Origin of the sequence: Sphingobacterium thermophilum (genome assembly GCF_039541675.1) — a bacterium.
In the GTDB taxonomy this organism is placed as follows: domain Bacteria; phylum Bacteroidota; class Bacteroidia; order Sphingobacteriales; family Sphingobacteriaceae; genus Sphingobacterium; species Sphingobacterium thermophilum.
In genome coordinates this window covers 173,015-288,357 of record NZ_BAABGR010000015.1, presented here as the reverse complement: position 1 = coordinate 288,357, position 115,343 = coordinate 173,015, and the positions used below count along the sequence as shown (strand labels likewise).

General features: G+C 41.2%; 83 protein-coding genes, 4 tRNA genes and 1 riboswitch (2 of these 88 running past the window's edge). Of the genes, 24 read left to right on the top strand and 63 right to left on the bottom strand.

The genetic code is table 11. From position 1 onward, the window contains the following. From ABD873_RS07185 to ABD873_RS07120, 14 genes are all read right to left on the bottom strand, one after another. A protein-coding gene (locus tag ABD873_RS07185) for an alpha amylase family protein (protein ID WP_345066596.1) crosses the window boundary here: on the bottom strand, positions 1-1,047 show its 5' portion. It extends 273 nt beyond the left edge of the window; only the first 1,047 of its 1,320 coding nucleotides appear in the window; it begins with the start codon at positions 1,045-1,047; its stop codon lies beyond the left edge, outside the window. 1 nt (position 1,048) lies between these two features. After that, complete coding sequence (locus tag ABD873_RS07180) at positions 1,049-2,449, bottom strand: family 10 glycosylhydrolase (protein ID WP_345066593.1); 1,401 nt, start codon at positions 2,447-2,449, stop codon at positions 1,049-1,051. Between the two features lie 62 nt (positions 2,450-2,511). Continuing rightward, on the bottom strand, positions 2,512-4,197 hold the full coding sequence (locus ABD873_RS07175; RefSeq protein ID WP_345066590.1) for a DUF5018 domain-containing protein: 1,686 nt from the start codon (positions 4,195-4,197) through the stop codon (positions 2,512-2,514). A 12-nt stretch (positions 4,198-4,209) separates the two neighbouring features. After that, positions 4,210-5,904 carry a RagB/SusD family nutrient uptake outer membrane protein gene (locus ABD873_RS07170; protein WP_345066587.1) on the bottom strand — a complete coding sequence of 565 codons (1,695 nt, stop codon included), beginning with the start codon at positions 5,902-5,904 and terminating at the stop codon, positions 4,210-4,212. Between the two features lie 10 nt (positions 5,905-5,914). Next, positions 5,915-9,124: a SusC/RagA family TonB-linked outer membrane protein gene (locus ABD873_RS07165; protein WP_345066584.1), complete on the bottom strand. Its 3,210-nt coding sequence runs from the start codon at positions 9,122-9,124 to the stop codon at positions 5,915-5,917. 243 nt (positions 9,125-9,367) lie between these two features. Continuing rightward, positions 9,368-10,537: a n-acyl-d-glucosamine 2-epimerase gene (locus tag ABD873_RS07160; RefSeq protein ID WP_345066581.1), complete on the bottom strand. Its 1,170-nt coding sequence runs from the start codon at positions 10,535-10,537 to the stop codon at positions 9,368-9,370. Positions 10,538-10,546: 9 nt separating this feature from the next. Next, complete coding sequence (locus ABD873_RS07155) at positions 10,547-11,479, bottom strand: DUF4434 domain-containing protein (protein ID WP_345066578.1); 933 nt, start codon at positions 11,477-11,479, stop codon at positions 10,547-10,549. Beyond that, entirely contained in the window at positions 11,480-12,151 is a 672-nt protein-coding gene (locus ABD873_RS07150) for a GDSL-type esterase/lipase family protein (RefSeq protein ID WP_345066576.1), read from the bottom strand. A 3-nt stretch (positions 12,152-12,154) separates the two neighbouring features. Then, positions 12,155-12,835 (bottom strand): GDSL-type esterase/lipase family protein, encoded by a 681-nt coding sequence (locus tag ABD873_RS07145; RefSeq protein WP_345066573.1) that lies wholly within the window; start codon positions 12,833-12,835, stop codon positions 12,155-12,157. A gap of 17 nt (positions 12,836-12,852) precedes the next feature. After that, on the bottom strand, positions 12,853-14,253 hold the full coding sequence (locus ABD873_RS07140; RefSeq protein ID WP_039053169.1) for a DUF5009 domain-containing protein: 1,401 nt from the start codon (positions 14,251-14,253) through the stop codon (positions 12,853-12,855). Between the two features lie 10 nt (positions 14,254-14,263). Further along, positions 14,264-15,127, bottom strand: a complete 864-nt coding sequence (locus tag ABD873_RS07135; RefSeq protein ID WP_039053170.1) for a hypothetical protein — start codon at positions 15,125-15,127, stop codon at positions 14,264-14,266. Positions 15,128-15,138: 11 nt separating this feature from the next. Continuing rightward, positions 15,139-16,341 (bottom strand): copper amine oxidase, encoded by a 1,203-nt coding sequence (locus ABD873_RS07130; protein ID WP_345066569.1) that lies wholly within the window; start codon positions 16,339-16,341, stop codon positions 15,139-15,141. 28 nt (positions 16,342-16,369) lie between these two features. After that, positions 16,370-18,238, bottom strand: coding sequence for an FAD-dependent oxidoreductase (locus tag ABD873_RS07125; protein WP_039053171.1), 1,869 nt, complete (start codon positions 18,236-18,238; stop codon positions 16,370-16,372). Positions 18,239-18,435: 197 nt separating this feature from the next. Then, positions 18,436-19,707 (bottom strand): MFS transporter, encoded by a 1,272-nt coding sequence (locus ABD873_RS07120; RefSeq protein ID WP_039053172.1) that lies wholly within the window; start codon positions 19,705-19,707, stop codon positions 18,436-18,438. Between the two features lie 205 nt (positions 19,708-19,912). Between ABD873_RS07120 and ABD873_RS07115 the strand changes: the two genes are divergently transcribed. Beyond that, complete coding sequence (locus tag ABD873_RS07115) at positions 19,913-21,142, top strand: ROK family protein (protein ID WP_345066565.1); 1,230 nt, start codon at positions 19,913-19,915, stop codon at positions 21,140-21,142. Here the strand turns inward: ABD873_RS07115 and ABD873_RS07110 are convergent, their stop codons facing one another. After that, positions 21,143-22,396: a hypothetical protein gene (locus ABD873_RS07110; RefSeq protein ID WP_345066562.1), complete on the bottom strand. Its 1,254-nt coding sequence runs from the start codon at positions 22,394-22,396 to the stop codon at positions 21,143-21,145. A gap of 98 nt (positions 22,397-22,494) precedes the next feature. On the opposite strand from ABD873_RS07110, the gene ABD873_RS07105 reads away from it, so the two are divergent. Both ABD873_RS07105 and ABD873_RS07100 read left to right on the top strand, forming a co-directional pair. Beyond that, positions 22,495-24,177, top strand: coding sequence for a glutamine--tRNA ligase/YqeY domain fusion protein (locus tag ABD873_RS07105; RefSeq protein WP_345066559.1), 1,683 nt, complete (start codon positions 22,495-22,497; stop codon positions 24,175-24,177). Positions 24,178-24,377: 200 nt separating this feature from the next. Next, entirely contained in the window at positions 24,378-25,049 is a 672-nt protein-coding gene (locus ABD873_RS07100) for an OmpW/AlkL family protein (protein ID WP_345066556.1), read from the top strand. Between the two features lie 54 nt (positions 25,050-25,103). Here ABD873_RS07100 and metF read toward each other — a convergent pair whose 3' ends face one another. The 3 genes from metF to ABD873_RS07085 all read right to left on the bottom strand — a co-directional run bounded on the left by metF (position 25,104) and on the right by ABD873_RS07085 (position 27,478). Continuing rightward, positions 25,104-26,057, bottom strand: coding sequence for a methylenetetrahydrofolate reductase [NAD(P)H] (gene metF / locus ABD873_RS07095; RefSeq protein ID WP_345066553.1), 954 nt, complete (start codon positions 26,055-26,057; stop codon positions 25,104-25,106). 53 nt (positions 26,058-26,110) lie between these two features. Further along, positions 26,111-26,209, bottom strand: a riboswitch (SAM riboswitch). Between the two features lie 133 nt (positions 26,210-26,342). Next, positions 26,343-26,867, bottom strand: coding sequence for a ribosome maturation factor RimM (gene rimM / locus ABD873_RS07090; protein ID WP_345066550.1), 525 nt, complete (start codon positions 26,865-26,867; stop codon positions 26,343-26,345). Positions 26,868-26,950: 83 nt separating this feature from the next. Further along, entirely contained in the window at positions 26,951-27,478 is a 528-nt protein-coding gene (locus ABD873_RS07085) for a 30S ribosomal protein S16 (RefSeq protein WP_345066547.1), read from the bottom strand. 239 nt (positions 27,479-27,717) lie between these two features. Here ABD873_RS07085 and ABD873_RS07080 point away from each other — a divergent pair, with 239 nt between their 5' ends. Together ABD873_RS07080 and ABD873_RS07075 are read left to right on the top strand one after the other, a co-directional pair. Beyond that, positions 27,718-31,071, top strand: coding sequence for a UvrD-helicase domain-containing protein (locus tag ABD873_RS07080; protein WP_345066544.1), 3,354 nt, complete (start codon positions 27,718-27,720; stop codon positions 31,069-31,071). Positions 31,072-31,084: 13 nt separating this feature from the next. After that, positions 31,085-33,970, top strand: coding sequence for a PD-(D/E)XK nuclease family protein (locus tag ABD873_RS07075; protein ID WP_345066541.1), 2,886 nt, complete (start codon positions 31,085-31,087; stop codon positions 33,968-33,970). Positions 33,971-34,014: 44 nt separating this feature from the next. Here the strand turns inward: ABD873_RS07075 and ABD873_RS07070 are convergent, their stop codons facing one another. From ABD873_RS07070 to ABD873_RS07040, 7 genes are all read right to left on the bottom strand, one after another. Then, on the bottom strand, positions 34,015-34,881 hold the full coding sequence (locus ABD873_RS07070) for a cupin-like domain-containing protein (RefSeq protein WP_345066538.1): 867 nt from the start codon (positions 34,879-34,881) through the stop codon (positions 34,015-34,017). A 152-nt stretch (positions 34,882-35,033) separates the two neighbouring features. After that, positions 35,034-36,038, bottom strand: a complete 1,005-nt coding sequence (locus tag ABD873_RS07065) for a gliding motility protein GldN (protein WP_345066536.1) — start codon at positions 36,036-36,038, stop codon at positions 35,034-35,036. A gap of 15 nt (positions 36,039-36,053) precedes the next feature. Next, positions 36,054-37,577: a type IX secretion system motor protein PorM/GldM gene (gene porM, locus ABD873_RS07060; RefSeq protein ID WP_039054025.1), complete on the bottom strand. Its 1,524-nt coding sequence runs from the start codon at positions 37,575-37,577 to the stop codon at positions 36,054-36,056. Between the two features lie 48 nt (positions 37,578-37,625). Then, entirely contained in the window at positions 37,626-38,264 is a 639-nt protein-coding gene (porL, locus tag ABD873_RS07055; protein WP_039054026.1) for a type IX secretion system motor protein PorL/GldL, read from the bottom strand. Between the two features lie 42 nt (positions 38,265-38,306). After that, on the bottom strand, positions 38,307-39,608 hold the full coding sequence (gene porK / locus ABD873_RS07050) for a T9SS ring complex lipoprotein PorK/GldK (RefSeq protein ID WP_039054027.1): 1,302 nt from the start codon (positions 39,606-39,608) through the stop codon (positions 38,307-38,309). A gap of 195 nt (positions 39,609-39,803) precedes the next feature. After that, entirely contained in the window at positions 39,804-40,571 is a 768-nt protein-coding gene (locus ABD873_RS07045) for a uroporphyrinogen-III synthase (RefSeq protein WP_039054028.1), read from the bottom strand. Between the two features lie 10 nt (positions 40,572-40,581). After that, positions 40,582-41,562 (bottom strand): DUF4271 domain-containing protein, encoded by a 981-nt coding sequence (locus ABD873_RS07040; RefSeq protein WP_345066525.1) that lies wholly within the window; start codon positions 41,560-41,562, stop codon positions 40,582-40,584. Between the two features lie 47 nt (positions 41,563-41,609). Here ABD873_RS07040 and ABD873_RS07035 point away from each other — a divergent pair, with 47 nt between their 5' ends. Continuing rightward, entirely contained in the window at positions 41,610-42,176 is a 567-nt protein-coding gene (locus ABD873_RS07035) for a DNA-3-methyladenine glycosylase I (RefSeq protein WP_345066522.1), read from the top strand. Here the strand turns inward: ABD873_RS07035 and hpt are convergent. Continuing rightward, entirely contained in the window at positions 42,166-42,717 is a 552-nt protein-coding gene (gene hpt, locus ABD873_RS07030; protein ID WP_345066519.1) for a hypoxanthine phosphoribosyltransferase, read from the bottom strand. The two genes, ABD873_RS07035 and hpt, sit on opposite strands and share 11 nt — an antisense overlap. A gap of 2 nt (positions 42,718-42,719) precedes the next feature. Further along, a complete protein-coding gene (locus tag ABD873_RS07025) occupies positions 42,720-44,762 on the bottom strand; it encodes a transglycosylase domain-containing protein (protein WP_345066516.1) in 2,043 nt (680 codons plus the stop codon). A gap of 165 nt (positions 44,763-44,927) precedes the next feature. Between ABD873_RS07025 and ABD873_RS07020 the strand changes: the two genes are divergently transcribed. Next, positions 44,928-45,989: an Mrp/NBP35 family ATP-binding protein gene (locus ABD873_RS07020; protein ID WP_345066514.1), complete on the top strand. Its 1,062-nt coding sequence runs from the start codon at positions 44,928-44,930 to the stop codon at positions 45,987-45,989. Positions 45,990-46,052: 63 nt separating this feature from the next. Here ABD873_RS07020 and ABD873_RS07015 read toward each other — a convergent pair whose 3' ends face one another. From ABD873_RS07015 to ABD873_RS06975, 9 genes are all read right to left on the bottom strand, one after another. Further along, positions 46,053-47,537, bottom strand: coding sequence for a RagB/SusD family nutrient uptake outer membrane protein (locus tag ABD873_RS07015; protein ID WP_345066511.1), 1,485 nt, complete (start codon positions 47,535-47,537; stop codon positions 46,053-46,055). 26 nt (positions 47,538-47,563) lie between these two features. After that, positions 47,564-50,440 carry a SusC/RagA family TonB-linked outer membrane protein gene (locus ABD873_RS07010; protein WP_345066508.1) on the bottom strand — a complete coding sequence of 959 codons (2,877 nt, stop codon included), beginning with the start codon at positions 50,438-50,440 and terminating at the stop codon, positions 47,564-47,566. A 438-nt stretch (positions 50,441-50,878) separates the two neighbouring features. Beyond that, positions 50,879-51,892: a DUF1735 domain-containing protein gene (locus ABD873_RS07005; RefSeq protein WP_345066505.1), complete on the bottom strand. Its 1,014-nt coding sequence runs from the start codon at positions 51,890-51,892 to the stop codon at positions 50,879-50,881. A gap of 12 nt (positions 51,893-51,904) precedes the next feature. After that, on the bottom strand, positions 51,905-53,338 hold the full coding sequence (locus ABD873_RS07000; RefSeq protein WP_345066502.1) for a SusD/RagB family nutrient-binding outer membrane lipoprotein: 1,434 nt from the start codon (positions 53,336-53,338) through the stop codon (positions 51,905-51,907). Between the two features lie 12 nt (positions 53,339-53,350). Beyond that, complete coding sequence (locus ABD873_RS06995; RefSeq protein WP_345066499.1) at positions 53,351-56,596, bottom strand: SusC/RagA family TonB-linked outer membrane protein; 3,246 nt, start codon at positions 56,594-56,596, stop codon at positions 53,351-53,353. Positions 56,597-57,158: 562 nt separating this feature from the next. After that, positions 57,159-58,709, bottom strand: coding sequence for a RagB/SusD family nutrient uptake outer membrane protein (locus ABD873_RS06990; RefSeq protein WP_345066496.1), 1,551 nt, complete (start codon positions 58,707-58,709; stop codon positions 57,159-57,161). 11 nt (positions 58,710-58,720) lie between these two features. Continuing rightward, complete coding sequence (locus ABD873_RS06985; RefSeq protein ID WP_345066493.1) at positions 58,721-61,909, bottom strand: SusC/RagA family TonB-linked outer membrane protein; 3,189 nt, start codon at positions 61,907-61,909, stop codon at positions 58,721-58,723. A 380-nt stretch (positions 61,910-62,289) separates the two neighbouring features. Continuing rightward, positions 62,290-63,684 (bottom strand): RagB/SusD family nutrient uptake outer membrane protein, encoded by a 1,395-nt coding sequence (locus ABD873_RS06980; RefSeq protein ID WP_345066490.1) that lies wholly within the window; start codon positions 63,682-63,684, stop codon positions 62,290-62,292. Between the two features lie 13 nt (positions 63,685-63,697). Beyond that, a complete protein-coding gene (locus ABD873_RS06975; protein WP_345066487.1) occupies positions 63,698-66,853 on the bottom strand; it encodes a SusC/RagA family TonB-linked outer membrane protein in 3,156 nt (1,051 codons plus the stop codon). A 353-nt stretch (positions 66,854-67,206) separates the two neighbouring features. Between ABD873_RS06975 and trmD the strand changes: the two genes are divergently transcribed. From trmD to dusB, 5 genes are all read left to right on the top strand, one after another. Beyond that, positions 67,207-67,884, top strand: a complete 678-nt coding sequence (gene trmD / locus ABD873_RS06970; protein WP_345066484.1) for a tRNA (guanosine(37)-N1)-methyltransferase TrmD — start codon at positions 67,207-67,209, stop codon at positions 67,882-67,884. A gap of 240 nt (positions 67,885-68,124) precedes the next feature. Further along, the gene (locus ABD873_RS06965) at positions 68,125-69,528 is read left to right on the top strand and encodes an anthranilate synthase component I family protein (RefSeq protein WP_345066481.1); all 1,404 of its coding nucleotides are present in this window, start codon (positions 68,125-68,127) and stop codon (positions 69,526-69,528) included. Between the two features lie 24 nt (positions 69,529-69,552). Then, positions 69,553-70,122 carry an anthranilate synthase component II gene (locus ABD873_RS06960; RefSeq protein ID WP_345066477.1) on the top strand — a complete coding sequence of 190 codons (570 nt, stop codon included), beginning with the start codon at positions 69,553-69,555 and terminating at the stop codon, positions 70,120-70,122. An 11-nt stretch (positions 70,123-70,133) separates the two neighbouring features. Continuing rightward, entirely contained in the window at positions 70,134-70,919 is a 786-nt protein-coding gene (trpC, locus tag ABD873_RS06955) for an indole-3-glycerol phosphate synthase TrpC (protein ID WP_345066474.1), read from the top strand. A gap of 63 nt (positions 70,920-70,982) precedes the next feature. Next, a complete protein-coding gene (dusB, locus tag ABD873_RS06950; RefSeq protein ID WP_039054033.1) occupies positions 70,983-71,978 on the top strand; it encodes a tRNA dihydrouridine synthase DusB in 996 nt (331 codons plus the stop codon). Positions 71,979-72,004: 26 nt separating this feature from the next. Here the strand turns inward: dusB and ABD873_RS06945 are convergent, their stop codons facing one another. From ABD873_RS06945 to ABD873_RS06935, 3 genes are read right to left on the bottom strand one after another with little or no spacing between them, the layout of a single operon-like run. Beyond that, positions 72,005-73,510 (bottom strand): oligosaccharide flippase family protein, encoded by a 1,506-nt coding sequence (locus tag ABD873_RS06945; RefSeq protein ID WP_345066469.1) that lies wholly within the window; start codon positions 73,508-73,510, stop codon positions 72,005-72,007. A 12-nt stretch (positions 73,511-73,522) separates the two neighbouring features. Next, positions 73,523-73,804 carry an acylphosphatase gene (locus tag ABD873_RS06940; protein WP_345066466.1) on the bottom strand — a complete coding sequence of 94 codons (282 nt, stop codon included), beginning with the start codon at positions 73,802-73,804 and terminating at the stop codon, positions 73,523-73,525. An 18-nt stretch (positions 73,805-73,822) separates the two neighbouring features. Then, entirely contained in the window at positions 73,823-74,989 is a 1,167-nt protein-coding gene (locus ABD873_RS06935) for an amidohydrolase family protein (protein ID WP_345066463.1), read from the bottom strand. 304 nt (positions 74,990-75,293) lie between these two features. Here ABD873_RS06935 and ABD873_RS06930 point away from each other — a divergent pair, with 304 nt between their 5' ends. The 3 genes from ABD873_RS06930 to ABD873_RS06920 all read left to right on the top strand — a co-directional run bounded on the left by ABD873_RS06930 (position 75,294) and on the right by ABD873_RS06920 (position 78,607). Beyond that, on the top strand, positions 75,294-77,744 hold the full coding sequence (locus ABD873_RS06930) for a TonB-dependent receptor (protein WP_345066460.1): 2,451 nt from the start codon (positions 75,294-75,296) through the stop codon (positions 77,742-77,744). 74 nt (positions 77,745-77,818) lie between these two features. Beyond that, a complete protein-coding gene (gene dtd, locus ABD873_RS06925) occupies positions 77,819-78,277 on the top strand; it encodes a D-aminoacyl-tRNA deacylase (protein ID WP_345066457.1) in 459 nt (152 codons plus the stop codon). 3 nt (positions 78,278-78,280) lie between these two features. Further along, positions 78,281-78,607: a nucleotide pyrophosphohydrolase gene (locus tag ABD873_RS06920; protein ID WP_345066454.1), complete on the top strand. Its 327-nt coding sequence runs from the start codon at positions 78,281-78,283 to the stop codon at positions 78,605-78,607. Between the two features lie 26 nt (positions 78,608-78,633). Here the strand turns inward: ABD873_RS06920 and ABD873_RS06915 are convergent, their stop codons facing one another. After that, the gene (locus ABD873_RS06915) at positions 78,634-79,545 is read right to left on the bottom strand and encodes a S1 family peptidase (RefSeq protein WP_345066451.1); all 912 of its coding nucleotides are present in this window, start codon (positions 79,543-79,545) and stop codon (positions 78,634-78,636) included. 159 nt (positions 79,546-79,704) lie between these two features. Between ABD873_RS06915 and ggt the strand changes: the two genes are divergently transcribed. From ggt to ABD873_RS06895, 4 genes are all read left to right on the top strand, one after another. Next, positions 79,705-81,399: a gamma-glutamyltransferase gene (gene ggt, locus ABD873_RS06910; RefSeq protein ID WP_345066448.1), complete on the top strand. Its 1,695-nt coding sequence runs from the start codon at positions 79,705-79,707 to the stop codon at positions 81,397-81,399. A 125-nt stretch (positions 81,400-81,524) separates the two neighbouring features. Next, the gene (locus ABD873_RS06905) at positions 81,525-81,716 is read left to right on the top strand and encodes a hypothetical protein (protein ID WP_345066445.1); all 192 of its coding nucleotides are present in this window, start codon (positions 81,525-81,527) and stop codon (positions 81,714-81,716) included. A 37-nt stretch (positions 81,717-81,753) separates the two neighbouring features. Beyond that, positions 81,754-82,098, top strand: coding sequence for a hypothetical protein (locus ABD873_RS06900; protein ID WP_345066442.1), 345 nt, complete (start codon positions 81,754-81,756; stop codon positions 82,096-82,098). A gap of 110 nt (positions 82,099-82,208) precedes the next feature. Next, positions 82,209-83,372 (top strand): hypothetical protein, encoded by a 1,164-nt coding sequence (locus ABD873_RS06895; protein WP_345066439.1) that lies wholly within the window; start codon positions 82,209-82,211, stop codon positions 83,370-83,372. 80 nt (positions 83,373-83,452) lie between these two features. Here the strand turns inward: ABD873_RS06895 and ABD873_RS06890 are convergent, their stop codons facing one another. Together ABD873_RS06890 and ABD873_RS06885 are read right to left on the bottom strand one after the other, a co-directional pair. Then, positions 83,453-84,775, bottom strand: a complete 1,323-nt coding sequence (locus ABD873_RS06890; protein ID WP_345066437.1) for a DNA recombination protein RmuC — start codon at positions 84,773-84,775, stop codon at positions 83,453-83,455. Positions 84,776-84,817: 42 nt separating this feature from the next. Then, on the bottom strand, positions 84,818-86,005 hold the full coding sequence (locus tag ABD873_RS06885; protein ID WP_345066434.1) for a formimidoylglutamase: 1,188 nt from the start codon (positions 86,003-86,005) through the stop codon (positions 84,818-84,820). A 180-nt stretch (positions 86,006-86,185) separates the two neighbouring features. On the opposite strand from ABD873_RS06885, the gene ABD873_RS06880 reads away from it, so the two are divergent. The 3 genes from ABD873_RS06880 (at position 86,186) to ABD873_RS06870 (ending at position 89,425) form a co-directional block, all read left to right on the top strand. Beyond that, complete coding sequence (locus ABD873_RS06880) at positions 86,186-87,175, top strand: NAD-dependent epimerase/dehydratase family protein (protein WP_345066431.1); 990 nt, start codon at positions 86,186-86,188, stop codon at positions 87,173-87,175. A 5-nt stretch (positions 87,176-87,180) separates the two neighbouring features. Continuing rightward, positions 87,181-88,479 carry an HAD-IB family phosphatase gene (locus ABD873_RS06875; RefSeq protein ID WP_345066428.1) on the top strand — a complete coding sequence of 433 codons (1,299 nt, stop codon included), beginning with the start codon at positions 87,181-87,183 and terminating at the stop codon, positions 88,477-88,479. Between the two features lie 106 nt (positions 88,480-88,585). Continuing rightward, a complete protein-coding gene (locus ABD873_RS06870; protein ID WP_345066425.1) occupies positions 88,586-89,425 on the top strand; it encodes a DUF2911 domain-containing protein in 840 nt (279 codons plus the stop codon). Positions 89,426-89,442: 17 nt separating this feature from the next. On the opposite strand, the gene ABD873_RS06865 is transcribed toward ABD873_RS06870, so the two are convergent. From ABD873_RS06865 to cdaA, 3 genes are all read right to left on the bottom strand, one after another. Next, entirely contained in the window at positions 89,443-92,379 is a 2,937-nt protein-coding gene (locus ABD873_RS06865) for an FAD-binding and (Fe-S)-binding domain-containing protein (protein WP_345066422.1), read from the bottom strand. 1 nt (position 92,380) lies between these two features. Then, positions 92,381-93,289, bottom strand: coding sequence for a DUF1338 domain-containing protein (locus tag ABD873_RS06860; RefSeq protein WP_039053423.1), 909 nt, complete (start codon positions 93,287-93,289; stop codon positions 92,381-92,383). A 127-nt stretch (positions 93,290-93,416) separates the two neighbouring features. Next, positions 93,417-94,211, bottom strand: a complete 795-nt coding sequence (cdaA, locus tag ABD873_RS06855; protein ID WP_345066417.1) for a diadenylate cyclase CdaA — start codon at positions 94,209-94,211, stop codon at positions 93,417-93,419. Positions 94,212-94,323: 112 nt separating this feature from the next. Here cdaA and ABD873_RS06850 point away from each other — a divergent pair, with 112 nt between their 5' ends. Beyond that, positions 94,324-95,043 (top strand): pyridoxine 5'-phosphate synthase, encoded by a 720-nt coding sequence (locus tag ABD873_RS06850; protein WP_039053421.1) that lies wholly within the window; start codon positions 94,324-94,326, stop codon positions 95,041-95,043. 58 nt (positions 95,044-95,101) lie between these two features. Here ABD873_RS06850 and lepB read toward each other — a convergent pair whose 3' ends face one another. Genes lepB through ABD873_RS06825 form a run of 5 tightly spaced genes read right to left on the bottom strand, consistent with a single transcriptional unit; the run spans position 95,102 to position 99,802 of the window. Next, positions 95,102-96,547, bottom strand: coding sequence for a signal peptidase I (gene lepB, locus ABD873_RS06845; protein WP_345066414.1), 1,446 nt, complete (start codon positions 96,545-96,547; stop codon positions 95,102-95,104). 42 nt (positions 96,548-96,589) lie between these two features. Beyond that, a complete protein-coding gene (gene dapB, locus ABD873_RS06840; protein WP_345066411.1) occupies positions 96,590-97,333 on the bottom strand; it encodes a 4-hydroxy-tetrahydrodipicolinate reductase in 744 nt (247 codons plus the stop codon). Positions 97,334-97,350: 17 nt separating this feature from the next. Further along, positions 97,351-98,085 (bottom strand): DUF5683 domain-containing protein, encoded by a 735-nt coding sequence (locus tag ABD873_RS06835; RefSeq protein WP_052258872.1) that lies wholly within the window; start codon positions 98,083-98,085, stop codon positions 97,351-97,353. Continuing rightward, complete coding sequence (locus ABD873_RS06830; RefSeq protein ID WP_345066408.1) at positions 98,085-99,002, bottom strand: ParB/RepB/Spo0J family partition protein; 918 nt, start codon at positions 99,000-99,002, stop codon at positions 98,085-98,087. Before ABD873_RS06830 ends, ABD873_RS06835 begins: the two co-directional genes overlap by 1 nt. Next, entirely contained in the window at positions 99,002-99,802 is an 801-nt protein-coding gene (locus tag ABD873_RS06825) for a ParA family protein (protein ID WP_039053899.1), read from the bottom strand. Before ABD873_RS06825 ends, ABD873_RS06830 begins: the two co-directional genes overlap by 1 nt. 206 nt (positions 99,803-100,008) lie before the next feature. On the opposite strand from ABD873_RS06825, the gene ABD873_RS06820 reads away from it, so the two are divergent. Then, positions 100,009-100,530 carry an NADPH-dependent FMN reductase gene (locus ABD873_RS06820; protein WP_039053898.1) on the top strand — a complete coding sequence of 174 codons (522 nt, stop codon included), beginning with the start codon at positions 100,009-100,011 and terminating at the stop codon, positions 100,528-100,530. A 34-nt stretch (positions 100,531-100,564) separates the two neighbouring features. Here ABD873_RS06820 and ABD873_RS06815 read toward each other — a convergent pair whose 3' ends face one another. The 13 genes from ABD873_RS06815 to ABD873_RS06755 form a co-directional block, all read right to left on the bottom strand. Continuing rightward, complete coding sequence (locus ABD873_RS06815) at positions 100,565-102,331, bottom strand: RagB/SusD family nutrient uptake outer membrane protein (RefSeq protein ID WP_345066403.1); 1,767 nt, start codon at positions 102,329-102,331, stop codon at positions 100,565-100,567. A gap of 12 nt (positions 102,332-102,343) precedes the next feature. Further along, positions 102,344-105,613, bottom strand: a complete 3,270-nt coding sequence (locus ABD873_RS06810; RefSeq protein WP_345066400.1) for a SusC/RagA family TonB-linked outer membrane protein — start codon at positions 105,611-105,613, stop codon at positions 102,344-102,346. A gap of 320 nt (positions 105,614-105,933) precedes the next feature. After that, positions 105,934-106,008 (bottom strand) — tRNA-Val (locus ABD873_RS06805). 10 nt (positions 106,009-106,018) lie between these two features. Continuing rightward, a tRNA-Val gene (locus tag ABD873_RS06800) sits at positions 106,019-106,096 on the bottom strand. A gap of 10 nt (positions 106,097-106,106) precedes the next feature. Further along, positions 106,107-106,184, bottom strand: a tRNA-Val gene (locus tag ABD873_RS06795). A gap of 10 nt (positions 106,185-106,194) precedes the next feature. Beyond that, a tRNA-Val gene (locus ABD873_RS06790) sits at positions 106,195-106,272 on the bottom strand. A gap of 143 nt (positions 106,273-106,415) precedes the next feature. After that, positions 106,416-108,404, bottom strand: a complete 1,989-nt coding sequence (locus ABD873_RS06785; protein WP_052258535.1) for a putative porin — start codon at positions 108,402-108,404, stop codon at positions 106,416-106,418. A 47-nt stretch (positions 108,405-108,451) separates the two neighbouring features. After that, the gene (locus ABD873_RS06780; RefSeq protein ID WP_345066394.1) at positions 108,452-109,267 is read right to left on the bottom strand and encodes a purine-nucleoside phosphorylase; all 816 of its coding nucleotides are present in this window, start codon (positions 109,265-109,267) and stop codon (positions 108,452-108,454) included. 65 nt (positions 109,268-109,332) lie between these two features. Next, positions 109,333-110,829: a sodium:solute symporter gene (locus ABD873_RS06775; protein ID WP_345066391.1), complete on the bottom strand. Its 1,497-nt coding sequence runs from the start codon at positions 110,827-110,829 to the stop codon at positions 109,333-109,335. Between the two features lie 18 nt (positions 110,830-110,847). Continuing rightward, positions 110,848-111,660, bottom strand: coding sequence for an N-acetylmuramic acid 6-phosphate etherase (gene murQ, locus ABD873_RS06770; protein ID WP_345066388.1), 813 nt, complete (start codon positions 111,658-111,660; stop codon positions 110,848-110,850). A gap of 80 nt (positions 111,661-111,740) precedes the next feature. Further along, complete coding sequence (locus ABD873_RS06765) at positions 111,741-112,373, bottom strand: polysaccharide deacetylase family protein (protein ID WP_345066385.1); 633 nt, start codon at positions 112,371-112,373, stop codon at positions 111,741-111,743. A 26-nt stretch (positions 112,374-112,399) separates the two neighbouring features. Beyond that, positions 112,400-114,172, bottom strand: coding sequence for a glycoside hydrolase family 9 protein (locus ABD873_RS06760; protein WP_345066382.1), 1,773 nt, complete (start codon positions 114,170-114,172; stop codon positions 112,400-112,402). A 127-nt stretch (positions 114,173-114,299) separates the two neighbouring features. Beyond that, a protein-coding gene (locus ABD873_RS06755) for a RagB/SusD family nutrient uptake outer membrane protein (protein ID WP_345066379.1) crosses the window boundary here: on the bottom strand, positions 114,300-115,343 show its 3' portion. 810 nt of this gene lie beyond the right edge of the window; the window shows 1,044 of its 1,854 coding nt (coding positions 811-1,854); the start codon falls outside the window, past its right edge; the stop codon is at positions 114,300-114,302.

The following is a 115,343-nucleotide window of genomic DNA, read 5'->3' as shown; positions in this document are numbered from 1 at the left end:
ATCGTCCTGTTTGGCAATTTCGGCTTTCTCTACCTCAAAATAATAGTTACCGGTAGTGAAGAGGTCCAAAGCTTCTGCATAGCCATAATTTTTATATTCAGGGGTTGCCCAATCAAATTCCTGACTTGGATCGTAATCTTTGCTAGCAAAGTTTACTCCTACATCGAAATACAAAGGATACCAAGAACCGGTATAATCGCCGAAAATCAGATCTGGATTTATCGCCTTCAACGCCTCCCTTGCTGTATAGATAAAGTCATGGATGATACTTGCCCTCCACTCTAGCCAGGTCTTATACCATTTCCCTTCAATACGCTTATTTCCCTCGAAGTAGAAAATATCTTCAGGAAATCTTTCTAAACGTTGACCTATGTACTTTTCAAAAGCCTCTTTGCTTGCTGCTGAAAAGTCAGCGTTTAGGTTATCAAAGCGTACCCTGTCCAAGATAAGACCATCCAACTTAGGATAAAGACTCACCAGCTCCTTCAGGATAGACAGTTCATAGTCTCTTACTTCCTGTAAGGCAGGATTTAGCATGGCAGAATACTTGCTTTTCTGTTCAGTGATGGGTTTAAATCCTTCCGGTAAATAGGAAAGTGTCTGCCACTGCGCTTTTGTAGTATCTTCATAAACCACACCTCTGTCGAAGAAGTTGTGTCCTGCCACAAATACGTTAGTAGAAGCATGCACTTTCAATCCCAGACGATGTCCTTCTTCGATAAAGTAGGATAGCATATCCCATAAAAGATCCTTCTTTACACCGGACTGCCCCCACGATATCATTACAGGAGCAATCTTACTTGGATACAGTACCTCTCCCGTAATAGGTTTTACATCTACCACAACATCGGTGATACCGGCCTCTTTGGACTTTTCTAGATAAAAAGTGATAGAATCTTTAGAACAAAAACGATCGAAGTTGGCTGTCGCGTCAAACCAAAGAATATTTCTATGAACGAAATATTTGCTCTTATCGTGCTGCGAAGTAGCCTGCTGGCAGCCTGTAAACAGCAATGCCAGCAGAAATATAGCGTTTAAAAATTTCATTTTACTGATTTTTAACTCCCTCTTTTATTGCATCAAAAAGCTCCTGTTTCAGATAGTTATATTGTGGAGCATACATGTGCACTACGTCAAAAAGCATGATACCGCCCGACGTGCGGGAAAGAATATATTTTATGGCTCTGGAAATCTCGGATTTGCTTGCATAGTTTACGTTGCCCACATCCAAACTTCCATAAATAGGTTTTTTATTTTTGGTGATGTATTCAATACCATTAAGAGACCCTTCAATGCTCCACCAATGGTACTTCATACTTGCTGTCGCCGGATTTTCGGACAACATAATCTGCGTAAAATAATTGCCTGTCATTAACAAGTCCAGTTCTTCTAGGTATCCCGTCTCACCATATCCGGGGTATGCCCAATCGAAACGCACATTAAAATCCTGAAATGGATCGTATTCCTTGCTTGCCCAGTTCACCCCTACTTGATAGTAAGTGGTATACCAAGCACCTACATAGACACCAAAACTTACATTGGACTTCACTGATTTTACCGCAGCCCTAGCTTTCTTGATAAAATCTTGGATAACACTTGCTCTAAACACAAGCCATTGCTTGTAATATTTTCCTGTCGTGGCAGGAAGAAGTTGTCCTGATGACTCTCTCCAAGAGGAGACAATATCTGTAGGGAAATTCATCGAGCTTGCTTGAGTATCATTGTATTTTGTTCTTAAGAACTCGATAAATTTAGTTTTTGAGAAGTCGGAAAAGTCTGCATTGATATCGGTATAGCGGCAGTAATCCAGAATAATACCATCCATATCGAACTTACCGACCATCTCTTTAAGAAGGTTTAATACACGTTCCTGTACTTCCGGATGTGCCGGATTCACGAAGACGCTCTTGCCAGTAGTGGAAATGCGTCCCAATGTTCCTTGCGTATCTTTTACGACAATAGACTCATATTTTTCCTTAAATTCCGGATTATCCCATACATATCCTACACCTCCTGTGTTTCCTTCCACGAAAGTAACTATGGAAAGGTAGGTTTTCATTTTTCTTTTTTTAGCCTCACTGATGAGGAATTCTACATAGTCAGCAGGCTTGGTCTTTCCATCGTAGGAGGTCCATTCTTTTGTATATGCACTGTTATACATGGTATAGCCTGAGGAAGGCTTTACATCTATTACCAAGCCTGTCACGCCACAGTCTTCCAGCCTATCCAGAATATTGACGATTTCGGTTTTGCTGCTGAACTTTCCGTACGTTCCGAAGACGTTAGATCTAGCATCCACCCAAACTACGACATTTCTTCCTGGCGTTATAGGGTTTGTAGGTGGTTCCGGTTCTTCCGGCACATTCAGACTAGGTGGGGTATGATTATCTTTCGAACAAGCAAATAAACTCAATAAGGCAACCGCTAAAACAAAAAATTTCTTCTTCATAGCTTAAAAATTTAAAAGAGTAGCGCTTGCGCGCTACTCCAAACTATTTGACCTAATTTAACCTAAATATCGATACAATCGAACTGTACCCCGACAACATATCCGTTGGTAAACATAAAATATAGATAAAGGAAGTATCCGTTTTCAGATACAGCCATCACCACATCTCCCGTTCCATTCGTATTGGTTGCGGCACTCGCGGCATTAGGCCCATAAGCGCCTTTAGAAGCTGCCCAAATCAAGTTTGTAGGAGCTGTCGCCGAGGAAGGATCGCCAACAAGAGGCATCTCTGCATCCAACAAAAACACTTGGTCAGCAGATCCCCAGTTGAAACCATTCACATGATTATAGGCTACGTACTTACCATTATTGAACTCTATATAGTCTACCGAATTGACGATAAAGTTTGTGTTCAATGTTGTATTGGCTGAAGTAACAGAATGGTTTTGACCGCTCACTTTACCAAGGTTGTTGGTAGACGGATTATATCCCACCACATAATAATCACTAGAAAGTGACGGGGTCATATACTTCACATCAGCGTTATTCCAGTTCCATGCATAACCGTTGATATCAATGATATCCGGTGTTTGGGACACAAGCTGTCCGTTGGACACCTGCCATCTTGCAAATGAGTTTTGTGTAGCGTTACCTACAAGAGGTGCTGTGATGATAGCGTTCTGGTTAATATCGCCCACCACTGAGAACTTACGTCCGAATCCTCTACCTCCGGTATTCCACGAAATAAAAGGTTGAGGTGTTGCATTTACGGAAGTAACTTTATAAATCATAAAGGTATTGCCATCGTTCGTGGTCAGGTTGCATACCAATATGTTGCCAGCATTGTCTGAGGTAGCATAGAAGTTACGAAGACTGCCGATAAAGCCCGTCATGTCCACTTCGCCCTCCTTTTGACCGGTAACACCATTCAAATAGATGCTATTACGGTTGCGTGTGTTGATCACTAAATATTTACCTGACACAGCTAGACCTGTAGTAAGATGATCATCCGGAAGACCGAGGTCATCTTTCAGCTTCTTCGCAAACATTACCTTAGCACTACCCGGACGTATACCTTTAGCAAGTTTCTTCGCTTCCACCACTTTCATAGTATAAGTCTTACGGGCATTACCTGCTGAGGTAACCACAAAAGGAACATCATTATCTAAATTCACCGCTCCACCATTAGGAATAGAGGCCGAAGCATGTCGGTTGATGGTGTAAATAACCCTAGGGTTGTTTAGCACTGTACCTGGCACCAAAGAGAAGTTGATGTTCGTACCCAAAATAATAGCAGACACTTCTTGGGTGGCTCCTAACACATCCTCATAATATAGGGTAGCGGCAAACACATCGGTATTACCTTTCTTGTTGGCTACGACTACATATTTAGATTGCGTTCCATCTCCTGCTGTAACGGTAATATGCAAAGGATTATTAAGATCCGTAAAACCCTCTAACGAAGGTTCTATTTTCGCATCTACCGGTACTGACGCCTTAAGAAGGATTTTTGAAAGGTCCACTTCATTGTCGGAATCAATAGGATAATAGTAATCTATATTGACATAGATTGTGTCATTGCTAATAGTACTTTCGAAGAGCCTCTCTCTTCCTTTTCCTTCAAGTGTTGCATAGAAATCTTTGATGATAGAATCATCGTTAGGTGCAACATAGTTAGGTTTAGCACAAGAACATACTAATTGTCCAAGCACTAAAAATGACAGTATATAATTTATTAAAGTCTTCATACGAATATCTTTTTACCAACCTTGAATTTGTGTAAGACCTAAGTTGACTAATACTTCAGACTCAGGAATCGGCAGATAATATAGTCTAGGGTTAAAACTTCTGTCCACATTATCTGCATCTACCACTTGATACGAGTAACTTCCTCCAGTACTTTCTATTTTGTGGCCTGTCACACGTCTACCGTTCAGCACAATATGTGCTTTTCTCCATCTGCGCAGATCCCAGAAACGATGCCCTTCAAAGGCTAACTCGACCATACGTTCGTGCTCTATGGCTGCCATAGCCGATGACTGGTTGTTGTAATTTACCATTCCCAGCCCTCGTTTGGCACGCAGCTCCGACAATACGCTTGCCGAACCGGCAAAATCCCCAAGGCCTGCTTTGGCCTCTGCCAAATTCAAATAAACCTCCGCATAACGTAGTTCTATCCAACTTTGCGTACTGCGGTTAACCAGAAGATTCGTATTGTTTGGATCTAACAGCTTCTTAGCATAATAACCTGTAACAGTTCTTTTTGGTTCTGCTTCCACTCCATATTGAATAAACCCTTCAATCTGATCGGAAGTAGTGGTATTTAAGGTTCTTCCTTTCCATGATGCCCCATTATATAGGATGGTAGCATAGAAACGAGGCTCACGCTTATCATATGGATTGGCAGCATGTTCCGGATTAGTCCAAGAGAATTTTGTTCCATCTTCCATCTCAAACTCATCCACAAGTTCAGCGGTAGGCACACCATACACTAAGGTCATTCCATTATTATCGCGTGGTGGAGCATATCCGTAATCATATTGATGGGTGATGGAAGGATAAACAAAATCTACACGAAATATTGCTTCCTTCGTGTTTTTATTAGTGAAGATAGAAGCATAATTGCCATCCAACTCATATTTATTAAGACTACGGACAGATTCTGCAGCATCGGCCGCAATCTGATAGAATTCACGTGCTCTTGATTCTGTAATTCCGGTCAGTGGATCAGAATTAAACTGCTTGCGATCATATTGGGCAATAGACCCTGCATAAAGAGCGACTCTCGACAACAGAGCATATGCTGCCCCCTTGTTCGCCCGTCCGGCAAGTGCGTTTACCGGCAGATTTTCGGCTGCATATTTCAGGTCTTGAATCATAAAGTCATAAACCTGTTCTTCACTAGAGCGTTGTTTATCCTTCTCATTATAGGTATTGATATCATCTTGGATGATAACAGAACCATGGATTTTGGCTAGCCAGAAATAGGTGTAGGCACGGATAAATCTTGCTTCCGCTTCGTATTTTACTTTTTCCTCGTCGCTCAACAACGACTTGGTTCTCACTCCTTCTATAAATTCGTTGACACGTCTGATGCGGGTATATCCCGTACTCCAATAGTTCAATCCCACGCTTGAAGGCGAAAATTGGCTTGAACTAGAAATTAATATATTCACCGTACCATTACCCGGTACTGTAGAGGTAAATTTCATGATATCGGCCAAGGCATCCATGGCATTATCATATCCTAGACCTGGAAACAACCCAAACTGGAAATTTTTGAACTCTGCGTACAAACCGTCTACATACAGTTCAATAGTTGATGGATCGGCCCATACAGCTTCCTCCGCATATCGGTCTTGTGGCACCACATCTATACTACAGCTTTGAATGCTTACTGTCGTTGATGCTATTAAAGCCAGCAAACTATATTTTAATTTATTTTTGATTCTCATGACTTAAGATTTAGAAGGTTACACTTACACCAAATTCATATAAACGTTGCTGAGGATAGAAACCCAACGTAACATTCGGCATTTCCGGATCTATATATTTCAAATGATCCCAGGTATACAAGTTAGAACCTGTTACGAATAGTCTAAAGCTTTGAATTTTAGCTTTATCAACAAATTTTTTAGGTAGTGTATAGCCTAACTGCATAGATTTCAGACGCAGATAATCTCCACTACGAATCCAGCCTGAGTTGGCATGGGCATTGTTTGATGACAATCCCACCTGATTGGCTGTCAATCTTGGGAATTTAGCATTTGGATTATCCGGACGCCAAGCATTTTCTACTAAGAAATATGGAGCATTACCATTTCCATAGAATGTCTTGGTCCATACGGTATTATCGTCGATGGCTTGAGTAACGCCTGCAGAACCTTCATATGTTCCTGCCAATGAAACATCCGCTATTGCAGCTCCTTGAAGGAGAGCAGAAAAGTCAAATCCTTTATACGCTAAATTTATATCCAAACCAAACATGATCTCTGGTACATTGGATTTACCGATAAAGGTTCTATCCCCGCTGCTTGTGATTAAACCATCTCCATTAAGATCTTTGAATTTGAAAAATCCTGGCGCCAGAGCACCTGTTGAAGGCGAAGGCGTGTTGAACGCTTCTTCCCAAGTTTGGATCATCCCTTCAACGACATATCCTCTTTTCGCACCAATAGAACGTCCAATTACACTTAGATGAGAAGGAGTTCCATCTGCTTCTTGATATTTGAGATATCTGTTACGAGCCCAGTTGAAGTTTCCTGTCAGACTCAAACGGAAATCTCCAAAATTATCATTGTATTTTACTTGAGCGTCAAATCCTCTGTTGTCTACCTCTCCGATATTAGCCAATGAAGGGTAATAACCTCCTACAGATGGTGGATACAATCCACTTACAGAGCCCAAAATACCGGTAGTATACTTATAAAACCAGTCGAATTCCAAAGAGAACTTCCTTAAGAAACGTGTTTCAAAACCAATATTGAATGTAGAAGTCTCTTCCCATTTGAGGTTAGGGTTAGGCACATTGGAAGTATATAATGCTGCTACAGGAACTCCATCGATTACTACCACCGGATCGGATGTAGGAACGAATGTGGCCATATACGGGAATGAGCCTTCTTGAGCTTTATCGTTACCCGATTTACCGTACGAAGCCTTAAGCTTCAAATACTGTATATTATTGACATTGCTAAAGAAATCTTCTTTGGAAATGACCCATCCCAGACCTGCTGCAGGGAACATATTCCATCTGTTATTTTTAGCAAAAGAGGAGGAAGCGTCCCATCTGTTCACTGCTTCTAGCAAGTACTTTTCCTTATAGCCATAGCTCACACGGGCCACCAAGCCTGCACGTCTTATTTGTGCGGCAGACGCACCTCCTGGAGCAATAATATCTTCAGGATCTTTGGAGCCATAGTCCAATTCATGAATAATCGTGATAGGGAAGTTACGCACGCCTACCCCAAAGGAGTTACCATACGACTTGGAGAACTCATATAGGGCCAAAGCACTTATAGAATGTGTGTCGTTAAAAACCTTATTATAGTTAAGACTTGCTTGCAAATTTTGTTTATAGCTCGCAGAATGATTTTGTGTCAAGCGCGTAACAGTGATTCCAGGTACGGTTTTTTGCAGACTGTAATCCCCTGTCACCTGAGTCATGCCTCGGGCCATAGTTTCATAAGGTTGTGCCCATGATTTGCTTTCCTGTTGCGTATAGTCATAGGCTCCTTGAACTTTCGCCACCAAACCATCAATACCAGGTACATAGAAATTCAGATGTGCTTGTCCCTGAAAAATATTTCCCAAATATTTTTGGTATCCGGATTTCTCAACAGATGCTATCGGATTCAAAAGTCCTACCTGATTGGAAATGGATGTTGGAAGTCCGTTAGGAGCATATTGAGGGATATTAGGCAACATACGTGCTGCCTGATACCAAGGATTCATATATTGAGTATTATCCGGAGCTATACCCGGTAAATTTGTTATCTGATGGCGTAGATGTAGATTCACACCGAATCCCAAGAAACTTGCAAGTCGTGAATTAATATTTGTTCTTACATTATAGCGTTTAAAATCCGTATGGTTGATTACACCATCCTGAAGCATATGACTCAATGCAGCGAAATACTGCGTATTATTATTTCCTCCGGATAATGTTGCTGAATGGTGTTGTGAATAACTATTCTCTCCAGCCAATAGTCCCATCCAGTCCGTATTGCCTAGCAGAGGATTGGTATTTGTGCCATTTCGTACGGCATCTATCATCTCTTGAGAATATACATATGCTATTGGACTTTGACCTAGATTTAACAAGGCATCATTATCCATCTCTATACCTTTATTATACCAGGCCATATAGTCCGGTCCATCCAAAAACTTTGGTAATCGTGTATTTTGACCTATGCTATAGGAGAAGTCATACGATACCTTAGTTGGTGTCGACACACCGGATTTGGTTTTTACAAGGATAATCCCGTTGGAGCCCTGAACTCCATACATGGAAGTTGCCACAGCATCTTTTAATGTAGAAATAGATTCTATCTCATTAGGATCTAAATACGCTAATGTAGAAATCGGTCTTTCCACATCATCCACAATCAACAGTGGAGATCGGTTTCCTCCATAAGTACTGATGCCTCGGATATATAAGGCTGCATTATCTGCTCCAGGTCTTCCCGACTGCTGTAAAGAGGTCAAACCAGGCAACCTTCCCGCCAAAGCATTGGTAAGGTTCATTGCCGGAGCCTTCTTTAATTCTTCTCCTGAAATCTGAGCTACAGACCCTACCATGGTACTTTTCTTCTGCGTACCGTATGCCGCCACGACCATCACCTCTTCGATAGCACGATCAGACTGCTGCAAAACAATTGTCAGCGTCCTTGCCTCGTTAAGAGTAACGGTTTGGGTTTCGTAACCTACAAAAGAAACCTCTACTTGTGTCGGAAATTTGTCCACCCTAATTGAAAAATTTCCATCCGTAGAGGATGAGACCATTTGATTAGAATTTTTTACTCTAATCGTCGCTCCTGCAATAGGACTATTTTGCTCATTGCGTACCACTCCCTGCACCATTGTCTGCGCATAGACGGAAAGGGTACTTAACAGCATCGTAATAAAGCAGAAAGCCCTAAACACATTAGATGTAGTAAAGTTTAGACATTTCATAATTTATTTAATTGGTGTTTGTTTGTTCCAAAAATAATATAAGGATTGGTGAATCTCTTTAGCCAATAACGATACAGTTATTGCTAGAAATAAAAGGTTACATATTGCAATTTAATAGGTTTATATACACTAAATTATAAAATATTAGCTTTATAACAAATATATTTTTAAAAAAAATTAATAATAAATATCAATAAAAGCCGTCACATAAACTTTGATTTATTCTGACGGCTTATTCTGCTCTTATATTCCTTGAAGTACTGTAGTCTCAAGCGACTCATATATTTTAAATAAGGCACGCGGCACATGGAAGCACCCTTTCCACTTACCTCCTTTTAAGGTGAGCAAAGGCTGTCCTTGTCTATTGAGATAGCCGAACCACTCTCCATACTGTGGGTCTGAGAATCTATTAAAGGCATAGTTATCCAATTTTTCAAACCATGCTTTACATCTCTCGTCTCCTGTATAGGCATAACCTTTAGCCATACATACTAAAGCTTCCAGATGCACCCACCATAGTTTTTGGTCCCATTCCAGCTGTTGTGGTGGTCTGTTTAAGATATCTTTAAAGTAGAAAATACCGCCAAACTCCTCATCCCATCCATACTCCAGCGCACGTAGCGCTATCTGAATACATTTATCCATCAGTTTAGCATCCTTACGTCTGGCAGCCAGATCCATCATAAACCACATAGCTTCGATGACATGCCCCGGATTTACCAATCGTCCTTCAAATGTATCTGAAAAAGTACCGTCGGCATTGACACTTTCTACGATAAGGCCACTTTCAGGTTGATAGAACACTTCCATCACCTCGTGAATGATTTCATCGATAAGCGATTCTACAGTATCTGTGCCTACGATATGCTCTAATTCCAACGACAGATTGCTCAGAATCATCGGCAGCGAAAAACCCTTGAGAGCCCGTGTATTAGGATAAGCCTTATTGTATTTACCTTTTGGATTATTGCGTCTTTGGATGATACGTTTGAAAGTGTCGTAAGCGACCTGCGCATATTCATCGTTGTTAGTAATCTTATACAACGCCGCCAAGCCCATGCTGGCAAAGCAATCCGAAAAGATGTTGTAAGGCTGCACCAATGGATTTCCTGCTCTATCCAGAGCGAAATACCAATCGCCCTTTTCGTCACGGCCATGCTGTAAAATAAAGCGGGCTCCATGTTCTGCTATCTCTTTCCAATGCTCCTTCGCCTCTACCTTATCATATAGCATAGACATCGTCCATATCTGACGTCCCTGCAACCACATGAACTTATCCGTATCGAAGACAGAGCCGTCACGATCCAGACATGTCAAATAACCTCCATATTCTTTGTCAATGGAATATTTTTCCCAAAAAGGAATCACATTCTCTAATAATTCTTTCCTATACTTAATAACAAAATCTTCCATCCCAAAAATCTATAATGTTGCTATATATTCTTTGTATCTATTGTATAAGTGTCCTGCCTGTAAGTACGCCGACTGTGGACTCATGAAATGCGAAAACTCAAAGGTAATAGCCTTGTCGTATCCGGCTTTACGAGCGGCTTCCAACTTCAAGCGTAATTTCTCGAATTTGATAGGCAAAAATTTGATAGGCATATCGCGATCAAAGGTTTCCGCATTGGTCCAGCACTGCATATTATACTTGTCTGCCAACTTTTTATTGACTGTAAAGAAATCTTCCAACTCATGATAGTCTATATGTCCATCTTGGAAGGCTACAGCATCCACAGCTGTATGGATTTCATGAAATATTTCATTCCACTCGGTTTCATGTTCTTTCAAGGAGACAGCATCCGTCTTGGTGAGCTGTGCCGAGGCCGCCATCACGGCTTTTTTGCCATCTATCCATGGGGAAATGAATGTGGGCAAGTTGCCACTCACCCCTTTACACTGTTCACCCAGAATACGAAATGCAGCCGCAGCACCTTTAGTCTTTCTACTGATTTCCATACTGAGATACCAGCCTGCAAAACTCGAATAGTGACCATATCTACTCCACACCTCGTCGATAACATAGCGGTTGGCATCAATTTCATGCTGCATATCTCCCGTATCCCAATACTTACCGCTGTCATACAAACCGAAATAAAATTTAAGACCATGCTTCTCTGCCAGTTGGAGAAACATCTCCACCAAGTCTACCGGTGGCTCATAGCATCCTAGGTTTTTCTGCAAATAAGCCGATGGATAGGTAATAAATCTCCTATAACCCGAGCGTATCATGATTACCGTATCTATACCTACGGCTTTCATATATGCAAAATCCCTATCCCACTCCTCTCTACCCCAATTCTGATGGGGAATATCGTGGCTTATCTCATCAATAAAAGTTCCCGTAATCTTCATCTATAAGAATTTTTTGTCTACCAAATATTTTGCCCATACCAAATAGGCATCAGTATTAACATGTATGCCATCTCCTGTGTATTGCTCTTTCAACGTATAACCATCTGCCAACACCTCTTTCACATCAACATAGGTAAGCTTATACCTTTTGCACAGTTTCACCAATCCTTCGTTAAGATCTCGGATCATCTGTTCTTTACCTTTCAGATAATCGTATTTCAGCAGCTTTTCATTCAATGGCAACGTACTTTGTACATATATTTTTGTCTTAGGGCTTGTTTTTTGAATAATACGGATAATTTCTTCCCAGTTTTTCAAAGTTATTTCGGTGGGTAATCCACGCCCTATGTCATTGATACCCATCATCAGAAAAATCTTTTTCGGCTTAGAAAGCATTACATCCCCAATTCGGGCTTTCATTCCAAAGGTATTGTCTCCTCCAATCCCTCTATTAGCAACCTTATATTGAGCGAAAAGCTCATGCCATGGTCCCCGCTCCGTAATGCTATTGCCGAAGAAAATCACATCTACGGCCTGTCCTTTTATATGCTGATATAATTTTTCTCTGGAGTCGTAATACCAATTATTGTATGCACTATCTACTGCTTTATTTTGGGCATAAAGTCCATTTATGGAAGCAAAAACAAACATGATAACATTCAACCACTTCATAATCTACAAGACTTTAATTTTTTTCAAATACGCGACAACTTGCGGATATGCCCACACCTCTAGGTGTATACCGTCCGGTGTGATATCTTCACGCAACTGACCTTTAAGGTCAGCCACCACCGGATAAAGGTCTATAAACTCAACTTGATTATGGGCTGCGGCAATATCTTTCAACGCATCATTCAGCTTGGCAATATCTTCATTTTTCACTGCCTTGAAGGACTCTATAAGCTTTTTCTCATTGATAGGAAGTATGCTGTTCAGATAGACTTTCGTATTCGGAGATTGTAATCTCACTGCCGTTACGATCTTTTTATAGTTGTCCACAATATAGGATATCGGGACTCTTCTTTTAAGATCATTGACTCCTATCATCAAAAAAATCTTGGACGGCTGATGCCGCAAAATCTCATCCAAACGGGCTACCACACCAAAAGATATATCTCCACTGATACCTCGATTCAGAATCGGAAGCTCCGGCGCTATATCATTCCAACGTCCGGCATCCGTAAGACTATTACCGACAAATATTATAGCACCTTTTCGTACCGGCATTTTCCAGAAAGTTTCTACTCTTTCCGTATATCCGGAAAAAACATAATTGCTGTCTACGTCTGCTGCCTCTTGAGCCATCGCATGTGACATCAAGAAGAAGGTCATTAGAGGAAAAAGATATTTTTTCATCAACGATTCATTAAACATTAAGATCTCCAAAACCATTTCTTATTAGTAGCTATGTTGGTGATGAGCAACATCAAAAACATGAACACCAGCGTACGTATCAACCCGAGATAAGGACTCTGCGCCGATAGACTATCCAAAAACGGTAATATTTGCATTAATCCTAAAAGAGGTGTTATGCAAAAGGCAGTCACGCAATAAGCCAACATCGGGTTTTGACCACACTTTACCAACGATGTCACCGCCAGATTCTTCGTGTGCTCTTTAGTAAGGTAATCGCATACCACATAAAAGGCAAAAGCAAGACCACTGGTCAAGAACCAATAGGAGAAAGAAGAAGGATCCTTTTTGATTCCTCCATCCAGCGGCTCGAAACACAGTCCTATGCTAGCCAGAGCCAATCCCCAGCCTAATAACACACGGTAAAAGCCGATTTGTCCCTCTTTTCGGTTCCGGAAAAACAACAGGTAGAGTCCCACAAAAATAAAATGTCCCAAAAGATTTAACGCTAGCTCTCTCATATAGAGCGTCACCACATGAAATACCACCCAGATAAAAGATACTGCTGCCACCCATGCTGCTGCTCTTCTTTCTTTATCCTCATACAATTTATTGGTAATATCCTTATATTGAAGAACCAAATCTCCTAATATAGATCCCGGTAAGACGATACAGAGGTATTTCAGGAAAGAGAAATTGTAAAACCAATGGAGTTTAGGGTGAAAGTTCCATATATAAGATGTCCAGCTGCCCTCTATAGAACGGGTAAGCCAAACGCCTATAAATCCCACCAGAATAGCTATTCGCAAATAGAAATTCCTTGCTGTCAACAACCAACATAACGACCCAAAGACAGCCATATTGGCCAACACAAGAATTATGATGTTGTTTTTACTTTTATCGAAAGTATTACCTTGCACTTCGCTATGGTAATATGTCAAACCGGCTATGACCAAAAAACCTATAGCCTGCAAACAGTATCGTCGAAGAGGGCTGCCTTCAAAGCGCATAAACACCAAGAAATAAGCCAGAAAGGTGACAAGCGAAGTAAGATAATTGACCCATGGCTGAGCCGTCAGATTTCCCGGCGTCAAATATGCCAGCGTGATAGCAAAGAATACTAGCAGCAGACCACGACGCAGAACACCTTGCAGGATAGTGACATAAGCTCTATCATTCAATTTACTATGCAGTGCAAAAGGAAAAGCTGCTCCCATGGCAAACAAGAAAAACGGAAACACCAAATCCACCCAAGTAATTCCCGGATTATTGGGATTGAACGTAAAGTCTGGCGGCCCCACCTGAGCATGATACATCCATCCCGGGAAAACAGCACTCCAAGGAATTACCGCTGCCAGCACCATCCCGAAGATGGCCAAGCCACGGAGCAAATCTATGCTCAAGTTTCTATATTTAATCATATATATCTTTTTAGTTAATCATCCCTCTAATTTCTATTTTCTCCCCTCCCTTTCCCATCTCCTCCTTTTCTTGTCTAATATCAAAATATGCTTGGTCTGGACATCGCATATCGGTATATCTACCCTTATGCATCGGTAATCTGACTCTAACACCCTCAAGGTCTCGGAACAAATTAGTATAAAGCCAATGTGCCCCCTTCACAATAGTCCTAGTCGGCTGCACATCTTTACCCTCATTTCTTACTTGATCTATAGCATTAACTCTCTTAAACCTCCCTATTTCATTTAATTTATATCCCTCACAATCAAACACCTCTTCATAATACTTTCCTTCCCCACTTATTACCATTCTCAATTTTTTGTCTTCTATAATCTCTACAGACATATAAACTTTTTCACCCGGATACCAGTAATATTCTTTTTGGGCTGGAGCATAATGCCATAAACTCATTTGACCTGAAGAATGAGCAGCTCTCCTAAAAAAGGGTCGAAAGGCTAAACGCTGTTGAGAAACTGAGCCATCTTCATATTTTATAACTTCCCAGGTCAATCCAATATCTGTTTCCTGACCATCCATGTCTCCTCCCATATATACCGAAGGATTATCTAAATACTGACCAATTTTTTGCGAATTCTTTCTGCTTTCGTCGAATTCCATAAAGGGTAAAATAACTTCCCCTTCTATGCCCTTCCAATAATCTCTACTACTTACGACCTTACGATAATAAGCCCCCAAAAAACAGTTTTGTTGCAAGGCGGGTCTTACTTCATCTTTCAAATAAAATTCTGCATCCTTATGGTTACTCGAAAGCTTAGAAGATGATACGCAACCGTTTAAAAGAATGCCCAAAAACACTATTAGTCTGAATTTCATATAGAAAGCAACTACAAATCTATAGGAACAAATACCAACGGCGTCGGCAAACATGAAGCTCCAGGTGGAGAGTAGATAAACTCTATCTCCTGAATTTCTTTTGTCGGATCGGGCTTGTATACTTCAATTAAAATAGCTTCTGGAGCAGCTCTTGTTACCAATACATCCGAAGGCAGCTGCCTTACCACCGACTGCCCTTGACTACCCTTCAGCTCCATAGTAAGTCCCATGCCACCACACCATTTGTTGTCGGCAGAACGGGAGTTCCACGTAATCAGAGCCAAACCTTTACCGTCCGTGCTCTTCCATCTAATCTTTGTCTTATACATGACGCCATAGTTGCCGGCATTCTGGGCAAACTCTTTCTTCGGACCTATTGTTCCCGTTATCCATGGGTCGTCATTACCGTCAGCAATGATAAGCTGCTTAACTCCGTGACGGGTATCTAGCGTATCCAACGCCTGAACAGTATAGTTGGAAACCCCAAAAAGACCACGACCGGCATTTTCATGACTATGAGGAATCAAGGTTTTTATCGTAGGAAAAACATCAGGCCCATAGTTTTCTGGTGCTGTCTGTAGGATGCTAATCTGTGCTGGTTGATCCACCACAAACTCATAAAATCCATGCACCAGTTGATCGTATTCTACCACATTTTTTTCCAGAAGCTCATCTATAGCGATAACCTCTCCCGGATTAACCTTACGCACATCATTCTCAACATTGGATTTAAAGAAATCTTCAAGGCCCTTTTTTCCTATCTGGAAGTAATTTGTAGAAGGTTTCTGCGATGAGTATTTAAGCATCCTGAAAGTCAACGGCTCCGCACCCATATTTTTGAGCACAGCTGTAATCTTTCTTTTCATCTGTTGAGGCTCTTTGACCCCATTGACATTATATACATATAATCGTACCGCTCCAGGATTAACCTCCTCTTGCAGAACTATGGCTTCTGGCACTCGTATATATTCCGGATCATCGGAGATAATAAATTGAGGACCTGGTGCCACTACCTTATCGTATCTTATCTTCGGAAAATCTACCGTCAGAAAACTATCCAGTCGCGCAATACTGCCCACTTTCGTTTCTTTTAAGGTTTTGAGGTTTGATGAAGATAATTGATATGCCTTCGTTGTCTGTGCTTTAAGATTTTGTAGTCCCGTACATAGGAGGCCTGCCATCAGCAGCCCCGACAGTAAATGTGTTCTTCTCATTCTATGATTATAGGTTTAGCTATGAAAATTAATTTCTAGTCTCTACTAAATTTCCCTTAAAATCTACGTCACGCTCAAAAACTTTCAGAATATCTTCGATCAGAACGGCAGTCCAACGACGATTTAACGTAGTCTCTGCAGTTACTTGTCCGACAAATCCATATTTTGTAAGAACCTGCGCTATTTTCTCCGTATCGACCGCAACATCAATCGACTTGAGAATATTAATTGCCCCTTGCACAGTCAAGGGCTCTCCCGAGGCCTCCCATTTATTGGCCAAAACAGGAAAGTATAAACGCAACCCTTGAACAAGTTCATACTCACTGATTTCTCTTTCCGGATAAAACCACGTTTGGTTTGCCCATTTATAGGGAACACCGTAGCCTTTTAATATACCTGTTGCACCCACTTTATGCAAAATCTCGAAATGTGGATCTGCAAGCTGCACGTCAATAAATGGCATGATAAAGACCTTATGTTTTAGGAGTACAGCCTGCACTTCCCGGATAGACACTTCAGAAGGCTTTTTTCCCTGCTTTATTGCTAAGGCAGCCAAGGCCCCTGATGCCTGACCAATGCCCAACACCACTGGCTGAAGGCGTGTCGCTCCATTCACGATGTTGGTAACACCAATACTTTTCTCCGCGACGATTAAATCTTCAAAATTCTCCGGAAGAAGGACCCCCATAGGAACATTGTAAGAAGGCACTCTAATCTTCACAAAATCTATTTCAGGCGCATTTCCGTATTTATAGTGATGATGATCTATCGTGTAGTCTCCTACCGCAATACCTGTTCTATAGTACTTTTCCGGAGTGTCGTAAGGTGTCATCACATGTTGAAGCGCAAACAAAGCTTTGGCTTTGAGTCTTCTCGACTCCCTATGATAAGGAATCATAGGAAATCCATCTTTGGTAGGATATTGATCGTAATCTATTCCTAGATTTTTGAAACCAAGTTCATGCTGGATATAGTACACGAAGCGCAAAGTCATCTGCTTAGCTTCTTCCAGCAACTTGGCCCTCTCCTCCGGAGTTTTTTCTATGATATTCAGATAAATATCGTTACCTTTCTTAGGCCAGTTAATCATAAATCTTCCATTGGGAAGACGACCATAGGTAACCATTTTGAAACAGTCGTTGTTATCCTTGTTAAAAGTGGCAGGGTCGGAAATATCACAACATCCTGCAAATTCTTCTTTATTATATCCTTTAGGCTTTTTTATTGTTTTATCCGCACCAGGACCAAAGTCGCGCAATGTAATGACATAAGTCAAATCCTGCACGATATCGTTTCCTTGTTCCAGAGCAAACTTTTCCTTGGTAAGCTCACGACTATCCATGCCCAAATAATAGGGAACCTTCAAATATGCCATCACATCCCCCAATTCTGTAGCATCTATGAGCAGCTTACCTTCTATCGTAGCAGATTTGCCCGTCTTTAAATCGGTAACATGCACTATCCAACCTGAATCTGTCTTGGCAACAGACTTCCATCGGGTATTAAACAACACAGAGATATGAGGTTCCGCAGAAACCATTTCTTGTAAAATCCTAGCGCCCACCTTAGGCTCAAACAAGGTGTTGCTCACCCATCCTGTTTCTACAGCCTTTGGTCCACCATAATGAGCATAAAGCTTTTCCCTGAACTCACCCCATAGGCCCGAAGGAAGACGGTGATTTCCATCAATGGCTGACACGCCAGCAGCGGTCAACATGCCTCCCAACCAAGGAGTTTCCTCTATGATTATACTACGCACCCCTAGACGGGAAGACTGGATAGCCGCTGTAGTGCCACTGGCTCCTCCTCCCACAATGATAAGATCTGTCTTAAGCTGCCCCCAAGCCCAAGAACTTATTAATAAAAGTACAACTATGATACAGGCTGAATATCGCATAACAAGAGATTTATCTATTGACCTTTATAATTAAAAATAGACGTCTTTTCGCTTCTTTCAGAATCAAACTTAAAAAACCAACTACTAATTTAAAAATTATAAAATATAAATCAATAAGTTTTTAAATTTTTTTATTATATATAAAACAACAATCCTTCACAAATCTTTCCTCTAATGAAAAAATTTTACAGAAAAAACTATTCCTCTTCAGGCTTCCGAAGCGGCACAAACCACGACACCAAGAATGCTGGAATAGTCGATATCAACACCCAGATAAAGAACATTTTGTATCCCATCCAATCACTTAAGCCGCCACTAATCATAGACGGCAGCATAAAGCCCAGATTCACAATACCGCTTCCGAAGGCATAATGCGCCATCTTATATTTTCCGGGAGCTATATTTTGCATGGTAAATAGAATAATCCCCACGAAACCAAAGCCATACCCAAAATATTCCACCACTACTGCCGAAGCTATAAGTACCAGATTTGTGGGCACAAAAAAGGCTAGCAAAGCATAAGCAGCAAAAGGCACGTTAAAAAAAGCACACAAAGTCATCAGTGTCTTGCGTGTCAATCCTCTTTTAGCAACGAAATTTCCCGCCAAAATAGACCCAAGCACGAAAGCTATCGCACCAAACACACCATACAACATTCCTATTTCAGAAGTACTCAAACCCAATCCGCCTTCTACTCGTTCGGCCTTGAAGAAAAGTGGAACAATCTTTATAGCTTGACCTTCAGCAAAACGATAAAAAACAATAAAAAGTAAGCTAAACCAGATATTTTTCTTCTGAAAGAAGGTTATTATCACATCCTTAAGTGTCGCCATCCCCTCTTTTAGTGAAGTAGGTTTCACCTCCTGTTGTGATGAAGGCAAAGCACGGGAATTATACAAGCCTAACACCACCATCAAAATTCCATAGCAGAACATAACTACCATCCAGGCATTGGCAATACCTATTTTCTGTTCCAGCAGGCCTGCCAGATATACCAGCACGCCACCCGAAAATACCTTGGCTATATTGTAAAATGCTCCTTGCCACCCCACATATTTAGCTTGGTTTGTCGCATCTAACTCATTGAGATACACTCCATCAGCCGCAGTATCATGAGTAGAAGCACTCAACGCTATAATAGTCAGAATGGCAATACTGAAGCTGAAATATGAATCAAGCTGTAAAGTCAATCCAACTAGTCCAAACAAGATCCCCGTAAATATCTGCGTGACATAAACGAAAAACTTTTTAGTTTTATACAACTCCAAAAAGGGTCCCCACAGTGGCTTCAACGTCCAAGGCAGCATAATCAACGAAGTCCAAAATGCTATCTGTGTATCCGAAACGCCTAGATTCTTGTACATAATCGTACTTGCACTGGACAAAGCCACAAAAGGAAGTCCCATAGCAAACCACGTGGTAGGAATCCACGACAGAGGATGTCTGGTTTTATACGAATTGTTTTTCACCTTATAAATAAGTTAAAGTAGATAGTTTACAAATTAGGTTTTAAACTCAAAATAATTTAGATTTACTATAAATTAGTCAGCAACTCTTTTTCTGTTCCAATTATATTTAAAAATTTTATTTTATCAAAACTTTATTAATAAATATATTTAAAATAATATCCGAAATATATTTGGTATTTTTACCGAAACTTTAGCTTAACGTAGTATGACGTCAAATTTCTTTAAAGATTTACATGAGGCAAATAAAAATGGTGTAGCCTACAAAAACATTAAACTGAAGAAAAAGATTCTTGCCCATTTTGCAACGCATGAAACAGCTACCATAGCGGAACTAAGTAAAACATTCAATATAAGCATCCCCAAAATCAATGAGTCTATCAGCGAACTTATGCAGGATAAGCTCGTAAAAGATTATGGGAAGACCACTTCTACTGTAGGTAGAAAGCCAAATACCTACGGTCTGGAAGCCAACTCTGCCTATTTCGTAGGTGTACAGGTCGCTAATGACCACCTTAGCATATGCCTCATTAACATGAAAAAGGACATCTTATCGAAAAATGATAATATCCCTTTTCTGTTGGAGAACAACGAACAATCTTTGTTAAGCATCTGTAAGGAAATAACAACCTTTATCGAAAAACATCATATCAACAAAGCCAAGATTCTCGGCGTAGGAATCAATTTGACAGGACGTATCAACTATCGTACAGGCTATTCGTACAGTTATTTCAACTTTTATGAGGATCCGCTATCGAATTTCTTCGAGCAGCACATCGGCATCCCTACATTTTTGGAAAATGACACCAAAGCTTTGGCTTACGCCGAATTTTCTAGCGGAATTCTTAAAGAAGCCAAAGACGCCCTGTTTATCAATGTGGACAACGGTATAGGTCTGGGTATCCTTATAGACAACAAACTGTATTATGGAAAATCAGGATTTTCTGGTGAATTCGGGCATATCCCTATTTTCGACAACGACATCATATGTAAATGCGGCAAGAAAGGTTGTCTAGAAACAGAAGCTTCAGGCTATGCCCTTCGCAGAAAAGTCATTGAAGAAATCAAAAAGGGCGCAACAAGCACCTTAACAAAGAAATTTCCTGACATCAACGACGTAAAGCTAAGTGACATCATCCACGCTGCCAAAAAGGATGACAACCTATGTATTGAAGCTATCAACTACATTGGAGACCGTCTGGGGAGAGGTGTTGCTGCCTTGATAAATATCTTTAACCCTGAGCTTATCATCGTAGGCGGCGTGGTAGCCAAATCCGATGAATACCTAAGCTTGCCATTGAAAAATGCTATCAACAAATATTCCCTTTCGACAGTAAATCGCGACACCAAAATCATCATATCTAACCATACGGATGATTTAGCAGCCTACGGTGCATGTCTGCTATTACGCGACAGATTGTTGGAAGTAACCGAATGATCAACGGATTATAGCATCGCCATTTTGACTGCGCTTAACCCAAAATGGTGATGCATACTTATCCCACAACACCGCAAACTCATATTTGCTGATTAGCCTTTCGGGATTGTAATCTTGTTCAAAACCAAACTCCTTTTTCCACTTCTGCTCTATTTCCTTATCCAGTTCATCCCCACGAAAAGCGGCAAACTTCAGAAGACTTATCGTACTTTTTAATGTAAGATATTCTGGATTGTGGTCTACAAACCAAAGTTGTGTGCGTGAAAACAATCGCTTAAGCTCTTCTTTTACATCCGCCAGTTTTACAGAATCTTGCCCATTGAAATAAAGCTTTCCTTCCTTCTGGTTCAATGGCAAAATACCGGTCAAGAATATCCTTTGAAGAGAAGAGTAATGTTTGTCCTCTACACTAATATCCACACAAGGGAGCAGGCGGCTTCTGTACATTAACAATTCATTCTGCAGTACTCTCAGATCAATTTTATCCGTTGAAGTCTTGAAAAATGCACAATACGATACTACAGCTCCTACTGTCTGCCCCAAAGCTACACGATAAGGCAGGTTGTAGCCTTCTTTAGCCTTCAACACAAAAAGATTATTTTCTGCCGGAACAACTTCGTGTAGGTATGCCACTTCTATTTCTCCTTGATCCTCCCCTACAAATATTAGCGCCCTTGACTGCGGAAGAGACAATACCGTTGACCGCAGTACTTTGACATTGTCGTCCGCTTTGACATTGGCCATACGACACAACTTACTCTCTTTGCTTGCGTCGAGCACATATTTCACCTGAAAGCTTTGCTTATTGGTAAGCTTGATCTCCCAAGATTTAGAAGATTCAGAGACTTTTTCGATGTCCTGCTGGTGGATGACTGTCAACAGCTCCTTTTTTGCTGGTTGCATAGATGACAACCGCATAAGATCTCTCTTGAAAGTACTATCCCTACGCAGGGCCTCTATGCCCTCATATACGGAGGTCTTTCTTAAGATATACTTCCAAGCTCCACCGTCCAGCATCAGGTCGGATTGTACGGATTCACTAGCTGTCGATAGACTTTTACGCCAAGTAGAAGAATTGTCCACCCAGACTGTCGGCACACCGGAAATTGCAGCCTGAGCAGCAGCCATATAGGCTTCTACAGACCCACCATACACCAGCAATACTGGCTTAGGAGACTTACCTCCTGCAACACAAACACATATATTGAACAGTATTAATAGGATACTGGTCAGGATGATTCTTCGATTTCGCATACCTCTAATTTATAAACAATTTCAATTCGATGGTTTTTATCAATTTATTTTTATTCAACTATCTGCTTTTTATCGCATTAATGAGTAACTTTGTCCTTATGATTGAGGAAGAAAAAGAAGAAAAATCGTTAAATTTTATTGAAGAAATCATCGAAGAAGATATTCGAACAGGAAAACATGGCGGTCGAGTATTGACGAGATTTCCTCCAGAGCCTAATGGCTACCTCCATATAGGCCATGCTAAGTCTATCTGCCTTAATTTCGGCTTGGCACAAAAATACAACGGAAAAACCAACCTCCGCTTTGATGACACCAACCCTGTGACAGAAGATACAGAATATGTGGAAAGCATCAAAAACGATATCAAATGGTTGGGCTTCCAATGGGCTGAAGAATTATATACCTCGGATTATTTCGAGACATTATACGAATACGCTGTCAAATTAATCAAAAAAGGATTAGCATATGTGGACGACAGCACACCGGAAGAGATTGCCGCAGCGAAAGGCTCTCCTACCGAACCAGGCATCCCTACTCCTTACCGCGACCGCTCCATCGAAGAGAATTTAAAACTCTTTCAAGAGATGCGTGAAGGTAAGTATAAGGATGGAGAGAAGGTGCTCCGCGCAAAAATTGATTTGGCCAGTCCAAACATGCACATGCGTGACCCTATTCTTTACCGTATCAAGCACGCACATCACCACCGCACAGGCGACAAGTGGTGCATCTATCCAATGTACGACTTTGCTCACGGCCAATCCGATTCTATCGAGAAGATAACCCATTCAATCTGTACCTTGGAGTTTGTACCGCACCGCCAGCTATACGACTGGTTGATCGAACAACTGGAAATTTTTCCATCCAAGCAATATGAATTTGCCCGACTCAACCTCAGCTATACGGTGATGAGTAAACGGAAGTTGCTACAGCTTGTCAACGAAAAATATGTAGAAGGCTGGGATGACCCTCGCATGCCTACAATTTCAGGACTACGCCGCCGTGGTTATACGCCAGAAAGTATACGCAATTTCTGTGAGCGCATAGGTATCCAAAAGCGTGAAAACATGATTGACGTCAGCTTGTTGGAATTCTGCATCCGTGAAGACCTGAACAAGACAGCATGGCGTCGTATGGCCGTTTTGGATCCGATAAAACTGATTATCACCAACTATCCGGAAGGTCAGGTAGAAGAACTTATCGGCGAAAATAATCCCGAGGTGGAAGGCGGAGACGGCTCTCGTATCATTCCTTTCTCTAAAGAGCTATGGATAGAACGCGAAGATTTTATGGAAAATCCTCCAAAAAAATTCTTCCGTCTAGGTCCTGGACTTTCTGTACGTCTTAAACATGCTTATATTGTAGAATGCCACGACTTCAAGAAGGACGAAAACGGCAAAGTGACCGAAGTATACTGTACATATGTACCGAATTCTAAATCAGGTGAAGATACTTCAGGACTAAAAGTTAAAGGAACCATCCACTGGGTATCTACAGATCACGCCAAAGAAGCTGAAGTAAGACTGTATGACAGATTGTTTAACGTGGAAAATCCTGCTGCAGAAGAAGACTTCCGAAAAGTGTTGAATCCGGAAAGCTTGAAGGTAGTTCCTAAAGCCTACATCGAACCGGACTTAGCCAATGCGGTAGCAGGAAAAGGTTATCAATTTATCCGTCTTGGATATTTTAACCTAGACACCTCTTCTACTGCAGAAAAACTAGTGTTCAACCGAACAGTGACCCTAAAGGATTCTTGGGCCAAAGAAGTCAAAAAAGGATCATAACATATAAAAAGGAGGTCAATGACCTCCTTTTGCTTTTCTTTTGCTTTTCCTAACCTCTCCTTTTTCATTTCCAAAATAACAAACATCATTCTTGCTTATAAAAACAAGTTGTCTAAACTATTATTAATACTGACATAAATCACTTGTAAAAATACGATTGCCTCCTACATTTGGTTGTACAAACAACTAAATTAATTGATATGAAAAAGGCAATATTATCTATCGTAACAGGATTAATTTTCTCATTAGGGTTTGCTCAAGCTCAGGAAAACCAAGAATATGATAAATGGCAGATTCGTCTTCGAGGAGTAGGTGTTGTACCCGTGGAGAACGCAGAAATTTCGACCATCGGAGGCAATGTGTCTGTATCTAGCACATTTATTCCGGAATTAGACATCACTTATTTCTTTTCGAAAAATGTTGCGGCCGAACTGATTTTAGGAACAACAAAGCATAATGTTCATACTACCAACTCCGATCTTTCGGCTATCGGCGGTGCTGCCAATGCCAATGTAGACTTAGGAGATGTGTGGCTGCTGCCTCCTACCCTTACTTTGCAATACCACTTCCGTCCTAACAAGGTATGGAAGCCATATGTAGGCGCAGGTGTAAACTATACAATCTTCTACAATCCGGATGCCGGAAATACCGTAAAAGATATCAGCTATGATAACACCTTCGGCTTTGCCATGCAACTAGGTACCGATATCAACATTTCCAAAAATATTTTCTTAAATCTTGATGTGAAAAACATCCTATTAAAGACAGACGTAAACGTAGATGCTTCCAATCTAGCCGCTGGACTACACATTCCTGCAAAAGTGGATATCAATCCTTTCTTACTAGGATTCGGTGTGGGAATAAAATTCTAACACGCTCTCCGCTATCAATGGAAAGAGGGGATTTTCTGAAGAAATCCCCTCTTATTATGCTAATTGTTCTACAATCTTTTTCGTTGGCCCCGGATTACTCATCGTGTAGAAGTGCAATACAGGTACTCCAAAGTCGATAAGCTCCTTACACATATTTACCATCCATTCTGTACTTACTTTCTGTACGTCGGCATTCGTTTTACATTCTTCGATAGCGCTACTGAGTTCTTCCGGAATATCTAGATGGAAGATTTTTGGCAAGGAAATCAGTTGTTTCTTATTGGTCAAAGGTTTCAGCCCCGGAATGATAGGAACATCAATACCGTTGTCACGACATTTTATCACAAACTCCTTGTATCTATCGATGTTATAAAACATTTGGGTTACGATGAAGTTGGCGCCCATTTCCACCTTTTTCTTCAACCATTTGAAATCGGTATTGAAGTTGGGAGCTTCGAAATGCTTTTCCGGATAGCCAGCCACTCCTATACAGAAGTTCGTTTTCGATCCTTCTATATCTTCATGCAAGTATTTGCCGTTGTTCATATCTACGACCTGTGCCAGTAGTTCCGTAGCATAGGCGTGCCCTCCAGGAGTAGGAATAAAATCAGGATCACCCTTGCGGGCATCACCACGTAAAACCAACACATTGTCTATCCCCAGAAAGTCCAAATCTATGAGTGCATTTTCGGTTTCTTCCTTGGTGAAACCACCACATATCAGGTGAGGCACGGCATCCACCTTATATTTATTCATGATAGCAGCACATATAGCTACCGTTCCCGGCCGCTTACGATAGGCTACGCGCTCTAGAAGCCCATTAGGGTGCTGCTTATACAGATAGTCTTCTCTATGGTATGTAACATCAATAAACGGAGGGTTAAACTCCATTAGTTCATCCATTGTATTAAAAATACTTTGGATGCCTTGACCTTTGGCCGGAGGCAACAGCTCAAAAGAGAACAAAGTTTTTCCCTTTGCATTCTTGATATGGTCTATAATTTTCATGTTGTTATTTCAGTTTAGGCTTAGAGAAAAGACTAAGAGATGGGCTTTTCACTGACTTATCTTTCCCACAAGGGGTAGAATGTAGCACCTTGACCTCCGTCAGGTTGCTAAGGCTTCACTGGGTCTATTCCCTCCGCCTTTCTCTATAAGCCCCGCTAATATCGCGAATAGAATGATAACAACAAAATTTATCTACAATTTAGTCTACAATCCTGCTATACTATTACGCTATTTTTGTTACTATAGACTTATAAAATAAAAAGGAAGAACGGTATGCTCTTCCTATTATTCCTTATACAAATCGACTAATCCCTCCGGTAAATCTACCTCTATAATTTCTTCCTCCACATCGATATCCAGTATCAAATCTTCCGAAAGAGGGAACATCAATTCTTTACCATCTATATCCACTGTGGCCACAAACTGCTGTGGAAATTCTTGCACGTCGGTAATTTCTCCCAACTCGCCATGTTGCTCGTCGATGACCAAAAAGCCTATCAGGTCCGTATAACGGAAGTCGTCGGGATCTCGCTCCGGTAGCTTATCCTTCGGAAGGTACATCTTACGATGCACCAAAGGCTGGGCCTTATCTATATGGTCTATATCTTCGAAAAATGCATAACCCGTACTGTTGTTGTGTAACTTGATACTTTGTACAAAATAAGGAACCAGTTTCTTGTTTACTTCCAAAAATATCACGTCCAAGTCCAGCTCGTCGTACGCATCAAACTCAAAGTACAGCTGCACTTCCCCTTTCAGGCCACGCGTCTTGGATACATATCCTATATAAAAACCTTCTTCTACTGTCATTTTATGAATCTAGAAATCCCAAAAATAGCAAAAAAAGCCGATTCATTTGATGAATCGGCTCTTCCGAATACTTTATGAAAGAATTATCCTTCAGTTTCTTCGTTGTTTTCTGTAGCTTCAGCAGCTTCTTCTGCAGGAGCTTCCTCCGCAGCAGGAGCATTTTTAGCAGCGATAGCCGCAGCTTTTTCAGCTTTCTTAGCAGCCTCAGCAGCAAGAGCCGCTTTTTTAGCTTCTTCTTTAGCTTTCGCTAGACTTTCTTTCGTGCCTGCGATTTTTGCTTCTTTAGCTTCTAACCAAGCAGCAAATTTTTTCTCTAAAGTAGCTTCATCAAAAGCTCCTTTTTTAACACCACCCAATAAGTGTTTTTTGTATAAAACACCTTTTGCTGATAAAATAGAGCGAGCAGTGTCAGTAGGCTGTGCACCTTTGTTCAACCAATCCAAAGCTTTGTCGAAATCCAAAACGATAGTTGCAGGATTAGTGTTAGGGTTGTACGAACCTAAACGCTCAATGAATTTACCATCACGTGGAGCACGTGAATCTGCTACTACTACATGGTAAAAAGGTTTTCCTTTTTTACCGTGTCTTTGCAATCTGATTTTAGTTGCCATTCTTTTTTAATTAATTATGTATTCAACATATCCCCCGTACTTCATGTAAGAGGGGACGCAAAGATAAAAATTTTTTGACAAAAAGAATAAATTATTCTATCAATCAACCACTTTTCTACAAAAGCTGATTATCTGACATTTATAGGGACACGGCCTCTGAGTTACTACTTTCCTAAGGAAATAACTTGCCATATTGCGCTTTTAACTGTATTTTCAATCTTCCAAATCGTATTATCACCATGACGCATGTTGCTCCTTTGAAGATTCTCAAAGCCTCCGCCGGCTCGGGAAAAACATTCAGCCTTACGTTACATTATATTACCCTGCTGTTGACCAACGAAAACAGCTATCGTGAAATTTTAGCCGTCACTTTCACCAATAAGGCTACTGCCGAAATGAAAGAACGCATCCTTCTCGTGCTGCGAGGATTGGCAGTAGGTGACACCTCCAAAAAAATTGACGATTATAGAAAACCACTTTTACAACAGAATAGCGAGTGGTCGGAAAACGTCATCCAGCAGAAAGCCTTACGTGTCTTTCGCAAGATCCTGCACGACTATAGTCATTTCACCATCAGCACTATCGATGGTTTCTCACAGAAGGTTATACGGTCATTTACCTATGAACTTAACCTCGATGCAGCATACAAAATTGAAATGAACACCAGTAAGGTCAAAGCAGACCTTACCCGTATGCTTAATGAATCTTTAGACGAAAAGCCTCAACTGCTGGAATGGATCATCGATTTTGCGGAGAAAAAGATAAACAACAACGAAAACTGGAATTACCGCAACCAGCTAAGTCAGCTGGCAGAGCTTATTTTCAGCGAAAACTTCCAAGAATTTGACGGGGCTTTAGCCTCTGCTGACACCCATCGGCTGTTCAATCTTCTGAACAACGAGATCTACGAAAAGACAAAATCCTACTTAGATAGTCTTAGCGAAGCGATAAAGGCCTTCCAAGACATGTTCAAAGCATTATTTGTGGATGCCAATGAGATGAAGAATAAGTCAAAAAACCCTCTTGTCTCGGCCAACAACACATCGTCTAAAGTCCATAAGCTTTCCAACTCCGACCTTATCAAAACGTTGGACAAATTCATCAAACTTATTGACAACAACGATGCCTTCACCGATCAGGACAAAAACATTCGCTACGACCTCAAAGAACGATTTAAGCCGATATTAGAACAGTTCGTCACACTAAAAAGCCTTCTGCCTACCTTCCTCGCCTATCAGGCCGTCCAAAGCAACTTATATTATCTGAGGTTGCTGAAGGAGATGTCGGATTTGCTAAGTCAATGGCGAAAGGAAAATAATGCTCAGCTAATCTCGGACTCTCAGATTCTGCTGAGCAGGCTGGGGCTAGATCAAAATCAAGACCCAACCTTCATATGGGAAAAGATAGGCAATCGCTACAACTATTTCCTCTTCGACGAATTTCAGGACACCTCCCGCAGCCAGTGGAAGAATTACAGTCCTCTGCTGCTCAACGCACTTAGTAATACCAAAGGACAGCTCAACGAACATCTTATCGTGGGCGACGTAAAGCAAAGTATCTATCGTTGGCGAAACGGCGACTGGCGCATCCTCCTCCAACAGGTGGAAGAACAGGTCATGAAAACCTTCCATCTGTCGGAAGAGCAGAAGAAGCATTTTATCGACATAGGCAGCCTAGACGTCAACTATAGAAGCTTGCCCAACATCATACGCTTCAACAACTACCTATATGAAACTATACCTCAACAGCTTCAGCAACTGCTCAACAAAATTGCTGATACAGAGTTGTCCGAGGAGGGATTACAGTGGTGGCATGCATCACAAAACGACACCTTGCTCCTCAGAGCCTACGACAGCTGTAGCCAGCTGATTCCATCATTCAAGGTGGGAGATGAGAATCCTCAAGGTTCTATAGAGATTGAGTACCTCACGGTAGAGAATAGTAGAAGGCGAGCCAATCAGGTAGAAGAAGAAAGTATCAACCGACTTTGTGCCAAAGTAACGGAATGGATATCTTCTGGCCGCTACAAACCTAAACAAATAGGCATTCTGGTACGAAGCAATAAACAGGTGCTGCTCGTCATACAAAAACTTATGGAGCACAAAAATGCTGCAGGACTTCAGTATGAAGTCATCTCGGGCGATGCACTATCTTTGGTCAACAACGACGCCATAAACCTGCTTATTGAAACACTGAAAGCTTTGGTGTATACCAGTGATAAGCACGTAATACATCACGCCCGGATGGCCTATCTCTATCAGATTATCCAAAATCAACAAAGTTTTGACGGGAATGAATGGCTGAAATTTAAAGATAATAACCTCCATGCTTTAGACAACATTCTTCCTACAGCCTTACTGTCGGAATGGGATACCCTGCAAGCCTTGCCGCTCATCCATCTTATCGAAAAGCTTATCGAGCTTTATGGATTCACCTCACCAAACAATGTTCACCTACCTTATCTTCTAGCCTTCAAAGATGTGGTCGGCAACTTTACTGCAAATGGAGAGCGTGGCATAAATCAATTTCTGGAATTTTGGGAAGAAGACGGACATAAAGCTGTTATCCCATCTGCCGGTAAAATCGACGCCATAGAGGTCACCACCATACACAAGTCCAAAGGCCTAGCGTACGATGTGGTGATGATCCCTTTCTGCTCATGGTCATTGGACGGCAAGCCTAACGGAGACTTCTGGATTGACACGGAGGATACCCCGTTCCACCAGCTCGGAAGAATACCTATCAAATACACCTCTTCGCTCGGTCAATCCCTTTTCTACAAGCAATATTTTGAAGAAAAACTGTTCAACTACATGGATTCACTCAATACACTCTATGTGGCGACGACAAGAGCGGTAGAACATATATATATTACAGCACCAGCCTTCGCTGAAAAAGAAGATAAGAAAGAAGGCAGAATATTGGATATTAAAAACGATCTGATTTCCGATATAGTCTATCAGGTGTTGACCAAAGAAGAATCTCCTTTCCCTTTAACAGGATATAGTCTATCTATAGATAATCCCATACCACCGAATGCACAAAAAGAGGAAGACCATGCCGGTACTTTGGCATTGACGCACTACCCTACATCACGAAAGATAGAAGAAAACCTTGAAAAGGTTAATGAGAGAAATATCAACACTATCTTACTCATGGAAAAAGCTTCCCGATACGGTATCTTGGCTCACGAAGTGATGGCTGAAGCTACCACAGAATCGGATATACCTAAAATCATCCATCGCTATATGGAAGAAGGGGTATTGGCTGCCAACGACAAAACCGAATTGGAAGAACAAATAGCAAGGATATGGCATCATCCTCTTATCAACAAATGGCTGACAGGTGGATATACCATCAAAAATGAAGCTGCCATTATTAACGATGAAGGAGAGACCCTACGACCGGACAAAGTTTTCATAGGCGAGCAGGAATCTATTATCCTAGATTTTAAATTCACCAACGACAACTATTTCAAGCATGAAAAACAAATTAAGAATTACATGAAAGCTCTTCAAAATCTAGGATATACGAACGTTCGTGGCTATCTGTTTTACGCTAAGATGGACGATCTGGTGGAGGTCAAACTATAACAATCTGAAAGGTATGAGCACAGCATTTTTGGCATTAGTAGCACAAGATATAAAGAAACGTTTCGGGCTGGAGTTGTCCGATATAGCTATTGTTTTCAACAACAAGCGTCCTATTACATATTTGAAAAAACACTTGGCCAATGAATATGGTCACGCCATCTGGTCTCCTCAGTTTTTCACTATTCAAGAATTTCTAGGGCGTGCCACCGACGATGAGCAAGCTAGTCCACTAACGCAGTTTTTCTACTTATACCAGCTGCATAACGAACTTCTCCGCGAAGAAGGAAGAGAGCCTGAAACTTTAGAAGAATTTTATCCTATAGCAGAAATCATTCTCAGCGACTTTGGACAGCTGGATTACGACCTAGTCAATGTAGACCATATATACATGGAGCTCTACGACATTGCCAAAATTGACCTAGAGTTTCAACATCTAACTCCCGAGCAGCAGGAGTTTATCCGAAAATTCTGGCAGGCATTCAGCATGCAAGGACATACGGGACTGCAGGAACGTTTTTTGAGGCTATGGAAAAGACTCCCTAAGCTGTACCGTGCTTTCAAGCAAAAGCTTAACGACAACAGACAAACCAACTATCCTACAGTATATAGAAAGCTTGCAGAAGGTATTCTCGATGCGGCCTCTTTGACAGCCCCTTTTAAAAAGGTTCTGTTTGTAGGGTTCAACGCATTAAGTGCAGCTGAAGTTAAACTGTTCAAACAATGGCAGGAAGAGGACAAAGCTCTTTTCTATTTCGATGTGGATGCCTACTACCTCGAAGACAACCAGCAGGAGGCAGGGCTTTTTATCCGTCAAAACATTTTTCATCACGGCTTGCATAATGCTTTGGGCGACACACCCAACATTATCGGATCCCGAAAGGATGACATACATGTGTATGCCGCCACTGGCAAAGTCAGCCAGACCAAACTCCTGTATGACGTACTACAAAAACATGAACAGGAAGGGAAAACGTCGGCTGTCCTTCTCGCCGACGAAACCTTGCTAGTACCTCTCTTGCAAAGTTTACCAGACATAAAAGTGAATATCACCACTGGTTTTCCGTTGACTCAGTCGCCAATTTATGGGATATTGGATTTATGGATGAACGTACACGAACGTATTTCCCATCAAAAGAAGACTAAAGTCGCCTATCAGGATATAGAAACCTTTCTCAACAACCCACTGACGAAGGTAAATCCTACCGAAAAAACAAAAAATCTTAACTTCATTGCCGAAAGACAGCTGTTAGAGGTAGCCCTCGATGATATCAGTATCAAGACCTCCGTCTTACCCAACTTTTTCCGCCCTTTGGCGTCTTCCAAAGAGGTCATCCCTACCTTGACACATATGGTGGAGCTGCTGCTTCAGTCCTTGTCATTGGATCAACATATCAAACAGATAGACGCCACCTTACTGATAGAAACTCAAAAGGTACTCAACCAGCTGCATTTAGGCTTCGAAAAAATTCCGGATCTGAGTATTCTTTTCCAGATAGGATTAATCCGCAAAGCCATTGCCCCAATAGCTTCCGCCATAGAGGGGGATCCTTTGGAAGGGTTACAAATTATGGGCTTATTGGAAAGCCGATGTCTCAATTTTGACAACATATATATCCTAGGTGCTAACGAAGGGATTCTTCCGAAAACTTCTGGCACGCCAACATTTATTCCCAACAATCTACGCAGAGCTTATGGATTACCTATCCTAGAAAATCAAGATGCTTTGTCCGCGTATCTTTTCTATCGCCATCTGCAGTACAGTTCGGAAATACATATTTTTTACAACAGCGTGGTAGATGAAAGTAGCTCTGGCGAGGAAAGTCGCTTCCTAAAGCAACTCGAATTCGAAAGTAACTTTACCTTCGTAAAAAAACAACAGCAACAGCCTGTGCTGTTCCCTCCTAAAGAAGGAGAACTAATGATCCCTAAAAAGGGCAAGGTGTGGCAAAGCATGCGCAAAAAATATATTGATGGCAAAGCCAAAATATCTGCCACCGCACTGACGACCTATCTGCATTCACCTTTGCAGTTTTTTCTAAAGCATGTGGCAGAAATCAAAGAGCCCCCTCGCATTGCACAGGAGTTCGAGATGAATTTACTGGGCACCATCATACATAATGTGATGGAAGTGATCTATAAGCCCTTCAAAGGCGTTGAAGACTTCATCTCCACCCAAATATTGTTTGAAAAAATTAAAGATATAGATAGTCTTATTCTGCTCCAGATAGCAAAGGAGTATGCTATGGAAATAAAAGAAGTGCGTGAGCTCAACAGCTTGCAACGCATACTTCATAAGATTGCATACGAATACATCAAGATGTATCTGGAATACGATATCAAGCATTTCCAATCTTTCCGTATCATCGAGTTGGAAAACGACGAAGACTATGAGATAAGTATTCCTATCCAGGTAGAAGGCAAAGAGGAAATGCTAAAAATCTACGGTATTATAGACCGAGTTGATCAGGTAGTTACCTCCGATGGGGTAGTCAAAACACGCATAGTGGACTACAAGACAGGTGCCGATTCCGTGTCCTTCACCTCCATAGAAAAAGTCTTCGGCCCCAATACAGAAAATAAAGCTATGGTACAGACTATGTTCTATGCTTATGTCTTCGAACAGAAAACAGGCATCCAGCATCTAGAACCCAATCTGTATGTAGCCCGAAAAATGAGAGAAGAAGGAACGCTATTCTCTGGAAAAAAAGGAACTGTGCTTACAGAGGAATTCCTTGTCGAACAAAAGAGCAACTTCGTACAGTTTTTAAAAAGAACATTGGAAGAACTATTCAATCCAGAAGTTCCATTTAGACATAATCCCGAAGTGCATGTATATCCTTCGGACCCGTATACCTTGTTCTACCGCAATGCTGTCAAAGAAGAAGACGACATTCAATAAAAAAGGGGAGTGTTTCTCCCCTTTTTTATTTTGATAGTAGATTATTATCTAAACTTTCTCATAGCGCGCTCAGCTCTTTTTTTAGCTGTAGTCACTTTGTAGTTGAACCATTTGTCTTTGAAAATTTTACGCATGGTATCATCAAAGTGACGTGTGATGAAGAGGTTTCTTGCGCCTTTAAGCTTTTCACTTAGCGAATTGGCTAAAGCACGTACCGAAATAGAATAGCCTTCAGTCTCGTACATAATATAATGCCACCACCCGGCTGGCATATAACAAGTCTCACCAGGGCCGATGACAGCCTCATAGCCATCAAGATATTGCAAAGCAGGATATTCATCTCTACTGCTGGTTTTCAGATTAGCTATGCTGTGAAAGTTGTATGGCAGTTTATACATCAGGTCGGACTGGTCGTTAGGGAACAACCATATACGTTTATATCCTTGAAACTGTGTGATAAACACATGCGACATATCTATGTCAAAGTGATTTCGGGTAGCGGATCCCTCTCCACCGAAAAACATAAAAGGCAGTCCTTGTAAAACTTTACCTCCAGTAACATCGTTGTAAATCACATCCTTCTTAAGTTCAGGTCTAATCTTCATCAGATTGAACAAGAAAAGACGTAGTTCGGTAGGCTCAGAACTTATTTTATCGAGGTATTGGCCGAAAGTCATTCTTCCTACCGGAGGACTTGCTGCATAGCCTTGACCTTCCTCCTCTTTACCATACACATCAATCTCAACATCTCCTGCTATTTCCTTGAAATAGTCATAGCTCCATTTTGTCCAACAAGGGCTGTCTTTCCTGATAAAATCTTTCAGAATCACTGGCTGGCTCTTATTAAGATAATTTTTCACAAAATCCTCAGGAGCTATTCCCGAGATGCTATCAACTGGTTTTAGTTTCACAAGCCTTAAGTTTTAACCTTTACTACAAACATAAAAAAAAATATTCCTACATTTTGTGTCTATTTATATTTTCTATCTATACATTATAGATAGAATATACAACACAAATCTGTAGAAATATTTTCTTTATTTCAGTGAGTTAAATCACTTTTTCAGTAAGACCATAGATCCTGCTCGAAATCCATTAATGCTTTCTTTATACGTTCAGATTCATATAAACGCTCTATATCTTCCTTGATATAGTCTTTGATTCTCAGATCTTCAGGGTTAGACTGTTTGACAATATAGCTGGAGAATATTCTCTTCACAAAAACATCATCATAGCTTAATCCTGTAGCATCATTGTTACGCGTTACGACCTCCTTATTCACGAAGACATGACGGGCTTCAGGGAAATAAATCCAGAAGGCAGGTGTGGGATCCACTTCTATCGAAGTAGTTACAGGTGCTGCAGGCTGGATGTTGTCTTCTGCTGTTTCCGTAGTTTCGGCAGTGTTAGACACCGCAAAAGGGTCGAAAGGATCTACATTACTCGGGGTTACTGATGTATTGATATCCGACAGCCCCGGAATCTGTGGCGTGATCAAAGGAGCAATACCTATGATACGCGGCTCGAACACTCCTCGCTGCTTATCAAAAATCCAGTCTTCCTTGATGCGAAACTTCACCACATTCTCTCCACTGAATTCCCTCTTCTCATAACGGGAGCTAATCACTTCGTTGTTTTCGTTATATTCTTCTACCAATACGCTATCACCGCCGAGACGGGCCATGACTTGCTCTTTAGTTAGCACATTCTTAAAGCTATCACCATTAGGGTCGTTTTTGGTTGGCGTAGGATCGTATGCCGTCAGCTCTCCATTCATGATGGCTTCCACAATGATATCAATAAGCCGCGATTTAGGAGAGGCAAACACCTGATTCATCTTGTCACGCAAGTCGATTTCGCGCCAGATACGTTTGCTGTAAGCTACATCGGTCTGGCGTATTGGTGCGAAAGGAACAACTTTTCTGTTAGCGATATCAGATTTCATCACATAACCGTCGCGTGGAGGTTCGGTGACTTTTAAGGTATCGCTATGCAAACTCTCTTCTTGGGCATTCGCCGAAAGCGAAAGTCCTATTCCTAACAGCACATATAATAAGCTCTTTTTCATAGAATATCAATTCTATTAGTTTGTTACTTGAAATGTAATAGGGTTCAAATTTTGAGCCACACCATCCGGCCCTACCCCTACGATATCGTAAATCATAACCACTGATCCCGGCGTAATACCTGCCAATGCCGATTTCATCTGTGCGCTGAAAGCATTGCCCGAAGTCGTGTATGGTCCGATAGGATCTACCCGTGGTTTAGATATATACATATTGAATTTTGTCACTTGGAATTTAGCGTCAAAGTCAAAATTTTCCAAGGAAGCAGAAACGACAGACTGTCCTCTCAGCTGTGCCGCAGAAATACGTCCTCCATCTTTACCACCAACTTTCGCGGTAGGCTTAGGAATGCGCTTCACACGAAACTTCGTAGCACCCAAATTCTGCACCTTACCATCGATGGTAGCACTTACATTAAGGGTTACCTCTCCCGGACTAGATACTCTGGCAATATACTTGCCTCCACCTCTTGAAGATAAAGTAACGCCTGCTCCAGAAAGTTTTAATGATTCCGCAGGGATGCCTGGTGCAGAAATAGACAATGGGTTATCTACACCTATATACATTACATTCATTGCATCAGGAGATACTACCGCTGACGGTTTAGCCACCTGAAATGTCATAGGCTCTGTCTCATATACCTTCACCGTACCGTCGGTCTGCTGTACAGTGATAGATCCCTTCCACGTGTGTGTACCCACACCCGGTGTGATAGTATAAACTCCCTGTCCATCTACGACAGGAACGGGAGATCCATTTACAGTAATCTTAGGATTAGACTTGGAGTCGTAAGCTGTCAAGAATATTTTTGCGGTATAGGGCTGACCAGCGATTAGATAAGAGGTAGGCGCCACAGCCACCGCAGCAAACTTATCCAGATTTACCACCGCTTGGTCCATTTTCCCGAAAATATGCTTAACCACAGCCGACTCTGCATTCTTAGCATCTGCCTTAATCTTCTCAAGAGCGGTGATAGCAGCCGTCAAAGGAATACCATCACCGAAGTTGGCCTGTTCCCATGATTTTTTAACACCTGCTCGCGGGGCCGGATCCTCAGCAGAAAGAGCGAAGCTAACTTCATCGTTTGTAAGCTTTTTCAATTCCACCGCCGTGGCATTAATGGCATCACGAAGCTGTTTGGCTCTTCCTTCATTGATCATAAGGCGCGCCGAAATGTCCGTATTGCTTCTATGCTTAACGTCTCCTGTTTCTTCATCAATACCACCTCCTTCGCTATGCAATAGCTTACTATACTCTTCTATCTGAGCGGTTAGCTTGGCCACCACATCTTTTGCTTTGTTAGCTTTTTCCAAAAGCGGTCTTGCTCTTTCCGGATTCTCTTTCATCTTAGTTTCCTGGAAAGCAGCAAACATATTATCAATACCGGCTTGCGTATTTTGTGTCGATGTATTTAAACTATTTCCTAAATTTTTAAAAGCATCCAATATAGAATCACTGACATTCAGTGCTATAAGTCCCAATAGCACCAAATACAGGATTCCTATCATCCGCTGTCTTGGAGTCTCTTTATGTCCCGCCATCTTTTCTTAGTTTTTAATCATTATCCAAAGAAGAATCTGCAAATCAGATTATTGGCGATTTACATTCATCGCTGACAACATATTACCATAGATGGCATTCAAGGTAGACAAGTTTTTGTTGAAAGCATTTACCTGTTCCTTAAATTGTTGCATGTCTACTGTAGCATCATTGAATGTCTTTAAGTCTGCGGCCGCTCTTTCAAAGGCACTGCTCAATTGAGCGGCTCCTGTCGATGCGGCATTAAGCTTTTCAGCAAACTGATTAGTAGCGATTGCTGTATCTGCTATTTTAGAGATTGAAGATACTTTCTCACTGAATGTTCTTAGACCGTCGCCTAAGTTTCCGATTAGATTTTCATCGATTTTCGCATCTTGCAACATTTTATCTAAGGCAGCTGTATTTCCCACAGGCTGTGGTGTCGCTGCCGCAGCAACATTTCTTGTAGGAATTTCTCCTTTATAATCTTCATCCAACTCCGGGAATACACGTGTCCAATCCACATCTTTCTCTGCCGACATAAATCCCATAATGAAAAACAACAAGGCCTCAACAGCCAAACCTACTCCAATCATCCATTCCCCGCCTTTGAAGTGAAGAATCTTAAACATCAACCCGATGATAACTACTGTAGCCCCCCAATTGATGAAGGTATTAATACCAAAGCCGAATTTCCTTTTCTTTGCCATATACGTTAAAGTTATATTCTTGATTAGTTAATATTATATCTTCTAGAATGTCGTTCCTCCCAATCGTGTCACCGAACGAAAACCTATATAGGATTTCGCTGTATCTTGATATTCGTATTGTCTTGTTCCGTTTTGCAGGAAAAATCCTACATCTTTCCACGAGCCACCACGTATAACCTTTCTTTTTAATGTTTCAGGATCTGAATCTTTCGCTGTATACTTATAGGTAGGATTCATATCGTGCACATAGTTATAGGCCGACTCGTCGTAAGCGGATTGTGTCCACTCTGCCACATTTCCTGCCATATTGTAAAGGCCGTAATCATTAGGAAAATAAGAATATACAGGAGCGGTATAAGCATAACCATCTTCGGCATAGTTGCCTCTTCCAGGCTTGAAGTTGGCCATCAAGCAGCCTTTAGCATTACGAGCCGTAGGTCCCCCCCAAGGATATTGTGTTCCCACACGTCCTCCACGTGCAGCATATTCCCATTCTGCTTCAGTAGGCAGCTGATAGTCAAATCGCGGTTGTCTTCTAGTTTTAGCAGCGTAATTATTGTATAACTGCGTTCTCCAGGCATTGAATGCTTGAGCCTGCTTCCACGTAACGCCTACCACCGGATATTCTTCAAATGAAGGATGAGAAAAGTATCCTTTCACTAAGGGTTCGTTGGCTGCAAAATAAAAGTCAGACATCCATACCGTGGTATCCGGATATACGGCTACTTTCTCGCGATGGATGAAGTCCGAACGTTTTTTCGTCTTGTCGTTTTTGAATTTGATGGCTGTTTCCAAATCGTACCATTCATAATAGTACGTAATCAGACGAGGGTCAAGTTCGTATTTGCCAAAAACCCGATCCTCTCCCTGATAGTACATCGCTTCAAGGCGTTGTCTTACGCTAGCATCTTTTGTCTTCCAAGGTGACTGACGTCTAACCTTATCCCAATCGATATATCGCGTATTGGAAGTTGAATTCTGAGATTGAATGAAATAAGATTGGTCTCCCAAATAATCCGTAATCAAGATAGAATCACGAACCCAATAAACAAACTGTCTGTATTCCGCATTAGAAATTTCTGTATCGTCAATATAAAAAGGTGCTATGGTAACCTGTCTGGTTTGAGAGGTCTGTGAATGAGTGATGTCTTCATCGGACTGCCCCATAATAAAAGTACCTCCTGGTACTAATACCATACCATATGGTGCCTTATTTGTTTTCAATCTTTCCAGTCTAGCTCCAATCAGTTCACCATTATTGGTAGAGGTTTTACAACTTATAACGGTTACTAGCACTACAAGTCCAACAAGACACTTATATATACCCAAATGATTAATATTCATATGTCAACAATACAGTTAGTATAGCTTAGATCTAAAAACGTGTATAAAAATAAGGTAAATATCCTTTATTGAATTAAAAAAATTGAAGTTTTCTAAAAATAGACTACCCACGGGACTTTTAAACCAAGCGACCAATATAATAAAAACGGGCTGTATTTAGAAAATACAGCCCGTTTTTATTCGTGTCTGAATATTTTATTTATTAACAGCTTTAATATATTGCTCAACAGCCATAGTCATACTTGGTGCTGTTGGTGTCGGGGCAGGAATATCCAAAATCAACCCTCTATCCAATAGCGCTTGCTGCGTTGAAGTCCCAAATGCCGCTATACGTGTATCATTTTGTACAAAATCAGGGAAATTCTCGAACAAAGATTGTACACTTGAAGGACTAAAGAAAACGATGATATCATAGAAAACATCTTTCAAATCCTTGATATCACTAATCACAGTACGGAAAAGCACCGCCGGTGTGAAGTTATAACCGTTTTCCTGTAACCACTTTTGTGTTTCCTCATTAGCAACATCCGAACAAGGGAATAGGAATTTCTCTTTGCTGTGTTTTTTCAACACATCCTCAAGGTCTTTTGCCGTCTGCTTGCCAAAGAAGATCTTACGCTTTCTATATTGAATATATTTTTGCAAATAAAGCGCAATAGCCTCCGAAATACAGAAATATTTCATTTCCGGAGATACCTCGAAACGCATCTCTTCACACACTCTGAAGAAGTGGTCTACAGCATTTTTACTGGTAAAAATCACTGCCGTATGTTCTGCAAAATTAATGCGTTCTTTTCTTATTTCTTTCGCAGGAACTCCCTCTACATGAATAAAACCTCTAAAGTCAAGTTTTAAGTTATATTTCTCTGCCAAAGCAAAATATGGCGACTTATCATTCTCTGGTCTTGGTAATGTGACTAAGATACTTTTTACCTTCTTAGCCCTTGAGACATCAATTTGCATACTCTTCAATTTAACTGTTTAGTGCCTTCACTAATATCAATATTGGAGCAATTTCCAATGCACAAAGATAAAGAATTAAATAAAACATTGAAAACCTCAGATTCCCGAACAGTATAAACAATGTCTTCATCATCCTATATAAGAAGATTACGGAGATACCTAAAAGAAAAATTATCAGGATATAATTCACATACGAGAATGACAAAAACACCATAAAAATAAGCAAAGGAATAAGAAACAACGTTCCGTTAAAATATACTAAATACAATACGGTGATATAAACTCTCGCCAATTTCGTCGATTCAAAAATAACAGCAATAATCCTCGTAATTAAGAGCTTGGCAACAAACAAAAAACCTATTAATAAGGAAAGTTTAGCGTAATTTTCAAGTGTTAAAAAATGTAGGTCTTCCTTCACAGCCCAATAAAACAAAATAAACAGCCCCAGCGAGAAGCTGAAAATAATATAAAGAAAAATATATGGCCAAGAAGTCAAAATATTATCTTCCTTACTTATTTGCTGAAAAGTTCGCTCGTTAAAACAGGCGTACACTATATTTGTGAAGGTATGCTGAAAGAAAACCTTCACAACTCCTAAAAAGAGAAGGAGCAGGGAAAGCACAGTAATTACCCAAAGCGGGCGATGAAATTTCGGCGTTGCTGCCTCCCCTGCTCTCTCCTTCTTCTTACTATCCATTTTTTTCAGTATGCTTGCCAGATCCGTAGGCGCAGCTTCCAGTTCTTTCACCAAACTGTCCACTACCGTATTCAACAAGATTTTCGCCTTAGCATCCATAAAGACGCTGTTGAAATATACGGTATCCTGTACTAGCAAAACCGTATCTTGGGTAGAAGACAACGTATCCACTCGCAGCAAAGTAGAATCTTGCTGAGCTGCATTAACCGTAGTACAACACACTGTTAGAAGAACTAACAGCAGATATTGCACTTTTTTTATAATTTGCGAGAAAGTAAACGTTGTGCCTGCCATTATATAAGCTCAAAGGTAGGATTTTACTACAAAAAATTAAATATATTATGTCAAACGTAATAAATAGATGCGGTTGGTGCGGAACCGACCCTTTATATACGGCTTACCACGATAAAGAATGGGGTAAACATGTCAAAGATGACAAAACCCTTTTTGAATTTATGATATTAGAGTCTGCACAAGCAGGCCTCAGCTGGATAACCATCCTCAGAAGGAGAGAAAGATACCGAAAGGCTTTTGCCAATTTTGATGTACATCAGGTAGCTCGCTTTACGACAGAAGATGTAGAACGTCTGGTGCAAGACCAAAGCATCATCAGACATCGAGGTAAAATAGAATCTGCCATAAAGAATGCTCAGATATTTATAGCTATACAGCAAGAGTTCGGCTCCTTCTACAACTATCTGTACAGCTTTATGCCGAACAACGCTCCTATAGTTAACAATCTGACCTCCTTAAAAGACCTTCCAATAGAATCCGAACAGTCTAAAGCCATAGCCAAAGACTTAAAAAAAAGAGGAGTAAAATTCTTCGGAAGTACAATATGCTATGCCTATATGCAGGCTGTAGGAATGGTAAATGACCATCTTATAGATTGTGACTTTAGGTTCTAGCCCCTAAAGTCACTTCCCTGTAGATATCTTTCAGATTGCGGAATTTACCATTATAATCAAGCCCGTAGCCTATGACAAACTCTTGCTCGATCTCAAATCCCACATACCCAATATTGTCAAATTCATATTGCAAAGCTTCCGGCTTAAGCAATAGGGCACACACATTGATGCTCTTGGCCCCCTCCTTCTGCAAGGCCTCTATAGTATATTTAATAGAATTACCGGAGTCTATGACATCTTCCACGACAATCACATCCCTTCCTTGCAAGTCTACTCCTACTCCCAGCAGCTGCGCAATATCGCCCTGTGCTGTCCCCCTGTAGGACGCCAACTTCACAAAACTCATTTCACAAGGAATATGGATTTCTTTCATCAAGTCGGACATGAACATAAAACAGCCGTTCAGGACACCGACAAACACAGGGTTCTTCTTTTCATACTGCATATTGATGTCCGTAGCCATCAGACGGATACGCTTTTGGATTTGCTCGTATACTATGAATGGCTCAAACACCATGTTATCTATTTCTATTCTGTTCATATTTATTGCTCATTACCTCCGGACAACTTTTCCAATAAGGACTGCCGTACTCTTTCCTCCTCTTCCAACTCACGGATAATCATCTCATGTTCTTCGAGTATATCCAATGTAGAGTCCTGCACTACCGGTGCTTTAGGACGCAATGCCGGCTGTAGCACCACCTCATAGAAACCATAATTTTCCGGCACATCCACGTTATTTAGCTCTCCCAGCTTACGCATGATAGACCCATACGTGTTAAAATGGCGCATTACCCAGCTCTTCAGATGCCCCGTATGATCAAATGACGAAAGTCCCGTTTTGGGGCGAGGAATGATGCTGGAAAGAAAAAGACTTTCACCCAACGTCAGCTCTTCCGGAGCTTTCTTGAAATAATAGTCCGCGGCTTCAGTGATGCCGTAAACATTTCGGCCCCATTCAATGACGTTAAGATAAATTTCAAACAGACGGTCTTTGCTTACCTGGCCCGAAGATTCCATAAGCCATACCAAAAGAATCTCCTCCAATTTTCTTGTCAAGGTTTTCTTACGGGTCAGGAATACATTCTTCACCAGCTGCATGGAGATGGTACTAGCTCCGCGCTTGAACTTCTTCTCCTTGAGGTTTGTGGCGATAGAAAGCTTGAAAGCTTCCTGCTCAAATCCATTGTGACTATAGAAATATGGGTCTTCCGTATTGCGGACAGTAGTCTTCAACACATAAGGTATCTGGTCCAAACGTCTGAATTTAGGATTTTCAGGGCCTACGATAATTTGTCTCACCAAGACACTGTCTTCATAAGCATTATATACAAAAGGATGGTTAAGCTCATCGATATTGGCTTTCCCCCAACGTATAACTTTCAAATCTTCATCATCAATCTTTGAAACAAACAGCACATCATCCGGTTTATCCAAATCTACGGCAAAATCTAGGTCGTAGGCTATACTTCCTTCCACCTGTACACCTTCAAGACTTTCAAACAACCCGCTTCGTATGGCGTCAAAGAAGGTCTGTGCCTCAAACATGCCCGTATGGAGGGCTAGCTCCACCTTCTTAGAAGGTTTGAGCGTAAGCTTAATCTGTGGCGAAACTTCAAAATCCTTAATACGTATGGTAGACTTATCCTTCAGGGCTATATAGTTTTCGGCGACCTCTATGCCTCCCTCCAGTTCCGCCTGTGGCAATGTGACCGTAGAATCCGATAAGCGTTTATGATTGATTTTTAGGTTTTCATAGGAAAATGCTCCTCCGATAAGAAGAAGATTCTTTTTGATTTTTTTTACTTGCCGAAGGTCGAAGATGAGTTTGTCAAAACTCACGCCTAGCCCATATTTGTTACGTAGGAAAGGGACCTCCTTATCCACATCTTTGGAAGAAATCTCAAGTAATAGGGTCTGATTACTAGCATCTATATTGCCACCCAACACCCACTCGGCATTATGATCATTCAGGAAAACAGAAGAGCTAAAATCTCCTCCTGACATCTTGGCCTTAGGGATGGTAACTTTCTGTTTATGAGAATTTTCCTCATAGCTAACCACGAAATCTTCCATCTCCAGATCGCTTGGAATTTTCGAAAAGATGCTCTTCACCAAATGCTCTGCCAGATCGGTGAAACTTTTCGATGTTTCTTCGTTTTTACCGGTATCTTCTTTTTTCTTTCGGAAAATAAAGTCATAATTGCTGAGGGTATCTTTCTTCACCATGGATAATACCCCATGGTAAATTCCCATCTTACCTATTTTTATTTCTCCCCACAACAAGGGAACAAGATTCACCTTTGCGGTAAACCGTTGCATGTCCACTAAGGTATCTCTTTGATCGGGGATCACGGTAAGGTGCTGAAACTCTACTTCCGACAGCCCCACAAACCTATAGGCCTGTACTTCAAAATTTAAGGCGTAATCATTTTTAAGTTTTGTTTTAACTTTCTTTACTGCTCTATCCAAAAAGACCTGTCTTTGTGAATAGCCATAAACAAATCCTGCTCCTACAATTATTAGTAGAGAAATCAAACTGATCCACAACCATTTTTTTTGTTTTGCAGTAAGAAAATCTTTCATTTCGCTTTTTTTTGAAATTTTGAATAAAAATAGACTTTTTTAGATTTTTACGGTGCCTCCATCCAAAATAAATTTAGACTAAAAAATCTTACCATTTTTACAACAAAGTCATGACATGAATATGTTCCGTTATTAGTAGTTTTGTGAAAATTTAGAGCTAACAACATGACGATCACAAAAGAACAGATATTACATGCCCTTAGTCATGTTGAGGAACCGGACCTTAAAAAGGATTTGGTTACCCTTAATATGATTCAAAACATTGAAATTCTTCCTAATAAAATAAAGTTTGATGTCATTTTGACTACGCCTGCATGTCCTTTGAAAGGGCATATAGAGCATGCCTGCCGCAACGCTATAGCTTTGTTTGTGAGCAAAGAGGTAGAAGTAGAAATCAACATGACCTCTAGGGTGACCAGTGTGGACAACAACCAGCTGAAAGGCATCAAAAACATCATTTTGGTTTCTTCGGGCAAAGGTGGTGTGGGCAAGTCTACTATTGCTTCAAACCTAGCACTAGCTTTAGCCTCATCGGGCGCGAAGACGGGACTGCTGGACGCAGACATTTATGGTCCTTCGCTGCCTATTATGTTTGGACTTGAAGGTGCCAGACCTACTGCCGTGCAGCTTCCTGATGGCAGCACTAAAATAGAACCAATAGAAAAGTTCGGATTGAAGCTTCTTTCCATAGGATTTTTTACAGATCCCAATCAGCCTATACCATGGAGAGGTCCTATGGCTACCTCAGCGATTAAGCAACTTTTCAATGATGCAGACTGGGGAGAGCTGGACTACCTTGTAGTGGATATGCCTCCAGGAACGGGCGATATTCATATCACCGTGGCGCAGAATTATCCCGTAGCGGGCGCTGTAATCGTCACTACACCGCAACAGGTAGCATTAGCCGATGCAATCAAAGGCATAGGCATGTATAGAATGGAAGGAGTTAAAGTTCCTATACTTGGAATCGTAGAAAACATGGCCTATTTCACTCCTGCAGAACTGCCGAACAACAAATACTACATTTTCGGTAAAGATGGCGGTAAACGTTTGGCCGAGGAAAATAACATCCCTTTCCTAGGAGAAATTCCTTTGGTAAAATCTATTGCTGATGCAGGAGACAATGGCTTTCCTATTGTATTGGATCAGGATGAGACGGTAAGCCAAGCTTATAAAGAAATTGCTGGTCGCCTCGCTCAAGAGCTCAGCATTCTAGCTAACGGATAGATACACTATTTATTTAAATAACAAAAAAGGCTTTCCTAAAGGAAAGCCTTTTATTTTGTAGGATTACCAATCCTTGTTTTGAACAATATTAGGGTTTGCAGTTACATCTCTGTCTGGAATACCCCAAGTAAATTTACTATGGTTCGCAGAAACTGTCTTCGTGTCAAAGTCATTACCACGTTGGATAACATTTACATTTTGAGGATCTCTACGGGTAAAGCCTTCTCCCCAACGTTTCAAGTCATCGAAGCGGTATCCTTCGAATGCCAATTCTCTGAAACGCTCATTCTTGATCTCATTCAACAAGCTGTTTCCTGTCACCGTATTAGCCAAAGCTGGAAGACCTCTGGCTTCACGCAACTTATTCAGATGATTTCGTGCCGCATCTGGATTATTGGCATGATAAGATGCTTCAGCTGCGATCAAAATCGTTTCCGCAATACGGAAAATTTTTGGTGAATGCGCATAGTTTGTAGCAGCATTGGCAGCTCTTAACCTAGGGTTACCAGGATATTTGTTTACCATGGTAAGTGTATGATAACTTCCAGACAACAATACACTATCCGATGTCAAGAAATAAGCATCCTTACGGAAGTCATTGTCATCAAACATATCAATCACCCATTGCGAAGGCAAGTAATAAGGCACATAGTGACGGCTACCATTGTTCCATCCCAAATAAGTACCTCCTTGTGTATTTGGCAATTCGTTGATTGAAACGAATGGAGCAAATATCACTTCATTTGGAGCATCTTCATGCCACATTTTCTTTACATCGGCTGCTGTATTGTAAAGAACGTATTTATTGCTATTTATTAGCGTTTCTGCTGCTGTTTTTGCTCCAGCCCAGTCTTTCATATACAATTTGACTCTGGCCTCAAGGGCAGTCACCACATCGATATTTAGGGTAGAAGCGTTTGCGGCTCCTGCTTTTGTAGCTAAGTTAGTCCTTGCCACATCCAAATCAGACAAGATCTGCTCATACACTTCTTTAACCGTATTTCTCGCAGGTAATGCATTAATATCCGGAGTTAATACTAGCGGTACAGACAAGTCCGAAGAAGCCGTGCTTTCATTGTAGGCATTCGCGTAACGCGCGTTCAATAAGAAATAATAATAAGCGCGTACTAAATGTGCCATACCTACATACTCTTTCAACTCTTTTTCTTCGTTTGCGTTAGCTGGAGAGATAGTAGCAAAGCCTTCAATGGCTGTATTGACATTGATCAACGCCGAATAGTAACCTTGCCAGTTGTCTCGGATTTGATAGTTATCTGACGTAAGGTCTGTCCAACGGTGAACAGATCCATAGTTGTTACCGTAATCGGAAGTAGCATTCAACTGGTCAGCTTGAATATCCGGAGACAAAATGTAGTGGCCATATACTCGACCGCGCAAATCCGAATGCAGGCGGTTAGCCCAGTTTTTTGCGTCGCTAACAGTCTTGAATGATTGAGAGCTTTCAATCACATTGTATGGGTATAAATCCAAATCACAGGAGCTAAGCAAACTTGTAATGGCAATACCCATTAATATATACTTTTTCATTTTCTTCATTTTCTGATAATCTAAAATTAAAACTGAAGTTCAATACCAAAAACAGATTGTTTAGTGTTTGGATTTACCCCTAATGCTAAGTTGCTATCAACCTCAGGATCTGGACCTGAATATTTTGTTGTTGTCCACAAGTTTCTTCCTAGATAGTAAATTTTTGCTGATCTAAAGAAGTTCTGAACCCCCAACCATTTTTTAGGGATGTCATAACCTACTCTTAAGTGTTTCATACGTAGGAAAGAAGCATCCTCGATAAGCGCACTGTCGAATTGGTTAACAGTACCATATTTAGGATATCTTGCGTTATCTCCAGGTTGTTTCCAGTAATCCATTACATCCTTCAACTGATTATATCCAGCAAAGTTGTAAGGGTTAACAAAGAAGTATCTATCATTGTTGATCATATACTTATCTTTGTTGAATACAAAGCTCATATCGAAGAAGATACCTTTGTATCCTGAGCTAAATCCGAAACCTCCTACGAATGGAGAGTGACGTTTCAAGCCTGTACTTTGTGCTAGAGTAGTACTGTTCCATGTAGATGTTACATCACTATCGTCTTTTCTTGTTACGGTGATATCTTCACCAGGAACATACCATTCCATAAGACCTGTCTGTGGATTAACTCCCTTTTGGATAGGATAGAAGAATTCTACAGGTTTACCTACAGCCCAGCTCACACCAGTGTTCGGCACGATCCAATAACTTTTACCTTGGAAAAGTTCTGTAATCTTTTGCTTGTTGTAGTTAAAGTTGATGTATGGTGTGAAGTAGTAAGTAGACGATTTGAAGACATTAAATACCAAGTCCACGTCTACCCCTGTATTTTGTAAAGAACCCACGTTTGATGTGATATCAGAGAAACCAGAAGTATAAGGGTAAGGCACTGATACCAACATGTTTTCTGTTACACGCTTATAGAATTCGATATTGAAGTTCATAATTCCGCCACCGACACCACCTTGGATACCTAAGGTAGTTTTGGTTTGCTCTTCCCATGCTAATGAAGGGTTACCTGGAGCACTTACACCCCAAGCTGGTGCGGAGTTATAAACAGTAGATCCTACTGTTGCTAAAGATTCATAGTTGCCAATAGAGGAGTTACCTTGAGTACCGATACTAGCTTTCACGCTCAAGTTATCCAACCAATCAACATCTTTCAAGAAGTTTTCTTTCTTAGCTTCCCACATCAAACCTACAGCCCAGAATGTTGCATTTCTGTTATTCTTACCGAAACGTGATGACGCATCATTACGTAAGGTAAAGTCAAAGTAATACTTGTTGGAATAAGAATAACCTAAACGACCGAAATACGAATTATAAGCAAACTCTGATTTCGAAGAACCTGCCGAACGTGAATTAGCAATAGTATTGCCTAACAATAACAATCGATCGTCAGTCAAGCCAGAACCGCCTGCCGAGAATGAGGAATAAGTATATTTTGTAGACTCCTGGCCAAAAAGGATGGAGAAGTCATGAACCTCCTTAAATCGGCTACGATAATCTATCGTATTTGTCATGGTTCTTTGTGCTCCTTGTTGCCATTCTTCACTAACAGTACCATTGCCCAAGGCACCTGCATAGGAAGGATAACGCAGAGAGGTAATTCTATAGTTGAAGTAATCCATACCCGCCTGTGACTTAATAGTCAGGCCTTTAATAGGAACAATTTCCACAAAAGCTGTCGGGTTAAACTGTTGGTTCACATTGTTGGTTGGCATCATATCTGCCAGATATCTTGGAGAATATCTGCCTAATCCTGGAATAGTCACGCCATAATACTCTTCTCCATTTTCGTCGAAAGGAGAATACCATGGTAGTGCCAAGAGAGACAGACCTCCATTCGTATTATTTGAATTGTATGGGTTTGACTGTCTTTTATCTTGACCACCAGACAAATTCAAGCCTACTCTTGCCCAATCATTCAGTTTAGAAGAAATATTGCTTCTTAAAGTAGCTCTTTTGAACCCTGAACGATACATGATACCTTCTTGGTCATAGAAGCCACCACTGATGAAATAGGTGGTACGTGGAGAACCTCCTGAGATATTCAAATTATATTCACCGTATGATGTATTTTCACGGTAATAATACTTACCCCAGTCAAAAGTATCATCGCCATAGGTAGCAGAAATCTGATCGATCTGTGCCTGAGTTCTAAAGCCTGTTTCTAACCAGAAAGCACGCAACTCTTGGGTATTCATGAAGTTTTCGATATGCTTTCTGGAAGCTAGATCGTTAGTTCCTTTCTGTATCCTAGCAGTAATATTCGATCTTTCACCTGCTTTACCTTGTTTTGACTTGAAGTAAATCACACCGTTTGCAGCACGCGAACCATAAATAGAAGTTGCGGCAGCATCTTTCAATACGGTGATACTTTCCCAGTCATCTGGATTTGTAGACACAATAGATCCCGCATCCACAGGAATTCCATCTACCACGAAAAGAGGAGTCGAGCTAGCTCCCAATGAACCTGAACCGTGCAAACGGATAGATTGTGTTGCTGACGGCTCACCGTTAGATGTTAGCACCGACAATCCTGGAACACGACCTTGGAGAGCTTCCAAAGCATTGGCAGTAGGTTTACCTTCAATATCTTTGGATGTAACAGTAGTTTTCGATCCAAGACGGGTACCTATAGCGGTTCCCGATCCATAACCGATAACAAGTACTTCATCCAAAGCCTGAGCGTCTTCTTTTAAAACGATTGACAAAGTAGTAGCATTGCCAATGAACACTCTCTGTGAAACATATCCCACATAGGATACATTCAGTGTTGCTCCCGCCGGTACAGTAAGCTTGAATCTACCAGCGTCATCGGTTTGTGTAGCAATGTTAGATCCAACGACAGAAACAGAAACGCTGCTAATTGGCTTTCCATCTGCAGTTGTCACCACACCACTTACTTCTTTGGTTTACGCATATGACGAACCTACTAAGCACGTCATAGCAAACATAGTACTAAGTAATTTGTGTTTCATATATTAAGTTTATGTTATTAAGTAGCTATTGCTTAGACAACTTTTGTTTAGTAATCTTTTTCAACAATCAGTTAGTTTATCCACATAACATATACTTTTTTTTTTACATTTTTTAACATTCTAAGATTTTTTTTTTAAAAAATTTGCCCATCACTTCGGAATAGCGGAAAAAGGAACATCAGAAAAATAATGCCCAAGATGATTAAATATTATACTATTTTAACACAAACAAATACCAATCAAGTTATTTACCACTTGTTGTAGGCAATTATATTATGTAATAAAAAAACCAAAGGACTTGAATTTTCAAGTCCTTTGGTTTTTAGTTATAGTATCTCACTAATGATAATTATATTATTCTCTTGCTCCGACAAACTTATATTCTTCGTCTATTGTTGCACGGATATAAGGAGCTGCCGGAACCGTATTTGGCTGAAGCATAAAATACCTAACCTTTAATGTTTTTGTTTCCGGATCGTAATAGTTCTCACCCGAAGGATCCAACTCAGCTGAACGCGTATTACTTGCCGGCTGACCATAGTAGTTTGTTACACTAATGATTTTATTTGTTTCTGGGTCAAACTCGAATACCGGACAGAAAGATCCATATCCACTCCAACCTCCACTGTAAATCGGATAGGTATTATCGCCCCAAAGTATATCATCAAACAATACTACTTTGGTTTCTCCTATAGTATGAAGTTCTACCGTATAATCTCCATAACCTTGAGCGGCATATTGAATCGAAACGTGTTCCATTGTCGGAGTTACCACATCTGTAAGTGTACCGGTAAACTTATAAATACCGTCCCACATGTTCTTCAATCCCAGCTGGACAATAATGGTGTCACTCAGCTGAGAACTTGGAGTAATATCACCATAATCGGAGATCACGAATGCCAAAGCATATTTAGTGGACATATCTGTCCATTTAGATCCATCAAGATTGATAAACAGCTCGCCATACGCATTACCGTTACCCAGTTCTATAGAAATTGTGTTACCGGAAACTGAAATTCCATTTTCTTGCACCCAAGTGAAGAAATCAGAAGGCAAAGGTTCTAGTTCCGTCTCATTCTCTTCATTGTACTCATCGATAAGAGCTGGGGTGATGGTCAGTTTTACCGTATTGACACGAGCCAGTTCGGCCGCATTGTGTGCATCTTTAAACAGAGTGAAAAGTTTAACTTTTCTCACACTTTCGGAAGGAGAAAGCCATTGAATGACCTCTCCTCCATTAGGAGTCTTCAGGAATGTAGTACCACTATCGCCTACATTGTCTCCCTCGAAAGACTCTTTCACACAGCTTTGTGTCAGACCTACCAACACAAAAGCGGCTAATATATATTTTAAGATATACCTTTTCATATAACAGTTAAATTATTGATCCCACCATACTCTTGCAGACATTACATCCTGGCCACCAGGAATTCGAGCTACCGCTTCATCTAAATTAGCTTTATTGGTCGCTTGTTCGTTCGAACCATACATAAACCTTCTAGGAATCTCGGTTCCTGGATTTGCTCCCGGTGCAGGAGATAGAGAAGGCACGCCAGACTTACGCCAGATATTCCATCCCATTCTTCCGTCTGGATAATGTGCTATATAGCGCTGAAGGCTGATTTTATTTGCATCATCAGCCGTACCATTTAACGCTACGCCCGATTGATTTAAGTAAGAGTTCGATACACTTTCCCCCCACTGCTCGAAAGAAAGGGTGATACCATCTCTATACAGATTATTCTTGTTTTCAGAGGTCCATCCGAGTTGAGCAGCCTCTGCTCTAGCAAGGTAAACCTGTCCCGCACTGATAATTACATATGGAGCATCTTCCGTTCTGAAATCACCTCTCAGCACCCTTGCAAAATTGGTGTTGGCACTAGCAAAAGCTTCAGCCTGTGCACGAGGCAACCCGTAAGGGAAGCCTACATTTGAAGTTGCAAATGCATTTGGAGAAGATAAATCCTCAGTAGCACCACCAAAGGCTCGCTGTCTGTCATCGCTCAGGTTGGCAGTAATATCCGTAAGCGTTTTACTTTGAGCATAGTCCTTACGTCCGTCGTAGGTATTACGCCAAGGGTTTTTGAAGTTACCTCCCGGAAAATTAAGTTTAAAATTATCCTCATTGGTAGTGATTACGCCATCAGGATCATTCAAAGCAGCTTTAAACTCTGTAGCAGCATAATCATTTGGTCCTGGGAATTTTTTGGAGAGCTGTAAAGATACCAACAGACGTAAAGAGTTGGCCAGCTTCTTCCATTTAGTAATATCTCCATTATATACGATATCTCCTTTGATTATTGCCGAGGAGGTTAACATACTTTCTGCTTCAGCAAGCTTCGTTAAGATACCTTTGTAGATATCTTCCTGACGGTCATATTTTGGTGTGATACCCTGCAAAGCTTCCGAATATGGGATGTCTCCCCACAGGTCGGTCAAATACCAGAAGATATATTGTTGCACAATCTGGGCTACAGCTTGCATATTAGGATTATCAACATCCGTATTGATAATATTCTGCAAGTCCATCAAATGACCTGAATAATAAGCGGTAAAATTGTTCTGAGGCAAGGAATACAAGGAAGCCTCGGTATATTGTGTCTCAGAAATATATTGCGCATATAATCCCGGTTGATAGTGATTATTTGAAGCATACCCTGCTACTCCAGACAACACATTAGTTAACAATGCTGATGTGATTGGCTGAGTAGTGGCGTTAGGGTTGTCATTCATATCCCCAAAGTCACTCAGCGCGTCACATGACGTTGCGAGCATTGAGGCACCTAGTAATATATATAAGAATCTCTTTTTCATCGCTATACTCATTTAAAAGCTAACATTTAAATTAAAACCAAACCCTCTAGTACCTGGCAACTGACCTGTTTCACCCACAGAATAAGTAATTTCTGAAGGGTCGAAATCTTTGGTAGTAGCGTAAATCAACAAAGGATTATTTGCCACCAACGAGAACGTTGCTCTTTTAATGTGACGTCCCAAATTCCATTTCTGAACAGGGATATTGTAGCCAAAGGAAATAGCTCTTAACTTAACGAATGTCAAGTCGTAAATAAATTCGTCGAAGGTCTTGTTGTTGTAAAGACTGTGATAGTAATCTTGTGCGCCGATATAGAATGTTACAGGGTTATTATTCTCATCTACACCATCCACACGTACACCACCACCATCGGCTACAGCATCACGTATAGGATTTCCTTTATCGTTCAGGCGAGCAGTTCTAGCGGTCAGACCAGAATATGATCCCCACATGTTTGATAATGAAACCATCTTTCCTCCATATTGGAAGTCCAGGTCAATGCCTAATGTGAAATCTTTATAACGGAAGCTGTTTTGAAAACCTCCGGTATACATTGGCAATACCGAACCAAACTCTACTGCAGGGTCGTTTTGATAATATCCGGCTGCTGTAAGAATTGGAATGCCGGCTTCATTACGTTTAATACCGTTACCATAAATCTGTCCCCATCGCGCCCCTTCTTTATGGGTCAGATAAGGCATAGTGGTACCCCAAACCCCTTCCACAGAGATTCGCTTGGTATCTTCGGTAATTTCGTCAATATTATTTTTAATTAGACGTGACCAGATCACGGAAGTATTCCACTCAAAATCATTTGTTCTTACCGGGATAGCTTTCAATAACAAGTCAAATCCCGAACGAGAGATTTTACCGATATTGGTCAATATAGAAGAATATCCACTGGCACCGTTTTGAGATACTGAATATGGATAGTCTTCATCCTTACCTGTCCAATAAGTAGCAGTAAGCCCCACTCTGTTTCTCAAGAAAAATAATTCCAAACCGAAGTCCTGTTGAGAACTTACTGATCCATGAATATTAGGGTCAACCAAAGCATCAGGAGTAGACATCAAGAAGTTATTACCCCATTTGTATTGTCCCACACTATAAGACATACCCGGATATCTGTAATATCCGAAGGTAGTGTTGTTGGTTCCTAATGCTTTAGGAATCTCACCCCAAGAGTACTTCAACTTACCCAAGCTTAGCCAAGGCATACTTTCTTGTAACAAATCAGAGAACACGAAAGCACCACCAAAAGATTTAGAATAAACTTGGTTGTTGTCCTCAGGTAATGTTGAGAACCAGTCACTTCTTATCGATGCATCAGCGAATAAAATATTTTTATAGCCAACATTTAATTTAAACAACAGGGCGTTATATCCTTCTCTATAACGATAGTTATATTGGTTAGCTTGACTTACGGAGTTGGCTAACGTGAATAGGTCTGGCACATTTAATCCGTCTACTGTATTTCCGGAGTTTTCATTGTATTGCGAACGGAAGAAGTCAGCGACAAAGTTACCGTTTATGGTGAAGTCTTGAATCTGCTTGCTGTAATGTGCTCCGACTTCTACGTTTTGACGGTTGGAATAGGTATTACCTGTTCCGTAATAGCCTTTGGCCAACTCGTTGTTTCCTGTAGTCTGTAGACCACTTTCATTCAGACGTGAACTGTATTTATATTCGTAGAATGTTGTATTCTGCTGTTTACGGTAAGTTGCCGAGAAACTTAAGTCATCATTAACTTTGTAACGCAGATTAACGTCTCCATACCAGCGGTCACGTTGGTTGACTCTATCTACCAAATCATAGTAAGTATATGGGTTATACCAATAGTTGGCTGCGAAGAAACTTCTAGGGTCATCTGCTTTATATGCTGTAGGATTGGCGTGGTTCCAGCTGGCAAAAATACCTTCCGGAGTTGTCAACCCTCTTAATTCTTTTAGAATATGGATATCTAAATCTCTATGGAACCATTGATTGAACGCTCCCGTAGATTGGTTAGAATAGTCATCATCAATTTCTCCGTACAAACGGTTATTCACATAGTTGATATTGGCACCCACTGTGATGTGGTCATTAATATCAAAAGACCCTCTTACGGTGAATAAATTTCGATTCAATGAGGTAGTTGGCAACAAACCATTTGTATATTGGTTAGTATAACTAAACCTCAGATTATAAGCGTCTGCAGATTTTGTGATTACAATGTTGTTGTTAGTCGCACCTCCTGTTTCGAAGAAATCTCTTGCGTTGTCTTTTTGAGGTGTTAGTTTTGCTGTTTGATATGAACGAGAGTGACCTCCATACCACGCATACCAAGGAATATATTCTTGGCCAATCATTCTTGGTCCCCAAGAAGCATCATCATTGTAATCGTGATAATACTTTCCATCCAAAGCCTTCCATTCTTCCGGATCACCTGGTTTCCAATTATATTGATACATAGATTCCGAACCACCACCAGCATAAGAGTTTTGATAGTTAGGTAAAATATAGGCTTTGTCGAAGTTAGCACCTAGATTTAGAGCTATACCCAAGCCGGGATCGGTTTTCCCTCTCTTGGTAGTGATAACTATAGCACCATTAGCAGCTTGAGAACCAAACTGTGCCGCTGCCGCTGGTCCCTGCATTACAGTGACACTTTCAATCTCATCAATGCTAAGGTCATCGTAGTTCGGCAGGATAGTACCATCTACTACATAGATAGCTCCATCGTTACCTGTGCTCAATCCTGTAGCACCTCTTAGACGGATAGTGTTGTTGCGTCCCAAAGCTGCCGCAGATTGCGATCTTACCTGAAGACCTGCTACCTTACCGGCTAACGCATTGTTAAGGTTAGGTTGACGTGTGGTATTAATGGTTTTTGCCTCCAACACCTGCGCACTGGAAGTAGAAGAACGTGCAGTCTGCCTGATGCCGTAAGCTCCTGTCACCACCACTTCTTCCAGCTCCTGACTTACAGGAACTAATTGCACGTTAATCACGGATTGGCTTCCCACAGCAACGCGCTGCGTCACATAACCAAGATAAGAATAAGATAATGTCGAACCCTCAGGAACAGTAATCGAATAATTTCCTGAAGGATCGGTCTGAGTGGCTCTGTTTGTCCCTACAATAGATACAGAAACTCCAGCAATAGGACTTCCATCCTCTGCCGATGTCACTTTACCACTCACTTGCCTATTTTGTGCAAACGACACGCCTATAAAGCAGGTCAGCACAAAAATCAAACTGAGTAATTTCTGTTTCATAATTAAGCTGTTAGTTTTTGTTTAGTAAAAAAAATTATATTGGATAAAATTCATATTCTACTATAATTTACACTCATTAAACTATAACGACAAATACCATTCTTTGTAAAGCACATTATTCTTTTGGTGAAGATTATATTTATTACAAAGTAATAGAACAACCTTTAATCTATCGTATAGCTTCTATCCTTTCGTTTTTCCCAAAACAAACCAAACAAAACAAAAGATATCCTATTAAGAAAAGAAGTGTGACTTATCAAGCTTTCCTGAGAATAATACGAGTAAGCTTTTAATAATAGATAATAATAGTAAGTAACTAGGTAACATGCTTCTCATAACTTAGTGTTTTTGTTTAGTAGTTTTTGTTTAGTAAAATACTTTTGATTCGTATTTAAATATAAATATACGAACTCTTTTGAAAGTAACTATGCAAACATATAATCTATTTTAACATTTTTTGAAGGAGGCACGACAGAAAAACACTAGCAGTAACTGTTTTTAATAGTCATAACAAAAAAAGCTCCCTTAATAATTAAGGGAGCTTTTTTATTAGGAAAAACAATTAATCTATTAAAGGATTGTAATCCGTTTCTTTTGCTGGGGTAACCACTCTCCATTTGTTCTTTTCATTTGGCTGAATTGTAACAGCAAAAGTAGAAGCGAAGTTGCCGCCGCTAGAGAAGCTTTTTCTTTTTACAGGATCTCCCCAGCGTTTTAGGTCAAACCAGTCAAATCCTTCACCCCATAATTCTATTGCTCTGTATTTTTTAATCTCGTCGAACAAAGCTTGTCCTGTCAAGGTACAGTTGTATCCTGGGTCACGTCCCGAATCTCTTGTCAGTTCGTTGAGAAGGGCTTGGATTTCAGATGCAGGTTTATTTTGTTTGTATTTAGCTTCAGCCTCTATCAGCAATAATTCTGACGAACGGAAGTTGTTGGTATGTCCTACGCCAGGCATATCATTCGCCTTAATTTTGAATTGCATATAGGCATACGCTTTGGCATTTGAAGGAATATCCGGATATAGACCACGGATATAAGCAAGTTCATTTTCTCCTCCTTCACCCGTATTTGGCTTGAAGACAAGACTTGGATCTGCTGTAGGGCTCAAGAAGAGATCTTTACGTATGTCAGTAGCCGGGATTTGGTCATACAATTCCTTACTGATACATTTTGGTGTAGTTCTTACTGCACTTGCTGTCGAGTTGTAAGCTATATATGCCTGGTAAGAATAAAAATAGATGGTTTCATCTGAGGAATCGAATACCGACCAGATCCACTCCTTATTAGGATTAGAGAAGCCGCTCTTATATTCTGCTACAGACATCAAAGGATATTTAGCACGTGCTAGCTTAGCATATTTTTCAGCATTGACATAATCTTCTTTATTTAATGCTGCTCTCGCATAGATAGCATATGCTACATCCAAGTTAACCTCATAGTTATTGTTTGCATTACGGTCCAGGCCTGAAGAATTGTAAAGCGAAATAGCTGTATTTAGGTCCTCATAGATGAGATCATAAGTTTCGGCAAGCGTCGACAATGGCAAATCTTCGATGCCTTCGTTCACACGTAATACTACGGCTTTGGTAGCACCGTTATTGGAATCTGCCCAACGGTCGCCATAGATTTGCGCCAGCATCATATAGCTGTAAGCTCTGAAAGTAAGGGCTTGTGCTTTGAGGAAGTCTTTTTGATTTTGCGCACCACTTGCATTGTCAATATTAGCAATGATAGCGTTGGCGTTAGTAATAATCATATAGTAATAGTACCATGGATAGAATGTGTACGTACTTGTAGGATTGGCTAAGAAATCCATATTCATCACTAACGACGAAGAGCTCCCCATACCTCCGGCAGTAAAATGATTCCCCATATAGTTGCCGTAATACATCTTTATGGTTCCCTCGCCATTGAATCCTTGAGAGGACAAATATTGTCTTTTCATTAGACGAGCAAGCCCATTCACTGCTGCTTTAGCATTTTCTACATTTTCAAAGGCCACATCTGGACCTGTAGCATTCGTTGGAGCCGTATCCAGATAATCTTTCGCACAAGATGACAATACGACTGCAGTAGCAACCAATACTTTTATCCTATTTAGAATTTTCATTGTTTTCAAGATTAAAATCCAACACTTAAACCAAATGATACTGTTCGGTAAGGAACAAATTGATTTTGACTATATCCACCAAAGGTTTGCTGTGGGCTATATCCTTTTCTAGCCGAAAATGTAGCTAGATTTTCTCCGGTCAACAAAATATTTACTCTCGAAAGCCCTAGCTTATTTATATAAGTGTAAGGAAGTCTATAGCCTAAAGCAATGTTTTTGATAACGAAATATGAGTTGTTAAACAAGAAGCGTGTTGATGTCGCATTGTTGTATTGCGAGTTGGTAAAGTGGATTTGAGGAATGGCATTTGGATTGATTCGGTCTGAAGAAGTAGCCGTCATACCTGCTGGTGCTTCTCTCCATGATTTGGTGATATCTACATGAAGTGCTGAAGGAGTTCCTCCGAACGACATAAGATCGATATACGAATAGTCCAATCCTTTGCCTCCTATAGAATAGGTAAACAATCCTGATAAGCTCCAGTTTTTATAGGAAAGGTTAGTGTTAATACTTCCCATGACTTTAGGGATACCTGAACCACTAAACTCTTGCTTAGCATAGCTGGCATTTCGGGTATAGATAACTCCATTGATTTCTTCTTGGAATTCATACCAAGCCTGATCTGTCGCTGTAGGGTCATATGCTTCAGTATCAGCATAGTACAATGCTTGACCTGTTAACATATCCACACCCGCGTATTGACGTAAATAATATTCATACACATTATGACCTTCCATATATTTAAATGGAGAAGAAATAATACCATTTTCTTTATTTTCTTCAGGAAGGTTAATAATCTTATTCTTAATCAACGTAGCGTTAACCCCGAGGTTCCAAGTAAAATCTGAATGACGGATAATATCGCCATCTATAGAAATTTCTATACCTCTGTTCACCAAATCACCAATATTTTTCTTTACGGTTGCCGAGCTGGAAGTATTGCTCACTACCCCTACAGATAGAGGGAGGTTCACATTAAATAACAAGTCTTTTGATCGCTTGTCGAAATATTCAAAAGAGAAATTCAAACGGTCGAACGCGCGTCCTTCCAAAGCTACTGACGATGATTGGCTGCCTTCCCATTTCAGATCTGGGTTACCGATATTAGAGCGGTATAAAGCCGACATGTTGTTGTTTTGTCCCATTGCATATAGGTCTAAGTAGTCATAGAAGCCTAAACTTCCTAAGCTACCTACCACACCTGTTGCTGCACGCAGCTTTAGTGAGTTTAGCCATCCTAGATTTTCCATAAACTTCTCTTTAGAGATCATCCAGGTAGCGCCCAAACTCCAGAAGTTAGCCCATCTATGTGCCTTAGCCACACGCGAAGTACCATCACGTCTTAAAGAAGCTTCAGCAAAATATTTCTCTGCGAAATTGTAACGGGCACGACCGAAATAACTTTCGGACTTGTCGTTCTGCTCGTAATCTGTCAAACTTGTGATGCTGGTAAAGTTGACCAAATGGTTCTGACCCGCAAAACTTTCGTTAGTCTTATAACCATATAGATAGGTATATATATTACCATAATTTTCATGACCAGCCATCAAATCCACGTTATGCACCGCATTAAATGTGTTAGCATAATTAAGAATTTGTTGACCTGTATAATTTTTATAATTGTAAATAGTACGAGAAGCACGACCATTGTTACCTGCTCCATCACCGATAAGCGCGTTGTTGTACGTACGCTCCTCGTTATAACGTAAGTTCAGATCTCCTAGCACTGAAAACGTAAAGTTGTTCAAGAACTTAAAGTCAACATGCGCCTGTGTGTTAACAGTATTACGTTTTATCAAATTTTGGTTAAGACTGTTTTCCCAGATTACGTGACGTCCTACATATTGTAATCGGGAAGAAGCGCCATCGTCGAAGATCTTTTTGCCTTCGCTATCCAACACATAGTTTCCTGTAATAGGATCGTGTTTGTAGATAGGATATATAGGAGCAATATTTCTTGCGAACATCCAAGGGTTGGTAAATCCTGATCCCTCTCCAGTAGTGTTGTTGGCTTTTTGATGAGAAGCATTTACGGACATACCGGCTTTGATCCAAGATTTAGGCGTAATTTCACCACTTAGACGACCTGAAAGACGGTTAAAATCGGACGTAACAATATACCCTTGTTCATTTAAGTAGTTTGTAGAAAAATAATAAGTAGATTTTTCATTTCCTCCTCTTCCGCTTACTGTATAGTCTTGACGAAGACCATTGCGCGAGATAGGCTTGAACCAGTCAAGGTCGCTTGCATAATCACCTTTAATGTAGGCATTTGGATTAAGCTTTCCATCAGCAGAAAACAGCTCTGCAGGCTCTAGATTAAAGATATTAGTCTTAAGCACATTATCTATCAACCCTTTAGTAGCCTCTTCACTTGCTTTTTCAAGAGACCATGAGGGATTAGCTGATTTTAGCTGATTTCTATAACCCTGCCACGCAGCCTCCATAAAGTCTCTTGCATCCACTTTGTCGTACTCTGCTATTCCTCTTGAAAAAGAACCTAAATTAACATTTAGGTTAAGGTTTGAACTGCCAGCTTTACCTTTCTTAGTGGTGATTACAATCACACCATTGGCCGCACGGCTACCATACAAACTAGCAGATGTAGCATCCTTCAATACAGAAACGGACTCCACATCATTTGGGTTTATATCAGAGATATTTCCACCAAATACAACACCATCTACTACATAAACAGGAGCTGAAGATCCATTGATAGATCCATAACCGCGAATTCGGATATTAGGGCTGGATCCAGGCTCCCCATAAGAGTTGTTAACCTGAAGACCAGGTGCTGCTCCCTCTAATACTGCAGTTACCGAAGACACAGGACGCTTTTCAATATCTTTGGCCGAAACACTTGCTACTGCACCGGTAATAGCCTCCTTATTTTGTGTACCATATGCGGTCACGACAACTTCTTCTAAACCGATGGACGTTTCCACCATTTTTACATTTAGAGAAGCTTCGCCATTGTAGCGAATCTTTTGCTCTTCATATCCGATGAGTCTAAAAGAAATCTGGCTACCGGGAGCTACCGAAATCTGGAAATTACCATAATTATCAGACTGAGTTGCTGATGAAGTGGCTTCAGAAGTCACAATAACACTGGATAATGGAACTCCATTAACATCAGTGATTTTACCACTGACCACTCTACTCTGTCCAAAAGCTATACCAATAAGGCTAGCTACTAACACAATAAAGCTTAGTAAATTTTATCTCATAATCGTTGTGCTTTAGATAAATAATTAAAGGTTAAATCTGAAAGAAAGCCTTTCCATAATTTTTCGTCCTGCAAACATAAAAATTATTTCTATATTTTTGCACCTATGTTTTATTATTGAATCTCAACATGCTTTTTTACATAAACCGCCCTCAACAAAAAAGACTTCCGAGTCTGGAAGTCCTTTAATAAAAAATAAAATATTAATACTAAACACAATAGCCAATATTAATACGATAGATAAAGAGTGATAACTTCTAACTCTACAAGTGTGCGTAGTTATATTTTAACAACAAAAAAAGGTCTTGGATTTCCTCCAAGACCTTTAGTAAATAGAATATAAAATAGATTCTATTAGTATCCTTTGTTTTGTTGAAGGTTAGGGTTTCTTTGAATATCCGTAAACGGAATTGGCAATACAACATAGTCTGAACCGAAAGGTTGTTCATTCACTGTTGCGTGAGCCGGAATATTTCTTCCTGTTCTCAAGAATTCAAAAATTCCATGACCTTCAAATGCTAACTCGATACGACGTTCAGTTAATATTTTTTCAATTAACTCAGCTTTAGATGTCGCTGTAACCGGAGTAGCATTAGAACGTTCTCTAACTGTATTTACTAAATCCAAAGCTTCTTGTGACACGCTAGAAGCTAGGTTTGCTAAAGCTTCAGCCTTAATCAACAATACTTCACTGTATCTTAATACTGGAGCCCAGTCTTGAACACCAGTATATTTACGAGTGTAGAACAATTGATCATCCTCAACAATCAGATTTTTTCTTCTTAAATCTGTTGCTTCCATCAAGTTAACGTATTCCGGACTGATAGCGATGTCGGCACGTTTTTCTGGAGCATAATGTTGACCTAAGGCGTTATTTGTGTTAGGATTATCACCACCATTATGTGCTACAGAGAAGATGCTTTCCAACGTAGTATACTCTCTAAACGTTACTTCTGGAGTTTCGTTCAAGGCATATTTATTAGAAGCAATAACCTTGTTTGCGTATTCTAAAGCCTTGTTATAATCTTGCATATAAAGGTATACACGCGCCAACAATGCTTGAGCAGCACCTTGTGTTGCTCTACCTACAGAGTTGATAGAACGAGTCTCTGGAGCTACAGGCAAATCTTGAGCAGCTTCTGTCAAATCTTTGATAATCTGATCGTAAACCTCTTTTACGGTATTACGAGCCACTTGGTTTTCTGGTGCAAAAGGAGCGTCCGAAGCTGTCAACACTAGAGGCACTCCTAAGTGAGAAGCATCTGGTGTGAATTTATATGGCTGTGCCCATAGATTCACCGCATAGAAGTAGTTCAGCGCTCTGATGAATTTTGCTTCAGCAACATATTTTTTCTCATTTTCAGGTTTTGCAACCCCTGGATTCGCGGCTAAGTTCTTAAGGAATAAGTTTGCTTCGTTGATAGTTCTGTAAGCTGCAGTCCATGCAGAACTTACAGTACCGTTACGTGATGTAAGGTCGTTGAATCTTGGAAGATCCCCAAAATAAGAAGGCACACCACAGTCTATACCACGGATATCGGCATAGATCAACACGCGGCCACCGAACCACTCCGCATTTTGCAATGCATCGTACATACCTACAGCGGCTTTGTCTATACGTTCCGGTGTAGAAAAGACATCTGCTGGCGACAACGAAGAATATGGTTCTTCGAAAACTTGTTTTTCACACCCTACGAATGAAGCAGTGGATAATAAAGCTGTCGCTAATAATATATTGAATTTTTTCATAGTTTATTTCCTATTATCTTAATGAGATATTTAACCCTAATGTGTACGTTCTTGGTTGAGGTACTGATCTGTTGTCAACACTGATACCAATATTTGTATTGTTACGAGTGTAGTTAACCTCAGGGTCTTGACCTTTATAGCCAGTAATCACGAATGCGTTATATACTTGACCGTAAACTCTTAGGTTACTGATACCGTATTTAGAAAGGTCTTTGAACGTATAACCTAAGCTTATAGTACGCATTCTTAAGAAATCACCTTTTTCCAAGAATCTAGTTGAAGACTGCGTTGCAGTAGATTCTGTCAAATACAATTTCGGAACGTCAGTGATTTGTCCAGGAGTGGTCCATCTGTCAAGAATTTCGGTGCTGTTGTTTACAAAGTAGTTTGACATCAAACTTGCTCTTGTAGCGTTGTAGATGTGGTAACCACCTGTGTACACTAATGAGAAGCCGAAATCAATATTTTTGTAAGTAAAGTTGTTATCCAAACCACCGTAGTATTTTGGTAATCCAGATTCATCAAGATATACAGCGTCATCACCTACTAAACCTGTTGATGATTTTTGACCGTCAACATACCAAGTTTGAGTAGTAAGATCTTTTTCTTTGATTTCGCCGTTAGCACCATACCACATTGGGTTTCCATTGTCTGGGTTGACGCCAGCCCATCTTGTCAATTTGTAAGTACCAAGACGTTTACCTACACTAGCTACGGAATAGCTATCCACGATATCAGCGTTCTCAGTAACAAGGGCTGTAACTTTGTTGCCTACAGTAGTAAAGTTGAATGAAGTAGTCCAAGTGAAGTCACCTCTTTTCATTGTTTCGGCATTCACTGTGAACTCAACACCACTATTTCTCATCGAACCGATGTTAGTATAGATTGTTCCTCCAGGTACACCTACAGTTGCAGGAGGGTTAGCTTGAAGCACTAAACCTGAAATGTTATTGTGGTAATAGTCAACAACAAATTTCAAGCGGTTGTTTAACATATTGAAGTCTACACCCACATCAAGTTTTTGAGAAGTTTCCCATTTCAAGTCGCTATTACCTACTTGCGATGCAGAGAAACCGTTTAATGTAGTGTAGGCACCACCACCGTACAATGTTCTTGAAGCGTACGATGAAATACCTCTTGAGTTACCTACTGTACCGTAGCTAGCTCTAAGTTTTAAGTAGTTGATGAAATCGATGTTTTCTTTGAAGAAACCTTCTTCAGAAGCCACCCAACCTGCAGATACGGATGGGAAATGACCCCATTTAGAGTTTTCACCGAAAGCTGAGAACGCATCCGAACGGAAGGCTGCCTCTACCATATATTTGTTGTCATATACATATCCTAAACGGCCGAAGTATGATTGTAAACCGTTAGAGAATACTGTACCACCAGACCAAAGCATTACATCTTCAGTTCCCGGAATAGCACCTGTATAAGTTCCGTCGATAATATCAGTATAGAATGTATCACTGAAATCATTAGCACCGGCATAAATTTGTTTTTCTTTAGTAAACTGAGATTCAGATCCTAAAGTAGCTGATACACGGTGTTTGTTGAAGGATTTATCGTAAGACAAATAGTTTTGCCATACCCATTGGTTACGGTAACGAATATTATCCTGTACCAAACCATTGTATGAAAAACCCAAACCACCGATTAATGGATGGCTGTATTGGTGTTCGTAGTTATTTAAATAATCAATACCGTATTTAGTAGTGAATTTCAAACCTGTAATAGGTTGGATTTCTGCATAGATGTTACCCAACAACTGTTCAGGAGTGTTTTGGTTCTTTTGCAACCCTGAAGCTGCCAATGGGTGGGCGATGTTGGCGCCAACTACGTTAGTACCATTTACAGATGGCACGTTATTTCCATAAGTTAAGTAACCAGTGCTACCTAGGTTATAACCTGTAGTATGGTTTGGATTGTATTTAGCCATTGTAGGGAATGCCTGAGCAGCAGAAACTGTTAAACCATTCACATAACGGTCTGTCAGCACCCCATTGTTTTGAGTTTTAGTGTATGAAACAGAAATACCTGATTTAAGCCATTTTACAGGACGGATATCTGTATTCAAACGCACTTGACCCATTTTAAGGTCATTGTTTACCAAGATACCTTTTTGATCTAAATAACGAGCCGAAGCATAGTAGTTAGCTTTGTCTTGACCACCGGATAAAGAAACAGAGTTGTCATAACCAACACCTGTTCTGAAAATCTCTTCAATCCAGTTGGTACGGTCATACTTACCGTCACCATCTACATCACTTTCTTTAGCAATCTCTGTGACACCGGTAAATTTAGATGAAGCGTTCAATAATTTTTCGTTGCTGATTTTGATAAAATCCTCAGCATTCAACATGTCCCAAGTTTTAGCAGCTTGGCTAAACGTAGTCTTCGAATCAAAAGAAATACTAGTAAATCCTTTTTTACCACGTTTAGTATTGATGAGGATAACCCCGTTGGCTGCTCTTGAACCGTACAATACGGCAGCACTTGCATCTTTCAACACTTCTACCGATTCAATATCATTACTGTTGATTAATGACATTGGGTTGAAACGAGTACCGTTTCCTGAATTGAAAACGTTTGTATTTTCAACAGCATTCATAGGAACACCGTCGATCACATATAATGGTAACGAACTGGAAGAAATAGAGTTGATACCACGGATACGTACTGAAACACCGTCTCCCAAAGTACCACCAGAAGAACCGATTTGAACACCGGCAACTTTACCCGAAAGCGCTTGCTCAAAACTCAAGATAGGTTCTTTAGCTAGCTTCTCTCCGTTTACTGAACCTTGAGAACCAGTCAAATCTTTAATCTGACGTACACCATATCCTGTAACAACAACTTCTTCCAAAATATTGTCTTCAGGAGTTAATTGTACGTTTACAACACTCTTACCGGCTATAGCCACACGCTGTGAAGCATAACCTACGTACGAAAAGTTTAATGTTGCATTCTCCGGAGCCGAAATCTTGTAGTTTCCGGAAGCGTCCGTTTGAGTAGCAATAGCCGCTCCAACAACAGAAATAGAAACACCACCTATAGGGTTTCCATCTTGTGCTGATGTTACTTTACCACTCACTTGACGATTTTGTGCGAAAGACACACCGACTAAGCATGTCAGCACAAAAAATAAACTGAGTAATTTTTGTTTCATGTGTTTATTAATTGTTTAAAAAAAAATATTTTTACACCCTTAAAAATTGCATACACAATTTCCGATAGACGCTTGTTTTAACAATTTTTAACAAACGGATAGCAAAAGTATAATTTAGAAGTTGTTATTACAAGTTTTTCAACAAAAAATATATTTAATTAAAAAGAAGTTAGCAGAAACCTAATTGCAGTATAAAAACCCCAATAATTAAGTATTTATTTGATAAGTCAGCCCAACAACCAAATAAAATTTGGTTTATCATGTGTCATAAAAAATTTTTAAAAAGAATAAGCGCTCTTTTTCTCCAATAAATAAGAAAAAAATTATAACAACAATGTTTCTATCTTTGCAACATGAGATTTGATATCATTACTGTTTTGCCTTCACTGCTGGAAAGTCCTTTCGCTCATTCCATCCTTCAGAGAGCCCAAAAAAAGGGACTAGCAGAAATTCATGTGCATAACCTGCGGGATTATGCCAATAACAAACATAAGTCGGTAGACGATTATCCGTACGGGGGAGGTTCGGGCATGGTAATGCAGATTGAACCCTTTGCCCTTTGCATAGAGAAATTACAGAGTGAACGTACTTACGATGATATTATCTTCATGACTCCGGACGGCGTCACGCTAAACCAACAAATAGCTAATGACCTATCCACCAAAGAGAATTTCATTATTCTTTGCGGACACTATAAAGGCATAGACCAACGTATCCGTGACATATATGTCACCAAGGAAATATCTATAGGCGACTACGTGTTGTCCGGTGGAGAACTGCCTGCCGCAGTATTGGTGGATGCTGTGGTGCGTCTGATCCCAGGCGTACTGTCTGACGAAACCTCTGCCTTGTCGGATTCCTTCCAAGATGGACTTTTGGATGCCCCTATTTACACAAGACCTGCTGAATGGCGCGGCCATCGTGTTCCGGATGTGCTTTTAAGTGGCGATGAAGCAAAAATTAACGCTTGGAGAGACGAACAACAGCTGCTGCGAACCAAAGAAAGAAGACCGGACTTATTAAAAGATTAATAATTTTTTATTTTTTTGTGTTTTTTTATTTGACATTTTCAATTTTATTATAATATTTGTAACACATATGCAAACGACGTTAACATACAAATATTGGTGGTGGCCTGAGCAATCTTGCATCGGGTAGCGTTCAATATTGGTATTCGTTAATAAAAATATTCTAAAATCAACCAAAACCATCAGAGCCCGATGTAAATTCATCGGGCTTTTTTTTGTTAAACTTGTGAAATAAGAATAATTATGAAATATACCTTCAAAACAAATTATAAAAAGATCCTTGCAGACACGACAACACCTGTTAGTATCTATCTTAGGTTAAGAGATACTTTTCCGAACAGCCTTCTTTTAGAGAGTTCGGAATATCATAGCCGCGACAACAACATCAGTTATATATGCTGCCAGCCTATCGCCGGCATACAACTTACGGACGAGGAGTTAACTATCCGCTATCCGGGAGAACAGAAAATAGTGAAAAAGGCATCGGAAATAAACCTTCGGGAAGAAGTTTCTACATTCCGTAAGCAATTTTCTACCGAAACTATTGCCGACATCAATGTCATTTCAAACGGGCTGTTCGGTTACTTCACCTTTGACACCATACAGCATTTTGAAGACATCACCTTGACAGCCTCTCCAAATCCAGCAAGACATATTCCTTTTATGCAGTATCATATTTACAAATATGTCATTGCTATTGACCACTTCCGAAACCAGCTCTATATCTTCGAGAATTTGTTAGACCAAGAATTGTCCGATCTGGAGCGTATCCAATATCTCATCCAGAACAAAAATTTTCCGGAATACAGTTTTGAAATCAAGGGTCAAGAGTCTTCGAATATGACGGATGAAGAATTCCGTGAGCTGGTGAGAAAGATGAAAACCCACATCCAAAGAGGAGACGTGTTCCAAATCGTACCTTCACGTGCCTTTTCAACTCCTTTTGCTGGAGATGAATTCAATGTTTACCGTGCTTTACGCTCTATCAACCCTTCCCCTTACCTTTTCTATTTTGACTATGGAGATTTCCGCTTGTTTGGCTCCTCTCCAGAAGCGCAGATTACCATTAAAAAAGGGGAAGCAACCATCTATCCTATTGCCGGAACCTTCAAACGCACAGGAAATCTTGACGAAGACGAAAAGATTGCCGAGTCACTGAAAAACGACCCAAAAGAATCTTCCGAACACGTCATGCTGGTTGATTTGGCACGCAACGACCTGAGCCGTCACTGCCACCACGTGCAGGTCAAGTCCTACAAGGAAGCACAATATTACTCCCATATCATTCATCTTGTTTCCAAAGTAACAGGTAAGCTGAACGACAACGCGAACCCATTCGATATTGTGGGCGACACATTCCCTGCCGGCACCCTTTCCGGAGCCCCAAAACACATGGCTATTACGTTAATCGATCGTTATGAAGGGTTGCAGCGTTCCTTCTACTCCGGAGCTATAGGATTCATGGGATTCCAAGGGGATTTCAACCACGCCATCATGATACGTTCGTTCTTAAGCAAAAAGAATATTTTACACTATCAGGCTGGAGCAGGAATAGTGCTGGACTCCGATCCGGAAAAAGAACTGCAAGAGGTAAACAACAAAATTGCAGCCTTACGCCGTGCCTTAGAATTGGCTCAAACCCTATAATTGAAGAAATAAGAAAATATATTCATGAAAACCAAAATATTAGTAATTGACAACTACGATTCTTTCACCTATAACCTTGTACACCTGCTTCAGGAGCTCCATGAAGAGTATGTCGTGGTTCGTAATGACAAGTTTGAACTGGAATATGTGGAGCAGTTCGATAAAATCCTCCTGTCGCCAGGTCCCGGTATACCGGAAGAGGCAGGTCTTCTGATGGACGTAATACGCAACTACGCACCGACAAAGAGCATCTTGGGAATTTGTCTGGGACAACAGGCTATTGCCGAAGTATTCGGGGGCAAGCTCTTCAACCTTCCCAAACCTTTACATGGCGTAGCAACGGGAATTTCCATCGTCGACAAGGAAGAAAAACTCTTCCAAAATTTTCCGGAAACTTCCAAAATAGGACGCTATCACTCTTGGGCGGTAGAAAAGAAAAGCCTTCCTAGCTGTCTCAAAGTTACAGCTGAAGACGAAAACGGCGTCATCATGGCTTTATCACACACTCAATACGACGTGCGAGGCCTACAGTTCCATCCGGAGTCCGTACTTACAGACAACGGCAAAATATTGATTGCTAACTGGTTAAAGTAAAAAAAAAACACATGACCATCCTTGATAAAATAGTTGAACGTAAAAAAGAAGAAGTATCTGCTGCAAAAGCTCGCGTGACAGAGGCTGAATTACAACAAATGCCTTTATTTGGTCGTCACTGCTATTCATTGCGTGAGTCTGTCTTACATCCTCAGCGTACGGGCATCATTGCCGAATACAAAAGAGCATCACCTTCCAAAGGATTGATCAACGGCAAGGTGAAGGTACAAGAGGTGGTAGCAGGCTACCAAGCCGCAGGAGCTTCGGCAGTATCCGTACTCACTGACCACGACTTCTTCCAAGGGTCATTGCAAGATTTGAGCGAAGCACGTAAAGTGTTAGAAATACCTCTATTACGCAAAGAATTTATTGTCGACAAATACCAGATTACGGAAGCCAAAGCTTATGGAGCAGACATCATCTTACTCATAGCCGCATGCCTCTCCCCACAACAGGTCCAAGACTTTGCTGCCTACGCCAAAACGTTAGGATTAAACGTTCTACTTGAAGTGCACAACGAACAAGAGCTAAATGACAACATTTTTCCGGAAATTGACGCTATAGGCGTCAACAACAGAAACCTAAAAGACTTTATCGTATCCTTGGACCACTCCTACAAATTGGTCGATCGTATTCCGAATACATATATTAAAGTATCGGAAAGTGGTATCTCTAATCCACACACGATCAAAGAGTTGAAAGATAAAGGTTTTCAAGGATTTCTTATCGGAGAAAACTTTATGAAAACGGAAGATCCAGCATATGCTATCCAAGATTTTGTCCGTCAACTGTCGTAATTTGAAGGCATTAACCGCTTTATTACCAATTATACGGCAAGATTTACGTACTTTTGTACCGTTATGGCAGTGAAGATAGGCGACAAACTGGATTTAGGGGAATTTCCATTACTTTTAGCACCGATGGAAGATGTTAGTGATCCTCCTTTTCGTTATGTATGCAAACAGAATGGAGCGGATCTCATGTATACCGAATTTATCTCCTCAGAGGGATTGATTCGTGATGCTGCCAAGTCCCTGCAAAAGCTGGACATCTTCGAATACGAAAGACCTATAGGGATTCAGATTTTCGGAGGTGATATAGACAATATGCGCCGGTCCGCAGAAATCTGTACACAAGTAAATCCTGACCTGATAGATATCAACTATGGCTGTCCCGTAAAGAAGGTAGTCTGTAAAGGTGCCGGCTCTTCCCTACTACAGGATATAGATAAAATGGTAGCCATGACCAAGGCGGTAGTAGAAGCTACCCATCTGCCTGTTACCGTCAAAACCCGTTTAGGCTGGGACGACAACAGTAAAAACATATATGAAGTGGCCGAAAGACTCCAAGATGTGGGTATTAAAGCCCTTTCCATCCACGGCCGTACCCGGGCACAACTCTACAAAGGTGAAGCAGACTGGACTTTGATACGTGAGGTAAAACGCAACCCTCGCATTAAAATCCCTATCTTCGGCAACGGAGATGTGGACTCCGTTGAGCGCGCGGCCGCCTGGCGTCAAGAGTTCGAAGTAGACGGCATCATGATTGGACGTGCTGCCATAGGCTATCCTTGGATCTTCAGAGAGATAAAACACTATTTCAAAACCGGAGAAAAACTTCCGGGACCTACTATAGCCGAAAGGGTGGACGTATGTAAGACCCACCTGCTCAAATCTATAGAATGGAAAGGCGAGAAGACAGGCATCTTCGAGATGCGTAGACATTACGCCAACTACTTCAAAGGAATTCCTAACTTTAAGGAATACCGCGTCAAGCTTGTTGCTTTGTCATCCTTGGACGAAATCCTCGAAACTTTAGAAGAAATTAATTATAACTTCTCAGCAATGGCTGTCTAACAAAGACGGTCATTGCCTTTATCCTGCTATTTACGTCTAGCCATCAACGATAGTATAAATTTCCTCTCCGAATAAGCAACACCGCCCAACATTAATACAAATAAAAGATTGCACAGCCATAAATTTTTATCAAACACATAAAACATTATAGCTGACACGCCTACAGCCACGGCAATATAGCTCACATTCTTTTGCACATCATACGGAATAGGATAATGCTTCTGTCCCAAGAAGTAAGACATCGCTACCATCACGCAATAGGTCACAGTAGTAGATAATGCCGCCCCCAAATAGGAGAACTTCGGTATGAAAAGAATGTTCAGCACAATGGTAATCATCGCTCCAACCGACGAGATATAAAGACCGTACTTGGTCTGATCAGAAAGCTTATACCATATAGAAAGGTTCATATATATGCCTAGCAGCACATTATTTAAAAGTAATATAGGAACGATATACAAGCCCGACCAATAAATATCTTTCTGAAACTCTCCTCCTTTGATAAAATATTTGAGCCATTCTATGTTGGCACATAGCCCCACCATGACTAATACCATGGCTACAATAAAGTAATCCATAATCTTTGCATACACTTTCCCCGAGTTCTCATTTTTGGCATAAGAGAAAAAGAAAGGTTCGGCTCCCAAGCGAAATGCCGTAATAAACAAGTTCAAAAATACGGCGATCTTGGCTACCGCACCATATATTCCTAAATCCCGCGCCCCCTCTGCAGTTGGCACCAAACGCGGAAACATCATCTTATCAAGGTGTTCGTTGATAATAAACGAAATGTTGGCCACCAAGATAGGAAAGCTGTAGCCTATCATCTGTCTTATCAAAGTTTTGTCAATGGCAAACTTAAAAGTAGCGATCTGTGGAGCGAGAAGAACAAGTGTCACCATGCTGGCTATCAAGTTAGAGATGAACACATTTCCCAACCAATCTGGCTGATACCAGCCCTGCGTCAACCCCTGTAATGAAGGAAACCTTTCTTCCATAACGGGAAGCCAATACAACAGCAGGAGATTACAAAATATCAAAACTAGAATGTTAACAATCTTGACTACTCCATAGCGTATCGGCCGCTGCTGAGCACGTAGCTTAGCAAAGGGAACCACAGCCAGTGCGTCGGCACTAAGAATGACTGCAAAGAGCTTGACGTAGTCCTCGTATTGCTGCACATCACTGTGACTACCTCCTAAATAGGTGGCTATAGGATGTGCAAAGACAAACATACTCAGCACAAAAACGGCACTAGCAAAAATGGTTACAATAAAACTGTTGTTGAAAACCTTTTCCTTTTCTTCAGGCTTTACACGCTGCAAAAATCTGAAATAAGTGGTTTCCATGCCGAAAGCCAGCACTGCATTGATGAGGGCCGCATAAGCATATAGATTGGTAAAGATACCGTAAACGGTAGGCTCAAACTTTTTGACAAAAAGAGGGGTTAAAAGAAAGTTTAACACCCGCGAGATAACGGTAGTGAGACCATAAATGACAGTATCTCCTACAAATTTCCTTATTCCAGACACTATAATAAAGAATTATTTAATGCGTTTGATGACTTCAAAGTTCGTAAAACCTTTCAGCTCAGAAGTTTCTTCTACTTCTACCGACTCAACTTCCGCCTTTTCCGGTCCTTCGTGACAAAAGTCCAACAAAGACTCTAAAGCAAAATCATCCCCTTCTGCTTCGATATAAACAGATTTGTCCTCACAATTGAGGACAAATCCCTTTATACCGAGCTGATCAGCAACGGCTTTCGTTGAAATTCTGAAATAAACGCCTTGGACCTTTCCTCTTACTTTGATGTTCAAATGTTTCATCAAAGCAAAAGTAAGCAATTAAATAATTCTTTGTACTTCAACACTGTCATTGATCTTGAGATTTGGCATATTTTTCAACAGTACCAATCCCGGTTTTTTGCCGACTTCCAAAGAGCCTATCTCGTTGTCTAGCCCCAAAGCTTTAGCCCCATTGATTGTTGCCCACTTGATTGTCTCCAAGAAGGTCAGCTCCTTATTTGCCTTATGCAGGGTCTTAAGCTCTTCTAAAATACTCAACGTATCGTTCGACGCTAGGCTGTCCGTACCCAAAGCGATATCAAATTTTTGATTCAAGAAAAGCTGAACTTTTGGAAGCGTATCCTCAATGTAAAGATTGGCTTTAGGACAAAGGCACAGCGTCACCTTACGTGCCATACGATTGATGAAGTCCAAATCTTTGATGGAAGTGTACGTGTTGTGTACTAGTATAGTGTGATTGGACGCCGGTAAGAAGTTAAGGTATGACTGTATGGAGTTACGGGCCTGGGCCTTAAAACAGTCCACATCTATACCCATTTTTTCATAGAATTTGAGAAACTCTCCCGACTTGTAGCGAAACAATTTATTTTCTTCTTCACTTTCCTGGTTGTGAATAGAAATGATATTGTCGTCGCTGATAGATTTTTTGTAGGTTTTAAAAAGGGATTTGGAACAGGAGTAAGGTGCATGCGGCGTAATGGAAGAATGGTTAGGATCAAAATAAAATTCAATATCGCGGGCTTCGTCAATCTTATTCAACACCTCATCATCTTTCATGCAAATAATTTCCACAAAGGTGTGATAGATAATTTTACTTTTACTTTTCACCTCTGCAGAAATGGAAGTGTTCACGTGATCACCCACCGCCTGAATACCGCTTTCGTACATGCGGCGATCCGCCTCCACCATAGCTTCCTTAATACGCTCTACATCCTGCCCCCTTTTGGTTACCACATTGCCAATAAACTCTATTAACCCTGTCTTCGAAGGGATAACATTCTCCAAATGTGACAGTTCCAAATGACAATGGGTATTAACAAATCCAGGTATTAAAACACCTGAAAAATGTTCTACGTCAGCTTTAACTGCAGGATCATTCTCTCTATATAATCCTACAATATTCCCGTCCTCTATTGCTACGATACCGTTTTTAATAGGATCTGACGTTACCGGAATAACGTAATCAGCTGAAAAGTATTGTATCATCTAATAATTGCGTTGTGTGATTTTAATGAGATATCCCAATTTTTTGAGAAAGATACAATTTTTTAATAAGATTTATATGACATTTTTGCATTACTGTTAAAAAGTTTATATTTGTAATATCAAATAGGGGTGCCTTGTCCTTGTGACACAAAGACGGGCTGAGATCATACCCTGTTTAATTTATAGCTATAAATTAAACGCACCTGATCTGGGTAATGCCAGCGTAGGGAAAGGGAAGTTAAATTAAGGAATTACTATAGCCCCTTGTAGTAATTAGGTTTAACTTTTAAAAACTGTTTTACTTATGATTAAGCACTTCGTTGCATTGTGGGCAATATGCCTAATGGCTACTCTTGCCGTTGCCCAAACTAAACTCACCATCACTGTATTGGATGAGAAGTCCAATCCTTTACCTAATGCTTCCGTAATGGTCGACAAAGTGTCCGCCAAGACCGACGAACGGGGCAACACAAACATCTTCCACCCTTCCTCTCCTTCATACATAAGGGTGAAACATCTTGGATTTGCAGAGTATGTGGGTTCATGGCCTGCAAATCAATCTTCATTTATTGTCAAACTCGACCGTATCACCCTGCAGGCCGATGAAGTAAGAGTGTACGCCACACGTGCCCAGCAGAATTCGGCCACCACATACAAAAACCTTTCTAAAGACGATATCGAAAAGAACAATCTCGGTCAGGATATCCCCTATCTCCTAGACCAGACTCCCGGCGTCATCATTGGCTCCGATGCTGGAGCAGGAATAGGCTATACCAACATGACCATCCGCGGTTCGGACAACCAACGCATCAACGTAACAATCAACGGTATACCCTTGAATGATGCTGAAAGCATGGGGTCCTTCTTTATCAACCTTCCAGACCTTGCTTCCAGTATCGAAAGTATTCAAATCCAAAGAGGTATAGGTACTTCTACCAATGGTGCCGGAGCCTTCGGTGCCTCGCTAAACATTCAAACCGATGCCGTACAGAAAAAAGCCTACGCCGAATTCAACAACAGTGTTGGCTCCTACAACTCGTGGAAGAACACCTTAAAACTGGGGTCTGGGCTTATCAACGATAAATTTGCCTTCAATACAAGACTATCGAACATCACCTCAAACGGCTACGTAGAAAGAGCTACATCCGACCTCAAATCCCTTTACTTTGATGCCGGAATGTACACTGACAGGCATATCCTCAAAGCCATGGTGTTGACAGGAAAAGAAAAAACCTACCAGGCTTGGTATGGCGTGCCACAACCCATCTTAGAAAACGACCGCGCAGCATTGGAAGAGTACGCCTACAATGCCTTGGGAATCTATGGAGGAGCTGAATTTGATCGCCTAATGAATGCTGACCGTCGTTACAATTATTATACGTACGACAACCAGACCGACAACTACAAACAAACTCATGCACACCTGTATTACACGTTATACAATAATACATGGACATATAATGTAGCTCTCCATTATACACGAGGAAAAGGATATTACGAAGAGTTCCGTGAGGCAGACCGTCTTGCTAAATATGGCATTCCTAACCTGATTTCCGGGACAGACACCATCACCAAATCCAACTTGATACGCCGTAGGTGGCTGGATAACCATTTCTATGGAACAACTTTTTCCATAAATTACAAACCTTCCAACTCTTGGAATTATACGCTGGGAGGAGCTTTCAATCAGTATAAGGGTGATCACTATGGTGATGTCACAAAAGTATTTATCTATCCTGAAGAAACCTTTGGCGATAAATATTACTTCAATGACGCCACAAAGAATGACTTCAACATCTTCCTAAAAACCGATTACCGTGTCGAAAAATGGCTTTTCAACATGGATCTTCAGTATAGAAACATCCATTACGAAGTATTTGGCGATGACGACAAAATCAAAAACTTGAACTTCCAAGACAAGCTGAATTTCTTCAATCCTAAGGTCGGCGCCACCTACTTTCTAACCCAGCAAGCTAACGTATATCTTTCGTATGCCTATGCAAGCAAAGAACCCGTACGCAAAGATTACGTAGAAAATCCAAGAGACGAATTTCCTAAGCCCGAAAGAATGCAAGATATCGAAGCTGGATACCGCCTGTCACTACCTCACTTTTCGTTGGGGTCAAATCTTTATGCTATGTTGTACAAAGATCAGCTAATCCCTACCGGAGCACTTAACGACACAGGCGGTGAAATACGCATGAATATTCCGAGAAGCTACCGCATAGGCATAGAACTGGATGCCGCATGGAAAATAAGCTCTAAATTCCACTGGTCTGCAGCAGCAACATTAAGCCGCAACAAAATCAAAGATTTTGTCGAATATGTGCCTGTACTGGATGATGACTGGAATAAAATCACCGAACTGCAGATTGAACATGGTGACACACAGATTGCTAAAGCCGCAAATACAATACTTTCCAACAACATCACTTACAGCCCTATGGAAAACCTGTCTTTCAGCCTGCTGACAAAATATGTGTCGCGCATTTACCTTGACAACACCGAAGCAAAAGAACGCTCTATCCGTCCATTTTCATATTCCAATTTACAGACAAAATACAGCACTTCACTATTTGGTGTAAAGAATGTAGACTTCTTGTTGAGTGTTAACAACATCTTCAACAAGAAATACGAAACGTCAGGGTATACATGGAGACAGCTTTTTGAATCTAAAGGCACAATCGAACATTATAACTTCTATTACCCACAAGCGACAACAAACTTTCTGTTTGGCATAAACATCAAATTCTGACAAATATCCCAAAAGGCAATTACATAATGGTAATTGCCTTTTTTGCTCTCGCAAATAGTTATTACTTTTACCGCATGCGAGCAGTTATTCAACGCGTGACACACGCCTCATGTACCGTAGACAACCAAATCACAGGCGCTATAGAGAATGGATTGCTTATCCTGCTGGGGGTGGAAGATGCCGACACCCAAGAAGACATGGAATGGTTAGCCAACAAGATCGTCAACCTCCGTATTTTTTCCGACGAAAATGGTTTGATGAATAAATCCATCCAAGATATTGGAGGCAACATCCTGCTGATATCACAATTCACCCTCTTCGCACAAACCAAAAAAGGAAATAGACCCTCGTTTATCCGGGCAGCAAAGCCGGAGAAAGCAAAGCCTATGTACGAAAACATGAGCACTCTACTCGGCACCCTGCTGAAAAAAGAAGTACAGATGGGTATCTTCGGCGCCGACATGAAAATAGATTTAAGAAACGATGGTCCCGTGACCATCATCATGAACACCAAAGATAAAGACAACTTTTAGGAGATGACCATTAAAGAAGCGCAACAAATCGTCGACCACTGGATTACTACTACCGGTGTACGATATTTCAACGAGCTCACCAATACGGCAATCCTCATGGAAGAAGTGGGAGAAGTAGCCCGCATTATGGCACGTAAATATGGAGAACAGTCGTTTAAGAGCTCCGATAAAGAGGCGGATCTAGCCGACGAAATGGCTGATGTACTATTTGTGTTAATATGTCTTGCAAATCAGACGGGCATAGACCTCACCGAAGCTCTCCAAAAAAATCTGGAAAAGAAGACAAGAAGAGATGCTGAAAGACACAAGAACAACGATAAACTAAAATAAAAGCCCGAACGTTGTCGGGCTTTATCTTATTGTAATTTGATAAGACGTTTCAGTTGTATCACCGGAATGGTGGTTTTTATGGACATCTGAAATCCTCGCTGTGCAGCCTCATCTGCATATATGCTTACGGTAGAACTTACAGTTCCCACAACATTCCCGTACTTATCCACAACCGAACCTCCACTGGCCCCAACTCCATAGTCTGCCGTAATTTCCATCAAAGGTACTACAGCATGGCGATTCATAACCGATCTACCCATCACGTTGCGTGCTACAATACCTTTTGACCAATAATATAAGTTATGTCGCGGATGCCCCATAACATATACGTCTTCTCCCTGTTGCGCCGTATGCCCCAAAGGTAATACTTTAAGCTTTTTTCCTTTGGTATCCACACGTACTACAGCGAGGTCATCATCCAAAGAAGAAGCAAGTACTTCCTTAATAAAGAAGATGTCTCCCTCATCGGTCATCACAAAAAGTTCCTTTTTGGTTCCGTTCACTCTATTTCGCGCAGAATCTATTACATGATAGTTAGTGACTATGATACCATCCTCATCAATAATATATCCTGTTGCGGCGGGTGCGACGTGTGTACGATGGCATTTGCCACAATCATATGCATTACCGATAACCACTGTCGATAGCCTCACTCTTCGTGCTAGTTCCACATTCGAAAGCTCCTTCTTACCCACCTGCTGACGTTTAATGTTTACCTGAGCCTCCTTCCGCTGTCTAAGCTGGCTTTGGATTTCCTGCTGATTAGTAGCAGGCTCCGAAGCTAGAAGCTTTGTTACTTTAGTCTCCACATCTCCCATATCCATAAAAGCTGGACGGAAATTCTCTTGAAGTTCCTTCTCATAGTTCTGCGCAAAAAGTCTATGGAAGCTTAAGAAGCCTGCAAATAAAAGTGTAAAAAACAATATTTTTCTTTTCATATTTAAGTTAATTTGCCGCAAAGATGCTAAGAAGGCATCAAAGAATATGTAATAATTTTGTTAGGCATGCCCAGAATCCCTTTGTGAGAATGTTTTTCCGCTTTACCTTCTATTATTTGAATTTACTGTTATATTTGCAAGCATACACAACAATACCTTATGAGAAGACTTTCATATTTACTTGTACTATTTTTAGTCTTAGGTAGTTGTAAATCTAAACAAACTACCCATAAAAGTGCACCGGACACCGAATATAAAAATGGTGTGGTAGTAACAGCACATCCTTTGGCCTCAAAAGTGGGATTGGAAATCCTGAAAAAAGGAGGTAACGCAGTTGATGCGGCCATTGCCGTAAAATTTGCTCTTGCCGTAGTCTATCCTAACGCCGGAAACATCGGTGGTGGCGGATTCATGGTATATAGAAGCAACAAAGGAGAGGTGAGCTCTCTAGACTTTAGAGAAAAAGCTCCTTTGGCGGCACACAGAGACATGTATCTGGACAAAGAAGGCAATCCTATCGAAAATTTAAGTATTTATGGACATCTTGCTGCCGGCGTGCCGGGGTCTGTTGCAGGTATGGATGAGGCGTACAAAAAATACAGCTCCCTACCATGGAAGACCCTTCTTCAGCCTGCAATCGAACTGGCAGAAAAAGGGTTCCCTATCACTAAGATGCAAGCCCGTGAATTCAACGAATACAAAGAGTCTTTTGTCAAATATAACCCTAAGGGTGCTGCTATCATTAAAGACGAACCTTGGAAAGAAGGCGACATCTTCGTGCAAAAAGATCTGGCCGAAACATTGAAACGTATCGCCGACCAAGGAAGAGATGGCTTCTACAAAGGAAAGACAGCAGACCTTATCGTGGCCGAAATGAAGCGCGGTAACGGTTTAATCACACATAAAGACTTGGAAGAATACCAAGCAGTATGGAGAAAACCTATTGTAGGAGAATACAAAGGGTATAAGGTCATCTCCATGCCCCCTCCCTCAAGTGGTGGCGTAGCACTCTTGGCATTACTTCAGTCGGTAGAAAAATATCCTCTGGCACAATGGGGATTTCAGGCAGATAGCACAGTACGCGCTATGGTAGAGGCCGAACGTCGCGTATATGCAGACCGTGCTACTCACCTCGGCGACCCGGACTTCTACCGTGTTCCGGTGGAGCATCTGACCTCAGCAGAATACAACCGCAGCCGCATGGCCAACGTATCATTGGCAAAAGCGACCCCTAGCGACGAAGTGAAGGCTTCCGTATTCCCTGGCTATGAATCAGAACAAACGACACACTATAGCATTGTAGACAAATATGGCAATGCGGTATCTTTGACGACTACCATCAATGGTTCGTACGGTTCTTGTGTATGGGTACATGGCGCCGGATTCTTGTTAAACAACGAGATGGACGACTTCTCCATAAAGCCTGGAACCCCTAACATGTACGGCCTTCTAGGAGGAAAAGCTAACTCCATAGAACCTGGAAAACGTATGCTGTCGGCCATGACCCCTACCATCATCGAAAAGGACGGCAAGCTTAAGATGGTCGTAGGAACGCCTGGAGGTTCGACAATCATAACTTCAGTATTCCAGACTATCTTGAACGTTTTAGAATTCGGAATGACGGCACAACAATCGGTTAGCGCTCCTCGTTTCCACCATCAATGGAAACCGGACCGTATAGATGTGGAGGCTAAAGCTATCCGCGAAGATATCCGCAAAAGCTTAGAAAAAAACGGATACACCATTCGTCAAAGAGGCCCTATCGGAAGAGTAGAAAATATCGTAGTATTACCTAACGGAAAATATCAAGCCGGAGCAGACCACCGTGGAGATGACACAGCCATGGGATTTTAACGCTCAAATATAAGATGCATCCGAAACGCTAAATGATAGTTAATCATTTAGCGTTTTTTTTACAAATTATTACGCTATCTTTGCAATCAGAATCACACTTACTATAAGCTAACTAAATATTAATAATGGATAACACCCTATTCGAAGACTCTTCATTGAAGTCCCTCCCCTTATCATATTATTCCCGACCTGTAATAAAACTAGAAACTATCATGCTTGAGTATTCTTTATGTGCTGGCTCTACCGAATTAAGATCTGGCTCAAATACGGACGAATATGTCCCTCAAATCGAACAATGGGATAGTGACTTAGGGTGATTAGAATCAAAAGATTTTGAATTATAATTAACATTCCATGCACAAGTATTGTATTATCTTTTTATCAACATCTCTTTTCTTACTTCTAACATTTGGATGTAAAAAAGCAGATAAAGAATTTGTCGCTGATGATGAAAATCTAATGGTACGTCTCACAGGTATTGAAAATGACGAGAATAAAACATTTGACCTCCTTGCCAATACAACAAAGGACACTTACAACCCAGAAGATACAGAAAACAAAATTACCTCTACCCCATTTTCGATGTTATGTATAGCATTACATCAAATCACCCTTCAGTATCTTCAAAACTTGCTGAAGCCCCTCAATACACTCCCAGCTTCATCCCACTTGGAGAAAATTACACTTATAGGTTATTAATCTATAGTGAGGATTTCTCTACTCTTCATTTCGATGAACAACTTACACCTAAACAGAAACCTAGCATTAAATTAGTGTCAGGAAAATCATATAAATGGTATTGTTATACCATGTCAACAACCTCTGACCTACCACCTTTAAAGGAAGGAAAAATCCAAAGAAACGACATCTTAGGAAAAGATTTAGCCGTAGATTATGGAACTATATATGTTAAACCCAATGAGATAAATTATCTCGATATAAAATTCAAGAAAGTACTGACGAGATTTAAAATAAACTTAAATATAAGAGGATTAATGGGAGAATTTTCCCCTAATACCGTTGCTAGGATAAGTATCGGCAGATATTATACAAATCCTCAAACGATGGCTAAAGAATTCAAAGAAGATATCGTACAGATGGGAGATTTCAATCTTATATCCCAACAACCTCAATTCGGTACTCTTACTGCTCAAAATAACTATAATATTTCTTTAAATACCGAAGGAGATATCGCAGGTAAATCCTCCAAGTATACGTATATATACACAGCATCTTTTAACCCTATCCCCGCCAATCAATTGACTTTACGCGTAAAAAATTTAGTAGTCATTCATGACGACAATGCACAAGAAAGAAAATTCACCCCCTCATCGACTGATGAGATTATTATCCCTATAAACAATACTAATTCTTTGCCCTTAGAAAGAGCCATAACTTATAATATAATTGCTAGATTAATAGAATCCCCGCTGGTGGTTGGGCAGAATAAATGGGCTCGAACAAACCTAATCTACAATAATTCAAATCCATCGAACACAAATAAAGTAGATAGATTTATTTTTAGATACGATAATAATTACACCAATCCACATGCTACGGAATATTGGGAACCCCAGACTATAGATCCTTGTAGCAAGGTATATCCCAATGGACTTTGGAGACTACCTACCCGAGCACAACTACAAAGCTTAATAAATGCTGAAGGCATTCTGAGAGACCAGCAACTCTCACTGGGTAGTAATATCCTGAAGTTCACCCAATACGATTCACCTACTATATCACATATTGCATACGGAAATTCAAATAAATTAATATTACCATATTTTGGATATATTGATAGCCAAAATAATGCTACTAATAATCTTTCTTCCAACTCTCCAGAAGGTCAATATTGGGGATACAATACGAGTCTTGGATATGGATACATAAATTTAAATCCTACCGATGAATCATATGTTACAAACTTTGACACAAATGAGAAAAGAACAATTAGGTGTGTCAGAACACAATAATAAACTCAAAGCATTCTTCTGAAGGAACTAAGATGATCCTTCAGAAGAATGCTTTGAACTCATATACAAAATTATCCGATTTAAGAATCCAAAAACTTATCGTCAATCTGTTTGTTTGCTTTAGCTCCCAAAGCTTTTAAGTTCTCTACTCGGCGGACAACATTCCCTGGCCCATTGGTCAATTTTTTCATAGCTTCCTCATGCTTTTCAGACGCCTTCTGAAGATGCTGCTGGATTTGCTGCATATCGTTCAGAAAACCAACAAACTTGTCATAAAGGGCTCCCGCTTCTCTGGCTATTTCCAGTACATTCCTGTTCTGTCTTTCCTGTTTCCACATCGAAGCTATCGTACGCAATGTCGCTAACAATGTTGACGGGCTTACAATGACAACCCTCCTATCCCAAGCATCAGAAAAAAGCTCCGGCTTATGCATCACAGCAACACTTAATGCCGACTCTATAGGCATGAAAAGCAATACAAAATCTGGAGAATGTATGCCGTAAAGGCTATGATAATTTTTTGCTGAAAGCTCCTTGACATGATTTTCTATGGACTGCACATGCTGCTTCAGAAAGCTAAGTCTATCCTCCTCGGTCTCTGCATTCACATAGTTGTCATAGGCGACCAAGGATACTTTGGAGTCCACAACCAGCTGCTTGTCATCCGGCAAATCAATAATGGCATCGGGTTGCTGGCGACGTCCAAACTCATCATGCAAAGCTACCTGCAGCCTGTACTCCTGATCTTTGGTAAGTCCGGAGCGTTCCAACACCCGCTCTAAGATTACTTCCCCCCAGTTACCCTGCTTCTTCGTGTCTCCCTTCAACGCTCTTGTAAGATTGTTGGCCTCATTTTTAATCTGCATACTCTGCTGCATCAATTGCTCCACCACCCCTTTCAGCACATTACGCTCAGCAGATTCCTGCGCATAGCTTTTCTCTACTTTTTCCTCAAAAGACTTTATTTTCTCTTTCAGCGGTTCTAGGATTACCCCTAAATACTGCTGATTGAGATCCGTAAACTTCTTGGTCTTCTCTTCCAGAATTTTATTGGCCAGTACCTGAAACTCCGTATTGAATTGCGCCTTAGTACGTTCTATCTCCCGTTTTTGCTCTTCAAACTTCTCTTGCTGAGCCTGCAGATAAGCGTTGGTACTTTCCAGAGTACGCTCTAGTGCCTGCCGCTCATTTCTTTCCTTTTCAAGTAAGGCTTTCAGTTCCTCTTTCTCCTTTTGTTGTAGTTCCGCAAACTGCTGGGCCTTAGCATATGCTATCTCCAACTCTTGTTTTGATTGGACAACCATATCGTAATCCTTACGAGCCACGGCTTTAGCCTTCTGTAGCAGCAACACTACCACAACGATAAACAATACTGCTGATATTAAGATGAAAATATATTCCATAAGTTTTGTAAACAAAAAATGGTCGTTTACGACCATTCCCAATTATTGTAATTTTTGATGTGTCTTCCACCATAAGTCTGGCATCTCTCCCGAAACAGCAAGCTGATAATCTTCGTACCGACAAGGCACTAAGTAAAAACGCTCATTGACAGACTTGGTCCCAAAATATGGCACCTGCATCCACCAACGATCCGACTTTTTGCTCTTGACAAATACCAACTCGTGATCTTCATTTTCCAGATGCGTGCGATATATGATATAGGCCGACTTAGGAATCAACGGCGCATCGCCCTTACGATTGTAATAGCCGTCAATAAAGCACCATATCATCTGCGAGACGAGCATAGCCGTCTGTTCCATAGGATCAAAGGTGGGATTAAGCTCATAAAAACCTACCGAGCTACACTTGTCCGACATTCCCGCATACCGGGCCAGCTGACAGGCTTCATCACCAAAAAGACCATTTGGAACAGCATTGGCATTGCCAGGCGCCTCTGACGCACGTATGGCTCCTATATCAAAACTGACCATATCTGCGGCACGAATCACAGGCTCCGCCTGATCCAACTTGCCAGCAATCATTCCTACACGTACAGCGTTAAAAAAGAGCTTATCGTACATATTGATAGACTCCTTACTCACCAGATAAGTCTGATAGGCTACATTGCTTAAGTTGAATAGATAATCCGGCTGATGCAGGATAATATGGTTCAGATAGGTCTGAGAATTTAAAGGCACATTCTCCGTATTCTCTTGGTCCAAATCAAACTTGGCATCCACAATAGCTACCTCTACTTTCTGTTCCAAATCCTGATAGCCGCGATATTGTGCATACGTAAGGTCATGTCCTCCCCCAATGATAATAGGCACGATATCCTTTTTCACTAACTCTTCTACCACTACTTTCAACGCAGCATAGGTGTCATTGACCGTCTCCCCGGCCTTTATATTACCAAAATCGGCTATTTTGATTTTATAATCTCCCTGATAAAGATCGTACAGATGTTTTCGGACTGCATTAGGGGCTTTCGCCGTGCCCTTATTGTTGACAGAGGCACGATCTTCCTCTACACCGATAATGGCCAAGTTAGGCCTTAGCTCCTCATCTTCCAAATCCGGAAACTCATCTTGATACCTCTGAATGACGCTGCCAAACTGCGACTTCAAATATTCTTCTTTGGCCGTAAAATCCGACAGCTTGATAGGTGTGAAAAAATCTGCTAACGACATATGTGGAAATTATTAAAACCGAACTCAATTTTGGTATACAGTATACAAATATGCATTTATTAGATGAATTCGAAAAACTTTTAATCAGCTTTACCCAAACATAAATACAGCATAAGTTTTGCATTCCATAAGCTAAAAATCTATATTTGAATGGCTAAAAAACTTTAGAACACAACGCAAGTGATATTAGTTACCGGAGGTACAGGATTTTTAGGTTCGACACTCATCAAAATGCTTATTGAACAGGGGCAAGCTGTCTTGGCTACCAAGCGTTCGACATCTACAATTCCTGACTTCCTTAAGTCTTCCTCGCTCATAGAATGGATAGACGCCGATGTGACAGACTATTTTTCACTTGCTGACATCTTCGAACCTATCACACAGGTATACCACTGCGCCGCAAAGGTCTCTTACCATAAAGAAGATGCACAGGAGCTCTATGCCACCAATGTCGAAGGTACAGCACATATCGTCAACTTGTGCTTAGAGCATAAAGCACGGCTAATCCATGTAAGTTCCATCGCCGCATTGGGTACTAGCAAAAGCAACAAACCTGTCAACGAAAAGGACAAATGGGAATATGACCCTAAGATGTCTAACTATGCCCTCTCAAAATACAAAGGAGAGCTCGAGGTATGGCGTGGCATCACCGAAGGGCTCGACGCCGTCATCGTCAACCCTTCTTTGATTATGGGGATAGGAGCTTATAAAACAGGCTCAGGAGCCATCTTCGAACTCGTAAACAAAGGATTGAAAATCTTTACCTCCGGCTCGGTAGGTATCGTGGATGTAGAGGATGTAAGCAAAATCATGATTGAGCTCATGAACAACAGTAATATACGCGGAGAACGCTTCATCCTGAATGCCGAGAACATCAGTAATAAGGACCTTCTCACGCGCATTGCCAAGCTTATCCATAAGAAACCTCCATTTATCAGAGCCAACGATTTCTTACTTTCCTTGGCCTGGAGAGCAGCCGAATGGAAAGCCAAGCTTACCGGCAAAAAGTCTGTACTGACGGAAGAGTCTGCCCGTGCAGCCTCCTCAAAGTTGGCATACTCCAACGAAAAAATCGTCAAAACGATAAATTATAATTTCAAACCCCTGAATCTTACATTAGAACAAATAGCTAACACATACTATAATAACAACACAACACAAACAATCTAAACGCCGTGAAAAATTACTATATCATTGATTTTGACAGTACTTTTACTCAGGTTGAAGCACTGGATGAATTAGCTCGGATATCGTTGGAAAATAATCCCAACAGAGAACAGATATTAAAGGATATTGAAGGTTTTACCAACCTAGCCATGGAAGGTAAGATTTCGTTCCGAGAAAGTTTGGCCGGAAGGGTAGCGCTCCTGCAAGCCAACAAAGAACACCTAGAAAAGCTTATCAAACACTTGAAGAAAAAAGTTTCGAAATCCTTTGATAGAAACCGTGAATTTTTCAAGCAGAATGCCGAAACCGTATTGATAGTGTCAGGAGGTTTCAAAGAGTTTATCACTCCTGTGGTTTCGCGCTACGGCATTTTAGAAAAAAACATCTACGCCAATACCTTTAAATTTGACGAACAAGGTCAGATTATAGGTTACGACGAAAACAACCCGCTATCATATGAAGGAGGAAAAGTAAAACTATTGAAAGAACTTAACCTCCAAGGCCGAATTTTCGGCATCGGAGACGGCTACTCCGACTTCCAGCTTAAAGAATCAGGGCTGATAGAAAAGTTCTTTGCCTTCACCGAGAATATAGCTCGTCAAAGTGTGACCGAAAAAGCAGACCACGTAACACCAAGCTTCGACGAATTCTTATATGTAAACCAGCTGCCTTCGGCAATCTCTTACCCGAAAAACCGTATCCTATGCCTCATCGTGGGAGATGTTCCTGAAATATCGGCTCATATCCTTAAGCGGGATGGCTTCTCCATCCGTGTGAAGGAATCCTTCGAAGAGAAATACACCAAAGATGTGGGTATGTTGCTCTTAGGTGATGGCGTCGAAGTGGCCGACGAACAATTGGCACGCGCAGATAAACTCAAAACTATCGGCTACTTGGGTGATGTAAAAGGAAAACTTAGCCGCAAGATCTGCAACGAAAAAGGTATCGTGGTCTTCGACGATAAGAAAAATAAACGTACCAATGCCGAGTTTATCCCTCGCCGCATGGCCGACTTCATCAACAATGGCGATACAGATCAAAGCCGTAACTTCCCTAACCTGATATTGCCTAAAAAACTTAAAGGTCACCGCCTACTTCACATCCACAAAAATGTGCCTGGCATTCTGGCTCAGATCAACAGCATCTACGCCGAAAACCAGATTAACATTCTGTCACAGTTCTTGATGACAAAAGGAGAAATAGGCTATGTAGTAACGGACATAGACTCCAATTACGACAAGTCGCTCATCAAGCAGCTGAAACAGATCGAAAACACGATAAAATTCCGGATCCTCTATAAACAATAATAAAAGGGCTTTTTTAAAAAAGCCCTTTTATTATTTCTCATTTAATCCCTCTCCCTGAATAAGACAGATTTTTTTATTAAATTCACTAAAAATTAGGGAACATAATATGAAAAATGTATTATTATCAATAGCTACTGCCACAGCATTATTCTTGACCACAGAAGCCACTGCACAGGTAAAGCTACCTCCTGCAAGTAGCAGCACGACAATCACCCAAGGATTGGGAATTAAAAACATAACACTCACCTATCAAAGACCCAATATCAAAGGTCGTAAAGTATTCGGCGATCTGGTGCCTTACAACGAAGTATGGCGAACAGGAGCCAACACTATTCCTAACATCTCCTTCGAGGAAGATGTAACAATAGAAGGTCACACCGTTCCTGCAGGCACGTACGGCCTATTCACCATCCCTACACCTTCCGAATGGACTATCATCCTCAGCAAAAATCCTAAACAATGGGGAGCTTACCAATACAAGCAGGAAGAGGATTTCCTTCGCTTCAAGGTAAAACCTAAAACATTAACCGAAAAAGTGGAAACCTTTACCATTACTTTCGAGGATGTAACGACCAATTCCACAAACCTTTCTTTAGCTTGGGAAAATACAAAGGTTAGCTTCAACATCAAGGCGGACCAAACCAAAGAGATCATGAGCAGCATAGAAAAAGCTATGCAAGGAGAAAAAAAACCATATTTCCAGGCTGCCCAGTACTACTATAGCAACAACTTGGACATTAAAAAAGCTGCAGAATGGATTAAATTGGCTGACGAAGGCAATACCCAAGCTCCTCATATTAAATACTGGAAATCGCTTATCCTAGCAAAAGCTGGCGATAAGGCTGGAGCCAAAAAAGCTGCGGAAGAAGGTATAGAGATGGCTAAAAAAGCAAACAACGGAGAATACATCAAATTAAACAGCCAGGCTCTAAATGCTGTAAAATAAACGCAAAGGCCTTCGCATTAAACGAAGGCCTTTGTCTTAAGAGATTGATATAACAACTCGACCGGATGCATGGCCTTTTCGTTCGTGCCATCCTTAATCTGATGGCGACAGCTGCTGCCTGTAGCAACGACAACAGTATCTTTATCTTTTGCTCTGACCTTAGGAAAAAGCACGAGCTCTCCTATTTTCATCGATATGTCGTAATGCTCTTTCTCGTAGCCGAAAGCTCCTGCCATACCACAGCAGCCTGAAGGTATGTGTTCTACAGAAAATCCTTCCGGCAACGCCAATAGAAAAGCTGTATACTGCTGTAGTTTCCAAGCCTTCTGCTGACAGTGGCTATGCAGCAATATCTTTTGTGGAGCAGCAATAAACTTCTCTTTGGAAATATTACCTTCCTGTGCTTCTTTCCAGAGAAATTCTTCCACGATCATGGCATACGGCGCTATGCGTTGAGCATCGGCTTCCAATTCCGGACTCACCAGGTCCACGTATTCATCCCTAAAACAAAGTATGGCTGAAGGCTCCACACCCACTAGCGCCACTTTGTCGGACAACCGTGAAGAGAAGATGGAAACGTTCCTATCGGCGAGTTTACGTGCCTGACGAAGCATACCCTTAGATATCAAGGCCCGTCCGCTGAACGCATGGTCTATCATCAGCACTTGGTAGCCGAGCGCTTCCAGCAGCAGAATGGCCTTCTTGCCTAGCTCCACCTCATTGTAGTTTGTAAACTCATCACAGAAGAAATAGACCTCCTTGATGGGTTTTCTGTCTTTCCACAGGGGTTTTTCACGTGAAATAAACCAGCTCCGCAAAGACTGAGGAGAAACCTTCGGAATTTGTCGGTCAGGATGAAAGCCTAATATCTTCTTCATAACTCCTCCAGTCACTTTATTGGACACAACCCAATTGTAAAGTTGTGGGATATGAGATACCAAAGCAGTCATACGGTCGACATTACCGACCATCCATGTTCGCCAAGGGATGCCGTTAGCATCATAGTATGCCTGGAGAAAGTCGGCCTTGACCTTTGCCATATCCACACTCGAAGGACATTCAATCTTACATCCCTTACAGCTGAGGCAGAGGTCCATGACTTCCTTAATCTCGGGATGGTCGAAAGGATTCTCCTTTGGTGAATGCGTCAGAAATTCTCGTAATATGTTGGCTCGCGCACGGGTAGTATCCTGTTCATTACGTGTAGCCATATAGGAAGGACACATCGTACCCTTCGACAGCTCAGTCTTTCGACAATCACCGGAACCATTACATTGCTCCACATGCTGAAGAATATTCTGTCCCCTATAACGGAATGTTGACTTTACTTCACGTGTAGGACGACCTGCCTCGTACCGCAAAAAGGTATTCATGGCGGGTGTATCCACTATCTTGCGCGGGTTGAAAATCCCTTTCGGATCCCAAGTCCGTTTAATTTCTTTAAGCAACTGATAGTTATGCTCACCGATCATGTAAGCAATGAATTCACCGCGAAGACGACCGTCTCCATGTTCCCCACTCAATGACCCCTTATATTTCTTTACTAACTTCGCAATTTCAAAGGCTATATCGCGAAACAGCTGATTTCCTTCTTTGGTTTTCAGGTTGATGATGGGTCTTAGATGAAGCTCACCTGTGGCGGCATGTGCATAATGAACCGAATACAGGTTATATTTCGCTAAAATTTGGTTGAATTCGGCAATATAGTCCGGCAAATCCTCCACATCCACGGCCGTATCTTCAATCACCGCTACCGGCTTTTCATCGGTAGGTGTATTGCTTAGCAACCCCAGGCCTGCCTTCCTCAAATCCCACACTTTCTTTTTATCCTCCCCCAATATCAGAGGAAAATAATAACCGTAACCTGCTGCCCGCATGTCCGCTTCCACCGCAGCAACTTTACGTCGGATGTCCTGCTCATCTTCTCCGTCGTATTCTATTATCAGTATAGCTTTAGGCTTACCCTTGATAAAAAAACGGTTGTGCTGCTGTTCCAAATTGTTTTCTGTGCATTCCAAAATATAGTCATCCATCAGCTCGCTGACCAAAGGCTTATGCTTCAAGCCGATAAGATTGGCCCGCAAAGCATCGTCCAGACTGTTGAAATGGACGCACAACAGTCCCGAAGGACGTGTAGACAGTATGTCTACGTGCAGCTTTATTGAGGTTATAAACAGAAGTGTTCCCTCCGACCCACAGATAAGCTTGCAGAAGTTAAACTTCTCTCCCCCCGCTGTGAAGGGCTCTGTATCCAGCAGCAGGTCTACGGCATATCCCGTATTTCTACGCTCGATAGATCGCTTTGGATATTGTTTACGGATTTCCTCCTGGTTATGAGGGTCTCCTAGCAAAGTCCGTATCTGACGGTACACTTGTCCTTCTAACGATGGCAGAGTACACTTCTCTTCAAAGTCATCGAGCGACAGCTCAGAAAAGCGAACCTTAGAACCATCAGAGAGGTATCCTTCCACCTCCAACGTATGCTCTCTGGTACTTTTGTAAATCAAGGAGTTCGACCCGCAGGAGTTGTTACCGACCATCCCTCCAATCATGGCCCTATTGGCCGTGGAGGTTTCCGGTCCGAAGTACAAGCCATGCGGACGCAAAAACATGTTAAGTTCATCGCGTATCACTCCCGGCTGCACTTTCACCCACTGCTCATCCGTGTTGAGTTCCAAGATACGGGTAAAGTGCTTGGATACATCCACTACAATACCATTGCCCACCACCTGTCCTGCAAGAGAAGTCCCCGCTGTTCGTGGAATTAAAGAAGTGTTATTCTCTCGTGCAAAAGAGATCAACAATTCAATATCGGTTTCATTTTTAGGGATAGCTACAGCCAATGGTATCTCCCGGTATGCCGACGCATCGGTGGCATACAGCAACCTCATCTTTTCATCATAAAAAAGATCGCCCGAAAGCGATTCTTTTAATAACTGTAACTTCTCTTTCACCCTACGAACCCTTTATCTGTGATGTATAGGTGCTCTCAAAAATCTTGTCTGCATTGTTGGTCTCAAAGCCATCACGACGATGTGAAGGACGGATTTGATCTTTAGGTAGATGCCTGAACTCCGGAAGTACCGAACGTTCCGCAAATTCTACATAGCTTCCTGCTATTTCCAAAGTTTTGCCGTCCGCAAAGGTAGCATCATATAATGCAGATACCGTACTGCTCTGACGCAACAGACCATCTGCACTGGTCTTAATAAGCCCTCCGGAATTATTGAGCTTCACGCCTATACTTACCAGAAAGTCGTTAAACGCTTCCAAAGTATTATATCCTTCCTTCAGCTCATGAATGCTAATGGTATAGTGGTTCAGATAGTAGCGGTTGTAAATCACCCATGCTGCATATTCACTCTCATTAAGCAGTGTTTGATACTCCTCCGAAGTAGGGAGCCCCCATAATGGTTTCTGCAGAAATGCCGCTACTTCTTCCCCATTGCTCAAATCCAAGTCATCCACAGGATCTGAAGTAATAGGATTGGTATATTTGTATATAATGTCCTGAGCTTCCTTACTCAACTCGTGCACACGCAGTTCCGACACGAAAATACGTGGATAACCTTCTTTTGGTGGAGAATACCAATAAGCATTTAACTTCTTCCCTTCAAAGTGGAAATAGTCACGCTTCTGATAACCATAAGCGAGAAAAATCTTTTCAAAAGAAGCTATTCCCAGATTGGGTACCCCTAAGGTTCGGAAAGCGATGTGGTCGTTGACAATATCATCCTGAGAGCTGACAACACCTTTTTCCAATAAAGCATTTGTGATTTTATCCACATCGGCTACATTCTGACGATAATGTTCGAACAGATCGTTCAAAACAATATCCAACGGATTATTTTCTTCGAAATGCATGGCATCAAAATTTTAGGTTTACTAAGGTAAATTTAGTAAAATCATTTTGATTTTCATACGGAGTCGAAGCAATTTCTTCGAAGAATGTTCGGAATATTTACAAGTTGGTGAAATATAATTCAATATATTAAAGTTCTTCTTTTAAGGTCTGTTCTAACTCTTCCGCTGTAAGATTCATGTTGACATTACCATCCTTTGCAAAAGAAATTTCCCCAGTTTCTTCAGAAACTATTACCGCAACAGCTTCTGACACTTCCGTAACACCAATGGCAGCTCGGTGCCTCAAACCGAAATGTGGAGGAAGGTCCTCACTATCCGACAAAGGAAGCACACAGCTTGCAGTCATGATTCTGAAGTCTACAATGACTACCGCTCCATCATGCAGGGGACTATTCTTAAAGAATATGCTTTCCAACAAACGCTTGGATATCGGAGCATCGATATATTCACCACTGGATTGGTAATATTCCTCGTCAAAATATCGGGAAAAGACGATTAGAGCTCCCGTCCTTGAACGCGACATGCTGCGACAAGCTTCCACTATTGTTTTTATCTGCTCCGAATGATCCTCCTGTGCTGTCTTCTTTGCTCCTATGAAAGTCAGGAAAAGCTTCTTACGTCGCAATGAAATGTTTTTTCCTACGTGTAGCAGAAAACGACGGATTTCCTGTTGAAACACAACAATCAATGCTATGGATCCTACAGAGATGAAACCGCCAAAAATTTCGGTCAGGAGACGCATCTCCAACTGCTTCACCACCAGATATATCCCATAGAAGAGAGCTACACCTAACAGAATATTGACAGCAATGGTTCCCTTAATCAAACTATAGATATAATAGATAATCACTGCCACCAGCAAAATATCTATCACATCCAGCAACCTGAACCCTTCGAGAATATTGAAGCTTAGTCCGTCCATTATGTTGCAATTTAAAAAATTATAGCAATATTTTTTGCTCGGCTAGAGAATATAATTTGATATCAGTACTCAAGATTATTAATTACATTTGTGATAATAAGACTATAACGAGATGACAAGACTATCTGTAAACATCAATAAAATAGCAACCTTACGCAATTCCCGCGGAGGTAATGTGCCTAACTTACTGGCTGCGGCCTTAGCTTGTGAACGTTTCGGTGCTCAAGGCATTACCGTGCACCCTCGTCCCGATGAGCGTCATATCCGCTATAAGGATGTGTATGACCTGAAAGCTGAGATTACTACAGAATTTAACATAGAAGGAAACTGCCAAGAAAAAAAATTCGTAGACCTAGTATTGGATGTCAAGCCGGCACAGGTGACATTGGTACCGGATGCCACCAACCAACTTACCTCTAACCACGGTTGGGATACCATACAGAACAAAGAATATCTGAAGGAGATGGTAAAAATCTTCAAAGATGCCGGAATCCGCGTTTCAATCTTTGTTGATCCAATAGAAGAGATGGTCGAAGCCGCCGCAGAAACCGGAACCGACCGCGTAGAACTCTATACGGAAGCGTATGCCGCCCAATATGGTTTCGACAAAGAAAAAGCAATAGAACCTTACTTCAAAGCAGCCTTAAAAGCTCGCGAAGTAGGATTAGGATTAAATGCAGGTCACGACCTTGACCTGAATAATCTAGCTTATTTCAACCAGCATATTCCGGGACTTTTGGAAGTAAGTATAGGTCACGCCTTAATTTCAGACGCTCTCTATCTAGGATTGGAAGAGACGATAAAGCGTTACCTTGCGGCCTTAAAAGCATAAAAGTTACCTAACAAAAAAGGTCGGATGGAAGTCCGACCTTTTTTGTTAGGTATATTCTCTATTTTATTCCCTTAAAAATTCTGTTCCAGCGAATTTTTGACAGGAACGAACCATCCTTGTCGTAACTCAACCAAGTGAACAAGGCTTTCCCCACAATATGATCTTCCGGTACGAAGCCCCAGCCACGAGAGTCGTACGAATTATGACGGTTGTCACCCATCATCCAATAATAATCCATCTTGAAGGTATAAGTATCTGTTTTCTGTCCGTTGATATAGATGTCGTTATCTTGGATTTCCAAGGTATTACCTTCATATACAGTAATAGCACGCAGATACAAAGGTAATGTCCATTTATCTAATTTGACGGTCCACCCTTTGTATGGTACTTTTATAGGTCCAAAGTTGTCATATGTCCACGGTCTTTCGTTCCAATCGTACTCCGGAAAAGCAATCGCTGTAGGATTTTCCGTGTCTGTGCCGAAGATAATTTCTTTAACCTCCTGTACGTTGGACCAAGATTTAATCATTTCGGCTTCGCCCTTGGTGATGTGCAAAACATACAAACCTCTCGAAGGATCTGTATTTTCCAAATCCACGTCAAAACGGTTTTTCAGAAGGATATCCTGCGATAGGCCGTAAGGTTCGGTCACAACAATATAAGAGGTCTGCAGGTCTTCCGAGTCGTAGCTCGGCTTTCCATTAACCAGTAACTGCGCATTTACCATGGACACCTCATCCCCTGGAAGTCCTACACAACGCTTGATGTAGTTCTCTCTTTTATCTATAGGACGCTTAAATGGTTCGTCAGCTTCCATAGGAAAGTTAAACACCACCACATCATTACGCTCTATCTTCTGAAATCCAGGAAGTCTTTTGTAAGGAATCTGTATCAGCTCCGAATAAGCTTTTCCTCCAAAGAGAGGCATCGTATGATGTGCAAAAGGAAAAGCAATAGGCGTATTTGGAATCCGAGGACCATAGTTAAGCTTACTAACGAAAAGGAAGTCGCCTACCAGCAGCCTACGCTCCATAGAGCCGGTAGGAATCATATACGCTTCTATCAGGAATCCACGTATCAAGGAAGCAGCTACAGTAGCAAAAATGATGGCGTCAGCCCACTCTCGTGCTGTACTTTTCTGATAGGGATATTGCTTTTTGAATTCTTCTGTTGCCGACTTACCTCGATAAGTCACCTGAGGATCTCTTCCCCATAGTGGCAAGAAAATGAAAGGCAACAGCACCGCCACCGCATTTTCCCAAAAGCGCTGCTTGCCAAAAGATTTCAGCAAATCAAAATAAAGAGTATAGAAAATAAAAATATTGACGATAGGCACCAAAAGAAGAATCACCCACCAAGTAGGTCTTCCAACAAGTTGTGCCATCACATATTCACGGTAGAAGGGAATAACAGCTTCCCATCCTTGTTTTCCTGCCTTTTTAAACAACAGCCACAGTCCGTAAAGGGATGCAACTGTCAGAATTCCGAAAATTATATACCACATAGATGTTTCGTAATATGGAGCTGCCTACTGGCAACAATAATGTTATTTGTTAAAATCAAAGATATCCGTAATCTGATAGAATCCTTTTTTGCCGTACAGCCATTCAGCAGCGATGACAGCGCCCAAAGCAAACCCCTCGCGGTTATGAGCTGTATGCTTAAATTCTATCTGGTCTACTTCAGAGCTATACAACACGGTATGTGTTCCTGGCACCTCTTCAATGCGTAAACTTTCAATAAGCAACTCATCCGGCTGATTTACAACCTGCTTATCGGAGCCTACCAACTCATTTACCCATTTTGTTTTGATATCGCTATGTTCAAGGATTCCTTCGGCGATAGTTATTGCTGTCCCACTTGGCGCATCCAACTTGTGGACATGATGAATCTCTTCGACCTGCACATCGTATTGATGGTATGGTCGCATCGCTTTGGCCAACAACTTGTTTATATGAAAAAAGACGTTTACGCCTATACTGAAGTTTGATCCGTACAACATGGATTGGTTTGCTTCTAGGCAGATTTCTTTCACTTCCTGCAAATGCTCATACCATCCTGTTGTCCCTACCACAATAGGCACATCAGCCTCAAAACATAAACTTATGTTGGCAAGTGCCGCCTCAGGAGTGCTGAAATCTATGGCCAAATCTACGTCCGCCAAATCTTCGGCTTCAATAGTATCTCTGTTGCTGGAATCCACGATAAGAGCAATTTCATGACCTCTTTTGAGTGCAAATTTCTCAATCAATTGCCCCATTTTGCCGTAGCCAAGTAAGACGATTTTCATAATTTAGTTTTTCAGCATTAAAAGTTAAAATTTAACTTCAATCCCGGAGCATAAAGACTCCTGAAATTAAAGTTGTATGCCATGCCCGACGTAGGTATTAAGGTTGGCGTAACTTTAAAACCTAAGTCATCACCGATATTATATCTAAAGCGCAACATAGAATCTACGTAGGCTTCCACCACATTAAGTCCCCACCATCCTACGGTGGCCAGTATAGTCATATCTCTATAGCGCCTGTAATTGTCTTTTGCACGTATCAGCCCCTCTAAGCTGGCGTACCCTTCCAAATCGGGGTCTCGCTTGTCCCCATTGTTATCTATTCTATAGGCAGCCTCATCCACAAATTTCCGATAAAACCAGTTCCAATAGTCGAACGTAAGATAGGCTGTAACAAAACCGCCATAGATTATTGGTAGCTTCACCCATACATACTTACCACCATTGGTAATCTGTCCCCAGCCAGGAAGAATCAAGGACCTTTTCCATGCTACGCGCGACAGCTCCTCAATGGCAAGACGGGAAGAGTCCTTTAAAATATCCTTGTAATAATATTTTTCGCGCTCCTTTTCGGCCTTGATTCTCGCCTTTCGCTCTGCGCGTGTCTCTTTCTTTTTCACCGTATCCTGACCAAGACTTACACTGTCCAACTCTATACGTAAGGAGTCGGGAACAGCTTTCTTGGTGGTGTCTACCTGCGAGAATGCACACAAAGAGAAAAAGAACAAGAATATTGCAAATAAATATTTCGGCATTACCAATCTAATAATTCAAGAATGCGGCTCAAATCTTCTTCCGATTCAAAAGGGATCTCTATGGAGCCTTTACCTTTTGAGTTTTTGATATTCAACCGTACACGGGTAGAAAATTTGGAAGCCAAATCGTCTTCTATCTTCTGATATTGAAAATCCAGCTGCTTGCCTACTCCTTTTCCTTTTTTAGGTTTTGTCTGCTCCTGAATGTTGCGAACCAAAATTTCGGCCATACGTACCGACAGATCTTTTTCGATGATCTGCTCGTACACATACAGCTGCTTTTCGATATCCCCTACATTGATCAACGCTCTTGCATGTCCCATGGATATCTTTCCGTCGCGAATTCCTGCTTGGATTACTGGAGGAAGCTTGAGAAGACGTAGGTAGTTGGTAACAGTAGAACGGTTTTTTGATACGCGTTCTCCCAACTCCTCCTGCTTAAGGTTACATTCTTCGATCATTCGCTGGAATGTCAAAGCTACCTCAATAGCGTTCAGGTTCTCCCGTTGGATGTTTTCGATAAGGGCCATTTCCAACATCTGTTGGTCGTTGGCCGTACGTACATATGCCGGAATCTCAGTAAGTCCCGCCATTATCGACGCACGAAGGCGGCGCTCCCCACTGATAAGCTGATATTGATCTTTATTTACCTGTCTTACGGTAATCGGTTGGATCAACCCTTGTAAGGTAATGGATTCGGCAAGTTCTTTCAATGCCTGCTCATCGAAGTCAGTACGCGGCTGATAAGGGTTGACAGCAATCTGATCGACTTTTATGAAGTTGATGCTTCCTACCGAAGGTATGGAAGTTTCTTTATTCTCACGCGAGCTGCTTGATGAGTTTCCTATATTGATATCATCTTGTAATAACGCACTAAGACCTTTTCCTAATCCTGTTTTTCGTTGTAATGCTGCCATTATACGATTGCTTTTTCTTCTTTATTTTGTTCTACCAAACCGTTCTTCTGTAATATCTCTCGCGCCAAGTTGAGATAGTTTATGGCCCCTTTACATGAAGCATCGTGCATGATTACAGACACACCGAAGCTTGGTGCTTCACTCAGACGCGTGTTACGCTGGATAATAGTGTCAAATACCAAATCTGTGAAGTGTGTGCGCACCTCTTCCACCACTTGGTTGGATAGGCGCAAACGCACATCATACATTGTTAACAATATACCTTCAATCTCCAGATTGGTATTCAACCTGTTTTGAACGATCTTGATAGTGTTCAACAATTTTCCTAATCCTTCTAGGGCAAAATATTCACACTGCACCGGGATAATGACTGAGTCCGAAGCTGTCAAGGCGTTGATAGTAATCAATCCTAGCGATGGAGAACAGTCGATGATGATGAAGTCGTAATCATCCTTCACCGCATCCAACATTTTCTTCATCTTGTACTCGCGCTCATTCAGATTAATCATCTCGATTTCTGCTCCGACCAAGTCGATATGTGCCGGCAGCAAATCTAGGTTAGGTGTTTCTGTGGCTTTGATAGCTTCTCGCGGGTCCAGATCATTCACCAAACACTCATACACACTAGCCTTAATACCGCGAGGATCAAATCCTATCCCTGATGTAGAGTTAGCCTGTGGGTCCGCATCTACAAGGAGTGTCTTATACTCCAATACGGCTAAACTAGCGGCTAAATTTATTGACGTTGTAGTCTTTCCTACACCACCCTTTTGATTTGCTATTGCAATTATTTTTCCCATGAGATACTTAATCTTTACAATTATACCCGACCAATCCGGCCCTCCTATCAAATTTACATCACGCTTACCAAAATAAATATATAAATGATGTTAAATTTACTAAATTTGAGAGCCTCCTGATACTATTACTCAGGATGCTAAGATACAAAAAATTGACATACGTTTTGTCAAATCGTATGTCGGGAAAGATAAGTTACATCATAACAATGAATTTAATTATCTCCTGTACCAATAGACTGGGTAGTAACTCATTAAAAGTAGCTCAATATTATAAAGAAGAATTAAACAAGTGCGGAGAGGCCTGGGATATGCTTTCCTTGGAAGATTTACCTCATGATATTTTGTTCACGGATTTATACGGCAAAAGGTCGGAAGCTTTTGCGCCCATCCAGGCCAAGGTCCATGAGGCAAGGAAATTCGTTTTTATTATCCCGGAATACAACGGTAGCTATCCCGGCGCCCTTAAAGTATTCATCGATGCGTGCACCTATCCGACCTCTTTCCAAAATAAGAAAGCGGCCTTGGTAGGCGTATCCACAGGGAAATATGGCAATATCCGCGGAGTAGACCACTTTACGGGAGTATGCAATTATGTCCGTATGCATGTCCTTCCCCTAAAGATTCATGTTCCTCACATCCAAAACGAATTAAACGAGGAAGGTCTTTTCACAGACCCTATTACCCTGAAGTTTGTCCACGAACAGATAGAAGAGATTATAAGGTTTTAAAAACAAAGGGCTCTTATGCAGAGCCCCTTTGTCGTTAGTGAATGGTAGGGTCAAATGTTCCTCCCCAATCCTTGTTCTGCTCAATTTTAGGGTTTTTGTCTAATACCGATTGTGATACAGGGAAGAAATAATAGGTATCCGGCACAATGTTAACTTTAGCTCCTGAGTTAGGGACTTGTAACACTCTATATTTAAAGTTCTCTTCCTTAAGCTGATATGTTCTAGCCAACTCGGAAGCTATTCCCAGATCCATTTCTGAGCCATCCGGATTGATAGCGATGGCCTCTATTCCATGCTTGGTTGTATTATCTAAGAGATGCAATTTTCTCAGGCGTCTCAAATCCCAGAATCGATGTCCTTCGAAACACAATTCTATATTTCTCTCGGCGAGAATAGCGTCTCGCATCTGCTCCTTAGTACTGGCTATAATGCCATAGTTGCCATCATTGCCGGGAAGAATACCCGCGCGTTGTCTGATTTCTCTCAAAAGACTCATAGCAGTAGCCAGATCTCCCATTTCATTGGCCGTTTCTGCATAGTTTAACATCACCTCAGCAAAGCGCATAACTATATAATCCACATCATATTGGGTTTCCACCTCTGTCTGCTTTAAAGACAGTTTCGAATTTTTAAGGATGAAAAATCCACTGTATCGGTTGAGGTTTTCCGACGGTGTCTGTGCCGCAGGGTTTGTACCGAAATTATCCAAGTCGGCAGCAATCCCCACTGCGGTGTATTGTCTTTTGCCTGCCTTGCCTGACACTTCATAGATTTTTCCGTTCCAGACGATAGATTTTTCAAAACGCGGATCCCTATCCTTCCAATACGATTGAAGAAACTGTTCTTCTGTCTTGTAATAAGCGCTTGAAGGATCGGAGTACGATTTACCATCTATCATAGGGAAAGATTTGACAAACTCCCAGGTTGGCACTGCTGACGCTGCTCCGCGACTTTCCGAACCTGGTCTCACACCATAGTCATAGGACGCCACCTTGTTAGGATAAGTGTTGATTACTGCAAATACCGTCTCCTTGTTCTTCTCTTCCAAAGCGATATTATAGTAGTCGTCGATAAGTCCATATCCATTCGCTTTGAGCTGCTCATAGGCCTGCTTGTTAGCCTCATAGGCCTCATTCCAATAGCTATTTCCATAAGGATTCGTAGGATTGAATTGAGGAGAAGCCTTATACAACAGTACCTTAGCCTTAAACGCTAACGCAAAGTTACCGTCAATCTTGCCATAGTTCTCGGACGATTTTTCTATGGTCTCCGGTAACAGGCTAATCGCCTCATTCAAGTCTTCGACGATAAACTGAAAACACTCCAAAGTAGAGTGGCGAGGGGTGTTCAGGTCATCTTTTTCAAGATCTTGTGGCACTTTAATATACGGCACGCCACCATGATGTTTTACCATATTGAAATATGCATAAGCACGCATAAAAAGCAGCTGACCACGGAAATTTCTCTTATCGTTATCATTCAGCCCCGTGCTTTCCTCAATTTTTACCAGGGCTGTATTGATTTTACGTATAGTCGTATAATCCCAAGCCTTGTAACTGGAGTTATTAACCGTAACCGCATCCAAAGGGAACGTTATACCTACCAGCTGCTCCGAGTTATTGTCGGCAGAGGCATTCCAGTTACCAAAAATAGAATAGACATTTGCCAGATAGGCATTGACAAGGTTGGGATCTTGCCACACTTCCCGCTCGTCTAATGAGTTCAGATCACGGATATCCAGTACATCCTTACAAGAGGTAAGGCTCAATAAAAATATTACGGGGAAAAAAATCTTTTTCATAGTTACTTCCAATTAAAATTTAAAGTCAAGTCCAAGGTTAAACGTCTTCATGACAGGGTAAGAATCATACATTTTCTGTTCTGGGTCGTGAAATTCTGTCATCTTGGAGATTACAAACAAGTTAGTCCCATTAAAGAATATATTAGCTTGTTTAATCTTCAACGCATTTGTTACCGAGTTTGGCAACGCATACGACACATTTAAATCTCTCAGACGTAGATAAGCACCGTTTCTTATCCAGAAGCTGGAATTGCCGGTTCCCGATTCCGCCCAGTTAGAGCCTACTACACGTGGATATTTGGCATTAGGGTTTTCCTCTGTCCATACATCGCCTGCCCAAATAGGATAGTAAGGACGGAAGTTTCCTCCGTGCTGTCGCATGCCACCTCCTTCTTGATTGCTAATCATCCTGTCGTAAGCCATCACTCCTTGTAACAATGCCGACACACTTATACCTTTCCAACTTATATTCATGTTGACGCCATAGTTGATTCGTGGCGAGTTGTTGTCCGATAAAAGCACCATATCATTGTCGTCAATCTTTCCATCCGGACCGTCAGAATAGTTGGCTCCCCGAACATCTTTATAAAGAATCATGCCTAGGTAAGGGTCTCTTCCGTAGGTTTTGAAACCTTTGCTTAGCAGATCGTCAAGTTGCTCTTGCGTGCGTACCAAATCTATTGCTTCAAGACCTATCAACCTGTTTTCCGGTCTTCCTATTCTGGATCTGAAATTTTGCTCTCTTCCTGCTGCATAAGAAGGTTCTTCATCATAAATATCCCACCTATCTTTAGCATATCCCATGTTGATTCCGAAGCCGTAAGCTACCTCATTCACACGATTATTCCACATCAGACTGATCTCCCCTCCTTTGTAGCTTCTAGCAGCATAGTTTTCGGGAGCTAGCGTTCTTCCATAGTTATCCGGAACCACTAGATTTCTTGTACCCAATATATCTGTTTCCTTGCGGCTAAAGACATCTATGCTTCCTGTCAATCGATTTTTCAACAATCCGAAATCGGCTCCTAGGTTATAACTTTTGGATGTTGTCCATGTAAGGTTTTGAGTAGGGTTAGCTCCGTACATGATACCATTGTAATAACGGTCTCCGAAGATATAACCACCTGACGGCACATATTTTTCTTCATACAAAAACTGACCAATCTTATTGCCGTCCACGGCAAGGTCGTTACCAGTAGTTCCATAAGAGAAGCGTAGTTTTAGTTCGTTGATATTTTCTTTTGCTCCGGCAAAGAAATTTTCTTCGGAAATACGCCATGCAGCGGACATAGAAGGGAAGAATCCCCAACGTTTATCTCCAGGGAATAGCGGAGAGCCGTCGTATCGGAACGAAAATTCAGCAATATATCTATCACTGTAGTTATAGTTTATTCTTCCTATCAGCGCTCTCCGTGCATCGGTAGACTCATAAGCATTGGTGGACCGGTAGTTACGATCTGTAGGATACACAAACATCTGATCTATGTTGGTGATAGGATTTTCAGCTCTAGAGTTGACAAAGATGCCTCCGAATTTGAACTGTTCATACACCACCATAGCGTCGACATTATGTTTATCAAACGTTTTAGCATAATTTAAAAACCAGTTTACTTGGTATTCCCACGTACGTTCTGGCGTATAATCCACAAACGGTGCCGCCTGGCTGAAAGTAAAGATGTTGATTTTATCTTCCGACGGAGGAGCCGGGATAAAACGGTTGTCACTAGCATCCAATGGTGTGAAAGTATAATTCTTCTGGAAGGTCATGAAGCGCTTACGCATATAGTCCTCTGCCACATAACTTCCCACCACTTTTGTTGACAAGCCTTTCACCAAACCATCCAGCTTGTAACTCAATGTCAGGATAGGATTAATCTCCCTAACTTTTCGATCAATATAACGATTACCTATCACCTGATCGATAACATTCCACGCCTGCCAGCTTCCCATCGGCGTTTGTACAGGGTACTCTGTAGGCTTATCACTTGGCGTGCCGTCCGCATTGAGGTAAAAAGGATACATCTTAGGCCAGTTGAAGGTCACACGATAGAAATCGGACACATCAAAATCGTCGTCATTTGCCGAAGTACTGAATGGCCAAAAGAATCTCTTCGAATTAGTCTGATTGGCCGATATATTCAAATCAATGGTAAAGGCCTCATTGACCTTGGCGCTGACATTACTACGTATATTAAATTTATCGTGCTCCAAAGACTTATAGGAGCCTAACTCTTTTCTATAGCTCAATAAGTTATAATAGGTGATAGCCTCACCACCTCCTGACAAGGAGATAGACTGCCGGTGACTGAATGGGTTTCGCCATATCCAATCCGTAACACTGTAATTCTTATCTTTGAAATAGTCAAATTCTTTCTGGCCATTTGGAGCGACAAATGGTGCTTGCTGATTACCATTTAGCCACTGGAAGTATGAGACACGGTTCTGATAGATAAGTTCGTCTTCTGCCGTTGTAAGATCTGCCAACAATGCCTGTGTAGGTGCTGCCAAAGAATAGGTGCTCTGCACATTGAAAACAGGAGCTTGCGGCGTCCCTTTCTTGGTCGTTACGAGCACCACTCCATTTCCTGCACGCGTCCCATATACAGCTCCCATCGCCGCATCTTTTAAGAAACTAATCTGATCCACCTCATTGGCTTCCAAAGCATCAAATGCAGCCTTGTCTCTCACCACTCCATCGATAACGTATAGAGGCTCAGCAAAGCTCCCCCGTATCCGCAAAGATGACGATGCTCCCGTCATACCCGACGTGTTGGTTACGTTGACACCAGGAGCCCTACCGGCCAATGTATTGGAAAGGTTGGAGGGTGCGATATTTTTAAGGTTGTCCGCGCTGACAGCTGTCATCGCTCCTGTAAGGTTACTTCTTTTCTGACGTCCATAACCCACCACCACTACCTCTTCAATATTACCTATATCTTCTTCTAATACAATGACGTTATCCACCAAACTGTTGATAACAAATTCTTGTGTCAGATATCCTACACTTTTAACGATGATAACATCACCAACCTTTGCACGAACCTTGAACTGTCCAGATTCGTTGGTACTGGTCGATTGTCCGGATTGCGTTGAAACGGTAACTCCACTCAACGGTTTTCCATCTGTACCCAGTACTCTACCTTCAATTTCGGCTTGCCACTTACTTTCAATTAAGGCCAAAGGTTTGGCTTCTAAAGGAACAGCAATTACTGGAGTTAATGCAAATATTCCTAATAATCGAATAGGAATAAAGCTCTTTCTTAGAAAAAATCTTTTCTTCATGGTATATAATTGTTAGTATTCTACTTACAAACTAACAACTTTACCATGCTAATACACGTTAAATTAGATATTTAAGAAATAATTTAGCTTTATAAATGTATTTCACTCAAGCTTATCCTTAACCGAAGGAATAATCAAGAAATTTTTTTGTTGTAAACATATAAAAAGATAAACAAAAAGAAACCATGAGATACCATCAAGAAATTTTATACTATTATTAAAATAATATATTAATATTTAACAATCAAAATAGAGTAGTTTATGAAAACAAAGGAAGGGGAATATAAAAAAGCATCAATTTCTTGATGCTTTCTAAGAAGTGGAGGCTACTGGATTCGAACCAGTGACCCCCTGCTTGTAAGGCAGGTGCTCTGAACCAGCTGAGCTAAGCCTCCGAGGTATAGTTGGTGGAGAATACTGGATTCGAACCAGTGACCCCCTGCTTGTAAGGCAGGTGCTCTGAACCAGCTGAGCTAATTCTCCAAGGTATGTTTGGTGGAGGCTACTGGATTCGAACCAGTGACCCCCTGCTTGTAAGGCAGGTGCTCTGAACCAGCTGAGCTAATTCTCCAAGGTATGTTTGGTGGAGGCTACTGGATTCGAACCAGTGACCCCCTGCTTGTAAGGCAGGTGCTCTGAACCAGCTGAGCTAAGCCTCCAAACATTTAAAATCTTTCTGAGAACGTCGCAACCTTAGCTGAATTGCGTGTGCAAATATAGCCCTAATTTTTAAGTTTCAAAATGTTTTTTTACTTTTTTGTGCTAATAGCGCGTAATTTCCTAGCTAAAAGACAGATAATTTTTAATCATAAAACTTCCAGGAAGCACCAAATCTGAAGTTCGCCGGATTCATTGGATAGCGACGTACCGTATAATATCCTTTCGGATACACATATTGGTTGGTAAAGTTGTTGCTGATAAATAGGTTCACGCGCTTGATATTGGCTGTAGCCCAGAAATCCACTATAGGATAGGTAGAAAATTCCAACTTATAATTGGTATTATAAAACTGTCCTGTGTTGATTGAATACGATGGAGCTACGTAGGGCGTATTGAAACGAACGTCCATACCTATGCTGATGTTTAGCACGTCAAACCAACGCGAGTCATAATAAAAGCTATGCCAGGTATACAGTTCCGGTGTGGCCAGCACATCCATAGCATCGGACTTCTGGTACACCACTCTGTTGTCGAGATGCCATTTTCCGAATTTAAAATTCTGCTCTACCGTAGCTTTCAAGAAGTTAAGGCTTCCAAGCTGTGCCGGTTCTATCACCTTGTCGAGGTTCGGATTATCGTTCGGGTTATCTACTTCTTTGAAATAAGTATAGTTATTAATCAGATAATATTCCAGTCGGCCTTTGAATCCTAATTTAGGATGGCTGTAGGTGAAAGAAAGGTTTTGCGTTTTTGTCTTCTCCAAGTTCGCCTTCCATTGGTGATATGTGTAATTCATATCCGTAAAGACCCTTTCCGGCGATTTGTTTTGCGAATAAGCCCCCAACGATATTTTGCCCAGATATTTTCCTACAGCGATATCTGCCCTTGCCTCATAGAGGTAATCACCGAAATTATGACCTACCACAATCTGATGAGCACTCAAATTGAAATCTACCTTATCTGAAAATTTATAGCTGAAATCCCCTTTAATCGAGGAGTTCTGCAAAAAATCATTGGTAAGGCTGTCTTCTACCCATATCAAATCATTTTGAAAACCAGCATTCAGCTTGGCTTCATTTTTCAACAAGGATTTGGCCCTTAGGTAGAACGTATAGGTAAATTCATTGGAGATGGTCGTAATTTTTGTCGTGTCGTGCACCAAACGGAAGTTGGCTGCCGGAAACGCGTTATTCAAATCGTCTTCATTTTTGAAGAACACAAATCTTTGCTGTCGGATATACGTATTATGAGCTATGGTATTCGTCGGATGGATTTCCATTTCCGGAAGATTTTTGTTTACCGTATCCAAACGACCTATATAATACGACTGGCGGATAAACAAACCGTTATCATTCCATTTCGTGTATGGTCTTGTTTCACGTTGTCCGCGAAGGCGTGTAATCTGAGAATACCACGTCGTCACTGTCTCATCCTTGAAGAAGTTGTCATTGACGATAGACCCGTTTTCCGGAGCATCAAGCTTGTTAAGCGCTATATTGGCAAGAAAATTATAGCGCTTGTTGGGAGACTCATACCAAGTAAATACAGCTCCTTTTCGGTCGTTATAATCTTGGTTTAAGAAATAACCGTCCGTATTGGTAGCTTGGTAATCAAACCCCATATTCCAGTTAGGCTTGATATTCTGTGCATGCTTTGCCTTGAAAACTTGGTCTTCAAAGAAAAAGCCTACAGAATATAATTCCGAATAGCGTGCTCTTGCCCTGAAATAGGTCACCGAATCTGACGTATACAGATAGCGTTCCAAGGCATGGAAACCATGCTGGAAACCTATGGTCTTGCTAGGATTGAAGAGTAGGTCGCGTGTGGCCAAGCCATAAGAACCCAAATTCATACTAGGATTCCAAGGGTGATTTTGTGGGTTGTAATATTGGAAATTACGATGAGTGGTATCTATCTGTTTGGTGAAGGTAGCATACTTCAGCATATCAAGCGTAGCAAATCGGATGTATTTCGAAGAGAACTCCACAGAATCCTTTTTGTTGTCTTCCAATGCTCTTGCCGAATCCAACGCGGCACTGAACTCATCACTCCCTACCTGTGCCCGAAGACTTCCGTTTGCCGACAAAAACAACAATATAAGCAGTATGCTCCGCAAAAAGATATTACTCATTCAATTACCTCGATAATACAGTGCAAAAATAACGTATAAATTAGACTTTACTGCATAGCAATTAATTCTTTCAAAATATCGGTCATCTTAGGCTCCACCTCATTGGCAACTCTGACAATCTCTTCAAGAGATACAGGCTGCAGATTCTCATGAAAACCCTCATCCGTGATGACAGAAATGGCAAACACAGGAAGTCCCATATGATTGGCTACTATGACTTCAGGAACAGTACTCATACCAACAATGTCACCGCCGATAAGTCGCATATAACGGTATTCTGCCCTAGTCTCCAAATTAGGCCCCGCTGTAGAGACATACACTACCCTATGGGCACGCACACCATTCCTACGTGCAATTTCCATAGCCTGCTCTTGCATCTTCTTGTCATAGGGAGCACTCATATCCGGAAAGCGAGGTCCATAATCCTCGTCGTTACTTCCCCGCAAAGGATTATCCGGCAACAGATTGATATGATCATCGATAATACCAATATCTCCCTTTTTTATATCGGGATTCAGAGAACCGGCGGCATTAGATACAAATAGTTTTTTGATACCCAAAACCTTCATTATCCTTACAGGAAAGGTAATCTCTTGCATACTGTAGCCTTCATAGTAATGCAAACGTCCTTGCATGGCTACCACTTTCCGGCCATTCAATGTTCCGAAAATCAGTTTACCCGTATGAAATTCAACTGTGGAAATAGGGAAATTAGGGATATTGGCATACATCAGCTGATGATTCACTTCTATTTCGTTGACCAGCTTTCCCAGACCGGTACCTAAGATTATTCCAAATTCTGGTTCAAAATCGCCAATACGATGACGTATAGCTTCGACAGTTTCTTCAATCAAGTGATACATATGTGTGCAAAAAACTAGTTATTCAAACTTACAGCTAATTTTTTGCACACACAAATCACTATCTGTTAAAAAGCGTTATGAGATAAGGCCTTCTCTGAGGCTTTACCCGGAGAGGTAAGCCACAACAAAATAACCGTTATAAGAGCATTGTGGATAATTAAATCCAAACCAATAACATAATTGGTATATACTGAAATAACGTATGTATTCAAAAAGAATAATATCAACGGTGAAGCTACACAGATGTATGGCACCAACTTGTCGTTTACTGCTTTCTTAGTAAAGAGTCCAAAGATAAAGAGTCCCAACAAAGGTCCATATGTATAACTAGCCGCCGTAAAAATAGCATTCACTACCGAATCGTCGTTGATAAGCTTGAACACAAGAATCACCAACAGCATTATCACGGAGAAAGTCAAGTGTACGAGATTACGCTTTCTTACCAACGCAGGATCGTTAGGATTCTCCTTCTTGTTGAAGTTCAAGAAATCCACACAAAAAGAAGTAGTCAATGCCGTGAGTGCCGAGTCTGTAGTAGCAAAAGTAGCTGCGGTCAGCCCCATCATAAAGATAATCGCCGGCACTATTGACAAGTGGTTAAGCGCAATCTCCGGGTACAGATAATCTCTTGTCGCCAATGTGGAAACATCTATTCCATTTTTTTCAGCGAAAATGTAAAGCAATGCACCTACAGCCAAGAAAAAGATATTGATAACCACGAATACCGATGTGAAGGTAATCATGTTCGTTTGTGCTTCTTTTATCGTACCCATAGACAGGTTCTTCTGCATTAAGTCCTGATCTAGACCCGTCATAGCGATGGTAACAAACACACCACCTAAGAACTGTTTCCAGAAATTGGCCTTGCTACCAATGAAATCTTCCCAGAAAAATATTTTCGAATAGCTGCTTTCCTTTACTGCTTCAAATGTTTCTACAATACCGAAATCCAACCCTTTTGCCATAAAATAGATGGATAAAATCACGGCTGTCACCAAGAAGGTGGTCTGCAAAGTGTCCGTAACGATGATTGTCTTCAATCCACCTTTATTCGTATAAAGCCAGATGAGGACCAAACACAAAGTGACGGTAATAGCAAAAGGAACATTCCATGCATCGAATATAAAATGCTGCAATACAATTGCTACGAGGTAAAGTCTGAATGCAGAGCCAATGGTTCTTGAAACCAAAAATATACCGGCTCCTGTTTTATAGGTCAAATACCCGAAACGCTCCTCCAAATAGGTATAGATGGAGGTAAGCTTCATCTTATAATACAGAGGAAGGAGCACATAGGCAATGATGAGAAAACCTACCGCATTACCCAATACAAATTGGAAATAACTGAAATTTGAAGCTCCTACAGCCCCAGGAACTGAAATGAACGTCACCCCCGACAAGGCGGTTCCGATCATACCGAAGGCCACCATATACCACTTCGAGTTGCGGTTGGCCACAAAGAAAGTTGAATTGTCTGCCGATCCTTTAGAGGTGAAGTAGGACACTGCCAACAATACACCGAAGTAAGCGACTAGAAATGATAATAATATTATTGGGGACATAAAAAGTCTTTGTTAAAATTATTTACTTTGATTATACGCGTCGATGGCCTTACGCACATTACCATACTGTTCCAACAATTGTGCAGCTACCGACTCATCTACTCCCGTTTCTGCCATCACCATACGCACACCGCGGCTTACCAGCTTATGATTTGACAACTGCATATCCACCATCTTATTTCCTTTCACACGTCCTAATTGTATCATCACAGAAGTGCTGATCATATTCAACACCAATTTCTGTGCTGTCCCCGACTTCATACGTGTTGAGCCTGTAACAAATTCAGGTCCTACAATAACTTCTACAGGATATTTAGCTATCGCTGCTATAGGAGAACCGCCGTTACATACTACGCAGCCTGTAGCCACACCTCTCTCATTGGCAGCTTTAAGCCCCCCAATAACATAAGGGGTAGTACCCGACGCAGCAATACCGATTACGATGTCATTCTCCGTGATACAGTATTCGTCCAAATCTTTCCATGCCTGCTCCATATCATCTTCAGCAAATTCTACAGCTTTACGGATAGCTATATCACCACCGGCAATAAGACCTATTACCCAGTCGTGAGGAACCCCATAAGTAGGAGGACATTCTGACGCATCCAAAATACCTAAACGGCCGCTGGTTCCTGCACCGATATAAAATATACGACCACCCTTCTTCATACATTCCACAGCTGCCTTCACTAAAGCCTCAATCTGAGGAATAGCTTTCTCTACCGCATATGGAACTGTTTTATCTTCATTATTAATATTTGTAAGCAACTCAAGAACAGACATTTTGTCTAGATCTTGGTAATTAGATTCTTTCTCTGTTGTAATGACCATCTAAGTAAAATCTTTGAATACCCTTTATTAATTACATCGTAAAGATGCAATTTTTATACAAAACACGCAAAAAAACGCAACTATAATTTTTCTAACCTCACGAAATTATAATTTTTTGCGTTTAATTTATCTATCAATTCTTCAAGCCGCAGATACAGTTTATCCGTACGTCGCGGATCTGTACCTATATGGATTAGAATGATATACCCGTTTAACCCGTTCGTTTCTTCATAAGAATACAATTGATTCAGAATAGCGTCCGACGACATGTAGCGGTTAGCCATTTCGGGATACGTATAGTCTGCAGGAGTCCGCAAGCCAGGTGTATAATTATACACACTGAAATTTAACTCTTCGGCCCACTCTACCGTCTGTCTGTTGTACCACTCATACGGCGGAATAAACATTGAACCTCTATCTATTCCTAATTTTTGAAGCTTTGCTACATTGGCTTCCAAATCCTGAACAAACTCTTCCTTTGTCACCAAGAGACTATCGCGTTTTTCCCATGGAGCATACAGCAGATGCTTATCCGAATGTGGCCCCACGTAGTGTCCATCGCGATACAGGTCTACCAAAATTCTTGCCGACTTTTTGTCTTCCAAGAATTTTCCTGTAACGAAAAAAGCGGCTTTAACCTTTTTCTTTTTCAATACTTGGGCAATATGTGGCAAACCATCTCTGAATTCATCTCCCGTAAACACCAAGCTCACTTGAGGTTTCTCAGCATTACCTCGTATTATTGCACCGAATTTGTCAGTAGTTTTTTTTTACTTTCCGCTTCTTTTGCTGATAATAGATAGATTAGCGAGGCGGTTCCGTCCATCGTAGGCTCATTCGTACTGTAGTCTCCGAAATCATCGTGATAAACGGCTAAGTCGCTTTGAAACTCCGCATATTCGTCCGGCTTTGACAGCTTGATACCGATTAGACTGTTGAAGATAGAAGCATACACTGGACCATCGACAAGACCTCCGTCGATAGGATAGTTATGCAGGTGCGTAAAGGCCGAATGCGGATCTGTAGGCGTATCACCATCAGCAGGAAGACCATAAACCATACTTGTCCCCCAAGGGTTTACACCAAATAACCAGTCTACATTGGCTTGCTCGAGCTCCTCATACTGAACATCTCCACTTAGCTGTCTGTACCAATAGGCTTGAATAGCAAACGACGTAGTGAGATTGTTGCTACACCAAATAAAAGGAACTCCACGATAGAACATATTTTCTTTGGCTCTGCTCCATACATATTCTATCCCTTTTTTATAATAATCCAATACTTCTTTACGTATTTCACCTTGCGTCACTTTTGCTAATTCGAAATGTCCTAGGTTGATAAAAGGATAATACTGATAATGATTGGCCGTGTCCCGTATCATCCATGGTGTTACCGGCTCTTGACGGGCATACTCTAATGCTTTTTGAAGATTTTTTTCATCACGCGTAATGGTATATAGCATAGTTTCTGCCAGCTCCATATCGTCCACCCAATTATCTTCAGCATAGATATATGGCGATTTCACAGAAACGGTCTGTGTTACACCCGGCTTAATATATGCGTAATCGTATGCTGTCTTGGCCTTCTCTTTCAAAATAGCAGCGTATTGGGCATCTTTATCACGTAGAAGATGGTATCCCAATGCAAACGCTCCTGCGAACTTACCTGCTGTAGAGCTCGTTCCGGTAGTATTGTTTAAAAACTTACCACGTTGCTGTGGGTTTCCATCAATAAAATATACCGGTCTTTCGTGACCTCTGCCATAAAGAGAGTCTTGTCCCGGCAAGCGCATGCTGGCATGATCTCTATCATCTGCTATCTGGTTAAACATCATGTTAGGCTGCGGATGCATCTTCAACAACCAGTCCAGTCCCCATTTAGCTTCATCCAGCACATCCGGAACACCATTTTTTCCGTCCAAGCCGTTAGCCTGCTTCTCATCACCAAACACGAAAGGAAAGTCGCGATACGCCGCCAACAGATGGAACGTTGCATTTGCTGAAGTGGTAGAATATTGCAGGTAGTCCGAGGCGTCATGCCAACCTCCCGCCACATCTATACGAGTGCTATCGGGAAGTCCCACCGAAGAGGCATACATCGTAAAACCATCGTGAGTATGGCAGCTGTCCTTCAAAAAAGGATTGAACAAAGTCCGCTGCTGACGCATATAACGCAAAGCAAAATCTGCTGTCCCTTTGTATACATCCTCATTAATCTTGATAAGTGGCGACCTTGTGCCATCATCGGTAACAACATAATAGGTTCCGGATTTTTTTACAGCAGAAATATCCAAACGAGCGCCCTTCGTGAAAGGACCGTACTTACCAAAAACCTTATTTACCTTGGCGCGATACACAGTCTTCTTCGTTTGAGCATCTACAACCTGAAAAGATTTAACGCTCTTTTCACCTTTGGTGACCCATACCACCACCTTCTTTCCTTCCGGAAGATAACCAAGCTGGTTCACACGAATCCATGAAGACTGCTGTGCAAACACTACATTAATACTCAAGCATAGTAAAACTAATAATGGAAAAATTCTCATAATAATTGTGGAACGTAAATTTAGATTTTGGTAAAAGTATAAAAAACATAACAAATGGGAGAGAGAAATCTCTCTCCCACGTATAAATAACGCACTACCAGCCTACAGTTTGGGTGAGAGTGTACCCTCTATCGCGATATTCGTCGATGAGTAGCTGACTTATTGGCGCCAAATAATTTCTATCTTGAACAGGCTGACGCGGACCAAATCCTCTCACAACATAGTAACCCACCATTTGCGCATCATTGGTGCCGTCATATTTGATAATCTGTCCTGATGCTGTTTTGACCTCCAAAACATCCTTATAGGTACTTGCAATCTTCCCTGGATTAGCCTTATCACGTAAGTCTACATTACCGATAATCCAGGCTCCCAAGCGATAATCATCGCTATCGAAGTTCAAATAATGAAGTTTCTTCCAACGACGTATATCCTGAATTCGGGCGTATTCGAATATAAACTCCATACGTCTTTCCCTACGGATTTCCCACATCAAAGGAGAAACATCACTATCTCTTTCCGGATCGTTTGGAAGGCTATTAAGCATCAGAGGAGCTGTCTTTGTCACTCCCTTGCTGACAGCGACATCATCCAAAGGACGGTTTCGGATAGCATTGATAGACCTATCCAAATCTGCCTGCGTCACGGCAGCACCACCGTAAAATTCAGCTAATATCTGCTTGGCCTCTATCCAGTTCAGAACCACCTCTGCAAGTCTTACAACAGGAGCGTCATTGGTATTGGAGTTGGAAGCCCATTTTGCTGGGTAAGTGGAGCCTATGTAGTTAAGGGCTTCTCGTCCCGCAAATTTATGAGCATACACCAATGTTCCCGAAGCCGCCGTGTTGATGGTATCCATGAAAGTAGCTTCGAAACGAGGGTCTCTGGTTTTAGCAAGATCCTGCAGACGAAAACTGTTGGCGTCAGGAACCGATGAGTTTTGCCAAACCTTACCATCCACACAGATGAAAGCTTTTAATAGGTCAAGGTTGGCTGAACGGGATTGTGCTTCCGTGCCATTGCTATAGGATCCCACAGCATGGCGTACAGCCAACGCATCATCATATACGCGATAAAAAATCACTTCCGGATTGCCGGCAAGATTTTCGGAGGCGAAAAGACTCTTGAAATCCGACGA

Coding starts and splice junctions, on each gene's coding strand:
- ABD873_RS07180 (WP_345066593.1), bottom strand. CDS start 2,449: ATGAAGAAGAAATTTTTTGTTTTAGCGGTTGCCTTATTGAGTTTATTT.
- ABD873_RS07175 (WP_345066590.1), bottom strand. CDS start 4,197: ATGAAGACTTTAATAAATTATATACTGTCATTTTTAGTGCTTGGACAA.
- ABD873_RS07170 (WP_345066587.1), bottom strand. CDS start 5,904: ATGAGAATCAAAAATAAATTAAAATATAGTTTGCTGGCTTTAATAGCA.
- ABD873_RS07165 (WP_345066584.1), bottom strand. CDS start 9,124: ATGAAATGTCTAAACTTTACTACATCTAATGTGTTTAGGGCTTTCTGC.
- ABD873_RS07160 (WP_345066581.1), bottom strand. CDS start 10,537: ATGGAAGATTTTGTTATTAAGTATAGGAAAGAATTATTAGAGAATGTG.
- ABD873_RS07155 (WP_345066578.1), bottom strand. CDS start 11,479: ATGAAGATTACGGGAACTTTTATTGATGAGATAAGCCACGATATTCCC.
- ABD873_RS07150 (WP_345066576.1), bottom strand. CDS start 12,151: ATGAAGTGGTTGAATGTTATCATGTTTGTTTTTGCTTCCATAAATGGA.
- ABD873_RS07145 (WP_345066573.1), bottom strand. CDS start 12,835: ATGAAAAAATATCTTTTTCCTCTAATGACCTTCTTCTTGATGTCACAT.
- ABD873_RS07140 (WP_039053169.1), bottom strand. CDS start 14,253: ATGATTAAATATAGAAACTTGAGCATAGATTTGCTCCGTGGCTTGGCC.
- ABD873_RS07135 (WP_039053170.1), bottom strand. CDS start 15,127: ATGAAATTCAGACTAATAGTGTTTTTGGGCATTCTTTTAAACGGTTGC.
- ABD873_RS07130 (WP_345066569.1), bottom strand. CDS start 16,341: ATGAGAAGAACACATTTACTGTCGGGGCTGCTGATGGCAGGCCTCCTA.
- ABD873_RS07125 (WP_039053171.1), bottom strand. CDS start 18,238: ATGCGATATTCAGCCTGTATCATAGTTGTACTTTTATTAATAAGTTCT.
- ABD873_RS07115 (WP_345066565.1), top strand. CDS start 19,913: ATGACGTCAAATTTCTTTAAAGATTTACATGAGGCAAATAAAAATGGT.
- ABD873_RS07110 (WP_345066562.1), bottom strand. CDS start 22,396: ATGCGAAATCGAAGAATCATCCTGACCAGTATCCTATTAATACTGTTC.
- ABD873_RS07105 (WP_345066559.1), top strand. CDS start 22,495: ATGATTGAGGAAGAAAAAGAAGAAAAATCGTTAAATTTTATTGAAGAA.
- ABD873_RS07100 (WP_345066556.1), top strand. CDS start 24,378: ATGAAAAAGGCAATATTATCTATCGTAACAGGATTAATTTTCTCATTA.
- metF (WP_345066553.1), bottom strand. CDS start 26,057: ATGAAAATTATAGACCATATCAAGAATGCAAAGGGAAAAACTTTGTTC.
- rimM (WP_345066550.1), bottom strand. CDS start 26,867: ATGACAGTAGAAGAAGGTTTTTATATAGGATATGTATCCAAGACGCGT.
- ABD873_RS07085 (WP_345066547.1), bottom strand. CDS start 27,478: ATGGCAACTAAAATCAGATTGCAAAGACACGGTAAAAAAGGAAAACCT.
- ABD873_RS07080 (WP_345066544.1), top strand. CDS start 27,718: ATGACGCATGTTGCTCCTTTGAAGATTCTCAAAGCCTCCGCCGGCTCG.
- ABD873_RS07075 (WP_345066541.1), top strand. CDS start 31,085: ATGAGCACAGCATTTTTGGCATTAGTAGCACAAGATATAAAGAAACGT.
- ABD873_RS07065 (WP_345066536.1), bottom strand. CDS start 36,038: ATGAAAAAGAGCTTATTATATGTGCTGTTAGGAATAGGACTTTCGCTT.
- porM (WP_039054025.1), bottom strand. CDS start 37,577: ATGGCGGGACATAAAGAGACTCCAAGACAGCGGATGATAGGAATCCTG.
- porL (WP_039054026.1), bottom strand. CDS start 38,264: ATGGCAAAGAAAAGGAAATTCGGCTTTGGTATTAATACCTTCATCAAT.
- porK (WP_039054027.1), bottom strand. CDS start 39,608: ATGAATATTAATCATTTGGGTATATATAAGTGTCTTGTTGGACTTGTA.
- ABD873_RS07045 (WP_039054028.1), bottom strand. CDS start 40,571: ATGCAAATTGATGTCTCAAGGGCTAAGAAGGTAAAAAGTATCTTAGTC.
- ABD873_RS07040 (WP_345066525.1), bottom strand. CDS start 41,562: ATGGCAGGCACAACGTTTACTTTCTCGCAAATTATAAAAAAAGTGCAA.
- ABD873_RS07035 (WP_345066522.1), top strand. CDS start 41,610: ATGTCAAACGTAATAAATAGATGCGGTTGGTGCGGAACCGACCCTTTA.
- hpt (WP_345066519.1), bottom strand. CDS start 42,717: ATGAACAGAATAGAAATAGATAACATGGTGTTTGAGCCATTCATAGTA.
- ABD873_RS07025 (WP_345066516.1), bottom strand. CDS start 44,762: ATGAAAGATTTTCTTACTGCAAAACAAAAAAAATGGTTGTGGATCAGT.
- ABD873_RS07020 (WP_345066514.1), top strand. CDS start 44,928: ATGACGATCACAAAAGAACAGATATTACATGCCCTTAGTCATGTTGAG.
- ABD873_RS07015 (WP_345066511.1), bottom strand. CDS start 47,537: ATGAAAAAGTATATATTAATGGGTATTGCCATTACAAGTTTGCTTAGC.
- ABD873_RS07005 (WP_345066505.1), bottom strand. CDS start 51,892: ATGAAAAGGTATATCTTAAAATATATATTAGCCGCTTTTGTGTTGGTA.
- ABD873_RS07000 (WP_345066502.1), bottom strand. CDS start 53,338: ATGAAAAAGAGATTCTTATATATATTACTAGGTGCCTCAATGCTCGCA.
- ABD873_RS06995 (WP_345066499.1), bottom strand. CDS start 56,596: ATGAAACAGAAATTACTCAGTTTGATTTTTGTGCTGACCTGCTTTATA.
- ABD873_RS06990 (WP_345066496.1), bottom strand. CDS start 58,709: ATGAAAATTCTAAATAGGATAAAAGTATTGGTTGCTACTGCAGTCGTA.
- ABD873_RS06980 (WP_345066490.1), bottom strand. CDS start 63,684: ATGAAAAAATTCAATATATTATTAGCGACAGCTTTATTATCCACTGCT.
- ABD873_RS06975 (WP_345066487.1), bottom strand. CDS start 66,853: ATGAAACAAAAATTACTCAGTTTATTTTTTGTGCTGACATGCTTAGTC.
- trmD (WP_345066484.1), top strand. CDS start 67,207: ATGAGATTTGATATCATTACTGTTTTGCCTTCACTGCTGGAAAGTCCT.
- ABD873_RS06965 (WP_345066481.1), top strand. CDS start 68,125: ATGAAATATACCTTCAAAACAAATTATAAAAAGATCCTTGCAGACACG.
- ABD873_RS06960 (WP_345066477.1), top strand. CDS start 69,553: ATGAAAACCAAAATATTAGTAATTGACAACTACGATTCTTTCACCTAT.
- trpC (WP_345066474.1), top strand. CDS start 70,134: ATGACCATCCTTGATAAAATAGTTGAACGTAAAAAAGAAGAAGTATCT.
- dusB (WP_039054033.1), top strand. CDS start 70,983: ATGGCAGTGAAGATAGGCGACAAACTGGATTTAGGGGAATTTCCATTA.
- ABD873_RS06940 (WP_345066466.1), bottom strand. CDS start 73,804: ATGAAACATTTGAACATCAAAGTAAGAGGAAAGGTCCAAGGCGTTTAT.
- ABD873_RS06935 (WP_345066463.1), bottom strand. CDS start 74,989: ATGATACAATACTTTTCAGCTGATTACGTTATTCCGGTAACGTCAGAT.
- ABD873_RS06930 (WP_345066460.1), top strand. CDS start 75,294: ATGATTAAGCACTTCGTTGCATTGTGGGCAATATGCCTAATGGCTACT.
- dtd (WP_345066457.1), top strand. CDS start 77,819: ATGCGAGCAGTTATTCAACGCGTGACACACGCCTCATGTACCGTAGAC.
- ABD873_RS06920 (WP_345066454.1), top strand. CDS start 78,281: ATGACCATTAAAGAAGCGCAACAAATCGTCGACCACTGGATTACTACT.
- ABD873_RS06915 (WP_345066451.1), bottom strand. CDS start 79,545: ATGAAAAGAAAAATATTGTTTTTTACACTTTTATTTGCAGGCTTCTTA.
- ggt (WP_345066448.1), top strand. CDS start 79,705: ATGAGAAGACTTTCATATTTACTTGTACTATTTTTAGTCTTAGGTAGT.
- ABD873_RS06905 (WP_345066445.1), top strand. CDS start 81,525: ATGGATAACACCCTATTCGAAGACTCTTCATTGAAGTCCCTCCCCTTA.
- ABD873_RS06900 (WP_345066442.1), top strand. CDS start 81,754: ATGCACAAGTATTGTATTATCTTTTTATCAACATCTCTTTTCTTACTT.
- ABD873_RS06895 (WP_345066439.1), top strand. CDS start 82,209: ATGTCAACAACCTCTGACCTACCACCTTTAAAGGAAGGAAAAATCCAA.
- ABD873_RS06890 (WP_345066437.1), bottom strand. CDS start 84,775: ATGGAATATATTTTCATCTTAATATCAGCAGTATTGTTTATCGTTGTG.
- ABD873_RS06885 (WP_345066434.1), bottom strand. CDS start 86,005: ATGTCGTTAGCAGATTTTTTCACACCTATCAAGCTGTCGGATTTTACG.
- ABD873_RS06870 (WP_345066425.1), top strand. CDS start 88,586: ATGAAAAATGTATTATTATCAATAGCTACTGCCACAGCATTATTCTTG.
- ABD873_RS06860 (WP_039053423.1), bottom strand. CDS start 93,289: ATGCATTTCGAAGAAAATAATCCGTTGGATATTGTTTTGAACGATCTG.
- cdaA (WP_345066417.1), bottom strand. CDS start 94,211: ATGGACGGACTAAGCTTCAATATTCTCGAAGGGTTCAGGTTGCTGGAT.
- ABD873_RS06850 (WP_039053421.1), top strand. CDS start 94,324: ATGACAAGACTATCTGTAAACATCAATAAAATAGCAACCTTACGCAAT.
- lepB (WP_345066414.1), bottom strand. CDS start 96,547: ATGTGGTATATAATTTTCGGAATTCTGACAGTTGCATCCCTTTACGGA.
- dapB (WP_345066411.1), bottom strand. CDS start 97,333: ATGAAAATCGTCTTACTTGGCTACGGCAAAATGGGGCAATTGATTGAG.
- ABD873_RS06835 (WP_052258872.1), bottom strand. CDS start 98,085: ATGCCGAAATATTTATTTGCAATATTCTTGTTCTTTTTCTCTTTGTGT.
- ABD873_RS06830 (WP_345066408.1), bottom strand. CDS start 99,002: ATGGCAGCATTACAACGAAAAACAGGATTAGGAAAAGGTCTTAGTGCG.
- ABD873_RS06825 (WP_039053899.1), bottom strand. CDS start 99,802: ATGGGAAAAATAATTGCAATAGCAAATCAAAAGGGTGGTGTAGGAAAG.
- ABD873_RS06820 (WP_039053898.1), top strand. CDS start 100,009: ATGAATTTAATTATCTCCTGTACCAATAGACTGGGTAGTAACTCATTA.
- ABD873_RS06815 (WP_345066403.1), bottom strand. CDS start 102,331: ATGAAAAAGATTTTTTTCCCCGTAATATTTTTATTGAGCCTTACCTCT.
- ABD873_RS06810 (WP_345066400.1), bottom strand. CDS start 105,613: ATGAAGAAAAGATTTTTTCTAAGAAAGAGCTTTATTCCTATTCGATTA.
- ABD873_RS06785 (WP_052258535.1), bottom strand. CDS start 108,404: ATGAGTAATATCTTTTTGCGGAGCATACTGCTTATATTGTTGTTTTTG.
- ABD873_RS06780 (WP_345066394.1), bottom strand. CDS start 109,267: ATGTATCACTTGATTGAAGAAACTGTCGAAGCTATACGTCATCGTATT.
- ABD873_RS06775 (WP_345066391.1), bottom strand. CDS start 110,829: ATGTCCCCAATAATATTATTATCATTTCTAGTCGCTTACTTCGGTGTA.
- murQ (WP_345066388.1), bottom strand. CDS start 111,660: ATGGTCATTACAACAGAGAAAGAATCTAATTACCAAGATCTAGACAAA.